Annotated in this window: 108 protein-coding genes and 4 pseudogenes (1 of these 112 only partly in view); 74 read left to right on the top strand and 38 right to left on the bottom strand. The window is 63.7% G+C overall.

Annotated elements, in window-relative coordinates; genetic code table 11:
* From ACLIVD_RS34060 to ACLIVD_RS33990, 15 genes are all read left to right on the top strand, one after another.
* On the top strand, positions 1–237 hold the 3' end of the coding sequence (locus tag ACLIVD_RS34060; RefSeq protein WP_491931471.1) for an LLM class F420-dependent oxidoreductase. It extends 678 nt beyond the left edge of the window; 237 of the gene's 915 nt are visible here — the last part of the coding sequence; its start codon lies beyond the left edge, outside the window; it ends in the stop codon at positions 235–237.
* Between the two features lie 85 nt (positions 238–322).
* Complete coding sequence (locus ACLIVD_RS34055) at positions 323–1,408, top strand: LLM class flavin-dependent oxidoreductase (RefSeq protein WP_283334362.1); 1,086 nt, start codon at positions 323–325, stop codon at positions 1,406–1,408.
* 38 nt (positions 1,409–1,446) lie between these two features.
* A complete protein-coding gene (locus ACLIVD_RS34050) occupies positions 1,447–3,009 on the top strand; it encodes an AMP-binding protein (protein ID WP_491931470.1) in 1,563 nt (520 codons plus the stop codon).
* Positions 3,010–3,014: 5 nt separating this feature from the next.
* Complete coding sequence (locus ACLIVD_RS34045; RefSeq protein ID WP_491931469.1) at positions 3,015–4,595, top strand: class I adenylate-forming enzyme family protein; 1,581 nt, start codon at positions 3,015–3,017, stop codon at positions 4,593–4,595.
* Between the two features lie 2 nt (positions 4,596–4,597).
* Entirely contained in the window at positions 4,598–5,434 is an 837-nt protein-coding gene (locus tag ACLIVD_RS34040; RefSeq protein WP_283334359.1) for an SDR family NAD(P)-dependent oxidoreductase, read from the top strand.
* A 47-nt stretch (positions 5,435–5,481) separates the two neighbouring features.
* Positions 5,482–6,957, top strand: coding sequence for an aldehyde dehydrogenase family protein (locus ACLIVD_RS34035; RefSeq protein WP_317571379.1), 1,476 nt, complete (start codon positions 5,482–5,484; stop codon positions 6,955–6,957).
* A gap of 60 nt (positions 6,958–7,017) precedes the next feature.
* Positions 7,018–7,947, top strand: a complete 930-nt coding sequence (locus ACLIVD_RS34030; RefSeq protein ID WP_283334357.1) for a TIGR03621 family F420-dependent LLM class oxidoreductase — start codon at positions 7,018–7,020, stop codon at positions 7,945–7,947.
* A 36-nt stretch (positions 7,948–7,983) separates the two neighbouring features.
* Positions 7,984–8,154 carry a thiolase family protein gene (locus ACLIVD_RS34025; RefSeq protein ID WP_411194656.1) on the top strand — a complete coding sequence of 57 codons (171 nt, stop codon included), beginning with the start codon at positions 7,984–7,986 and terminating at the stop codon, positions 8,152–8,154.
* Positions 8,087–8,698: a thiolase family protein gene (locus tag ACLIVD_RS34020; RefSeq protein WP_283334356.1), complete on the top strand. Its 612-nt coding sequence runs from the start codon at positions 8,087–8,089 to the stop codon at positions 8,696–8,698. Before ACLIVD_RS34025 ends, ACLIVD_RS34020 begins: the two co-directional genes overlap by 68 nt.
* A 113-nt stretch (positions 8,699–8,811) precedes the next feature.
* Complete coding sequence (locus ACLIVD_RS34015; protein ID WP_283334355.1) at positions 8,812–9,423, top strand: TetR/AcrR family transcriptional regulator; 612 nt, start codon at positions 8,812–8,814, stop codon at positions 9,421–9,423.
* A gap of 131 nt (positions 9,424–9,554) precedes the next feature.
* Positions 9,555–10,133, top strand: a complete 579-nt coding sequence (locus tag ACLIVD_RS34010; RefSeq protein ID WP_283334354.1) for a hypothetical protein — start codon at positions 9,555–9,557, stop codon at positions 10,131–10,133.
* Positions 10,134–10,223: 90 nt separating this feature from the next.
* The gene (locus tag ACLIVD_RS34005; RefSeq protein WP_317571380.1) at positions 10,224–11,405 is read left to right on the top strand and encodes an LLM class flavin-dependent oxidoreductase; all 1,182 of its coding nucleotides are present in this window, start codon (positions 10,224–10,226) and stop codon (positions 11,403–11,405) included.
* The gene (locus tag ACLIVD_RS34000) at positions 11,402–12,151 is read left to right on the top strand and encodes an SDR family NAD(P)-dependent oxidoreductase (protein ID WP_283334352.1); all 750 of its coding nucleotides are present in this window, start codon (positions 11,402–11,404) and stop codon (positions 12,149–12,151) included. The genes ACLIVD_RS34005 and ACLIVD_RS34000 overlap by 4 nt, the downstream gene beginning before the upstream one ends.
* Before the next feature lie 65 nt (positions 12,152–12,216).
* Positions 12,217–13,176: an alpha/beta hydrolase gene (locus tag ACLIVD_RS33995; protein WP_491931467.1), complete on the top strand. Its 960-nt coding sequence runs from the start codon at positions 12,217–12,219 to the stop codon at positions 13,174–13,176.
* 36 nt (positions 13,177–13,212) lie between these two features.
* On the top strand, positions 13,213–14,112 hold the full coding sequence (locus ACLIVD_RS33990) for a TIGR03621 family F420-dependent LLM class oxidoreductase (protein ID WP_491931466.1): 900 nt from the start codon (positions 13,213–13,215) through the stop codon (positions 14,110–14,112).
* 58 nt (positions 14,113–14,170) lie between these two features.
* Here the strand turns inward: ACLIVD_RS33990 and ACLIVD_RS33985 are convergent, their stop codons facing one another.
* Entirely contained in the window at positions 14,171–14,941 is a 771-nt protein-coding gene (locus ACLIVD_RS33985; RefSeq protein ID WP_105422303.1) for an SDR family NAD(P)-dependent oxidoreductase, read from the bottom strand.
* Between the two features lie 122 nt (positions 14,942–15,063).
* Between ACLIVD_RS33985 and ACLIVD_RS33980 the strand changes: the two genes are divergently transcribed.
* From ACLIVD_RS33980 to ACLIVD_RS33970, 3 genes are all read left to right on the top strand, one after another.
* A complete protein-coding gene (locus ACLIVD_RS33980; RefSeq protein ID WP_491931465.1) occupies positions 15,064–15,855 on the top strand; it encodes an SDR family NAD(P)-dependent oxidoreductase in 792 nt (263 codons plus the stop codon).
* 64 nt (positions 15,856–15,919) lie between these two features.
* Positions 15,920–16,909, top strand: coding sequence for a phosphotriesterase family protein (locus ACLIVD_RS33975; RefSeq protein WP_491931464.1), 990 nt, complete (start codon positions 15,920–15,922; stop codon positions 16,907–16,909).
* Between the two features lie 144 nt (positions 16,910–17,053).
* Entirely contained in the window at positions 17,054–18,553 is a 1,500-nt protein-coding gene (locus ACLIVD_RS33970; RefSeq protein WP_491931463.1) for an MFS transporter, read from the top strand.
* A 66-nt stretch (positions 18,554–18,619) separates the two neighbouring features.
* On the opposite strand, the gene ACLIVD_RS33965 is transcribed toward ACLIVD_RS33970, so the two are convergent.
* Positions 18,620–20,821 carry an acetate--CoA ligase family protein gene (locus tag ACLIVD_RS33965; RefSeq protein ID WP_491931462.1) on the bottom strand — a complete coding sequence of 734 codons (2,202 nt, stop codon included), beginning with the start codon at positions 20,819–20,821 and terminating at the stop codon, positions 18,620–18,622.
* Positions 20,822–21,028: 207 nt separating this feature from the next.
* Here ACLIVD_RS33965 and ACLIVD_RS33960 point away from each other — a divergent pair, with 207 nt between their 5' ends.
* Positions 21,029–21,874 (top strand): cyclase family protein, encoded by an 846-nt coding sequence (locus tag ACLIVD_RS33960; protein ID WP_491931461.1) that lies wholly within the window; start codon positions 21,029–21,031, stop codon positions 21,872–21,874.
* A gap of 7 nt (positions 21,875–21,881) precedes the next feature.
* Here the strand turns inward: ACLIVD_RS33960 and ACLIVD_RS33955 are convergent, their stop codons facing one another.
* Positions 21,882–22,667, bottom strand: a complete 786-nt coding sequence (locus ACLIVD_RS33955) for an SDR family NAD(P)-dependent oxidoreductase (protein WP_317571389.1) — start codon at positions 22,665–22,667, stop codon at positions 21,882–21,884.
* A 52-nt stretch (positions 22,668–22,719) separates the two neighbouring features.
* Entirely contained in the window at positions 22,720–23,463 is a 744-nt protein-coding gene (locus ACLIVD_RS33950; RefSeq protein ID WP_317571390.1) for an SDR family NAD(P)-dependent oxidoreductase, read from the bottom strand.
* Between the two features lie 74 nt (positions 23,464–23,537).
* Between ACLIVD_RS33950 and ACLIVD_RS33945 the strand changes: the two genes are divergently transcribed.
* The 8 genes from ACLIVD_RS33945 to ACLIVD_RS33910 all read left to right on the top strand — a co-directional run bounded on the left by ACLIVD_RS33945 (position 23,538) and on the right by ACLIVD_RS33910 (position 32,850).
* Positions 23,538–23,978: an NUDIX domain-containing protein gene (locus tag ACLIVD_RS33945; RefSeq protein WP_283334343.1), complete on the top strand. Its 441-nt coding sequence runs from the start codon at positions 23,538–23,540 to the stop codon at positions 23,976–23,978.
* 44 nt (positions 23,979–24,022) lie between these two features.
* The gene (locus tag ACLIVD_RS33940; RefSeq protein WP_491931460.1) at positions 24,023–26,161 is read left to right on the top strand and encodes a hydantoinase/oxoprolinase family protein; all 2,139 of its coding nucleotides are present in this window, start codon (positions 24,023–24,025) and stop codon (positions 26,159–26,161) included.
* Complete coding sequence (locus ACLIVD_RS33935) at positions 26,161–27,933, top strand: hydantoinase B/oxoprolinase family protein (protein ID WP_491931459.1); 1,773 nt, start codon at positions 26,161–26,163, stop codon at positions 27,931–27,933. Before ACLIVD_RS33940 ends, ACLIVD_RS33935 begins: the two co-directional genes overlap by 1 nt.
* Positions 27,934–27,988: 55 nt before the next feature.
* Positions 27,989–29,182 (top strand): LLM class flavin-dependent oxidoreductase, encoded by a 1,194-nt coding sequence (locus ACLIVD_RS33930; protein ID WP_283334340.1) that lies wholly within the window; start codon positions 27,989–27,991, stop codon positions 29,180–29,182.
* A gap of 46 nt (positions 29,183–29,228) precedes the next feature.
* Complete coding sequence (locus tag ACLIVD_RS33925; protein ID WP_283334339.1) at positions 29,229–29,585, top strand: VOC family protein; 357 nt, start codon at positions 29,229–29,231, stop codon at positions 29,583–29,585.
* Between the two features lie 552 nt (positions 29,586–30,137).
* Complete coding sequence (locus ACLIVD_RS33920) at positions 30,138–30,938, top strand: SDR family NAD(P)-dependent oxidoreductase (protein ID WP_283334338.1); 801 nt, start codon at positions 30,138–30,140, stop codon at positions 30,936–30,938.
* Complete coding sequence (locus ACLIVD_RS33915; RefSeq protein WP_491931457.1) at positions 30,935–31,834, top strand: SDR family NAD(P)-dependent oxidoreductase; 900 nt, start codon at positions 30,935–30,937, stop codon at positions 31,832–31,834. Before ACLIVD_RS33920 ends, ACLIVD_RS33915 begins: the two co-directional genes overlap by 4 nt.
* Positions 31,835–32,100: 266 nt before the next feature.
* Positions 32,101–32,850 carry an SDR family NAD(P)-dependent oxidoreductase gene (locus ACLIVD_RS33910; RefSeq protein WP_491931456.1) on the top strand — a complete coding sequence of 250 codons (750 nt, stop codon included), beginning with the start codon at positions 32,101–32,103 and terminating at the stop codon, positions 32,848–32,850.
* Between the two features lie 399 nt (positions 32,851–33,249).
* Here ACLIVD_RS33910 and ACLIVD_RS33905 read toward each other — a convergent pair whose 3' ends face one another.
* The 4 genes from ACLIVD_RS33905 to ACLIVD_RS33890 all read right to left on the bottom strand — a co-directional run bounded on the left by ACLIVD_RS33905 (position 33,250) and on the right by ACLIVD_RS33890 (position 37,338).
* A complete protein-coding gene (locus ACLIVD_RS33905; protein ID WP_491931455.1) occupies positions 33,250–34,551 on the bottom strand; it encodes a bifunctional 3,4-dihydroxy-2-butanone-4-phosphate synthase/GTP cyclohydrolase II in 1,302 nt (433 codons plus the stop codon).
* Between the two features lie 94 nt (positions 34,552–34,645).
* Positions 34,646–35,170 carry a flavin reductase family protein gene (locus ACLIVD_RS33900; RefSeq protein WP_491931454.1) on the bottom strand — a complete coding sequence of 175 codons (525 nt, stop codon included), beginning with the start codon at positions 35,168–35,170 and terminating at the stop codon, positions 34,646–34,648.
* 24 nt (positions 35,171–35,194) lie between these two features.
* The gene (locus tag ACLIVD_RS33895) at positions 35,195–36,268 is read right to left on the bottom strand and encodes a hypothetical protein (RefSeq protein ID WP_491931453.1); all 1,074 of its coding nucleotides are present in this window, start codon (positions 36,266–36,268) and stop codon (positions 35,195–35,197) included.
* Complete coding sequence (locus tag ACLIVD_RS33890) at positions 36,265–37,338, bottom strand: LLM class flavin-dependent oxidoreductase (RefSeq protein ID WP_105423863.1); 1,074 nt, start codon at positions 37,336–37,338, stop codon at positions 36,265–36,267. Before ACLIVD_RS33890 ends, ACLIVD_RS33895 begins: the two co-directional genes overlap by 4 nt.
* A gap of 107 nt (positions 37,339–37,445) precedes the next feature.
* On the opposite strand from ACLIVD_RS33890, the gene ACLIVD_RS33885 reads away from it, so the two are divergent.
* On the top strand, positions 37,446–38,264 hold the full coding sequence (locus ACLIVD_RS33885; protein WP_491931452.1) for a MaoC/PaaZ C-terminal domain-containing protein: 819 nt from the start codon (positions 37,446–37,448) through the stop codon (positions 38,262–38,264).
* Positions 38,265–38,304: 40 nt separating this feature from the next.
* On the opposite strand, the gene ACLIVD_RS33880 is transcribed toward ACLIVD_RS33885, so the two are convergent.
* Positions 38,305–39,411 (bottom strand): thiolase C-terminal domain-containing protein, encoded by a 1,107-nt coding sequence (locus ACLIVD_RS33880; protein WP_491931451.1) that lies wholly within the window; start codon positions 39,409–39,411, stop codon positions 38,305–38,307.
* Between the two features lie 92 nt (positions 39,412–39,503).
* On the opposite strand from ACLIVD_RS33880, the gene ACLIVD_RS33875 reads away from it, so the two are divergent.
* From ACLIVD_RS33875 to pgi, 4 genes are all read left to right on the top strand, one after another.
* Positions 39,504–39,914, top strand: coding sequence for a Zn-ribbon domain-containing OB-fold protein (locus tag ACLIVD_RS33875; RefSeq protein WP_491931450.1), 411 nt, complete (start codon positions 39,504–39,506; stop codon positions 39,912–39,914).
* Positions 39,915–40,036: 122 nt separating this feature from the next.
* Complete coding sequence (locus tag ACLIVD_RS33870; protein ID WP_491931449.1) at positions 40,037–40,270, top strand: DUF3263 domain-containing protein; 234 nt, start codon at positions 40,037–40,039, stop codon at positions 40,268–40,270.
* A 221-nt stretch (positions 40,271–40,491) separates the two neighbouring features.
* A complete protein-coding gene (gene gnd / locus ACLIVD_RS33865) occupies positions 40,492–41,379 on the top strand; it encodes a phosphogluconate dehydrogenase (NAD(+)-dependent, decarboxylating) (RefSeq protein WP_283336763.1) in 888 nt (295 codons plus the stop codon).
* Between the two features lie 44 nt (positions 41,380–41,423).
* Complete coding sequence (gene pgi, locus ACLIVD_RS33860) at positions 41,424–43,067, top strand: glucose-6-phosphate isomerase (protein WP_491931448.1); 1,644 nt, start codon at positions 41,424–41,426, stop codon at positions 43,065–43,067.
* 15 nt (positions 43,068–43,082) lie between these two features.
* Here pgi and ACLIVD_RS33855 read toward each other — a convergent pair whose 3' ends face one another.
* The 4 genes from ACLIVD_RS33855 to ACLIVD_RS33840 all read right to left on the bottom strand — a co-directional run bounded on the left by ACLIVD_RS33855 (position 43,083) and on the right by ACLIVD_RS33840 (position 47,483).
* Positions 43,083–43,388, bottom strand: a complete 306-nt coding sequence (locus ACLIVD_RS33855; protein ID WP_349307469.1) for a WhiB family transcriptional regulator — start codon at positions 43,386–43,388, stop codon at positions 43,083–43,085.
* Positions 43,389–43,573: 185 nt separating this feature from the next.
* Positions 43,574–44,974 (bottom strand): dihydrolipoyl dehydrogenase, encoded by a 1,401-nt coding sequence (gene lpdA, locus ACLIVD_RS33850; RefSeq protein WP_491931447.1) that lies wholly within the window; start codon positions 44,972–44,974, stop codon positions 43,574–43,576.
* Positions 44,975–45,093: 119 nt separating this feature from the next.
* Entirely contained in the window at positions 45,094–46,581 is a 1,488-nt protein-coding gene (locus tag ACLIVD_RS33845) for an MFS transporter (protein ID WP_283336726.1), read from the bottom strand.
* Between the two features lie 266 nt (positions 46,582–46,847).
* Positions 46,848–47,483 carry a TetR/AcrR family transcriptional regulator gene (locus tag ACLIVD_RS33840; protein ID WP_005264941.1) on the bottom strand — a complete coding sequence of 212 codons (636 nt, stop codon included), beginning with the start codon at positions 47,481–47,483 and terminating at the stop codon, positions 46,848–46,850.
* 261 nt (positions 47,484–47,744) lie between these two features.
* Here ACLIVD_RS33840 and ACLIVD_RS33835 point away from each other — a divergent pair, with 261 nt between their 5' ends.
* The 11 genes from ACLIVD_RS33835 (at position 47,745) to ACLIVD_RS33785 (ending at position 58,927) form a co-directional block, all read left to right on the top strand.
* Positions 47,745–48,728, top strand: coding sequence for a thiamine pyrophosphate-dependent dehydrogenase E1 component subunit alpha (locus ACLIVD_RS33835; protein WP_283336728.1), 984 nt, complete (start codon positions 47,745–47,747; stop codon positions 48,726–48,728).
* The gene (locus ACLIVD_RS33830; RefSeq protein WP_283336730.1) at positions 48,725–49,744 is read left to right on the top strand and encodes an alpha-ketoacid dehydrogenase subunit beta; all 1,020 of its coding nucleotides are present in this window, start codon (positions 48,725–48,727) and stop codon (positions 49,742–49,744) included. Before ACLIVD_RS33835 ends, ACLIVD_RS33830 begins: the two co-directional genes overlap by 4 nt.
* Positions 49,745–49,771: 27 nt before the next feature.
* A complete protein-coding gene (locus tag ACLIVD_RS33825) occupies positions 49,772–51,073 on the top strand; it encodes a dihydrolipoamide acetyltransferase family protein (protein WP_491931446.1) in 1,302 nt (433 codons plus the stop codon).
* A gap of 31 nt (positions 51,074–51,104) precedes the next feature.
* On the top strand, positions 51,105–52,193 hold the full coding sequence (locus ACLIVD_RS33820) for an alcohol dehydrogenase catalytic domain-containing protein (RefSeq protein WP_491931445.1): 1,089 nt from the start codon (positions 51,105–51,107) through the stop codon (positions 52,191–52,193).
* A gap of 33 nt (positions 52,194–52,226) precedes the next feature.
* Positions 52,227–53,264, top strand: a complete 1,038-nt coding sequence (locus tag ACLIVD_RS33815; RefSeq protein WP_491931444.1) for a phosphotransferase family protein — start codon at positions 52,227–52,229, stop codon at positions 53,262–53,264.
* Between the two features lie 71 nt (positions 53,265–53,335).
* A complete protein-coding gene (locus ACLIVD_RS33810; RefSeq protein ID WP_105423946.1) occupies positions 53,336–54,568 on the top strand; it encodes an acyl-CoA dehydrogenase family protein in 1,233 nt (410 codons plus the stop codon).
* Between the two features lie 17 nt (positions 54,569–54,585).
* On the top strand, positions 54,586–55,785 hold the full coding sequence (locus tag ACLIVD_RS33805) for an acetyl-CoA C-acyltransferase (RefSeq protein ID WP_491931443.1): 1,200 nt from the start codon (positions 54,586–54,588) through the stop codon (positions 55,783–55,785).
* A 52-nt stretch (positions 55,786–55,837) separates the two neighbouring features.
* Positions 55,838–56,605 carry an SDR family NAD(P)-dependent oxidoreductase gene (locus tag ACLIVD_RS33800; RefSeq protein ID WP_491931442.1) on the top strand — a complete coding sequence of 256 codons (768 nt, stop codon included), beginning with the start codon at positions 55,838–55,840 and terminating at the stop codon, positions 56,603–56,605.
* Positions 56,606–56,628: 23 nt separating this feature from the next.
* Positions 56,629–57,690: a phosphotransferase family protein gene (locus ACLIVD_RS33795; protein ID WP_491931441.1), complete on the top strand. Its 1,062-nt coding sequence runs from the start codon at positions 56,629–56,631 to the stop codon at positions 57,688–57,690.
* 44 nt (positions 57,691–57,734) lie between these two features.
* Positions 57,735–58,697: a lipoyl synthase gene (gene lipA / locus ACLIVD_RS33790; protein ID WP_491931440.1), complete on the top strand. Its 963-nt coding sequence runs from the start codon at positions 57,735–57,737 to the stop codon at positions 58,695–58,697.
* Positions 58,694–58,927, top strand: a complete 234-nt coding sequence (locus tag ACLIVD_RS33785) for a DUF3263 domain-containing protein (protein ID WP_477950838.1) — start codon at positions 58,694–58,696, stop codon at positions 58,925–58,927. Before lipA ends, ACLIVD_RS33785 begins: the two co-directional genes overlap by 4 nt.
* Before the next feature lie 258 nt (positions 58,928–59,185).
* Here the strand turns inward: ACLIVD_RS33785 and ACLIVD_RS33780 are convergent, their stop codons facing one another.
* Both ACLIVD_RS33780 and ACLIVD_RS33775 read right to left on the bottom strand, forming a co-directional pair.
* A complete protein-coding gene (locus ACLIVD_RS33780; protein ID WP_283332296.1) occupies positions 59,186–60,697 on the bottom strand; it encodes an MFS transporter in 1,512 nt (503 codons plus the stop codon).
* Positions 60,698–60,801: 104 nt separating this feature from the next.
* Entirely contained in the window at positions 60,802–61,395 is a 594-nt protein-coding gene (locus tag ACLIVD_RS33775; RefSeq protein ID WP_491931439.1) for a TetR/AcrR family transcriptional regulator, read from the bottom strand.
* A 173-nt stretch (positions 61,396–61,568) separates the two neighbouring features.
* On the opposite strand from ACLIVD_RS33775, the gene ACLIVD_RS33770 reads away from it, so the two are divergent.
* The 6 genes from ACLIVD_RS33770 to ACLIVD_RS33745 all read left to right on the top strand — a co-directional run bounded on the left by ACLIVD_RS33770 (position 61,569) and on the right by ACLIVD_RS33745 (position 67,536).
* A complete protein-coding gene (locus ACLIVD_RS33770; protein ID WP_283332294.1) occupies positions 61,569–62,441 on the top strand; it encodes a branched-chain amino acid ABC transporter permease in 873 nt (290 codons plus the stop codon).
* Positions 62,442–62,506: 65 nt separating this feature from the next.
* A complete protein-coding gene (locus ACLIVD_RS33765) occupies positions 62,507–63,436 on the top strand; it encodes a branched-chain amino acid ABC transporter permease (RefSeq protein WP_491931438.1) in 930 nt (309 codons plus the stop codon).
* Positions 63,433–64,209: an ABC transporter ATP-binding protein gene (locus tag ACLIVD_RS33760; RefSeq protein ID WP_105423992.1), complete on the top strand. Its 777-nt coding sequence runs from the start codon at positions 63,433–63,435 to the stop codon at positions 64,207–64,209. Before ACLIVD_RS33765 ends, ACLIVD_RS33760 begins: the two co-directional genes overlap by 4 nt.
* Positions 64,202–64,954 carry an ABC transporter ATP-binding protein gene (locus ACLIVD_RS33755; protein ID WP_283332292.1) on the top strand — a complete coding sequence of 251 codons (753 nt, stop codon included), beginning with the start codon at positions 64,202–64,204 and terminating at the stop codon, positions 64,952–64,954. The genes ACLIVD_RS33760 and ACLIVD_RS33755 overlap by 8 nt, the downstream gene beginning before the upstream one ends.
* 12 nt (positions 64,955–64,966) lie before the next feature.
* Complete coding sequence (locus tag ACLIVD_RS33750; RefSeq protein WP_491931437.1) at positions 64,967–66,163, top strand: ABC transporter substrate-binding protein; 1,197 nt, start codon at positions 64,967–64,969, stop codon at positions 66,161–66,163.
* A 155-nt stretch (positions 66,164–66,318) separates the two neighbouring features.
* A complete protein-coding gene (locus ACLIVD_RS33745; protein ID WP_491931436.1) occupies positions 66,319–67,536 on the top strand; it encodes an acetyl-CoA C-acetyltransferase in 1,218 nt (405 codons plus the stop codon).
* Positions 67,537–67,969: 433 nt separating this feature from the next.
* Here ACLIVD_RS33745 and ACLIVD_RS33740 read toward each other — a convergent pair whose 3' ends face one another.
* On the bottom strand, positions 67,970–68,842 hold the full coding sequence (locus tag ACLIVD_RS33740) for a sugar phosphate isomerase/epimerase family protein (RefSeq protein WP_491931435.1): 873 nt from the start codon (positions 68,840–68,842) through the stop codon (positions 67,970–67,972).
* Positions 68,839–69,699: an SDR family NAD(P)-dependent oxidoreductase gene (locus tag ACLIVD_RS33735; RefSeq protein ID WP_491931434.1), complete on the bottom strand. Its 861-nt coding sequence runs from the start codon at positions 69,697–69,699 to the stop codon at positions 68,839–68,841. The genes ACLIVD_RS33740 and ACLIVD_RS33735 overlap by 4 nt, the downstream gene beginning before the upstream one ends.
* Positions 69,700–70,033: 334 nt before the next feature.
* On the opposite strand from ACLIVD_RS33735, the gene ACLIVD_RS33730 reads away from it, so the two are divergent.
* On the top strand, positions 70,034–73,306 hold the full coding sequence (locus ACLIVD_RS33730) for a protein kinase domain-containing protein (RefSeq protein ID WP_491931433.1): 3,273 nt from the start codon (positions 70,034–70,036) through the stop codon (positions 73,304–73,306).
* A 529-nt stretch (positions 73,307–73,835) separates the two neighbouring features.
* Positions 73,836–74,624, top strand: a complete 789-nt coding sequence (locus tag ACLIVD_RS33725) for a tyrosine-protein phosphatase (RefSeq protein WP_491931432.1) — start codon at positions 73,836–73,838, stop codon at positions 74,622–74,624.
* Between the two features lie 61 nt (positions 74,625–74,685).
* On the opposite strand, the gene ACLIVD_RS33720 is transcribed toward ACLIVD_RS33725, so the two are convergent.
* The gene (locus ACLIVD_RS33720) at positions 74,686–74,910 is read right to left on the bottom strand and encodes a hypothetical protein (RefSeq protein ID WP_477951776.1); all 225 of its coding nucleotides are present in this window, start codon (positions 74,908–74,910) and stop codon (positions 74,686–74,688) included.
* Positions 74,911–75,070: 160 nt separating this feature from the next.
* Positions 75,071–75,280, bottom strand: a complete 210-nt coding sequence (locus tag ACLIVD_RS33715; RefSeq protein WP_283332284.1) for a hypothetical protein — start codon at positions 75,278–75,280, stop codon at positions 75,071–75,073.
* A 244-nt stretch (positions 75,281–75,524) separates the two neighbouring features.
* On the opposite strand from ACLIVD_RS33715, the gene ACLIVD_RS33710 reads away from it, so the two are divergent.
* From ACLIVD_RS33710 to ACLIVD_RS33700, 3 genes and pseudogenes are all read left to right on the top strand, one after another.
* Positions 75,525–75,884, top strand: a complete 360-nt coding sequence (locus ACLIVD_RS33710) for a carboxymuconolactone decarboxylase family protein (protein ID WP_491931431.1) — start codon at positions 75,525–75,527, stop codon at positions 75,882–75,884.
* 32 nt (positions 75,885–75,916) lie between these two features.
* Positions 75,917–76,315, top strand: coding sequence for a hypothetical protein (locus ACLIVD_RS33705; RefSeq protein ID WP_491931430.1), 399 nt, complete (start codon positions 75,917–75,919; stop codon positions 76,313–76,315).
* Positions 76,300–76,848 (top strand): annotated as a pseudogene (locus tag ACLIVD_RS33700) (amidohydrolase family protein); the annotation flags it as partial. The gene ACLIVD_RS33705 and the pseudogene ACLIVD_RS33700, both read left to right, overlap by 16 nt.
* Before the next feature lie 140 nt (positions 76,849–76,988).
* Here ACLIVD_RS33700 and ACLIVD_RS33695 read toward each other — a convergent pair.
* A complete protein-coding gene (locus ACLIVD_RS33695; protein ID WP_491931429.1) occupies positions 76,989–78,134 on the bottom strand; it encodes a serine hydrolase domain-containing protein in 1,146 nt (381 codons plus the stop codon).
* Entirely contained in the window at positions 78,131–79,522 is a 1,392-nt protein-coding gene (locus ACLIVD_RS33690; protein ID WP_283351143.1) for an APC family permease, read from the bottom strand. Before ACLIVD_RS33690 ends, ACLIVD_RS33695 begins: the two co-directional genes overlap by 4 nt.
* A gap of 146 nt (positions 79,523–79,668) precedes the next feature.
* Here ACLIVD_RS33690 and ACLIVD_RS33685 point away from each other — a divergent pair, with 146 nt between their 5' ends.
* Entirely contained in the window at positions 79,669–80,379 is a 711-nt protein-coding gene (locus ACLIVD_RS33685) for a TetR/AcrR family transcriptional regulator (RefSeq protein ID WP_283351144.1), read from the top strand.
* A 165-nt stretch (positions 80,380–80,544) separates the two neighbouring features.
* Here ACLIVD_RS33685 and ACLIVD_RS33680 read toward each other — a convergent pair.
* Positions 80,545–80,769: pseudogene (locus ACLIVD_RS33680) on the bottom strand (GntR family transcriptional regulator); the annotation flags it as partial.
* Between the two features lie 161 nt (positions 80,770–80,930).
* Here ACLIVD_RS33680 and ACLIVD_RS33675 point away from each other — a divergent pair.
* Entirely contained in the window at positions 80,931–81,824 is an 894-nt protein-coding gene (locus ACLIVD_RS33675; protein WP_005265006.1) for a LysR family transcriptional regulator, read from the top strand.
* On the opposite strand, the gene ACLIVD_RS33670 is transcribed toward ACLIVD_RS33675, so the two are convergent.
* The 4 genes from ACLIVD_RS33670 to ACLIVD_RS33655 are packed head-to-tail and all read right to left on the bottom strand — an operon-like array spanning position 81,764 to position 84,996.
* Positions 81,764–82,633: a LysR family transcriptional regulator gene (locus ACLIVD_RS33670; protein ID WP_005250384.1), complete on the bottom strand. Its 870-nt coding sequence runs from the start codon at positions 82,631–82,633 to the stop codon at positions 81,764–81,766. The genes ACLIVD_RS33675 and ACLIVD_RS33670 overlap by 61 nt on opposite strands.
* Positions 82,634–82,674: 41 nt before the next feature.
* Complete coding sequence (gene fabG, locus ACLIVD_RS33665; protein ID WP_491931428.1) at positions 82,675–83,418, bottom strand: 3-oxoacyl-ACP reductase FabG; 744 nt, start codon at positions 83,416–83,418, stop codon at positions 82,675–82,677.
* A gap of 14 nt (positions 83,419–83,432) precedes the next feature.
* Positions 83,433–84,623 (bottom strand): acyl-CoA dehydrogenase family protein, encoded by a 1,191-nt coding sequence (locus ACLIVD_RS33660; protein WP_491931427.1) that lies wholly within the window; start codon positions 84,621–84,623, stop codon positions 83,433–83,435.
* 22 nt (positions 84,624–84,645) lie between these two features.
* Complete coding sequence (locus tag ACLIVD_RS33655; RefSeq protein ID WP_054245945.1) at positions 84,646–84,996, bottom strand: AMP-binding enzyme; 351 nt, start codon at positions 84,994–84,996, stop codon at positions 84,646–84,648.
* A 231-nt stretch (positions 84,997–85,227) separates the two neighbouring features.
* Here ACLIVD_RS33655 and ACLIVD_RS33650 point away from each other — a divergent pair, with 231 nt between their 5' ends.
* Genes ACLIVD_RS33650 through ACLIVD_RS33635 form a run of 4 tightly spaced genes read left to right on the top strand, consistent with a single transcriptional unit; the run spans position 85,228 to position 89,334 of the window.
* The gene (locus ACLIVD_RS33650; RefSeq protein ID WP_133985448.1) at positions 85,228–86,397 is read left to right on the top strand and encodes an acyl-CoA dehydrogenase family protein; all 1,170 of its coding nucleotides are present in this window, start codon (positions 85,228–85,230) and stop codon (positions 86,395–86,397) included.
* Positions 86,398–86,401: 4 nt separating this feature from the next.
* Positions 86,402–87,625 carry an acetyl-CoA C-acetyltransferase gene (locus ACLIVD_RS33645; RefSeq protein WP_283332276.1) on the top strand — a complete coding sequence of 408 codons (1,224 nt, stop codon included), beginning with the start codon at positions 86,402–86,404 and terminating at the stop codon, positions 87,623–87,625.
* A 46-nt stretch (positions 87,626–87,671) separates the two neighbouring features.
* Positions 87,672–88,124 (top strand): MaoC family dehydratase, encoded by a 453-nt coding sequence (locus tag ACLIVD_RS33640; RefSeq protein ID WP_491931426.1) that lies wholly within the window; start codon positions 87,672–87,674, stop codon positions 88,122–88,124.
* Between the two features lie 13 nt (positions 88,125–88,137).
* The gene (locus ACLIVD_RS33635; RefSeq protein WP_491931425.1) at positions 88,138–89,334 is read left to right on the top strand and encodes an acetyl-CoA C-acetyltransferase; all 1,197 of its coding nucleotides are present in this window, start codon (positions 88,138–88,140) and stop codon (positions 89,332–89,334) included.
* Here the strand turns inward: ACLIVD_RS33635 and ACLIVD_RS33630 are convergent.
* Positions 89,331–89,639: pseudogene (locus ACLIVD_RS33630) on the bottom strand (MFS transporter); the annotation flags it as partial. The gene ACLIVD_RS33635 and the pseudogene ACLIVD_RS33630 overlap by 4 nt on opposite strands.
* On the opposite strand from ACLIVD_RS33630, the pseudogene ACLIVD_RS33625 reads away from it, so the two are divergent.
* The 4 genes and pseudogenes from ACLIVD_RS33625 to ACLIVD_RS33610 all read left to right on the top strand — a co-directional run.
* Positions 89,638–89,816, top strand: a pseudogene (locus ACLIVD_RS33625) (response regulator transcription factor); the annotation flags it as partial. The pseudogenes ACLIVD_RS33630 and ACLIVD_RS33625 sit on opposite strands and share 2 nt — an antisense overlap.
* 439 nt (positions 89,817–90,255) lie before the next feature.
* Entirely contained in the window at positions 90,256–92,079 is a 1,824-nt protein-coding gene (locus tag ACLIVD_RS33620) for an amino acid permease (RefSeq protein WP_164062245.1), read from the top strand.
* On the top strand, positions 92,076–92,966 hold the full coding sequence (locus tag ACLIVD_RS33615; protein ID WP_164062244.1) for a universal stress protein: 891 nt from the start codon (positions 92,076–92,078) through the stop codon (positions 92,964–92,966). The genes ACLIVD_RS33620 and ACLIVD_RS33615 overlap by 4 nt, the downstream gene beginning before the upstream one ends.
* Before the next feature lie 103 nt (positions 92,967–93,069).
* The gene (locus ACLIVD_RS33610) at positions 93,070–94,677 is read left to right on the top strand and encodes an SLC13 family permease (RefSeq protein WP_491931424.1); all 1,608 of its coding nucleotides are present in this window, start codon (positions 93,070–93,072) and stop codon (positions 94,675–94,677) included.
* Here ACLIVD_RS33610 and ACLIVD_RS33605 read toward each other — a convergent pair whose 3' ends face one another.
* The 6 genes from ACLIVD_RS33605 to ACLIVD_RS33580 are packed head-to-tail and all read right to left on the bottom strand — an operon-like array spanning position 94,678 to position 100,320.
* Positions 94,678–95,874: a TetR/AcrR family transcriptional regulator gene (locus tag ACLIVD_RS33605; protein WP_491931423.1), complete on the bottom strand. Its 1,197-nt coding sequence runs from the start codon at positions 95,872–95,874 to the stop codon at positions 94,678–94,680.
* A gap of 15 nt (positions 95,875–95,889) precedes the next feature.
* Positions 95,890–97,437, bottom strand: coding sequence for a long-chain-fatty-acid--CoA ligase (locus ACLIVD_RS33600; RefSeq protein ID WP_491931422.1), 1,548 nt, complete (start codon positions 97,435–97,437; stop codon positions 95,890–95,892).
* 24 nt (positions 97,438–97,461) lie between these two features.
* Positions 97,462–98,265: an SDR family NAD(P)-dependent oxidoreductase gene (locus ACLIVD_RS33595; RefSeq protein ID WP_164062240.1), complete on the bottom strand. Its 804-nt coding sequence runs from the start codon at positions 98,263–98,265 to the stop codon at positions 97,462–97,464.
* 33 nt (positions 98,266–98,298) lie between these two features.
* Positions 98,299–98,679, bottom strand: a complete 381-nt coding sequence (locus tag ACLIVD_RS33590) for a MaoC/PaaZ C-terminal domain-containing protein (protein WP_491931421.1) — start codon at positions 98,677–98,679, stop codon at positions 98,299–98,301.
* Positions 98,676–99,131, bottom strand: a complete 456-nt coding sequence (locus ACLIVD_RS33585; protein ID WP_491931419.1) for a MaoC family dehydratase N-terminal domain-containing protein — start codon at positions 99,129–99,131, stop codon at positions 98,676–98,678. The genes ACLIVD_RS33590 and ACLIVD_RS33585 overlap by 4 nt, the downstream gene beginning before the upstream one ends.
* Before the next feature lies 1 nt (position 99,132).
* Positions 99,133–100,320 carry a lipid-transfer protein gene (locus ACLIVD_RS33580; RefSeq protein ID WP_491931418.1) on the bottom strand — a complete coding sequence of 396 codons (1,188 nt, stop codon included), beginning with the start codon at positions 100,318–100,320 and terminating at the stop codon, positions 99,133–99,135.
* Between the two features lie 269 nt (positions 100,321–100,589).
* Between ACLIVD_RS33580 and ACLIVD_RS33575 the strand changes: the two genes are divergently transcribed.
* The 7 genes from ACLIVD_RS33575 to ACLIVD_RS33545 all read left to right on the top strand — a co-directional run bounded on the left by ACLIVD_RS33575 (position 100,590) and on the right by ACLIVD_RS33545 (position 107,713).
* Positions 100,590–101,909, top strand: a complete 1,320-nt coding sequence (locus tag ACLIVD_RS33575; protein ID WP_397517862.1) for an MFS transporter — start codon at positions 100,590–100,592, stop codon at positions 101,907–101,909.
* A gap of 56 nt (positions 101,910–101,965) precedes the next feature.
* Positions 101,966–103,123: an acyl-CoA dehydrogenase family protein gene (locus tag ACLIVD_RS33570; protein ID WP_491931417.1), complete on the top strand. Its 1,158-nt coding sequence runs from the start codon at positions 101,966–101,968 to the stop codon at positions 103,121–103,123.
* A 45-nt stretch (positions 103,124–103,168) separates the two neighbouring features.
* Complete coding sequence (locus ACLIVD_RS33565) at positions 103,169–104,338, top strand: acyl-CoA dehydrogenase family protein (protein ID WP_164062235.1); 1,170 nt, start codon at positions 103,169–103,171, stop codon at positions 104,336–104,338.
* A 52-nt stretch (positions 104,339–104,390) separates the two neighbouring features.
* Positions 104,391–105,485, top strand: coding sequence for a CaiB/BaiF CoA transferase family protein (locus ACLIVD_RS33560; RefSeq protein WP_317760660.1), 1,095 nt, complete (start codon positions 104,391–104,393; stop codon positions 105,483–105,485).
* Between the two features lies 1 nt (position 105,486).
* Positions 105,487–106,398: an acyl-CoA thioesterase domain-containing protein gene (locus ACLIVD_RS33555; protein ID WP_317760661.1), complete on the top strand. Its 912-nt coding sequence runs from the start codon at positions 105,487–105,489 to the stop codon at positions 106,396–106,398.
* A 152-nt stretch (positions 106,399–106,550) separates the two neighbouring features.
* A complete protein-coding gene (locus ACLIVD_RS33550; protein ID WP_317760662.1) occupies positions 106,551–107,204 on the top strand; it encodes a TauD/TfdA family dioxygenase in 654 nt (217 codons plus the stop codon).
* Complete coding sequence (locus ACLIVD_RS33545; RefSeq protein WP_317760663.1) at positions 107,201–107,713, top strand: hypothetical protein; 513 nt, start codon at positions 107,201–107,203, stop codon at positions 107,711–107,713. The genes ACLIVD_RS33550 and ACLIVD_RS33545 overlap by 4 nt, the downstream gene beginning before the upstream one ends.
* Positions 107,714–107,735: 22 nt before the next feature.
* On the opposite strand, the gene ACLIVD_RS33540 is transcribed toward ACLIVD_RS33545, so the two are convergent.
* From ACLIVD_RS33540 to ACLIVD_RS33525, 4 genes are all read right to left on the bottom strand, one after another.
* Entirely contained in the window at positions 107,736–109,139 is a 1,404-nt protein-coding gene (locus ACLIVD_RS33540; protein ID WP_164061570.1) for a WS/DGAT/MGAT family O-acyltransferase, read from the bottom strand.
* Positions 109,140–109,358: 219 nt separating this feature from the next.
* Positions 109,359–109,730, bottom strand: coding sequence for a hypothetical protein (locus ACLIVD_RS33535; RefSeq protein WP_164061554.1), 372 nt, complete (start codon positions 109,728–109,730; stop codon positions 109,359–109,361).
* Positions 109,731–109,815: 85 nt separating this feature from the next.
* Positions 109,816–111,021 (bottom strand): PrsW family intramembrane metalloprotease, encoded by a 1,206-nt coding sequence (locus ACLIVD_RS33530; RefSeq protein WP_164061552.1) that lies wholly within the window; start codon positions 111,019–111,021, stop codon positions 109,816–109,818.
* Positions 111,018–111,701, bottom strand: a complete 684-nt coding sequence (locus ACLIVD_RS33525; RefSeq protein ID WP_164061550.1) for a hypothetical protein — start codon at positions 111,699–111,701, stop codon at positions 111,018–111,020. The genes ACLIVD_RS33530 and ACLIVD_RS33525 overlap by 4 nt, the downstream gene beginning before the upstream one ends.
* Before the next feature lie 196 nt (positions 111,702–111,897).
* Here ACLIVD_RS33525 and ACLIVD_RS33520 point away from each other — a divergent pair, with 196 nt between their 5' ends.
* Entirely contained in the window at positions 111,898–112,374 is a 477-nt protein-coding gene (locus ACLIVD_RS33520; RefSeq protein WP_164061549.1) for an SRPBCC family protein, read from the top strand.
* 24 nt (positions 112,375–112,398) lie between these two features.
* Here ACLIVD_RS33520 and ACLIVD_RS33515 read toward each other — a convergent pair whose 3' ends face one another.
* Positions 112,399–112,941, bottom strand: coding sequence for a hypothetical protein (locus ACLIVD_RS33515; protein ID WP_491931416.1), 543 nt, complete (start codon positions 112,939–112,941; stop codon positions 112,399–112,401).
* 1,114 nt (positions 112,942–114,055) lie between these two features.
* Between ACLIVD_RS33515 and ACLIVD_RS33510 the strand changes: the two genes are divergently transcribed.
* Complete coding sequence (locus ACLIVD_RS33510) at positions 114,056–114,385, top strand: hypothetical protein (protein ID WP_317760666.1); 330 nt, start codon at positions 114,056–114,058, stop codon at positions 114,383–114,385.
* Between the two features lie 157 nt (positions 114,386–114,542).
* The gene (locus ACLIVD_RS33505; RefSeq protein WP_164061545.1) at positions 114,543–115,163 is read left to right on the top strand and encodes a hypothetical protein; all 621 of its coding nucleotides are present in this window, start codon (positions 114,543–114,545) and stop codon (positions 115,161–115,163) included.
* Positions 115,164–115,343: the final 180 nt, after the last annotated feature.

The following is a 115,343-nucleotide window of genomic DNA, read 5'->3' as shown; positions in this document are numbered from 1 at the left end:
TACCTCCGGTCCAGCGCTCTCGACGCGGGAAGGGACCGTCCGGACGTGTGCTTTGTCCCGTTCGGAATGCGTATGACCGACAGCCCGGACCTTGACACGTTCGATCAGTTGGGCCAAGACGTCGGAACATACGCCGAGGCCGGCGTCGACTGGCTTTCGGTTCCCTTCTCCGGGACGGACCGGGACTCGTTGCTGAAGTCGATCGAAGAGTTCGGCGCGCGTGTGATCGATCGATAGTCGTCGCGTTGTTCTTGCCCACATGATTCGTTGAGCGCCATCCTGGCGGCACTACGCCACGGCCGCGCAAGAAAGGTTGTCTACCATGAATGCTCCTGTCGAGCACCGACCGATGAAGTTTTCTGCCTTCCTGCTGTTCCACCGCCCCGATCAGAGGAATAGCATCAAGGAGGTATACGACTACAACCTCCGCGTAGCCGACCTGCTCGAAGAACTCGGGTTCGACGGAGTCTGGGTGTCCGAGCACCACTTCCGGGACTATGGAACGGTACCGAGCATCTTCACCATGCTCGGCTACCTGGCGGCTCGAACCGAGAGGCTCCGTCTCGGCACCGGCGTGGTCGTGCTGCCCCTGCACAACCCGATCCATGTGGCCGAGCAGGCCGCCCAGCTGGACCTGCTGTCGAACGGACGACTCGATCTAGGCCTCGGCCGTGGATATCAGAGTATCGAATTCGATGGCTTCGGAATGAGTCTGGCGGAAGCCCGTGATCGCTTCGACGAGGGGCTCGAAGCGATCACAGGGCTGTGGACGAAGGACCCGTTCAAGCACGAAGGCCAGTTCTACCGCAGTGGTGAGGTTTCCCTCACACCCAAGCCGCTTCAGAATCCGCACCCACCGATCTACGTCGCGGCGGTCAGCCCCGAAACGGTAGAGCGGTATGCCCGACGTGGGCTGCCGATCCTCGCGGATCCGGCGGCGCCGTTCAAGAAGATCCATAACGCAGCCGAAACCTGGCATCGGATCGCCGCGGAGTCCGGATTCGACACGTCGGACACCGATCTCGTCGTGTCGCGGTCCGTCTGGCTCGCGCCGACCGTCGAACAGGCGAGGAAGGATCAAGCTGCGTTCGAGGCGTCCTTCGATCGGTCGCGTATCTTCAACGAGAAGAGTGCCCCGATCGATTCGAAGACCGGTGAGGTCGCGAAGGGCTTCGAGTTCTGGGAAGGCCGCTACCTGAAGGGCGGCGAGGTCGGCAACGACTTCCGCTGGGAGCAGCTCGAAGTCATCGGGGACCCCAAGCGGGTCATCGGCCAGGTCGCGATGCTGCAGGAATTTGGTTTCAACCACCTGATGTGCGATTTCGGCAGCACCCGGCACATGCCGTTTGACGAGATGTCGAAGGCAATCACGTTCTTCGCGAAGGAAGTCATTCCCGCGTTCCGCTGACACCGCCGTGCACCATCCACCCCTGTGAAAGGCGCCTCGTGTATTCAGAGCTGTCCCTCGCCGACATCGTTCGGGAGAACCGCCGCGGCCGCGGTGACATGGTGGCCCTCGTCGACGGTGACGAGCGGATTACCTACGCCGAGTTCGATGAGCGGACGGACCGACTGGCGAACGCACTGACAAGCGAAGGAGTGCTTCCCGGTGACCGCGTGTTGTGGATCGGAGCAAACTCTCACCGCGTCTTCGAGTTGCTCGTCGCCGCAGGAAAAGTGGGTGCCATCCTGTGCCCGGCGAACTGGCGGCAGAGTGCGGACGAGCTCCGTTTCGTCATCGACGATCTTCAGCCGAAGCTGATCGTCTCGGAACCGAAAATAGTTGGAGACCTCCACGAAAGTCTGGGTGACGACCGTATCCCGTGGGTGCGTTGCAGCGACGACTCCGATGACGAGTTCCAGCGGTGGTCGGCGTCCTTTCCATCGACTCCGGCACCCTCATCGGAGTCGATCCACGCCGAGGATCCGGTCCTGCTTCTGTACACCGCCGCGTTCGACGGACGCCCGAACGGTGCACTCATCTCCCACCGAGCGCTGATCAGTCACTCTTTGGTCATCGCTGTCCAACGCCAGATCACGGAGGGGTTCGTCTTCCTCGACAGTGGTCCGCTCTTTCACATCGGAACCTGGATGTTCGCGGTGGCTACATTCGTGTGCGGTGGAACGAACGTCGTCCTCTCCCAGTTCGATCCCCGACGGGCATGCGAACTGATCGAGCGGGAGCGTTGCCAGGGCGCCATGCTATTTCCCGCGATGATCGATCAGCTGGTTGCCGCCAACGGGGACGATCGATACGACCTGTCGAGTCTGCACTTCGGTCCAGCAGGCTCGACCTGGAATCACATGATCACCCTCGATCGGAGCCCATGGGGCCGATCCAATGCCGGATACGGACAGACGGAAGTCGGCGGAATGCTGACCTACCACGCTCTCGGCATCAATGGTCTGGGTACTCACGGACGCTCGAGCCCACTCATGCAGGTGCGGATCGTCGATACCGACGGACGAGATGTGTCGACCGGCGACGTCGGTGAGATCGCAACCCGCGGAATGCACCTCTTCAACGGATATTTCAACCGCCCTGATCTCAACGCCGCTCGATTCCGAGACGGCTGGTACCACACAGGTGACCTCGGAAGAAGGGAATCCGACGGAACCGTGTCATTTGTCGGCCCCAAACTGCGCATGATCAAATCCGGTGGCGAGAACATCTATCCGGCCGAGGTGGAACGCGCCCTACTCGGACATCCCGACGTCGACTCAGCTGCAGTGATCGGCCGGCCAGACAGCACCTGGGGCCAATCAGTGGTCGCGCTCGTGGTGCGAAATGCATCGGCGTCGGTGACCGAGCAGGAGCTGATCGCGCACGTGCGCAACCAGGTCGCGTCGTACAAAAAGCCGAAATCGGTGGTCTTCGTCGAGGCGATCCCGAGGCGCGGATTCGTACCCGACTACGACCTCCTGGACATACAGCACGGAGGCGGCGGATACCCCGGCAGTGACCCGACTCCGATCACCACAGCAGCAACGAGCGAGATGACGAGGTGAGATCGATGCAAGGGACCCCCTACTCGAATTTCGGCTACGCGATCCTGTCCGCACAGCGCAATCGAGCACCTCATATGCCGGCGTTGGCGTACTGCGGCCGAGAGCGGCTCACCTACGCCGAGCTGGACGGCCGGGTCAACCGAACCGCCAACGCACTCCTCGCGGCCGGCGTACGTCCCGGAGAACGGGTGGCGACACTGCTCGACTCCACACTCTCGGTTGCTGAGATCTACTTGGCGCAGACGAAAATCGGCTCCGTTCTCTGTGCCCTCAACCCGTACTGGCCTCTCGACACGTTCGAGCAGATCGTCACCAGGATCGAGGCCACCGCCTTCGTCTACGATGCGAAGTTCGACCGGGTCATCGACCAACTTCGACCCACGCTTCAGCACATCCGGACCTGGATCCGAACCGGCGGCGCACCGGACAGCCACGACGCGGTCGACCTCGACCAACTGACGACGGAGTCTTCGGAAACGGAACCACCGCTCGGCGCAGGGGGAGACGATCTGCTCGCCTTGTTCTTCACCTCGGGCACGACAGGATTGCCGAAGGCCGTGCAGTACACGCACGCCTCGGGAATCGCGATCTCCCAAGGCCTGTGGGCAGATGTCCCTGTACTGAGGCAGGCGGCACTGGGAACCGGCCCGATCATCTGGGGGGTTGGCTTCATTGCCGTCGCCGCGCCGGCCTTGGCGGCCGGAATCACACTCGTACTCGAGGACAACTTCGGACCAGAACAGTTCCTGAAAACGGTTCCGCGGGAGAGAATCACCCATATCAGCGTGACACCGAGCTTCTTCGTGGAGCTGTTGTCCGCTGCGGATCACGAAGCGGTCGACCTCAGCTCCCTGCGTGTAGCCATGCTCGGTGGCGAACCGCTGTTGGCGTCATTGCAGGACCGGATCTCCCGGCGTCTCCCGAGCCTGGAGCTGTACGGGTACTACGGTCAGACCGAGGCTCCGTACAGCGTGATCGGCCGCCGCGACGACGGGAGCGTCCCGGACGGGGTAGTCGGGTGGGCCCGATTCGGGGGTGCCGTCAGGGTGGTCGATTCGACCGGTGCGCCCGTAATCGACACGGTGGGGGAGATCCAGATCAGCGGACCCCACGTGTCGGCCGGTTACTACGGGCAACCCGACGCCACGAGTGACGCGCTCAGGGGCGGATGGTTCGTCGGAGGCGACATTGGTTCGCTCGATGAGCACGGTCGGTTGACAGTGCTCGGGCGGCGAACCGACGCTATCGAGCGCGACGGCGTTCTCACTCTCCCCGCGCAGATCGAAGACGTCGCATCCCGGGTGGACGGGGTAGCTGAAGCCGGTGCTGTCGGGCTGCCTGTTCATGATTCGGATCCGCAGATACTGCTGGTGCTGGCACCGAAGCAGGGTTGTGAGCTTGACCGGGAGGAAATCGCCGATCGCCTCGCCGTCGCACTAGCGCCCGCTTCCAGACCCGATCACATCGTAGTGGTGGACAGCTTGCCGCACGCCAACGACGGCTCCGGTGGCAAGGGCAAGCTTCTGCGACGAGTGCTTGTCGAACAGTTCGGGCATCTAACCGATTCCTCGGTAGTGAAAGGCTGACAATGGGTTTCCTCGAAGGTCAGGTCGTTGTCGTCACGGGTGGCGCGCGAGGCCAAGGGCGCTCACACGCCGTCGCGGCCGCGCGTCAGGGGGCTGACGTCGTCCTACTCGATCGTTGTACAGACGTACCGTGCATCGGTTACCCGCAGGCCGAGGAGTCTGACCTCCGGGACACCGAGGCGCTTGTCCGTGAGTGTGGAACTCGTGCGTTCGGCCTAGTGTGTGACGTCGCCGACCGCGAGCAGACGCTCTCCGCGATGGACAAGGTTCTCGACATGTTCGGGCGCATCGACGTCTTGATAGCAAACGCCGGGGTGTACGGAGGCGGGTCGATCCAGGACGCCGATTTCGACGTGTGGAACGAAGTGCTCGGAAGCAACCTCACCGGGGTTTTCCACAGCATGCGGGCGGTGAGTCCCCAGATGATCGCCCAGGGGTACGGGCGAATCGTGGTGACGGCCTCCAACCAGGGGCGGACCGCGGTGCCGGGGTCGATTCCATACGTTGCGTCAAAATGGGGCGCGATCGGACTGGTGAAAGCTGCCGCGCAGGATTTGGCGGCGTTTGGAATCACCGTCAACGGAGTGGCCCCCGGTAACACGTCCACCAAGATGGTGCATAACGAGGCTCTCTACCGGGCGATGCGCCCGGACCTCGCGAACCCCTCCTGGGACGATGTCGAGCCCGCGCTGCGCGTGCACCATGTCCAGCCGATCGCACTGCTCGAGCCGCGTGAGATCACGGCAGCAGTGATGTTTCTGATCGGCCCGGACACCCCACACATCACCGGCAGCATCATCGACGTCAACGCCGGTACCGCGTCGCGGACAACCGCGTAGCGACTCCGCCCGCTGATGACTGCGCTCTCCGCTCGAAGGGACACGACATGGCGATCTATGACGAACCGATGGACTATCTGCAGCTGATTGACGGCGAGCTCCGGCCGTCGCGGAACGGGCAGTGGATCGACAGCGTGAATCCGGCGACCGGCCAGGTCTGGGCTCGAATCCCCGCCGGTGGTGCGGAAGACATCGATGACGCGATACGCGCAGCGAAGTCGGCGCTCGACTCCTGGCGTGCTCTCCCGGCTGCATCCCGTGCTGCCCTGCTGCGGTCCTGGGCGGCAACCGTCCGCGAGAATCTCGACACGTTGTGGCGCCTGGACGCCACCGACAACGGACGAGCGCGCCGGGAAGCGGAACCGGCCATCGCGGGCGCCGCGTCGCAGATCGAATTCCACGCCGGGCTGGCCGAGACGATCACCGGCGATACGGTCCTCGTGTCGGACTCCGCGACGACCTATTCAGTACGTGAGCCATTCGGTGTGGTGGGTCTGATTATCCCGTGGAATGCACCGTTGGCGATGTTCCTGGCGAAGGTCTCCGCGGCGATCGCCGCCGGTAACACGATCGTCGTCAAACCTCCCGAGCGGGCGTCGGTGTCGGTGCTCGTTGCTGCGCAGCTTCTCGAGAAGGCGGGGATTCCCCGTGGCGTGGTGAATGTGGTGACCGGGGAAGGTTCCAGTGCCGGTGAGGCACTGGTGAGGCATCCAGATGTCCGCAAGATCAGTTTCACCGGTTCGACCGCGACTGGGCGGCGGATTACCGAGAACTCGGTGGCCAACATCAAATCTCTCGCACTCGAACTCGGCGGGAAGTCGCCGAACATCGTTTTCGCGGACGCAGACCTCGATCAGGCTGCCGATGTGGTTGCGGCAGGAATCTACACCGCCAGCGCGGGGCAGGCCTGCATCGCAGGATCGCGCATCCTCGTCGAGGAAGCGATCTTCGTCGACTTCGTGGAGCGACTGCGGTCGAGAGCCTCCGCGATGGTACTGGGGAACCCCCTGGACTCCCGGACCGACATGGGTCCCCTTGCGTTCGACGGTCAGTACGACAAGGTCCGCGAATACTTGGAGAGCGGACGGCAAGAGGGAGCGACGCTTGCGTTCGGTGGTCGCTGCGGCAGCGAATTGTTCACGCCCGAAAGTCCACTGCGCGAAGGATACTTCGTTGAACCCACGCTCTTTCTCACTGAAGATCCGCAACTTCGGGTGTGCCAGGAGGAGATCTTCGGGCCGGTCGCCGTGGCCATGCCGTTCGCGGACGAAGCCGACGCCGTCCGGTTGGCCAACGACAGCGGATACGGTCTCGCTGCCGGCGTCTGGACCCAGAACCTCTCGCGCGCGCTCCGTCTTACTCGCCGACTCGAGGCGGGCACCGTGTGGGTCAATACGTATCGCCGACTGCATTGGGCGCTCCCGTTCGGCGGGCAGAAGGAAAGCGGGACGGGCACCTCGAACGGGCCCACTACGTTGGACGAATGGCTCGAGCACAAGAGTGTGTGGATCGAGCACGGGTAGTACCGATCTGGGCGAACGGGCCCACACGCCACCTTCATCCGCGTGTGACGGGATATCGCAATGACCGGAAAGATTCGGTTCGGAGCCACGCTGGCGCCGAGCGTGTCGGCGAAGAAATGGCGCGAACGCGTCACAGCGCTCGAAGACAGCCCGTTTGACGTCCTTCTCGTCAACGACCACTTGAGCGGGCTGCGGTACGCGCCGATGGTGGCCCTAGCCGCGGCCGCGCAGCTGACCGATCGCATTCGGCTGGGTGTCCTCGTCCTTGCGAACGACTACCGACACCCCGCAGTGCTGGCGAAAGAAGCTGCGACGCTCGACCTGCTGTCCGGTGGGCGCCTCGAGTTGGGGATGGGCGCCGGGTGGATGCGTTCCGATTACGACAGCGCCGGAATCGCTTTTGATTCGCCTCGAGTACGCCTGGCAAGGCTCCGGGAAGGCGTTCAGATTGTGCGGGAGGCGTGGAAGGCCGGCCCGTCCGACTTCACGGGTGAATTTTACACGGCCACAGGGCTTGACCACGCGCCGTTGCCCCTACAAGATGGCGGACCGCCTCTACTTCTCGGCGGGGGAGGTCCCCAGATGCTTCGGTTTGCGGCTCGCGAAGGTGACATCGTCAACGTCACTACTCGAACGGCGAGCAATGGACGGGGAGTCGCTCCCGATGACGTCGGTCTCGAACCGCTCCTGCGCAAGTTGGAACTAGTGCACGATGCAGCCAAGGAGGCAGATCGGGAGGTGGAGATCTCGGTGGGTATCCGTGCCGTGGCGATTGACGACAGGCTGAGCGAAGTGCATCCCACGCTGGGAAATCACGTCGATGCCATGCGTCCGACTCCCTTTATCATGGAGGGCAGCGTCGAATCCGTCGCGGAAAAGATTCTTTTGTGGCACGAGTTGCACAACGTCTCGTATTTCGTCCTTGCGAATGACAGCGACGTGGAGAAGATGATTCCTGTCGTGCAGCGGGTGAAGGAGCAGAATCGTTGAATGCGCTGACAGACATGATCTCAGGAGGAGGGGACCGTGCGTGAGGTCGTAGTTCTCGATGCGGCCCGGACGGCAATCGGAAAGTCGTTCCGCGGCGGACTCGCCGATGTGAGAGCCGACGACCTCGGCTCCACCGTGATTGCAGCACTTCTCGCGCAACGACTATTTGCAACCGGACGATGTCTCCGAACTCTATTGGGGTTGTAGTCTTCCCGATCATTCCCAGGGCTACAACACCGCGCGGCAGGTTGGGCTCCTCGGGGGGCTTCCGGTGACCGTTCCCGCAATTACGTTGAGTCGATCGTGTGGTTCGGCGCTGTCTGCAGTCAGGATGGCTGCTCATGCGATTGCTGTTGGTGACGGTGAGGTCTACGTCGCCGGTGGTGGCGACAGTTTCTCATTGTGTCTCGGCAAAGGGTTCTCCCCAGCCGACCATCACCCGCGGTTCACCGATACGCGTCGCCCGGATTTCATCAACTTTGCGTATATGGAGGTGTTCGACACCGCGGAGATCGTGGCAGCGCGATACGGGGTCACGCGGACGGAGATGGATGAATTCGCGCTCCTGTCCCATTCGCGGGCGAGCCGCGCCGCCGCAGCGGGGTACTTCGACTCCGAAATCGTGCCGTTCGAACTTCCGGATGGCACGATCTTTGCCCACGACGACTCGCCGCGGACGGACTCGAGTTTCGACTCACTTGCCGCCCTCCGATCCATCGCGCCCGCGCTGGACCCCAGCCATTCCCCATAGCCTTGGCTGCGTGATCCTGGACGGGCAGCACGGCATCGTCATGGGCGGGCGGTAGGAGCAACCCGTGAACTAGAGTTGCAGGTCGAACGGAATCTGGAAGGCGGGACGACGCGATGACCAAGGCTGCGCGCGGGAACATGCGCGACCTCCAGAAGGAGCTGACAAAGACTCGGCTGAAGGAGGCCGCGATCGCCTGCTTCGTCGAGAGCGGTTACCTCGCTACTGCGGTCACGGACATCACCAGCACGGCCGGCGCCACACGTGCCACCTTCTACCTGCACTACAAGACGAAGGCCGAGGTAGTGGATGCGCTCCTCGACGAGCTCGACATGGTGTACGCGGAGCCATTCTCGCGATTCGCCGCTGTTCTGGTGGAACCCAGCTTGGACGCGTTTCGGGTCTGGCTTCGCGAGATCGTGAAGATCTGGGAGACGACCCGCGAAATTTCGATCGTCGTGAGTGAGGCTGCCGGCGTGGAGAAGGAAATCGGCGACCGGAGGGGCCGCAGTTTCGACTTCGAAACGGACAGGATTGCGAAGGCCTTGTCGGCGACGGGGCGGTGGACGCCGAAGCAGGCCAAAATCCGGGCCTTGCTGATCTTCTCCCAGCTCGGCAGCCTCTTCATGCAGTGGTCAATGCCCGATTCCGACCTGGACGCGGTGGAGGCCGTGGACGTGCTGGCATCGATGTGGATGGCTGCACTCGACGAGCGAGAATTTCACTAGACTCACTGCCTCTTGACTAGACGCTGTGATCAGGGTTACATGGGCGACACCCCACTTCCCGGAGGATTCGCCTGATGTTGGTTACTTCAGATCTCGCTCCCCGTCGCTCCAGTGATTGTCTCGGCGGCCCTGTGGACGCACTCGCATCCGCGCGGGAGTTGCCGCGGTTGGCTCATCACGGCGATGTGCGAGCGGTCCGCGGCAACACCCGTCTGCATGCGTATGCGTTCCGGGATGCAAGCACCCCGGACGTCGACGAGAGCCGCCCGATGCTGGACGCGGCTCTGCACTCCATCTTCGACGCACTGACCGTTCGCCCCATCGACGGCGATTCGCGACTTTCATCCCATGGCATCGTCTTCCTGATCGAAGCGGGAGATCGTCCCGCCGGCATCGAGGAAATGAAGCGGCTTCTCGCCGAGGTCGGCGCGCACGAAATCCTACGGTGCGCGGCTGTGGGGCTCGCCGTGATCGGCGGTTCCGCTGCTGCCGCTGCAATCGACATCGACTTCCTCGCCCGCACCGTCCGCGCCTCCGGTGGATATGTCGTGGGCACGGGCATGGTCATCACGAAACGCGACGCAGCCACTGTGGCCGGCTCTGATGGCGCCGTCGAGTTCAAGGACATCACACTCGCGTCCAGTGTCAGCCTCCTTGGTCGCAGAGTGGCTACCCTCGCCGCCTCCGGACGCGCCCTGCGCGCCGCCTGACAGGCAGTCCGGATCCCCCTTCAAGTCAGCGCCAATCTGTGTCGCCATCCGGCGAGCAAGCGCTTGGCTAACTACCACGAAAGGACCCGCATGCAGTTCTCCATGATTTTCGAGGCGCAGATCGCTGATCCCACGCCCGCGAAAGAGCGTCAGACCTACCTCGATTCGATCGAACAGGCCGTGTACGCCGAGGAGATGGGCTTCGACGGAGTCTGGGCGGTCGAGCACCACGGCCTCGAGCACTACTCGCACATGTCGGCGCCCGAACTGTTCCTTGCAACGGTGGCTGCGAAGACGTCTCGCATCCGGATCGGGCACGGTGCAGTCTGCATGCCATTCAACTTCAACTATCCCACCCGGGTGGCCGAACGGGCGGCCATGCTCGACGTCCTCTCGAACGGCCGCCTCAATTTGGGCGCTGCCAGGGGCGGCACCCTGCAGGAAGCTGCGATGTGCAACGTGGACCCCGCGGAAACCGCTGCCCAGGTGGAGGAGGCGCTCCGGATCGTCTCAGCGGCATGGCGCTCACCTGACTTCGAGTACCACGGTGAGCTCCTCGACATCAAAGCGCCGGAAGGTAATTCGCCTCTCCGAGTGCTTCCGCGGCCTGTGCAAACCCCGCATCCACCGTTGTTCCTCGCCAGTACGAAGCCGGACACCGTAGTGCATTCTGCGGAACTCGGCGTGGGTGCGCTCGTGTTCGGCTTCGGCGGGCTCGACAGCATCAAGATGCAGCACCAACTCTATTGGGATCGGGTGAAGAGCCGCACGGGTGAAAAGTTCGTCTCGGATGTCACCAACGACCACTTCGTCGCACTGTGCCCGACGATCGTCCTCGACGACGAACAGCAAGCGAAGGAAATCGGGGCCCGCGGCCAGCGATTCTTCGGCGAATCCATCGGCTACTGGCATCTGGGCGGGGCAAACCCGCCCACCGGAGCAACCGTCGACGAGGACAACATCAAGTACATGCGTGCCAAGGCGGCTTCAGAGGAGGCGGCATTCGACCGCGGCGACCGCCCGCAATACTCCGAACGATCGCTCGCCGCAGCAAATTTCAACATCGACCATGCCTACGGCACGGTGGAGACCGCGATCAAGTATGTCGAGGAACTCGAGAAGGTCGGCGTCGACGAAGTTCTCTGCCTCATTCAGATGGGAACCGTTCCACAGGAGGTATGTATGGCTACCATCAAGGCCTGGGGTGAACATGTCATTCCACATTTCCGACTGCCGATCGCCGATCGTCAGCGCGCCGCAGCCGCGGTATGAGCCGGCTCGCCGGAAAGACCGCTCTCGTCACCGGCGGCGCCCAGGGACAGGGCGCGGCCGAGGCGCGGGCGTTCGCCCGTGAAGGAGCCCGGGTCGTCATCGCCGATGTAAATAGCGAACTCGGACTCGCGACAGCAGCCGAGATCGGTGAAGACGTCCGGTACACGTATCTCGACGTCTCTGACACCGACTCCTGGAAGCAGGTCGTCGCCGAAATCGACGACGACTACGGTAGCTTGGATGTGCTCGTCAACAATGCGGCACGATACTGGACGCGTCCGATCCTCGAGGAAAGCGACGATGCACTGGACGCCATCATCGGGGTAAACCTCAAGGGTGCCTTCCTCGGTATTCGCGCCGTCGCTCCCCTCATGATCGCGTCCGGCGGAGGTTCGATCATCAACGTCTCGTCCACCGCCGGATTCGCTGGTCACGTCGGCCACGCGGCGTACGGCATGACCAAATGGGGAATCCGCGGCCTGACACGCGTCGCGGCCGCGGAGTTGTCGCCGTCCCGGATCCGCGTAAACTGCTTGGTACCTGGAGCTGTCACCGGTCCCATGCTGGGAGTGAACATTCCGGACTCCGAACAACGTGATCCGGACCGGTGGACCGGACTTCCGTTGCGCCGTCCCGGGGAGCCCGAAGAGATCGCCGAAGGCGCCGTCTTCCTCGCTTCCGATGAATCCTCGTATATCACCGGCACGGACCTCGTACTCGATGGCGGCGCGACGGGAACGGGATAACAGGCAAAACTGTCGAGCTCATGATGAATACAGGAGGTCACGTGGACGCAGAGTTCGAGAACGTGGTGGCACACTTCCCGCCGCTGCAGTTCGAAGATCCTGCCGCGCAACGCGCAACTTTCGCCGCAATGCGGGCAACCGCGCCACCGCCGCGGCTGCCCGAGGACGTGGAGACACACTACGACTGCAGCATTCCCCTCGGCGATGGACATCATGTTCCGGTCCGAATCCATGTGCCCCGAGATCTCGCCCACGACGCACCGACCTTGGTGTGGATTCACGGCGGTGGGTATGTAGTCGGGACGGCCGACGAAGATGACGCCCTATGCGCGCGAATAGCATCCGACATCGGCATTGGTGTGGTGTCGGTCGAGTACCGGCTGGCCCCCGAGCATCCGTTCCCGCAGGGACTCGACGACTGTCATGCCGTTGTCTCGGCACTCGTCGACGCACACCGTGCCGGGACTCTCGCGCTCCTTGGCGCCGGGAAGGTCGTGATCGGGGGCGGTAGTGCCGGAGCCGGATTGGCGGCCGCGGTCGCGCTACGGCTTCGTGACGAGGGCCGATTTGCGCTCGCGGGACAGATATTGCTGTACCCGTTCATCGACTCGACGCTGAGGTCACCGTCGATGACGTCCTTCGCGGACAGCGCGATTTTCAACGCCCACGATGCGGAGGTGTGCTGGGAACATTATTTGGGCGATCAACGGTTCGCTCCTCCGGTGTATGGTTCTCCCACTGCGGCTACCGATCTGAGCGGTCTTCCCCCGGCGTATGTTGCTGCGGCGGGCGCCGATTGTCTGCACGACGAGGCGGTCGACTATGCGTTGCGGATGAGAGCGGCGGGAGTGTCGGTCGAGTTGCACTCGTTTGCCGATGTGCCACATGGCTTTACCGGGGTTGCTCCATGGACGACCGCGAGTCGACGAGCCATTGCTGGTGTCGTCGATGCGATCCGGCGGTTCAGCGGGTTGCAGGAGATTTCACCATCAACGCCTGCCCTGGCGGCAGCACGCGAGGAATGAAGGTCAATGTCACAAGACAAGTCGACGAAAAAATTCATGTTCGGTGTCGTTGTACGGAAGGCGGACACCGGAAAGGCGTGGGCCGAGCGCGCACGCCTGGTCGAACAGTCCGGTTTCACGACGCTGTTGATGCCGGATCATTTCGTGGGTCCTCGTTTCGCCCCGATCGCGGCGCTGGCGGCGGCAGCCGCGGCCACGTCGACTCTGAGGATCGGCACCCTGGTGTTCTCGAATGACTACCGGCACCCCGTCGTGTTGGGCAAGGAATTGGCCACTCTCGACGTGCTGTCGGACGGCCGGCTCGACGTCGGGCTCGGCACTGGATGGATGCGTGAAGACTACGACCGAGCGGGATTGAGTTTCGACCCACCGAAGGTGCGCTTCGACAGATTCGTCGAGTCCATAGATGTCCTGCGTGGTGTGTGGGGGGAGGGGGCGTTCTCGTACCGAGGGCAGTACTACCAGATCGACGAGCTGGTGCAGGAACCGAAGCCGGTGCAGAAGCCGTACCCGAAGTTCCTCTTCCCCGGAGGCGGCCCGAAGATGCTGAAGCTGGCAGGTCGGTACGCGAACTACGTCAATCTGACGCTGCGAGTGCGTGCCGACGGTACTGCGCCGGACGCGAAAGATGGTGGGCTGGAATCCTTCCTCGGGAAGATCGAGACGATCCGGGAGTCCGCTGGTACGCGGTTCGACGACATCGCGATCGGCACGAGCATCCAGGAAGTCGGCATTCCCCAAAGCAAGGAGAGCTGGAGTGCTGTCAATCTTTCACAGCAGGAAGAGACTCCACAGATCCTGCGTGGAGATGTCAGTGAGATGGTCGACAAGCTTCGGTACTGGCGTGACACGCACGGCCTCAACTTTTTCGTGCTTCACAACGACAAGGACCTGGAAACGTTCATCCCGGTCGTCGAGAAGCTGGCCGGCGAGTAGATGACGAACGAGGGGCGGGCCCGTCGAACGACCCGCCCTTCGTTTCTGCTCGAGTACCTCAGACTCCGTACCCGCCGTCGACGTCGAGGGTCTGACCGGAGATGAAGTCGGCGCGATCGGACGCGAGGAAGGCGACTGCCTCGGCGATATCGTCCGCGTCGCCGAAGCGGCGCAACGGAATGTTGCGACGGGTGATGTCGAGCGCGCGTTCGTCGAGATCGCCTGACCCGATCAACCGCGCGGCCATCCCGTCGGTGAGCATTCCCGGCCCGACGCAGTTCGCGCGCAGGCCGAATCGTCCTTCCTCCGCGGCCAGAGCTCGGACGACGGCTTCCACGGCTCCCTTGGGACCCGAGGACAGTCCGTCGCGAACCGGGAATCGTCGGGTGGCAGCCGTCGTGACCGCCACGATGCTGCCACGCGACTCGCGGAGGAGCGGCAGCGTCGGGTGCACCAGATTGAAGAACGCGGCCGCGTCACCCTCGAGTTGTGCTCGGAACTGATGGGGTGTGACCTGACTCAGGTGGGTCATCGGTACGTGGGGTCCGGCGGCATAGATGACCGTGTGGATCCCGCCGAACGAGTCGCGCACACTAGTTGCGAGCTCGGATGCCTCCTCGATGCTGGCGAGGTCGACCCGCGCGAACTCGACCTTGGCGCCCAGTGCGCTGAGTTCGGACGCCAAACTCGCCGCCCCCTCTTGGTTGCCGCGGTAGGTGAAGAAGATCTGGCTTCCTCGCTCGGCGAGTACGCGGCTGACGGCGCGCCCGATGCCACCGGTCCCGCCCGCAATAAGTGCTGCGCCGGGTCGTTTCTCGAAGTCGAGCATGCGCTCGCCCCTTTCCTGCTGGATTGTCCGCCAACTATACCAAGCAATCGCTTGCTCTAGTACCGTGAAGGGGTCAGTTTTCTAAAGAAAGGGATCGCACGATGGTCAATTGGGATGGCAAGGTGGCGATCGTCACGGGCGCTGCGCAAGGTGTCGGTCGAACTGTTTCACTGCGGCTCGCCGAAATGGGTGCGTCTGTGGTGATCAACGACATCCAGGAGGACAAGCTGGATTCGGTCGCGGAGGAAATCAGCGCGCGTGGGGGAGTGGCGCTCGCGGTTCGGGCCGACGTGGGAATCCAGTCGGATGTCGAAAAACTTGTTGCACAGGCAGAGGCGACCTTCGGGCGGATCGACACGCTCGTGAACAACGCCGTTGCCTACGGGGGCGTGGAGAAGAGTGACCTGAATGTCGAGGTCACTCCCGACAACGCCTGGGAGCGAACGTTCGCCGTCAATTTCTATGGTGCTGTGTGGGCTACCCGCTTTGCCATCCCGATCATGCAACGCGGGGGTGGAGGCGTGATCGTCAACGTGGGATCCACCTCCGGATTCAGCGGGGACACAGTCCACGTCGCGTACGCAGCGTCGATGGCGGCCAAGTACTCGCTGACCCGGTCAGTGGCAACATCGCACGGGAAGAGGGGTATCCGCGTCAATGCCGTCGCGAGCGGGCTGATCCTGAGCCCGACCGCACGGCAGAACCTGTCCCCGGAGAAGCTCGACGCCTACAACGCCAACCTGCTGGTTGACGACTTCGGGGAGACCGACGATCTGGCATCGGTAATCACATTCCTGGCGGGGCCGGAATCGAAGTACATCACCGGGCAGACAATCATAGTGGACGGCGGATTCCAGGCGCATCAGCCGTGGCATGCGCAGAACCACATCGTCCACCCGCAGGCGCCGATCTGATGCCCGCAGGAACACTCGCCGTCGTATCTGTCACCGCTCCGGTGACCCAGCACAGGAGATTCGCATGATGTCGCAACCTACAGTGTCGACCGCCACCGGCGACGTTCCGGTGTCCGCGCTCGGCAGAACGCTGATGCACGAGCACATCTTCGTCACCAGCCCGGAAGTCCAGCAGAACTGGCCCGACTACCCCGAACAGTGGGACGAAGATACTCAGATAGCCGAAGCCGTACAGCGCCTCGCGGCGCTCGAGGCCGAAGGATTCGACACGCTGGTCGACCTGACCGTGATTGGTCTCGGGCGATACGTTCCCAGGGTCGTGCGGGTGGCCGAGCAGTCGAACATCAACATCGTGGTCGCGACGGGCGCGTACGTCTTGAGTGAACTCCCCGTGTACTTCCACTACCGTGGTCCGGGGACCGCCGCCGGTGGGCCCGATCGCCTTGCCGAGTTCTTCATACGTGACATCACCGAAGGAATCACCGGGACCGGTGTTCGGGCGGCGGTGCTGAAATGCGTCACCGATGAGGCTGGTCTGACGAAGGACGTGGACCGAGTTTTGCGCTCGGTTGCACACGCGCACCGTGAAACTGGTGCACCGATTACTACGCACACCCATTCAGGGTTGCGCCGAGGCCTGGACCAGCAGAAGGTTTTCAAGGAGGAGGGCGTCGATCTGTCTCGGGTGGTGATCGGACACTCGGGTGACACCGACGACTTCGACTACCTCGAAGAACTTGCTGACGCGGGGTCGTATCTGGGAATGGATCGATTCGGGCTCAACACCGTGCCTTTTGACAAGCGCGTGGAGATCGTCGCGGAAATGTGCCGGCGCGGGTACGCCGGCCGGATGGTCTTGTCGCACGACACATCCTGCTTCTCCGATATGTCCGATCCGGTGCGTCGTCGAGAGATGAACCCACAGTGGCGCTGGACCCACATTCCTCAGGATGTCGTCCCGGCGCTGCTGGACAGAGGGGTCAGCCAGGGCCAGATCGATGTGATGCTCATCGAAAACCCCGCCCGGATCTTCGCAAACCAGGGCAGCTACTGAGGAAATGTCTGCGTAGTAGTCCGATTCGGAAGTTCGACTATTGCCAAGCATGCGCTTGGTCAATTACTGTGACGGCAAGCCCAGCAGTGGCGTGCATCACATCATCTCTACATCATCCTTCCGGATCGGACAGGGAGCACGTGCATGACAACAAACCCACCCTCTGCCAACCCACTCGAGGAATCCGAGTACACACCGCCCGTCGGCGAAAAGGGCAAGATCTGGACGCCTCGGTGGATCGGCGCGCTTGTCGTCGTCGTCATGCTCGGGGAGTTGGCAACGTTTTCGTACAGCTTGGTCGGGACCGCGCTCCCGGGTATCGGCTTGCACTTCCAGACAACTGATCTGGGCTGGACGATCACCATCGCGAACCTTGTCACCGCCGTTGCCGTCGCAATGATCGGAAAGCTCGCCGACCTACGCGGCAAGCGAAACCTGCTTGTCATTGTCACCGCCCTGTCGGCGGCTGGCGGCGTCATCTCAGCGGTTGCCCCGACCTATGAGGTCTTTCTCGTCGGGCGGGGGCTGCAGGGACTTCTCTACGTGACACCCGCGCTGGGGTACTCCCTCATCCGCGACGTGTTCCCGAAGCAACTGATCGCCTTCGCGATCACAGTGACCTTCACCGGTGCCGGTGCGTTACTCGTCATTTCGCCCTTCATCGCGGGGTGGCTCATCGACGGGTACGGCCCACTGTCGATCTTCTGGTGCATTGCCGCATTCCAGGTGATCTGCATCATCGGGGTATTGCTGCTACTTCCGGAGTCGCCGCTGCGGGTGAAGTCTCGACTCGACTGGGTTGGTGCGATCCTGCTCGGAGCCGGTGGTGCGCTGCTCGTATACGGGCTTGGCAATGCCGGCACCTGGGGATGGACATCGACGAGCTTCGTCGGATTCATGGTCGCGGGACTGGCGTGCTTTGCCGCGTGGATCTGGTGGGACAGTTCGTTTCCCGAGCCGATCATCGAGATCTCATTGCTCCGCACCCGACCCATGTGGACGACGCTCATACTCAACGCTGCTGTGTACGGGCCAGCGGCGATCGTCGTGTCGCTCGTACCCATCATCGTCCAGATGCCACGCGATCCGGGAGGCGAGATCGGCTTCGCCTCGGATGCATTCGGAGTGGCCGCCTACATGGCGCCACACGGGGCGGCGATGGTCATCTGTGGGTTCATCTGTGGTGCCAAAGCTGCGCGATGGGGAATTCGCGTCCCGATGATGGCAGGCTGCAGTGCCCTCGCTGTCGGTAGCATCGGACTCGCGTTCCTGCACTCCGAAACGTGGCAAGTGCTGTTGTGGCTACTCTTCTGTGGAATCGGTATGGGCGCGACGTACGGTGGACTGCCCAATCTCGTTGTCCAGTCTGCACCGCCCGAGAAGCAGGGCATCACATCGTCGATCATGCTGTCGGCGCAGAACTTGTCGAGTGCCATTGCGGTTCAGCTCGCCTTCGCGATGCTGGCGATGCATACCTTTACGACCGAACTGGGAACCTTCTTCGACTCCGACGGATATCGCCTGGCATTCCTCGTGTCGGCCGGGTTCGCCCTGGCCGGACTTGCGATCCTCAAGATCATGCCGCACGGTCGCGCGAGCGACGTTCGGGACGTCAAAACCGCGTCCGACGTGATCGCGCACTGACACGACACGAGATGCACAGAAGCGCCGGGCCATGAGGCCCGGCGCTACTGCGCGTGTTCGGGGCGATCAGGCTCCGCTGCCTCGACGGGCATCGAAAGCCTGTGCCGAGGCGATCGCACTCGCGGCTTCACTGAAGCTCCGGTACATCGGGAGACCGCTGTCCGATGCAAAGATGTCGAGAAGTTCGACATCCACAGCCGGGCACACCTCGGTGTTCCGCACCACGACAGCGACGCGGACGGGCAGTTCGGCGTCGATCAGTGACTGCAGTGTGTCGATCAGTGGGCGAATGCCCGCGGTGCCGTAGTTGTAATAGGCAGCAGCGTTGAAATGTACCAGCACGTCTTGGTAGTGCTGACCGTCTCGGGTAAAGACCGGAGTCAGAGCGTCGACCAGAATCGACGTCGGCGACGCGGGTCCCACGGGCACCTCGAGGGGGTTGGCCACACTCGTTCCGGCGCCATATCCCAGGTCGCGGAGGCGTGTGCGTAGCTTGTCGCGCAGCGGAGTCAATTTGAGGCCGGCGTGGTCGCAGGTGTCGGTTGCGAGGACGGATGCGCCGCCTCCCAACCCGATCACCAGGACACCGTCAGCGTCGGTGTCCGGACTGTGATCGATATAGTGCTGAAGATAGGTCAGGCAGGACAGGAAGTCCTCGAGCGAACGCACCTGAACAGCTCCCGTCGCTCGGGAAACGGCTGCCCACACCTTTTCGTTGCTGGCCATCGATCCGGTGTGTGAACTCACGGCTACAGAGCCCTGTGCACTCGAGCCGCCGCGCAATATCACGACCGGCTTCTTTCCGGCGGCCCGCCGGAGCGCGCCGAGCAGTGCTGCGCCGTCACGCGTGCCTTCCAAGTAGATTCCGATAATCCGGGTCTCGGGGTCGTCGACGAGCCAGTCGACGAGCTCGCCCTGGGTCACGTCGATCGCATTCCCGATGCTGACGAGTTTCGAGAACCGAATACCCCGTCTTGAACCCACGGTGATCATGTCACCGGACAGCCCGCCACTCTGCGACACCACGGACACCGCACCCGATTCGGAAGGCGCACCGAGAGTAAAGGTCTGCCGGCCCCGGGGGGCGAACACACCCAGACAGTTGGGTCCGAGAACGCGAGTCGATGTACCGGAAGCGGCTTGCCCGAGCTCAGCTTGCAATGCGGCGCCGTCTGAACCCATTTCCGCGAATCCCCCGGTCACGACGTGCACGAAGCCGACGCCGGAAGCGGCCGCGTCGGCGACCACTTTCGGAGCCGCCGCTGCCGGTACCGCCACGACCAGGTAGTCGACTGGGTACGGAACATCGCTTATGGAGGAGTATGCGGGGACCCCGTCGACGCTGGAGGCGTCGGGATGAAGAGCGCAGAGGCTGTCGGTCCAGCCGGCCTGCCGATAGGCGGCGAGGAAACGGTTCCCGAAGGTCGATCGACTGCCCGAGGCACCGGCTATCGCGATTCCGCGCGGGGCGAACAGGCGGGTGAAGTCAGTGGGGTGCGTCTGCGTGGCAGCCGGCATGCCGGTGGTTGAGTCCACGATCAGGCGAGCATCCAACGCCTGAACGCCGCTGGCGGTCACCACGATCGGATTGCATTCGAACTCCACAAGCGTGTCGCCGAGGCGTTCGATCAGGCTTCCCTCGCCGGCGATCGACAGCAAGAACTCGATCAGAGCGTCTCGGTTGCCGGGTTCACGTCCTCGTGCGCCGTGTAGTAGCGGTGCCCCGGGGAAGCTATCTACCAATTCTGCAGCATCCGCGCGCGACAAGGGGGCCACGCGCAGGGCTGACAGGTCCAGCATCTCGGTGGCGACACCACCGAGTCCGAGCAACACCACGTGCCCGAAGGTTGCGTCGCGCACGACCCCGACGATCAATTCGATTCCGCCGGGATGTTGTTGTTCGACGAGATATCCGGTTGGTGTAAAACCCTGACGGTCGAGAGAGGCCGCCATGTCGGCGACCGCTGCTGGAATGTCGCACGCGGTCAGCCCGAGGACAACGGCGCCGACGTCGCTCTTGTGTACGAGTCCGGGACCCCAGGCTTTGAGCACGAGCGGACCGGACAGTCCGGACACGGCATCCGCGGCTTGTGCGGCGTTCGTGAATGTTCTGCTCACCGGAACATCGACACCGTATTCACCGAGGAGGTCTTTGACCTCGTGCTCGGGTACCACGCGCCGACGGGCGACGGTGTCGTCAGCATCCGCTGGCGGTGCTTCACCCGCCTCTGGCTCGGAGGACAGGGCTGAACTCGTGTTCGGAGGCATGGACGATCCCTCTTTCGTGGAAACAATTTGCATTTAAGCAAGCGATTGCTTGGTATCATACGCTGGTGCCGACGGTTCGGTAGAGCAACTGAGAGGTCGAAAAGAATGCCAGAGCAAGACGATGTCGACGCCGTGTCGGAATTCGGAAATTGGGGGCGGTGGGGAACTGGCGACGAGCGGGGCGCCGCGAACCTCCTGACTCCGACCGTGGTGCTCGAGGCGTTCAAGGCGGTGCGCGAGGGCACGACCTTGTCGCTCGCACTCCCTATCCAGGGTGCCACGTCGGGGCCCGGTGCATCCCGCGTCCCGCATCTCGCCGGACGGCCGCTGCCACAGCATTTCATGTCGATGGACGGCGGCGACTATGCTGCCGGCACCGGACGGATCAAGGGGGAGATGTCGGTGGCGGACGACGCCTTGATCGTATCGCCGCACGGCACTACAACCCACATCGACGCATTGGCCCACATGTGGCGCAACGACGTGTTGTTCAACGGGCACTCGGCAAATCGCGTGCGTAGCTACGGTGCGACACGGTGCGGAATCGACAAACTTGGACCGCTCATCACTCGTGGAGTGATGCTGGACGTTGCCAGGCACCTCGGGGTGCCCCATTTGGCGGCTTCGACGCGAATCGACGATCAGTTGCTCGCGGACACGGCAGAGTCGGCCGGTGTAGAAGTCCGGGCCGGGGATGTGGTCCTCGTCCGGACCGGATGGGCTGCGGTTTTCGCGCAGGACCCCGAGAAGTACAACGACGAGCAGCCGGGCCTGTGTCACAGCGGCGGCAAGTGGCTGGTGGAACGTGACGTCGTGGCAATAGGCTCCGACAACATCGCGGTCGGCGCACTCGATCCCGGTGGTGTATTCCATGGATCCGTCGACGAGGATATTCACATGCTGACGCTGTGGGAGCACGGCGTATCACTCATCGAAATGTTGTGGCTGGAGGAGCTTTCGCACACGGAGAGGGTGGAGTTCCTCTTCGTTGCCGCGCCGCTGCCGATCGTGGGAGGCACTGCGAGTCCGATCAATCCGGTTGTGGTTCTCTAAGCTGCGGTCAGCCGAAATGCCGCAGAAGGCCGCCTTCGGCGCGTAAGGCCGCGCCGTTGGTTGCCGAGGCCTCGCGGGAACAGGCGTAGACGACCATGCTCGCCACTTCGTCGACCGTTGCGAGGCGGGCCAACAAAGTGCTCGGCCTGATCGACGTCGCGCAGTGGCGATCCGCGTTCTCTCGCGGGATCCCGTGCTCGGCGGCATAGTCGTCGAGAAAGGTGTCGGCTCCGCTCGACGCAGTCGGCCCCGGCAGTACGCTGTTCACCGTGACGCCCGTGCCTACCGTCAATTCCGCGAGACCGCGGGCGAGGGCGATCTCCGCGGCCTTGGTCACGCCGTAGTGAATCATCTCCGACGGAATGTTCATGCCGGCCTCGGATGCCACGAGAACAATTCGCCCCCAATTCTGCTCGAGCATGCCGGGCAGATAGGTACGGGCTAGGCGCACCGCCGCCAGCACGTTCATCTCGTAGTGGCGGATCCAGTCGTCGTCAGTCGTCTCGAGGAAGTGCTTCCAGTCGAACACGGCGGCATTGCCGACAATGATGTCGAAGGATTGGTACTCGCGGGCGATCGCGTCGCATCCCTGTGCGGTCGTCACGTCCGCAGCAACGGCAGAGAAGCTGCCGGCGGGAGCCAACTGGTCGAGGGCCTGCTCGACGGCGGTCGCAGTGCGGCCGTTGACTACCACATGCGCGCCACAGTCGGCCAGACCCCGTGCTATTGCCAACCCGATTCCTCTCGTCGAGCCCGTGACGAGTGCGGTCTTGCCGGAGAGGTCGATCTTCATCCTGGAATCCCTTCTGGCCGGATCGTTGTGGAGAGCGGGGGTGCCGGCGGTGTCACATCATCGTGATCCCACCGTTGACGCTGAAGGTCTGGCCGGTGACGTACCCGGAGTCGACGGTGCAGAGAAACTCGATCGCCGCCGCGACCTCGTCGGAGGATCCCATGCGGCGCATCGGTATGGCCCCGATCAGTTTGTCCATCAGCGCCGGGTTGTTCTCCGCAACAGATTGCAGCATGGCCGTATCGATCAGCCCCGGGCATATGACATTGCTGGTGATACCGTCCCGGGCCGTTTCCCGTGCCAAGGTTTTCGAGAAACCGAGCAGACCGGCCTTCGTCGCCGAGTAGATGCCTTCGCCGCCGCCACCCGCTCGCGCGCTGTCGGTGGCGACGAACACGACGCGGCCCCACCCGCGTTTGGTCATCTCCGGGACGATCGCGTGGCAGAGTTGCATGGGAGCGCGCAGATTCACTTGCCACAGCATGTCCCATGCCGAGGGGTCGCTGTCTACGAACCGCTCGACTCTGGTGAGGCCTGCATTGTTTACGAGGATGTCGACCTCGCGTAGTACCGCGTCGCGGCGGAGGGCGAGCGCGATCGAGGTGGTGTCGGCGAGGTCCATTTCGACGGCGGTTCCCCGATCGATCGAGCCCGCAACGGATTCTGCTGCGTCAAGGTTGCGATCGAGTACCAGAACTGCTGCTCCGCGGTGGGAGAGGCGCCGGGAGATTTCGGCACCGATGCCGGCACCACCGCCGGTTACCAGCGCTACCTTGCCTGTGAGGTCGGTCTGCATGAATCCCGAAGATACACTACTGAGCAAGCGCTTGGGTAAGTGTATAGTGATTCAGGACACCGAAAGGGGTGGAGATGGCTTCGTTGAGCCGACGCCTCGAGCGTTCCGGTCGCAGTGCCGTCGCCATGCTTCTGCAGAACGACGGCGAGCTGTGTCTGTTGCAGAGAAGTTCGCTCGTTGCGAGCGATCGGGGTAGGTGGCACTGTGTCACGGGCTACCTCGACTCGCGAGACGATCCGGCCGCACATGTGTTGATCGAGTTGGGCGAGGAGACGGGCCTGTCTCGCCTCGACCTGGCCGATCTGGTGGAGGGGCCGGTGCTGAGCCTTTCAGGCGAGGACGGAGTTTGGACAGTCCACGTCTTCGTGGCGACCACGCTCCATCGGCGGATCCGGCTCAACTGGGAGCACGAGGACGTGTGCTGGACACCGTGGAGTCGAGCGCAGGAAGGCGGCAGGGAACTCGTGCCGTGGCTGCCTGTTCTGGTCGCCGAATCTCTGCTCAACTGCACGTGACAAACTCATAGACAAGCGCTTGCTCAAGTAGTTAGGGTGACTCCATGTCAGCAGATCCGAACCACTCGTCGAACGGGTATGCCCTCGGCATCGACGTCGGCGGCACCTTCACCGACGTCGTCCTCGCCGGACCGACGGGCCAGGAGTCAGTTGCCAAGACGCTCAGTACGCATGGCGACCCCACCGAAGGAATCGTCAGGGGGGTACAGGCCGCCCTCGCTACGGCGGGAGTGGCCCCGGCCGCGGTAGATCGGGTGGTACATGCGACCACCCTTGCCACCAACGCAATTCTGGAGCAGAAAGGTGTCCGGGTCGCGCACATCGGTACGCGCGGGTTTCGTAACCTTCTGCCGCTGGGTCGCTACGCGCGGGTCGAGGAGGATCGTTTCGACACGTTCTTCGATCCGCCGTTGTCGCCCATCCCGGCTTCCGACTGTTTCGACGTGCTCGAGCGCCTCGACAGCGCCGGCGAGGCCATCATTCCCTTGGACGAGTCGTCCGTGCGAGCAGTCGCAGAGGAGATCCGGGATCGCGGTATCCGGTCCGTGTCGATCGCATTGCTGCACTCGTACGTCAATCCCGCCCACGAGTTGCGCACCGCCGAGATAGTGCGTGAGTATCTCCCGGCGGACGCAACGGTTGTGACATCAGCCGAGATCTGGCCCGAGCTTCGGGAGTACGAACGCACCACGACGACGCTGATGTCTGCATACGTGGGCCCGGTGATGGTCTCGTATCTGCGAAAGCTCGAGCAACGGCTGCGTGATGCCGGAATCGAGGCACGCGTGCAGGTTATGGAATCCGGCGGAGGAGTCATGTCCGCGGATCTCGCCGGTCGGCGCGCTGTAGCAACCATCGAATCAGGCCCGGCTGCCGGAGTGCTCGCAGCCCGCGCGGCCGGTCTGTCGGCAGGTCACCCTGATGTGATCTCGTTCGATATGGGTGGCACGACGGCGAAGGCGTCGGTGGTTCGCAACGGCGCCCCGGCCATCACCACCGAGTTCCACGTCGGTGGCAAGGGGAGCTTCGGCGGACGTCGGGCGGGTACCGGGGTGCCAATCAAGACGCCGGCGATCGACCTTGCCGAAGTGGGCGCCGGTGGTGGCAGCATCGCCTGGGTCGACCACGGGCAGGCATTGCGGGTCGGACCCCATTCGGCCGGCTCCGAACCGGGCCCGGCATGTTATGGCCGCGGTGGTCAGGACCCGACGGTCACCGACGCGAACCTCGTCCTGGGCTACCTGGATCCGATCGGGTTTGCGGGTGGAACCATGGGACTCGAACCCGAGAACTCGGCTGATGTCATCCGCGAACGTGTCGCGGAACCTCTCGGCGTGGGTCTCGAAGCCGCCGCAAATGCCATTCATGAGATCGCCAATGCAACGATGGCAGCAGCTGTCCGGGTGGTGACCGTCCAGCGTGGTCTGGATCCTCGAAACTTTGCGGTTGTCGCGTTCGGCGGTGCAGGCCCGATGCATGCAGCGCGCGTGGCCGAGGAATTCGACATCAGCACAGTAATCATCCCCCCGTCGTGCGGCGTCGGTTCTGCAGTCGGACTCCTGGGCACGGACCTGAGCACCGACCGGGTACTCACCCGACTGTGCCATGAGAACGACATCGACGGGGCGTCGGTCGACGACACCTTCACTCAACTCGCGGAGATCGCGGCCGGTGATCTCGGCGTGGAGCTCGCCGCACCGTCTACCCGAGTCGAGCGATCCGTCGACGTGCGGTTGGCCGGTCAAGCACACGAACTGACCGTCCGCATCAGTGACGGAGGTGAAGGTAGGCACTGGGACGACTCATCGCTCCCAGCCCTGCGTGAGAGATTCGCCGAAAAGTACAAGGAGGCCTACGGAATCGACGGTTCGGGCCCCATCGAATTGGTGAGCTATCGAGTCCGGGTGACTCATGTAGTCCCGAAAGTACCCCTAGGTCGTCGCGCGACATCTGATGCTCGAGGTCAGGGGCCGGCACGGAAACGGCGCGTCTGGCTCCGTGAGTTCGGTGAGTACCGGGAAACCCCCGTGTACGAACGCGAGGGAATCGTCGGCGCCGACCCGGTACCGGGACCTCTCGTCATCGCAGACGGTGAATCGACCATCGTGGTCCCACCGGCATGGAACGCCCTGGTCGACGGCGAGTTCAACGTAATTCTGTCGCGCGCTTCGGAGGAGAAGTAATGACGCACGTTCTGGCCGACGGTTCGGCTCCGACTCTCGACGACAGCGGTTCGAGCACAGCCCAACTGACTTCCGAGGTGCTCCGCAATGCACTGGTCGTCGCGGCGGAAGAGGCGAGCATCGTCGTCGTGCGGTCAGCCTTCTCGACATTCGTCGTAGAGGGCTCCGACGCATCAGCTGCGATCCTGGACAAGGACGGTCGGCTTATCGCGCATTCGATGGCCACGACCCTGATGAACAGCATGGCGCTATCGGTGGCGGTGCCGTTCCTACTCGCTGACATCCCACTCGACACGATGCGGCCCGGAGATGTGTTCGCCACCAATGACGCCTACAAAGGCGGAGTTCACACGAACGATATCCTCGTCTTCAAGCCGATCTTCATCGAAGGAACGGTGGAGTACTTCACCGCGACCTTGATCCACGTGTCGGATATCGGAGGCGCGTCCGCCGGCGGAATGGCATCCTTGGCGACCGAGATCTTCGCGGAGGGACTCCAACTGCCTCCGGTCCGCATCGCCAACGCGGATGGGTTGGAAGAGCCGATCATGCGGATCCTCGCCCTGAACAGCCGCACGCCTGACAAGGTGCAGGGCGATGTCCGCGCACTCATAGCGGGCGCGTCGACTGCGGCCAAACGCGTCGAGGAACTTATCGGCGAGTACGGAATTCAGGGGTTCGCGAATGGGGTGAACGACTACCTCGAGTACACCGAGGTTCTTACCCGGGCCGCGATCGAGGACTTGCCCGCCGGAACCTACCGCTCCGACTACACCATCGATGACGACGGCGTCACCAGCCTGCGCGGTCATCGTGTGCAGGTTGCGGTGACTATCGGTGACCGTGACATTTCGCTGGACTTCGAGGGAACCGACCGCCAGGTCGCCGCCGCAGTGAACTCGAGCATCTCCCAATCGCTTGCCGCGGCTGTGTTTGCGTTCAGGTGCTTCGTCGACCCGACGATCCCGATGAACGACGGATGCCTGCGGGTCCTGAATGTGAACCTGCCCGAGGGGTCGCTGCTCAATGCCCAGTCGCCCTATCCATGCGGTGGGCGTTTCCTTCCGGCCTACGCGGCAATGGAAGCGGTACTTCAGGCACTATCCGACGCAGTCCCCGAACGTGCCATCGCAGCATCGGGAATCCTGCAGCCCTTCTCGATCGCCGCGAAAACGGCGCCGTATTGGGTCCATCTCGCCTACGAGTTCGGGGGAGTGGGAGCCCGGTTCGGTAAAGACGGCCCGGACGCCACCGGCATCCACTTCGGTCTCGGGCGTAACTCGGTCCCGCAGGTCGAGCCCGTAGAAGTGCGCTGCCCCCTGATCGTCGAGGAGGTGGAGTACATCGCGGACTCCGGAGGTCCGGGACGTTGGCGCGGCGGTCTCGGAACACGCACCGTGTTCCGGCTGCTCGCCGACGCCTACGTCACCACTCGCGGTGACCGGCTCGAAACCGGCCCCCGAGGCCGGGACGGCGGAAAACCCGGAGTAACCGGTGCCTTCAAGAAGCGAGCACCCCACGGAGATACCGTCGTCCTCAATTCGAAGGTCAATAACGAACTCTTCCTCGCGGGCGATGCATTCATCGTCGAGACGAGCGGCGGTGGTGGAATCGGAAATCCATTCGAACGCCCTGTGGAGTCCGTGTCTGAGGACGTCAAAGCCGCACGGATCACTGTCGAGGGCGCATGGCGTGATTACGGCGTGGTCGTCACCGCGAAGGGCGATGTCGACCACGCGGCGACCGAGGCACGAAGGGCAAAACGGTCATGACTAGATCACAGGCCCCCGATTGGACAACCCGCGTAACCAAAGGAAGTGATCGATCGTGACCAGCCATGACCGCACGAGGATGAAGTTCGGCGTCTTCCTCGGACCCGAGCACAAGCCGTCGAACAATCCCACCTGGGACCTCGAGCGTGACTTGCAATTCGTCGAACACCTCGACAAGCTCGGATTCGACGAAGCCTTCGTCGGCGAACATCATTCGAGTGGCTGGGAGATCATCTCCAGCCCCGAACTCTTCATCGCGGCTGCCGCGCAACGAACCCGGCACATCAAGCTGGGTACCGGAGTGATCTCGCTTCCCTATCACCATCCGCTGATGGTCGCCGAGCGCATGACACTGCTGGACCATCTCACCCGGGGCCGGCTCATCATGGGAGTTGGCCCGGGCGCACTTCCATCCGATGCTGCCATGATGGGGCTGGAATACTCCTCGCTCCGGGAGCGAATGGAAGAGTCGCTCGAAGCGATCCTCGCTCTGTTCACTTCCGACGGCTGCATCGATCGGAAGACCGAATGGTTCGAACTCCGGCAGGCGCAGCTGCAGATGCTGCCCTACACCCGCCCGCATCCGGAGTTGGCTGTCACAGCGGTGATTTCGCCAGCGGGGGCTATGTTGGCCGGACGATTTGGGCTGCCGATGCTCGCCCTCGCCGCCGCAACCGACGCCGGCAGTCGCGTACTCGCCGAACACTGGGACATCTACTCCGAACAGCGGGCGCTACACGGGCACGGACCGGGAGACCGCCGGGACTGGCGGCTCGTGAGCGTCATTCACGTTGCCCCCACACGAGAGGAAGCCGAGCGGCAGGTTTCCTACGCCATGGAAGACGCCGGACGCTACCTGTTCCGCGACGCGAGTTTCCTGAAGGCAATCTATGACTCGTCGGGTCTGGACGAGGGAGCACCGATCCTCGACGTGTTCCGCGCGTCCAATCTCGGTGTGGTCGGGACTCCACAAGATGCCATCGAGCACATCGAGCGCATGCAGGAGATGTCCGGCGGTTACGGCACTCACCTCATCCGGGTACTCGACTGGGCCTCGCCCCAGGACACCCTGAACTCGTACGAGTTGTTCGCTCGCGAGGTCGTGCCCCACTTCCAGGATTCGAATCGGCGTCGAATCGAGAACTGGAACACCTTCCACAACTCTGAAGGTGACTTCCAGGTCGCGCTCGGTGCCGCGAACGCCCGCGCCCGCAAGCGCTACGAAGACACCAAATCGAATCGGCTGTGAGCGCGGGCCTCCCCCGACTTACTCACAAAAATTGGAGAACCACATCATGTCGCAACAGGTATCCGTCGGAAATGTGCTATATCCCGTAGACGACGTCGACTCCGCGGTGAAATTCTACGAATCGGTGTTGACACTGCCGACGAAGTTCCAGGACGGCTCACGATTCGCTGCACTGGACGGCGGCAAGGTCACGGTCGCCATCGCCGGTCCTGAAGAGGACGTCACCGGTGGCCGCGTCGCCGCGTCCTTCAAGGTGTCCGATGTTGCGTCCGCAGTGAATGCCGCAGTCGCCGCTGGAGCCACGATCGTTCGTGATCCGGAGGACGGACCACACGAGACACGAGCGGTCGTGCTGGACCCTTGGGGCAACGCCGTCGTACTGTACGCACCATTGAAGGCATGACGGGCAGCGTATCCGGTCGATTCAGCGGCAAGATCGTTCGGGTCACGGGGCTGCCAGTGGTATCGGACGTGAGGTGTCGCGGTACGGATCGCTCGATGTAGTGATCAACAATGCGGGTATCGCTCATCCGGAGCTGGTCGAGGAAACCTCAAACGAGCTATAAACAGGGTGATTGCGGTGACGCAGACTAGTGTCTTCCTGGCCACAAGCAGCTGGCGCCGCCCTCCAGGCTGGGCAGGGCGGATCCGTGGTGGACTATGCCAGTTCGATTTTCGGAATCGACGTGGGATACGGCTCTGCGCCCGCATACGCGTCCGCGAAAGGTGCGGTTCGAAGACTGACATGCGGCGTTCGCGTCAGTTCGTGCATCCCGGCTTCACCGACACCCCACCCTGGGAAATTCGGGGGCGCGACGAGATGACCGCAGAGGTGGCTGCACTGGTCGAATTCCTCGCCAGCGACGAGGCTCGTTCATCACCGGCGCCGAATTCGTCGTCGACGGCGGTTACACCGCGCGGTAGCAAGGCAATCACTACGGAAGGAAGACGCTAAATGCTCAGTGCCACCTTCAGAGTAGACGGTCGCACTGCACTCGTCACCGGTGCCGGAAGTGGTATCGGACGAGCCACGGCGATTGAACTCGCCGCCGCGGGCTCCGCGGTGGGCTGCGCGGATATCGACGAGCAATCCTGTCGAAGCTGCGCCGAGGAGATCACGGCACAGGGAGGCACGGCTTTTTCCTACTCATTGGATGTGCGCTCAGCGGCCGACTTCACCTCCGTAGCGTCGAATCTGCTGGAGCGGACGGGCAGGATCGATATCCTGGCGAATGTCGCCGGTGCGATCATGGCCCGAGGACCAGTCTTGTCCATGCGCGACGACGAGTTCGAGGAAGGTCTCACCCTCAACCTGAAGAGCTTCGTGCACGGTTGTCGTGCAGTCGGCGCCGCAATGATCATTGGCGGCGGTGGAAGCATCATCAATGTCTCGTCCGGAACAGTTGATGGCCGCGCACCCAATCTCGGTGCATACAGCATCCCGAAAGCGGGTGTCCTGCAGCTGACACGGACCCTCGCAATGGAGTTGGGTAGGGACGGCGTTCGCGTGAACACCGTTTCGCCCGGATACATTTCGACATCGATGACCGCCGCTCACTATCGGAACGCGGATGGCACAGTGAATGTAGAGCAACGGAACACAGTTGACAGCGAGCACAGTGCCGAGATCCCGCTCGGCCGACCGGGTCAGGCCAGGGAGGTCGCCACCGCCGTTACCTTTCTGGCCTCGGATGCCTCGTCGTACATCACTGGACAGATCATCCGGGTCAACGGCGGACTGGCGATGCCGCTGTGACGGTGAAGTTCGAACTTCCGCCGGTTCCTGAATTCGCATTTCCAGGTTTCGCGGACAGTTGCGCGGTCGTCATCGGTGGAGCGAGCGGCGGGGTCGGTTCGGCGATGGTCCAGCTCCTCCTACATGCCGGCTCGTCTGTCATCATGGTCGACCACGACGAAGAGCGTTCGGGCCACCTCGCAGCAGCCTTGGGTCACGATGTGCGTCTGCTCCCGGTACTGACGGACATCACCACAGAGAACGGGATTCGCGACCTCGTATCAGCTCTCGATGGAGCTGATCGACCGATCAGGCACCTCGTCAATGTCGTCGGCGGCGTGTCCGGCGACGATATCGGACACTTCCTTCATCTCGGAGCGGACCAGTGGACTCGCGCTCTCGCGACCAACGTGACCTACGCACTGCGAACCAGCCAGACCGTTGCCCGGCACATGGTAGAAGAGCAGCGCGGTTCGATCGTCAACCTGTCCGTCACCGACGCCGATCGATCAATGCCCTGGTTTGCGTTCTACGGGGCCACACGATCGGCCCTGGACTCGCTCACGCGCACGATGGCCGTCGAGCTCGGACCCTTCGGAGTCCGAGCCAACACCGTGTCGTGGGGACTGATCAAATCGCCGAGGATGCACCCGGCCCGCACGTCCGAGGGGAATCGGGAACGCGGCATCATTCCGCTGGGCCGGCGGGGACTGGTTGCCGATGTCGCCTCTGCCGCGATGTTCATGTTGTCGGACCTGTCCCTGTACGTCACCGGTCAAAATCTGGCGGTGGACGGAGGATTGTCACTGTGTGGGCCGCACTACGAGCACACCGAGAACATCCCGGTGTTCCTGGAATCTGAAATCGCGCGCGACGCGCTGGCGGGACAGTGGGACAGCATCGTGTGCCCCGACTAGCAACGGTGGAGGATCCAGATAGTTGGCAGCATTGTTGACCGCGGCGGCGACCTCTCGAAATCGCGGGATGGATCGGTCACACGTGTCCACAGGTGGCGGATTGCTCACGATCGGGGCATCTATAGGTAAGGCGTGAGCTAACGGACCGTACGCGTGCTCTTGTGGACGGGTGCCTTGGCGGTAGGGGTATTTGCATGCGTGACTAAACAAGCAAACGCGGGGGTGGAACACCCTCCATAGCTGCAGCTAGAAGGAAGGGGCTCGCCGTGACCGGACGGGTACTGCACAAGGTTGTAATCATCACTGGTGGATCGTCGGGATTGGGCCGAGCAACGGCCGAATTGATGATCGCAGAGGGAGCGCGGGTCGTAATCGCAGACATCAATGGCGACCGCGGTGAGGCGGTAGCCGCCGAGATCGGCGCAGATTTCGTACAGGTCGACGTGAGCCGTCCGGAGTCGGTGGATGCACTCGTGAACTCCACCCGCGACAGATTCGGACGAGTCGACGTGATGTGCAACAACGCAGGAGTTTCTGCCAACCACTCCCTGGTCGAGACGGGCGACGACGAGTTCCATCGGACTGTTTCGGTCAACTTCGGTGGTGTCTTCTACGGAACGCGCGCGGCAGGCCGGTTGATGGCGAAGCAAGGACACGGGGTCATTGTGAACGTTGCGTCGAACGGTGGGATGTCGCCCACAGCGGGGATGGCGGTATACAGCGGAACGAAGGCGGCGGTGGTGTCGATGTCGAAAGCGTGTGCACTGGAGCTTGCGCCCGCTGGTGTCCGGGTGAATACAATCTCACCCGGGACAATGCTGACCGCGATGGTTCCCGACATCGACGGAATCACGCAGATCCTCGACAAGCTCCAGCCCATCGGATACGCCGCCCGACCCGCTGAGATCGCGGCGGGGATCCTGTTTCTCGCGTCGGACGAGGCCGGTTACGTCACCGGTCACGATCTGGTTGTCGATGGTGGCGCGACAGCAGGGCGTCCTGCGGTGGCAATATAGACGGGGACGGCGACCCGTCGGGTGTTTCGTCGCTAGCGGAAATCAGAGCCGTGAACGTTGCAGTTCTGCACTGCACACCGCGGCTCTGAGCGTCCTTCCCTCGGTGGACCTGTCGCGATGCGCAAGCATGGCGACGCTCGACTGGCCACCGGTTCAACCGGAGTTCGGTCTCGAGCAAGGAGATGCCCCTCCACTCAGCGCCTGGAACCCGTTCGGAAAATGCCTCTTTCGAGGCCATGCGCGAGCTCTACCACTGCGAGGGTCCCGAATAATTTAGCGCCAACAGTGGCGTTCCCTGCTCCCACCGCGAGTTTGCCGATTTTCCGCACATCACCTACTGGTGTGCAGGCGTGCGCGGCAGTCCCCACTGTCCGCGCACGGGTTTAGCGGCGGTGGTTGTCACCCTGCGAACTCCGCGACGTCGGCGATGGGCATGATGGAGTGCCCCAGTCTAGTTTCTTTGGTGCGCAGGTAGTCGATGTTGTGGCGGTTGACATGTGGAGGTCGGATCACACGTTGTGTTACGTCGACGCCATACCTTGACAAGGCGCTGATCTTGTCCGGGTTGTTGGTGATCAACCGTGCTCGTGTCACGCCGAGATCCCTGAGTATGGCGGCCGCAACAGCGTAATCCCGTGAGTCGACGGGCAGACCCAATTCGAGGTTCGCATCGACTGTGTCGTAGCCGTTCTCTTGGAGCGCGTATGCAGCCAACTTCGCGCCCAACCCCACGCCGCGTCCTTCGTGGCCGCGAAGATACACGATGATCCCAGTGCCTTCTGTTGCGATCAATTCGAGAGAGTCCTGGAGCTGGGGACCGCAGTCGCACCGGAGAGACCCGAGAATATCGCCAGTCAGGCATTCGCTATGTACGCGAACGAGCGGTGTCGCTGTAGCCGTGGAGTCGGCTAGGTGCGGAGTTCCGGCGACCAATGCGAGGTGTTCCACGCCGTCGTGTGCTGCGAAAGCATGCCCGGTGAAGTCGCCGTAGGCCGTTGGAATTCGGGCTTCCGAAACGCGAGTGACAATTGGCTCTCGCATCCGTCGATGCTCGATGAGGTCGCGCACGCAAATGATCCTCAGATCGTGTCGACGTGCAAACTCGAAGAGTGATGCACGACGCGACATCTCACCATCATCGTCCACGAGTTCGCACAGGACACCCAGAGACTCGAGACCAGCCATTCGGCATAGGTCAACGGTTGCCTCCGTGTGCCCTGGGCGCTCCAGTACGCCTCCTGGCCGGGCCAGGAGCGGCATCACGTGACCCGGCCGGGTGAGAGCGTCAGGGAGAGTCTGAGGGCTGGCAAGCGCACGAGTAGTCACCGCGCGGTCTGCTGCGGAGATGCCTGTCGTGACACCGTCACGTGCATCGACCGATACGCCGAACGCGGTTCCGAGGACTTCGGTGTTGCCGTCGGGCGGAACCATCAGTGGCAGGCCCAGCGTTGTCGCACGTGCCTCGGTCATCGCGACACAAACAAACCCGGACGTGTGTCGGACGATGAAGGCCATCTTCTCGGTTGTGACGTGCTCAGCCGCCATCACCAGATCGCCCTCGTTTTCCCGGTTGTCGTCGTCGAGGACGACGACGATTTCACCGCGTGCGATGGCGTCTAGAGCTGCCGGCACGGTATCGAACCGTTCATGTGGAACCGCAGTGTCGCGCTGTCCGTCGGCCGGGGAAATGTGTGTTCTCATGGTGCCTCCGACAATGCAGGGATACGTGGACTCAACGAGGGGAAAGGGACGTGGACGGGAGAGGTGATCCAGCTGGGCGGCGTGCAGTACGGACTCAGTCGGCGATGTGCAGTCGTCCGTACTTGCCCCGGTGAAATAGGAGGGGCGACCGTCCGTCGGCATAGAGGTGCTGAACCCGCGACACCACGATCACGTGGTCACCCGCGACATATTCGGCTTCGACACGAGCCTCGATCCAGGCGACAGCGTTCTCGACGACCGGTGCCCCCGATGGAGAGGGCCGCCAGGCCAACCCTGCGAACTTGTCACCGCCCTTGACCGAGAGCTGGCGACCGACGTGTTCCTGATCTTCGGCGAGAATGTTGATCACGAAGGTGTCAGCCCGCTTGATGGCCGGCCATGAACTGCTCGTGTGGGCGACGCAGAACGCCACCAGAGGCGGATCCAGAGAAACTGAGGTGAAGGAGTTGGCTGCCAATCCGGCGCCTTCTCCGGATTCCGGATCCAGAGCAGTGATCGCGATGACACCGGTAGCGAAGTGACCGAGTACCGATCGCATCGCAGCGGCATCGACCTCAGGAAGACCCGTGACGTGTTGCAATGGTGATGTCGCGCTCATTTCGACCTCCGAGAGTTGTTGGATTTACAGATGGTGCCCGCGCTCGTCCCGAATCGATGGCGGCGCGGAATCCTCGCGTACGTGAGGATCGATTTCGACCTGGATGGATATTGGGGTCATTGCGCTGATGGCTTGCTCGATCCGTGCGTGCCACATGCCGTTCTTCAGAAGACTTTCGCGGTTGAAGGAGACGAAGATCGTCGCCGAATCCAGCGTTCCCTGCCGTGCTACGCGTAGTTCCCAGTGTGCGATGCCGTCGATGCCTCGAAGTGCCTTCGTGAGGGCGGAGAAGGAGATCCACCGGCCGCGGATGAGGAGAAGGTCACCATGGGTGTGCGTAGGCATGGTGAGGGATTCACCGTCCCTGCTGCTCAGATACCCGGTACGCACTCCGATGTGCCCGAGGCTCGAGTGCCACGGGTACCTCACTACGATCTCTGCGAGTTCACCGTTTGCAGACGTTTCCGGGGGTGTGACGAGTTCGAGTAAGTCTCCGTGTGTCGGGGTGAGCGCAGTGGCGCTCTGAGTTTTGTGTGCGATCGGGATCCCGCTGAGAGGGTCGGTGAACAACTCGACGGTTTGGGCGCCGAATTCACGCCCCAAGTGCTCGATCTTCTTCGGGTCAGCGATCTCACCGGTCAGGAGGATCAGTCGGAGTTCCAGGTCCAAGGGCTCGACCAGGAATTCGAGGTGGAGTCGTGCGAGAAAATCCGCCACACCGGTGGCCGTTCCCACCAGAACATTAGCGCGCATGTTCTCGACTGTGCGCAGCAGCCGCATTCGTCCGCGAGGCCCGATGCTCGCCGCTGCCGCCGCCACTTCCGCGGCCGCCTCTGCGACCAAGGTTCCCCCGAGCTCACCGTCATTGTTGAGCGAGACGACAACCCGATCGGTGGCTTTGACGCCTGCGTCGGTGAGGGTTTTTGCCGTCAACGCGACCGCAGCCGCGCGATCCTCTGCTGAGAGTGGGAACGCGGCAGTAGCAGTTGAGTCGACGTGCAAGAGCCCCTTGGCCTTCGCCGCGGTAATTCCTGCCGCGGAGAGGTTACTTCTGCTGATCGGCTCGGGAAGAGTCTCGACGGATTGTGTGTGTGTCATCGAATCTCCACAACATCGGAAGCGAACAGCTTGATCGAGCTCAGGACATGCTCGTTGTCGAGACCGCCGACCTGGAACTGCCCGATCAAGTCGGTGACGCCGGCTTCCTCGAGCCGCTGCACAGCCTTACGGGACCCATCGACATCGTCGATCACGATCATCAGGTTGTCGCGGAGCGTCTCGATGGCTTCGTCCTGGGACTGGCCGGCGGCGAGTGCTCCGAGGACGCGGTGGCTCGCGTGCCGTGCGTCGTAATAGTCAGGCGGCGCAACCAGATTGACCTGGCGACGGATGTACCACATCACCGCATCGGCGGCATTTGCATGCGCCTCATCCGTCGTTGGCGCGACGTGCCACGGAATCATCAGTGCGATCTTGCGCGTCTCAGGGTCGAAACCGTGGCGGGCCAACTCTGCCTTGTACTTCGCGATATCCTCGGCGACATCGTCGATGCCCTTGAGCATGGTCATGCCGAGGAGGTTGTAGCCTCGCCGTGCAGCCTGTAGGTATCCGTCGAGGCTGGTCGATGCGACCCAGACAGGCGGGTGCGGTTCCTGCAAGGGGCGCGGGTAGACCCCAACGTCGGGGACGCTCCAGTACTCGTGTTCTGCGCTGTAAGGTTCGCCGTCGGCCTCCCAAATCCCGAGCACGGTGTCGAGGTTTTCCTCCCATAGCGTGCGGGACTGCTCGAAGGGACGCTGAAAGGCTTGGTACTCGAGCGGGGACGCTCCACGGCCGGTGCCGAACTCGATGCGTCCTCCCGAGATGATGTCCATGGTCGCTACACGCTCGGCGGTGCGAATCGGGTGCGAGAACGGGAGGAGTACGACGCCGAGCCCGAGCCGAATCTGTTTGGTGACCCGTGCAAGTGCGCTCAAAACGATATCGGGAGCCGAGGAGTGCGAGAACCCGCGAGTGAAATGGTGCTCGACCATCCAGGCCGTGCTGTAACCGAGCCCATCGGCGAGGGTGACCTGCTCGATGAGATTCTCGAACGCCTGCTGCTCGACCTCTTTGGTCCGCCCACGCACCTCGAGTTCATATCCGAGGCCTGCCCGCAGCTTTGCCATGCCAACTCCTGTCAGTAGTACCAAGCGATCGCTTGGGTTTGCCTCTGTGCGACCGTGACTTCGCTAGCGTAACCCAAGCGCTTGCTCAAATGCTATACGCTCACGTCATGCAGATGACGGATTGGGTCGGATACAAGCTGGGCACCAGGGTGGTGCGGTACTGCGAAGAGGACGCGATCTTGTACGCGCTCGCGGTCGGTGCTCGCGCAGATGAGTTGCCCCTGATCTTCGAGCGTGACCTGAAGGTCTTGCCGACGTTCGCGCTCACGCTGGGACTGTGGGTCGCCGATGCGGCGTCGGCGGCCGGCGCCTTCGTGCCGGCACAAGCTCTGCACGGGTCTCAGTCCCTGACGATGCGCGGATCCCTTCCGCCCACCAGCGAATTCGAAGTCACCGGCCATGTCGAAGCGGTCCGCGACACGGGACGATCCGCGATCCTGGACATAGTGTGCGACAGTGACTATTTCTCCGCCACCTACTCCATTATCCTGCCTGGTCAGGGCGGCTTCTCGCCGTCCACGCCACGGGTGAAGGCAAAGCCGGAGGGCGGCGGCCGGGCGGTGGAGCACGAATCGCGAACCATTGAGCTGTCGCCGGAGCAGGCCGTCCTCTACCGGCTCACTGGCGATCGCCACCTGATCCACGTCGATCCGGCCGCGGCGCAGGCTGCCGGATTCGCGCGTCCCATTCTTCACGGTCTGTGCACGCTTGGCGTGGTGGCGAAGTCCCTCGCTGAGCCGCTGGGGGCGAAGCCGTGGGAGCTCAGGAGGATCGAGGCGCGATTTGCCGCACCCGTGTTCCCTGGGAGCACCCTTGCCGTGGCCACGGTGCAGCCACCAGCGGGAGACTCTGCCGCGGGCCACGAGTACTCCGCTTCTGTCGATGGCCGTTGTGTCCTCGCCGACGGGCTAGTTTCTTACTCGTGAATTTGTGTTGGTGGCTCGGTCAACTCCGATGTTGCGCCGGCTAGGGACTTTCGAGAATGGTGGCGCTTCCGTAGCTTCCTCCGAAGCCTGTGCACAACGCGACATGCGGGGATTCGACCTGTTGAGACGGTGCAGTTCCCCGAAGCTGTCGCACGGCCTCCAACACATTGTTGAGGCCGTGTATGTACCCTTCCGACAGCAATCCACCGTGAGGATTGACCGGAAGGGCGCCGCTCGGGAGGGTGTCGCCCGAGCGCACAAATTCCCCGCTCCCCCCGACGCCACAGAAGCCGAAGTCTTCGAGTTGCTGAAGCACGATGGGGGAGTACGCGTCGTAGAGCATCGCCACGTCGACGTCGGTGGGGCGAAGGCCGGACACTTTCCACAACTTGTGGGCCACGTAGCGGGAAAAGATGGCTGACAGATCAACGGCCTTGTCCATGCTCGACGAGCCCCCGCCCCCGCCCCGCACCACAGCGGCGATACGGGGACTGTTCGGGCTCACGGCGTCGGCGATATCCGCCCTGCTGACAATCAGTGCCGCACCGGCGTCGGTCTCCTGACAGCAGTCCGCTCGGCGCAAGGGGGTCGACACGAACGGACTGGCACGATACTCGTCACAAGTGATGGGGGCATGAAGCAGCGCGCGCGGGTTCGATGCGGCCAACTGCCTCGATTGGCAGACCACCGAGGCGAGATCCTCCTCGGTGGCGCCAGTGTCGTACATCCAGCGGGCGGCTGCCATTGCAAACAGATTGACCGGCCCCGCCATACCGAATGGGATGGTGAACTGCGTTTCTCCGCCGGCCACCCGAATCGCTGCCTGGCCCATCCGTTTTCCGGATCGGCCGTTCAAAGCTCGGAATACGAGCACGTTTGTTGCTGTGCCCGAGTGGATCAACATTGCGGCATCACCGAGGATCGACGCAGATTGCGTCCCGCCGCCATAGATCTCATTCGTCCAGGTCTCGGGAGACAAGCCGAGATGCTCGGCCACCGTGTTCACCGGTGCAGAGTCGGCCATGTGGTAGGACAGGACGCCATCGATATCGGAGTTGGCGAGGCCTGCATCCTGAATGGCGGAGCGACTCGCCGCCAGTGCCAGTTGGAGGGGGCTGACGCCACTGCGGCGGGATATCTCGGTCATGCCTATCCCGCTCACCGCTGTCGCTCCGGCGAATGCTTGTCTTGTCATCTGCTCCCCTTGTAAACCAAGCGCTTGCTTGAGAGAATAGCGTCATGTGGACCCGAACAGCACCGGAACCTAGCGAACTTGCGCGTCCGTTCTGGGAAGGATGCAACGAGGGCCGACTACTGATCCAGCGGTGCCGTACGTGCGGAACCTTCATCCACCATCCCGAGCCTGAATGCACTCGATGCCGCGGAACGAATCTCTTCTTCGACGAAGTCAGCGGACGAGGACGCATAGACACGTTCACGGTGGTCCACCGAAGTTTCGTACCAGGCTACCAGGACATTACGCCCTACGTCGTTGGCTGGATTATTCTTCCGGAACAGAGAAACCTCAGAGTTTTCAGTGCGATTCTTGGTGAGGGCGTCACCGCCCGCGTAGCAATCGACGCTCCGGTAGAGGTTCGGTTCGAAGACGTCGCGGGGTTCGGAGCTGTTCCCGTGTTCGAGTTGACATAGACGGAAATGCAGCAATCACTGCCCCTCAGGGATCGTGAAGGCCAGTTGGAATGTACAGATCCGACGCCTCACTCGAGCTGACGCTGAACCGGCAGCCGCACTCCAGATAGAGAGGTGACGCAATGATGTATAGCGACGATGACGCAATGCTCGAGTTCGCCAAGCAGTGGTACCCATACGGTGGTGGCGAAGACAGCGACATATTTGTCGAGTTCGGCCTGCCGGCGAGCGCCTACTTCAGACGGCTTGCGAAACTGGTCGAGGGCTCCAGGGGTCGACGCCTCACGCCTGCGCAGATACAAGGCATCCGGACCGTCGTTCGGTCTCGTCTCGCCAGAAGGCAGACTGCGGCCTGACGCCGGAATTTTCCGGTACGGGTGATCAAGTCCCCACCGGGACGGTGTGAAACAGCGCCCCGACGACTTTGCCTCCACTCCGCGGACTCGACTGCGACGGTACACCGATCCATTCAGGCCAGGTTGCGACTAACGCCGGTGTCCTCGGGGTCAATCGCACATCACGCCAATGACTTAGGCCAACCGAAGTCCCGCACTAGACGACGAAAAGGACCACAAACTTGAGAATGGGATTAGTAGGACTCGGGAAGATGGGCCATAACATGCGAGAAAGGATGCGGAGCCGTGGCCACGACATCGTCGGTTACGATCCGCGCATAGGCTCCAGCGACGTCGATTCCCTTGCGGACCTGGTATCGCGTTTGGAGGCCCCCCGGATCGTCTGGGTCATGGTTCCGCACGGCCGGGCCACGCAGGACACCGTGCACACACTTGGGAATTTACTCGATCCCGGTGACCTCGTCATCGACGGCGGAAACTCGCGATTTACTGATGACCAGGCACACGCGAAGCGACTTGCGGCGCGAGGAATCGGCTACATCGATTGTGGGGTGTCGGGCGGTATCCGGGGGAAGGAACTTGGCTACGCGCTGATGGTCGGAGGCGAATCGGAGGACGTGGCGCGAGCCATGCCGCTGTTCGAATCGTTGCTGCCCGAGGGAGACCCAACGAAGTGCTTCGTGCACGCCGGACCGGTGGGTGCCGGCCACTTCGCAAAAATGGTCCATAACGGTGTCGAGTACGGTCTCATGCAAGCCTACGCGGAGGGGTACGAACTGCTGTGTGCCGAACACCTCGTGACCGACGTGCAGGGCGTTCTTCGAGCATGGACTGCAGGCACGGTCGTGCGCTCATGGTTGCTCGATCTTCTGGTCGAAGCGCTCGGCGCGGATCCCGCGCTCAGCGAGATCTCCGGCTACGTGGACGATTCGGGTGAGGGGCGGTGGACAGTCGAAGAAGCAATCGGTCATTCGGTTCCGGCTCCGGTGATCACGGCTGCACTCTTTGCACGGTTCTCCTCGCGTCAGCTCGACTCGCCCGCCATGAAAGCGGTGTCTGCCCTTCGTCAACAGTTCGGGGGACACGCAGTGCAGAAGGTCGCGTTGTGACAGAAACAGGCTCTCACCTCACAGGACTGGCAAAGGACCTCTCGATGTACAGAAGCGCGATCAATGCGGCATGGACGGACCTATCGATTGAACACAAAGAGATGTCCTCGCGTCATCTACGGGAACTCTTCGCCGAAGATCCGGCCCGCGGCAACGAGCTGACTCTCACCGCGGGTGATCTCTACATCGACTACAGCAAGAATCTCGTGACACGGGATACGCTCGAGCTGCTCATGGCTCTCGGCCGGGCTGCCGCACTCGAAGAACGCCGCGACGAAATGTTCGCCGGCGGGCACATCAACTCGACCGAGGACCGTGCAGTACTCCACACCGCGCTGAGACGCCCACCCGAGGATGAACTCTCGATAGACGGGCAGAACATCACGAATGACGTGCACGATGTCCTCGGTCGAATGGGGGACTTCACCGACCGTCTGCGCTCGGGTAGTTGGCGCGGTGCAACCGGTGAGCGCATCACCGCGCTGGTCAATATTGGAATCGGTGGATCCGACCTGGGGCCCGCCATGGTTCACAGTGCCCTTCGGACTTACAGCACCGAATCGTTGGATGTGCGCTTCGTCTCTAACGTCGACCCTGCCGACTTGACAGCAGCGCTACACGGTCTGGATCCGGCACGTACTCTATTTGTCGTTGCGTCGAAGACTTTTACGACGCTGGAGACGCTCTCGAACGCCGCTTGCGCGCGTCGATGGCTGACCGAATCGCTCGGCGAACAGGCGGTGGCGCAGCATTTCGTCGCGGTGTCGACGAACACGGAAGAAGTAGCCGCGTTCGGAATTGATCCCGTGAACATGTTCGGATTCTGGGAGTGGGTCGGTGGCCGATACTCCGTCTGTTCATCGATCGGCTTGGCGGTGATGGCCGCGATCGGGAAGGAACGATTCGCCGAGTTCCTCGCAGGCTTCCATCTGATGGACACGCATTTCCAGACGGCGCCGATTGAGCAGAACGCCCCTATGGTGCTGGGGTTGTTGAACGTGTGGTACGCGAGCTTCTTTGGTGCACAAACCCGCGCAATTCTTCCCTATGCACAAGACCTGGCGAGGCTCCCGGCATACCTGCAGCAGCTGGCTATGGAGTCGAACGGCAAATCTGTTCAGTTGGACGGTGAGCCGGTGCTGGTACCTACTGGGGCAATCCTATGGGGAGAGCCGGGGACGAATGGACAGCACGCCTTTCACCAATTGCTGCATCAGGGCACCACGCTTGTGCCGGCAGACTTGATTGGATTTGCCCATCCTGCAGTGGATCTACCTGCCATCGGCAGTTCGGCGACCATGCACGAGATTCTACTGAGCAATCTTCTCGCCCAATCGCAAGTCTTGGCCTTCGGGCGCACCGCCGAGGAGATCGAGGCCGAGGGAACGTTGCGTGATGTTATCGCCCACAAGGTAATGCCGGGAAACCGGCCCAGCACGACAATACTCGCGCCGATGTTGACACCGTCTGTTCTCGGCCAACTGATCGCACTGTATGAGCACCAAGTTTTCGTCGAGGGGTGCGTGTGGGGGATCAATTCGTTCGACCAGTGGGGGGTCGAACTCGGGAAAACTCAAGCCCTTGCGCTTCAGCCGGCCCTGACCGCGGCTGAAGACCCTGCAGACTACGTGGATTCCTCGACCGAGGCGCTCGTGAGCTGGATTCGCAGCACCCGAACATCCGTTTGAGCGCACGGGGCCACGTCAGCCCGCGATGAGCGGACTGACGTGGCTTTCGTGCCTAAACGCAGATCTGCGGCGGTACCCCTTACGATCATCCTCCGACAATCCACCCCACGTGCCATAGTGCTCTCCGGCCTCGATGGCGTGCGTCCTGCACCGAACTTGGACCGGGCATCGTTCGCAGACCTGTTTCGCTGCCTTCGCCCGTGCTGAACGCTCGCGGCCCCGTTCGTTTTCCGGGTGGAAGAAGAGCGCGGCATCCACTCCGCGGCACTGAGCCTGTAGTTGCCACTCCCACGCTTCGGAAGTCGGGGCGGGAAGCTTCATCGGAATCGGTGCGGGCATGATCGTCCTGTTCATCTCTCGTGCTGAGCTCACCACGGGGGCACGGCTTGCGAAGCGACATTTAAGCAAGCGATTGCTTGGTATAGTACAACGACGACGATGACTTTGTCCGCAACGACGAGACGCCCGCACAATGACTGTGCGGGCGTCTCGTCGAAGGGGGTGGGTCAGAAGTTGATCATGTGCCCGGCGAGACCGTGGATGGCCTCCTGCAGGGCTTCGCTGAGCGTCGGGTGCGTGTGCACGTTGCGGGCCAGCTCGTTGACCGTGAGGTCCCACTTCTGCGCGAGGGTCAGCTCGGGCAGCAGCTCGGAGACGTCGGGGCCGATGAGGTGTCCGCCGAGCAGTTCGCCGTACTTCTTGTCGGCGATCAGCTTGACGAAACCGGTCGGATCACCGAGGCCGTGCGCCTTGCCGTTGGCGGTGAACGGGAACGTCGCGACCTTCACGTCGTACCCCTCGTCCTTGGCCTGCTGCTCGGTCAGACCGAAGCTCGCGACCTGCGGCTGGCAGAACGTGGCCCGCGGCATCATCCGGTAGTCCTCGATCGGCAGCGTCTCGACGCCGGCGATCGTCTCGGCGGCCACGACGCCCTGCGCCTCGGCGACGTGCGCCAGCTGCAGCTTCATCGTGACGTCACCGATGGCGTAGATGTGCGGCACCGACGTCTGCATCGTGTCGGTGATGCCGATGGCACCACGATCGAGCTGCACGCCGGTCTTCTCGAGGCCGTAGCCCTCGACGCGGGGCGCGAATCCGACCGACTGCATCACCTTGTCGACCACGACGGTCTCGATGTCGCCGGACTTGTTGTTCTTGATCGAGACGGTGACCTTGCTGCCGTCGTCGTCGATGCTCTGGACGGCGGCACCGGTCTTGATCGTGACGCCGAGCTTCTTGTACTGCTTCTCGATCTCCTTGGAGACGTCCGCGTCCTCGTTGGGCAGCGCACGGTCGAGGAACTCGACGATCGTGACGTCCACTCCGTAGTTCTTCAGGACGTACCCGAACTCCATGCCGATCGCGCCGGCACCGACGATGAGGATCGACTCCGGGAGATCGCGGGTGAGGATCTGCTCCTCGTAGGTGACCACGTTTTCGCTGAGCGAGGTGCCCGGCAGCAGCTTGGTGGTGGAACCGGTGGCGATGATGGCGTTGTCGAACGTCACCGTCTCCGTCCCGCCCTTGGACAGCTCGACCGAGAGGGTGTTGGCGTCGGTGAACGACCCCTTGCCGTCGTACTCGGTGATCTTGTTCTTCTTCATCAAGAAGTGAACGCCCTTGACACGCCCGTCCGCGACCTTGCGGCTGCGGTCGTAGGCGGCGCCGAAATCGAAGGACGCCTCTCCCGAGATGCCGAACGTCTTGGCCTCTTTTGTGAAGAGATGCGCAAGTTCGGCATTGCGGAGAAGTGCCTTGGAGGGGATGCAGCCGACGTTCAGGCACACACCGCCCCAGTACTTCTGCTCGATGATGGCGGTGCTCAATCCCAGCTGTGCCGCGCGGATAGCAGCGACGTACCCACCGGGACCGGCTCCGAGGACAACGACGTCATAGTGTGAGGACACGGGTGATCTGATCCTGCAACTCTTGTTCGGATTTCATGGATGAAGAAGTGAGGGATACGACGACACCCGGTCGTGCGGAAGCTCGCAGGAGCTCCGCACGACCGTGGGATCGACAGGCCTTAGGTCAGCGCTTCCGTGGATTGCGATTTGCGACCGTGAGGCATGAGTAGCGTTGCGATAAGGCCGATTACCGCGAGCGCGGCCGCAAGGACGTATACCGTTGTGAAGCCGCTGCCACCGTAGATTGGCGATCCGTCGACCACCGTGGCGACATTGAGGGCCAATATCGCGAATCCGATCTGCACTGCAACAGCGCTTCCCAAGGATCCGACCACGTTGACCGTGCTGGCGGTAACTGCCTGAAGTCGTACGGGTGTTGCGGCGATGACGAGATTGGGGATTGCCGCGCTGATCAGACCTCCGCCAAATGCGTAGATGAGGTAGCCGACAAGGATGGGGACGAACTCCTTGTGCGAGAACGCGAGGAACAGGGAACCAGCAGCCATCAAGGCGAATCCGATCCAGTTCGGCAGGCGCGCTCCACGACGTTCGGCGAGATATCCCACGAGGAGCCCCATCAACACGGAGGCGACACCTGCAGGGGTGGTGATCCGCGCCATGAAACCGGCGGTCTCGCCGAGTCCGTATGTCAGCCCGAGTGCAATGGGGGTTTGCACGATGAACGACAACAGGACGAACTGCAAGGCAATGACGGCTTGGCCGGTGAACTGGGTGATCAAGGTAGTGACGATGGGGCGGCCGCGCAAAACCGACAGGTCGATCAGTGGGTGGTCGGACCGCTTGGCGTGCTGAATCCAAACGATGAAGGCCGCTATTGCAAGTGCGCCACACAGCAGGGTCTTCCACGACGTCCAACCCCATGTGCCGCCCTCGCCGATCCCGAACAGAACGACAGCGATGGTTGCGCCCAGAAGTAAGCCGCCGGTCCAGTCGATCTGGGTGGAGACACGGATCGGGGACTCTGGGACGACAAGGAGGACCAGGGCGCCGATAATCAGGGGGAAGATTGCGAGCGCGAAGAAGACGCCCTGGTAGCCGAAGTTGTCGATGAGCAGTCCGGCGAAGATCGGTCCGGTGATTGTGGTGACGCCGATACCGGCTGTCGCCAGACTGACGGCCACGGCGAGCATTCGCTTCGGGAAGATGTCACGCATCAGCGAGTACACGATGGGGACAATGGCAAGGCCGAAGCCTTCGACGGCGCGCCCGATCAACACGATGGGGAAGGTCGGGGCAAGAGCGACGATCAGTGACCCGAGCGCCATACAACCGGTCGTGATGAGCAGCCACTTCTTCTTGCCGTCACGATCGGCAAGCTTACCTACGAGTGGGGCGCTGATCGCGCCGGTCAGAGTGAATAGTGTTGATACCCAGGCTATATGGGGTGTCTGAAATGTTGCTGCCATGTTCGGCAGGGCTGGCGTGACCAGATTGAATGCATAGGCAACTTCTTCCGAGAGAAGTACCAGGATGACGAGGACGCCGATCCATCCAGCAGTCGATCTGTGTCCGACGCCTTCGGGTGGCAACATCGTGTCATTATCGAGCGTCTCCTGCGACGCACCGTCCGTGGGTGTAGCGGTCATCTTGCTTCCTGCATTTCTCTGACGGGAAAGGTGGGACGCTGATGCGCGGGGAGGTGCGCAGCGGTCGGAGGATCAGCGTCGCTCAAACCTTGTGATGTGAGGCACAGTAAGATGGAGCGATCGATTCTGTCAAGTGATCCACTAAGCAGACCGTGCGGGATTTTCTCTCGTCTCTCGGTGGTGCGCAGCTACAGGGGCATGCAGGTGGCGCTTGCGCGCTCTCGACCGGCCGCCATTTCGGAATGGAGCACCGGCAGGCGAATGGCTCAGACCCTGCCCTTGCGCATCAGGGTCTCCAGCCCGCCGGCCACGAAGTCGACAAGCACGTCAAACTTCTCATCCGACAGAGCGCGTGATTGGGCACCGCTGGCGTCCGACCATCGGGCGGCCATCACGATCAGGGTGTTGACCGTCAGAGACCAGTTGAGTTCGAGGCTGTCGTCGTCGGCGTGCGGGTACGCGCGCTCGAGCAACTTGCGAAGCAACTTCGCGGTGTCGTCTTCGACCGGAAACAGGCGCGGGTCGTTCGCCAGGCTCAGTTGGCCGCAGATGGTCAGCCACCGCACGCCCTTGTCGGGATCTTCTCCGAGGTACTTCCGGTATGGGATTGCGAGGAGGTTGACGATCTGCTTGGCATTCGGCGTTGCCCCTGAGTCGACCATGGCTGTCGTGAGCGCGTGAATGTGAGCGAGCACGTCGGCGCCGGCATCGATCAGTACAGCATCGAGGATCGCATCCTTGGATCCGAAGTGATAGTGAGCCGACGCCGCTCCGAGCCCTGCTTCGGCGTTGATGGCCCGAATGGACACCTTCTCGACGCCCTCTGAGGCAAACAGTTTGGTCGCCGCGTCGATGAGTGCACGCCGGGTGGCCGCTCCATCGCGAGGATTGGATCGAGGCACGGTTTCGCCTTTCGTTGGTGGGATAGGTGATCATATCGCGTGATCCACACGCCGGTATTACTGCAGCTCATGAGCGATTTTTGAAGGGCGCGAGAGGGGGACGCAGCGATCTAAAACAATTCCGCACTTGATTGAATCACTCGATCCACTTACTCTGATCTGTGACTGCAGACACAGACGTCCTGTGGACGTGCTGTGTCGAGAAAACAAGAGGTGCCACCAATCCGGTATCTCTCACGAACTACGCAAAAGGAGGCCACGATGGCGTCGCCGCACAGCGAGCACCGGCCGGAAGCTTCCGTATCACCGACGGTGAGCACGGAACTGCTGCTGGAAATGTTCACCGTCATCGCCCGAGCCCGCGCCGTCGAGGACGCGGTATCTGTGCACATTCGGGATCACGGCTTCGCGGGATTCTGGCATCCAGGCAAGGGGCAGGAAGGCGCCGTGGCGGGCGCTGTCGCGGCGATGGCCCCCGACGACTACCTCTTTTACCAAGGTCGAGGAGCGACGTGGCCGCTCGCAAAGGGAATGGGTCTCGCACCGATCATCGGCGATCTCCTCGGTAAGGTAACCGGCTCGACCGGCGGTAAAGGCGCCGGCGTGCCCCACTGGGCCGATCCGGCCCTCGGAATCATGGGCGAGGGCGCAACACTGGGGTCGGTCTATCCGGTAGCGGCCGGCGCGGCCCTCTCGGCGCAGATGCGCGGAACCGATCAGATTGCCCTCGCGGACTTCGGTGACGGGACAGCCGCGCGCGGCACCTTCCACGAAAGCCTGCTCGAAGCTGCACGATGGCGCCTGCCCTTGGTCTACTTCTGCGAGAACAACGGGATCTCCGTGTCGACCACGTTCGACTCCGTCAGCCCGACCAAAACGATCGCCGAGCGCGCATCCGCATACGGCATCCCGGGAGTCCGCGTAGACGGCCATGATGCCGTCGAGGTCTACCTTGCCGTGAAGGACGCGATCGATAGGGCCCGGGCCGGCCAGGGTCCCTCCCTGATCGAAGCTGTCGTCACCCGTGTCGGGGGCCACTGGGAAGGTGACGCTCAGAAGTATCGGCCTGCCGACTTCCTCTCCACGTATACGGATCCGTTGGAAGTCATGCGTAAGCGAATCGACTCGGCCACGGCCGATCGAATCATCGCAGACGCGAAGTCCGAGGTGGCGCAAGCGCTTCTCGAAGCCGAAGCCGCTCCGCTGCCTGATCCCTCCGTCATCCTCAAGGACGTGTTCGCATGACCACCACGACACCCGCACCCGCCAACGCTCCTGGATCTACGACCGTTCTCAGCTACGAGGCTGCACAGGGCGCCGCAATCGCTGAAGAGATGCGGCGTGATGACTCGGTCTTTCTGATGGGGCAGGACATTGCTTCCGGCGGCTTCTTCGGCGGCACCCGTGGCCTCGTCGAAGAGTTCGGGCTTAGCCGGATCCGGAACACCGGAATCACCGAAGCGTTCATGGTGGGCGCGGCCGCCGGAGCAGCGATGACCGGCATGCGGCCGATCGTCCAGCTTGGATTCGCAGATTTCAGCTTGATTGCCGGCGACGAGATTTTCCAGAAGCTCGGCAAGTGGCGGCACATGCACGGTGGTCAATTCGAGTTGCCGGCCGTCATCATCATGCCGATCGGGCCGAGCGGCGGTGCGGGCCCGGAGCATTCGGGATCCATGGAAATGCTGCCGATGCACTTCCCCGGTCTGAAGGCAGTCGTACCGTCCAACCCGGCAAACGCGAAGGCGCTCCTCAAGGCGGCTATCCGCGACCCCAACCCGGTGCTCTACTACCCGAGCAAGCAGCTCAACTTCAAGCGCGGTGAGGTGTTCACCGATCCGGAGTACGTGCTGCCGCTGGGCAAGGCCACCATCGCCCGCGAGGGATCGACGGTCAGCGTCATCAGCTACGGCTGCATGGTGCCGCGGGCACTGGAAGCTGCGACGGTACTGGCATCGGAGGGAATTGAGCTCGAGGTCGTCGACCTCCAGACGTTGGTGCCCCTCGACCGCGAGACGATCATCAACTCTGTTGTCAAGACAGGTCGGGCGATGATCGTGCACGAAGCTCCCCGAACGGCTGGTCCGGGTGCCGAGATCGCGGCACTGATCCAGGAACGGTGCTTCTACTGGCTTGAAGCGCCGATTGCACGGCTCGGTTCAGTCGACGCACCGATTCCCGCGAGCCGATTCCTCGAGGATCACTGCTTCCCGAGTGTCTCCGACATCGTCGAGACGGCCCGACACCTAGTCCGCGACTGACCTTTCGAAAACGAGGACGTTCTCACTATGCTCGAACTTACCGATATCCACATGCCCCACATGGGTTCCGTGGAATTCGCCCTACTGACCGAATGGTTGATCAAGCCGGGCGAGGAAGTCAACGAAGGCGATGCCTTATGTGAGGTATCGACCGACAAGGTCGACACCGAAGTGGAGTCACCCGAATCGGGTATCTTGATCAGCTACGTCGCCTCGATTGAGCAAGAAGTTCCGGTGGGCGACGTCATCGCACGATTCGCCCCGGTCGACAGTGACCCGGACCAGGTGGCCCGCGCGATTGCGGCCGCGAGCGGCGAACAGGGCGGCGATGTCGCAGTTGCGCCGTCGCCGGCCGCTTCACCTTCGCCGTCGACAGTGGCGACCCCAGTGACAGGCTCACAGGGCACCCCGGCAGTGGTATTCGAAGAATCGAAGCCCCCGACCGACTCCCTCGTTCTCGCTGCATCATGGTTCTCACCGGTCAACCGGCCACCTGCAGGGGCACGCCGAGCCAGCCCGGCAGCAGCTCAGGACCAGCGGTCCGCGGGTGAACTCGCAAGCAAGAGTGGGTTTCTCCAGGCGCAACAATCAACACCCACAGTGCCCGCGGGATACGAGGACGTCGCGTACTCGGCAACGGAGCACACCAGGCTGCGGCGCGCGATCGCCAAGAATCTCACGGAATCGTGGAACACCGCCCCCCAGCTCACCGCGCAGGTCGATGTCGACTTCTCCGCGGTCGCTGTTGCCCGCGCCAAGCTGAATCGTGATCGAGCCTCACGCGGCGAAGCCAAGCTCAGCTACCTTCCCTTCATTGCCGTCGCGCTCTGCAAGGCAATTGCTGAGCACCCTGTCGTCAACGCCACCTTCACCGATACCCACCTGCTGCAATGGCAGGCAGTCAACCTGGGCATCGCCGTAGACACGCCGGACGGTCTTCTGGTTCCAGTTATCCATGATGCACAGTCCTTGTCCCTCGCTGAGCTGGCCAATGCCATTGCCGAGACGAGCGCCGCTCTCGCCAACGGCGCAGGACGACCGGAAGATCTCGCCGGCGGAACGATCACCATCAGCAACTCCGGCAGCGTCGGCGGGGTCGTCTCGACCCCCATTCTCACGAAGCCTCAGGTTGCCTCGCTCGGAGTCCCGGCAATCGTCCGCACACCCGTCGCGCGCCGAAGCGCCGACGGCACCTCCGAGCTATTGACCATTCGCCCGATCGCACGCCTCGGGCTGACCTTCGACCACCGTGCCTTTGACGGCGCCGAGGCATTGCGTGCCCTGATCAGTGTCCAGAAGACGCTCGAGAACTGGCCTTCGGAGGGCTGATGGCTAACAGTGACGTGGTAGGAGGGAACCGATGAAGGCTGTCGTTCTTCGGCAGGGGACCATCATCGCGACTGACGTTGCAGAACCGGTAGCTGGTCCCGGCCAGCTTCTCGTCGAGCCCCTCGCCGCAGGTGTGTGTGGCAGTGATCTGTCGGCATGGCAACACACCGACGACTTTCTCGCCGCACATCTCGAGGCCGACGTTCTCGGAGAAGTGTTCGATCCGCGCCGCGACGTCGTCTTGGGCCACGAATTCACAGCCCGGATACTCGAGCTCGGCCCCGACGTCACCGACTACGACGTCGGGGACCGCATCGTCGCTCTCCCGTGGATCGTGACGGCCGATGGAACGACCCACACGGTCGGCTACTGCGATACCTCTCCGGGAGCTCTCGCCGAAAGAACAGTCGTTCAAGCGGGCGGGCATCTGAAGATCCCGGAAGGCATCGATCCCATCACGGCGGCTGTGACCGAGCCGCTCGCCACAGGCGTCAACGCAGTGCTGCGCTCAGGAATTCGGTCAGGGGCGGCTGCGGTGGTGACTGGCTGCGGTCCGGTTGGGCTTGGATCGGTCATCGAACTCGCGGTGCGTGGAATACACCCGATCGTCGCTTCGGATCCATCTGCTCGGCGCCGAGAGCTTGCGCTCGCATATGGCGCCGACGTGGCAGTCGATCCATTGCAGACGGACCCGATGGAGGCGCTGAAAAACGAAACTGACTCCACCGCTGAGACGTTCGTCTTCGAAGCCTCCGGCGCCAAGGACATCCTCCGAAAGCTGATGACCTCCGCACCGAAGTACACACGGATAATAATCGTCGGCTCGGCGATGCGCCCGGAGACAATCCGCCCGGTCACCGGAATCCTGAAGAATGTCTCCCTCGAGTTTGTCGGTGGACCCGGACGAGGCGAACAGACCTACGAAGCATTCGAGCGGACGTTCGACCACCTCGTCACCGGGCGGTTCAACCCGTCTCTCATGGTGACCGGGTACGCCAGCCTCGACGCGGTCCACGACGTATTCGCGGCACTCAGGCCGACCGCGGGCACGATCGACCACGTGAAGATCCTCGTTCGGAACGAGCTTCCCGCGGGCACGGGCATCGTCGCCAACCCCTGAAACACCCATATTGCTAACGATACTGAGGAACCTATGAACCAGGTCGACGAGATCGCGCGATCCGCGCCCTTCAATCTCGCCCACGTGCGGAGCAAGCTCGAGGAACTCTTCGAACTGGATCCCTCCGACGAACTCGCGGTACGTCTGCTCGCCGGTGGGCGATCGAACTTGACGTTCGAACTCGCCAGCTCGAACCGGAAGTGGATCCTGCGCCGGCCGCCGATCGGGCACCGCCTCGAAACCGCACACGATATGCAGCGTGAGGTCGCCGTGCAGCGGGCACTGGCCAACAGCCCTGTTCCGGTTCCGCGCATCGTGTACGCCGACGATGCCGCACCGGATGCGGGGGGAAGCTTCTACATCATGGACAAGATCGACGGCGAGGTCCTTCGCACGGACAGCGACTTCAGCGAGGTCGACCCGACCCAACGCGCGGCCCTGTCCTACCAGTACATCGACTGCCTCTCGGCGCTGCACACTCGCGACTACGACTCGCTCGGCCTGACCACGTTCGGTCGGCCGGCGGGCTTCCTCGAGCGGCAGGTGCGACGCTGGCGGAAGCAACTCGCCGCGTCGAAATCCCGAGAGCTGCCGGTGCTCGAAGAGCTGGGAAGGCGGCTCGGCGAGCGGCTGCCGCAGCATTCCGAGGCCTCGATCGTCCACGGTGACTTCCGCTTCGACAATATGATTGCGCGGATCGGCGAGCAGCCGACGATCGCCGCCGTGCTCGATTGGGAGATGTCCACTCTCGGTGACCCCCTCACCGATCTCGGCTTGGTGCACCTGTTCTGGTCCGGATGGGAGGGCATCACCAACCCCATTGCCGGCACTCCGTCGACGCACCCCGGATACCCCTCCTTCGACGACCTCGTCGAGCGCTACGCACGGACCACCGGATTCGATGTCAGCGAGTTGGGCTGGTACTCGAGCTTCGCCTTCTACAAGATGGCTGTCATCTTGGAGGGCATCCATCTTCGTTTCGTCAACGGCGAGACGGTGGGGGATGGGTTCGACGACATCGGTTCGATGGTCCAGCCGCTCGCGGAGCGGGGCTTCGAGGCCCTCCCCTGACCTGCCCCACCCCACTCCCGGGATTGGCGACGTGACCACTCCGACCGTGAATACAAGGACCAAGGACTGACATGGAGTTCACCTTCGACTCGACCACCCAGCAGATGTGCGATCGGGTCTCGGCATTCATGGAAGAGTTCGTCTTCCCCGCCGAAAAGCACTTCCACGACGACCCCGCCGCCGGGGACCTGCAGTGGGAACGACCGGCGATCATGGCGGATCTGAAGAAGGAAGCCAAAGCGCAGGGCCTGTGGAACCTGTTCCTCCCACATGATCCGCGCGGCGCCGGACTGTCCAACCTGCAGTACGCCCCGATCGCCGAACTGACCGGGTGGAGTCCGGAGGTGGCTCCGGAAGCATTCAACTGCAATCCTCCCGACACCGGAAACATGGAACTGCTCAGCCTGTTCGGCACCGACGAGCAGCAGCAACGGTGGCTCGAGCCCTTGCTTGACGGCACCATCCGATCTGCCTATTGCATGACCGAGCCCGACGTCTCATCATCGGATCCGTCGAATCTGACCACGACCATCACCGACGAGGGCGATCACTGGAAGATCGATGGCCGAAAGTGGTGGTCGACCGGCGCCATGAGCAGTGACTGTCAGCTTCTGGTAGTGATGGGCGTGTCCGACCCGGACGCGGATCCTCGCTCGCGACACAGTCTGGTACTCGTGCCCCGAGACACACCGGGCCTGACCTTCGTTCGGGGGCTGTCGATGTTCGGCTTCACGCACGGAGCCCACGGTGGGCATGCAGAAGTCCGCTTCGACGACGTTCGTGTGCCCAAGCGGCACCTGCTCGGTGAACGCGGGCGCGGGCAGGCACTCGCCCAGGCCCGACTCGGTCCCGGCCGGATTCACCACTGCATGCGCATGATCGGAATGGCCGAGCGCGCCATCGAGTTGATGTGCCGCAGAGCGGACGAGCGGACCGCGTTCGGCAAACGACTCGCTGATCAGGGGATCGTCCAGCATTGGATTGCCGAGTCACGCGTCAAGATCGACCAGCTCCGCCTGTTCGTCCTCCGAACTGCATGGCTGATCGACACCGTGGGTGCGCGGGAGGCGCGAACCGAGATTTCCGCGATCAAGGTCGCGGCCCCCGACGCGGTCGGCTGGGTCCTCGACAAGGCGATCCAAGTCCACGGCGCCGGTGGAATGACACAGGATCACCCGCTGGCGATGCTCTGGGCCCAGGCCCGCACCATGCGCTTCATCGACGGTGCCGACGAGGTTCACCGCATGGTGCTGGCGACCCGCGAACTCCGCAAGCACGCCACCCAGTCCGATCAACCATCCTGATATCGAGGAGATCCGTAGTGTCCGCAAGTGTCATCGTCGCCGGTGCCCGCACCCCGATCGGGAAACTTGGTGGAGCGCTGAGCCCACTCACGGCAGTGGAACTCGGTTCACATGCCATCGCCGCCGCTGTGCAGCGCGCGGGGGTCGTCGCCAACGACGTCGATAGCGTCATCATGGGCACCGTGGTGCAAGCTGGGATTGGTCCGAACCCCGCGAGGCAATCCGCCGTAGCCGCGGGGCTACCGATGACCGTGCCCGCAACAACCGTGAACAACCTGTGCCTTTCCGGTCTGCAAGCCATCATTTCTGCCGACCACCTGATCCGTTCGGGAGACGCTGATGTCGTCGTTGCCGGCGGAATGGAATCGATGTCCAACGCCCCCTACCTCGCGCGGGGTGCGCGCAAAGGCTACCGCTATGGCCCGCACCCTCTCGAAGATGCCCTGGATCGTGACGCGTTGACCTGTGCGTTCGATCAAACGTCAATGGGCGCAGCGACAGAGCGGTACCAAGCAGCGGAATCCTTCACCCGGGTCGAGCTCGATGCCTTTGCTGCACAATCACACCGGCGTGCCGCGGCGGCGACGGCAAATTCCACCTTCGCAACTGAGATCGTCCCCGTCGAAATTTCATCACGACGGGGAAACACTACGATCACAGCCGACGAAGGGATTCGGCCGGACACCACGCTGGAGTCACTCGCACGCCTGAAACCGGCCTTCGCCGCGGACGGCACCACAACGGCGGGATCCTCATCTCAATTGTCGGATGGCGCTTGCGCATTGGTCATCATGCGAAAAGAGGTCGCTCAGGCGCGGAACATCGAGTGGCTGGCTGAGATCAGGTCACACGCACTCGTCGCGGGCCCAGACACCTCGCTACTACACCAGCCCTCGAACGCCATCGCCGAAGCGATCCGACGAAGCAAGACAATCGCCCTGACAGACCTCGACCTCATTGAAGTCAACGAGGCATTCGCAAGTGTCGCGATCGCATCCATGCGCGACCTCGAAATCACCGACGAAGTGGTCAACGTCAATGGCGGTGCGATCGCACTCGGTCACCCAGTCGGCATGTCAGGCGCCAGAGTGACTCTCACACTCATGCACGCACTTCGGCGCCGAGGAGGCGGTCTAGGAGCTGCCGCACTCTGCGGAGGCGGCGGGCAGGGAATCGCCATAATCCTCGAGTCGCCACGCGGCGCAGCACCGAATTAGCAACAGCTGAACGCAAAGAACGCCCTCAACATTTTCGAGCAGGAGAAGCACTGTGAATATTAGAGATTCCGCCGCATTGGTCACCGGAGCGGCCTCGGGCCTCGGCGCCGCCACCGCCAAGCGTCTCGCCGGCGCCGGAGTCACCGTGTTCGGACTCGACCTGCAGCAGTCCATCGAGCGCGCCGGCGACAATGTCCCTGACGGCGTGACCCTCCTCGCCACCGACGTCACCAGCGGTGACGAGGTCCAGGCCGCGATCGAGAAGATCGTCGAGTCGGGTCTGCCGCTGCGCATCGTCGTCAACTGCGCCGGCGTCGGCTGGGCTGGGCGCATCCTGTCGAAGAAGGGCCCGCACGACCTCGAACTGTTCCGCACCATTCTCACGGTCAACCTGCTCGGCACGTTCAACGTGATGCGCCTCGCCGCGGACGCCATCGCCAAGACCGACACCGTCGACGAGTCCGGGCAGCGCGGCGTCATCATCAACACCGCGTCCGTCGCCGCGTTCGAGGGCCAGATCGGGCAGATCGCGTACTCCGCGTCCAAGGGTGGCGTGCACGGCATGACCGTCCCGGCCGCTCGCGACCTCGCGCAGTTCGGCATCCGCGTCAACACCATCGCCCCCGGCATCATCGACACCCCGATGCTCGCCGGGGTCACCGACGAATACCGCAAGGGCCTCGAAGCGGGCGTGCCGTTCCCCTCGCGCCTCGGTCAGCCCGCCGAGTATGCACAGCTCGCTCAGATGATCGTCGAACACGACTACCTCAACGGTGAGACCATTCGTATGGACGGCGCCCTGCGCATGGCGCCCCGCTAACTCGGTCAAGACATTACTCATATATGGAAAGGGGAGCATCCGTGAGAAGACCGGTCGCAAGCGCTGTGCGCCCGGATGCCGACCTGCAAGAGATTCGGCGCCGTCTGGTTGAGTCAGGTGATCTTGACGAAAGTGCCGCCCTCAGCCTGCGAAGCACTATTGATTCTCGGCTCGGTCGGGGCTACTCGATAGACGGTGGAGGACAGCACTGGGTCCTCCACCGGGCTGACGATGATCACGACGGAATCGAGACAGAGCTCTCAGTACAAGTAGCGCTCGGTGGTGCGGCGGTCGTACCAGTACCGGACATCGTTCAGCGTGGTACAGGAGCATCTCGCTACTACCTTGCTCGGAGAGTCGCCGGGACAGTACTTCGAACGGACATTGATCTGGATGCGGTTCCAGTACCACTACGGAACGCACTGGGGTATCAATTCGTTGACTCATTGACCTCGGTTCACGGTGTCGACCTAACCGGGACCGGCCTTGATCGACTACGCGCTGACGAACCGAGTCTGGAAGTTCACTTGGCGCAGGTGCACGAAAGCCTTGAAAGAGCAGGTATTACTGCTCGCCCCGATCTCCGGGAACTGTTCGACTCCCTCGCGGCGACCATCCCAAGATCTGGCCGATCCGTCCTTCGCCATGGCGACTACCAACTCCGTAATGTCGTCTGGCAGCTCGCGGATGCCGTTCGAGTTTCCGCCGTTTTAGATTGGAGATATGCGACGGTGGGCGACCCGTTCGTCGACCTTGGTGTCGCGCAGGTCTTCTGGTCAGGCCTACATGGCGTGAGAAATCGGCTGTTCGGGTGCCCCAGCGCTCACCGCGGTTATCCGTCGTTCGAGCAGCTTGTTGAGCGATACAGCGAACGAAGCGGTTTCCGGATTAGTTCCACTGAGATGTCGTGGTACTACGCTTTCGGATTCCTCGTGGTGGCCGCTCGAATCTGCGGCTCCGGTAGGCCATCGTCACCCACTGGCACACTTGGTCACGTGGGGATGGAAGCAGTGATCACACCATTGGTGACACGTGGAATCGCAGCAATCGAGGGAAACATTCTCTCCACTGCGAGCTGTAGGTGAAGCACGCCGGGCATGAGAAAGTACAGGTTGACGCGATGAACGCAATGGATCAAAGGCCAAGCGCGGATGGCCGGAAACTGCTCCGCATCGAGGTCCGCAATGCGGAGACTCCGATCGAACGCAAACCGAACTGGATCAAGACGAGAGCGAAGATGGGCCCGGAATACTCCGAGCTCGAGAGCCTCGTCAAGCGCGAGGGTTTGCACACCGTCTGCGAAGAAGCCGGCTGCCCCAACATCTACGAATGCTGGGAAGACCGCGAAGCGACCTTCCTCATCGGCGGGCAGCAATGCACCCGCCGCTGCGACTTCTGCCAGATCGACACCGGCAAACCCGACGACCTCGACCGCGACGAACCCCGCCGCGTCGCCGAATCCGTCCAGGCGATGGGACTGCGCTACTCGACCATCACCGGCGTCGCCCGCGACGACCTCCCCGACGGCGGCGCCTGGCTCTACGCCGAAACCGTCCGCCTGATCCACCAGCTCAACCCCGGCACCGGCGTCGAACTGCTCATCCCCGACTTCAACGCCAAGCCCGATCAGCTCGCCGAGGTGTTCTCCACCCGCCCCGAGGTGCTCGCCCACAACGTCGAAACCGTCCCGCGCATCTTCAAGCGGATCCGGCCCGCGTTCCGCTACCAGCGCAGCCTCGACGTGATCACCGCCGCCCGCGAAGACAACCTCGTCACCAAGTCCAACCTCATCCTCGGGATGGGCGAAACCCCCGACGAGGTCACCCAGGCGTTGCACGACCTGCACGACGCCGGCTGCGACATCATCACCATCACGCAGTACCTGCGCCCGTCGCCGCGGCACCACCCCGTCGAGCGGTGGGTCAAGCCCGAGGAATTCGTCGAGCACTCCAAGACCGCCGAGGAGATCGGCTTCGCCGGCGTCATGGCCGGACCGCTCGTCCGATCCTCCTACCGCGCCGGCCGTCTCTACGCGCAAGCGAAAGAAATTCGTACAAAGCTCATTTCGCCAGTCAGGGAGGCCTCCCAATGATGAACGATTCCATCATCGAGGACGCCCAGATCCTTGAATTCGCCCGCCGATGGCTCCCCTACGGGGGAGGAAACAGCGGGGATCTCCTGGTCGAGTTCGGGATGACGCCCGCATGCTACGTGGCTAGACTCGGCAAGATTCTCGACGGACCGACGGCACGCCACCTGGAGCCCCACGTCCGCGTCCGGCTGCGTGAATTCATTACGAACCACGCACGCCGCGCACGCTGACGAGAATGCCTGCTCACGGCACCCAGGAAGGCCTGCGTGGACTCCACGCAGGAGCTGAGTGAAGTGGCAGGGGCTGGAAGGCCGTGCGGTCCCGGCGGCAACCGCACGGCCTTTCCGTCTAACGCCCCTTCATCTGTTGCGCCACTCTCAACGCTCTGACAGACAGAATGACCTCTGTGGTGGTGCCCTGGTGAACCTAGCGGCACACACCTTTGGCGATCGATTCCCGCGACGCAGTGGATCGTGCTAAAGCTGTGGTCAGTGCACCGTTGTTGAACCCTCGACCACCCGACCGCGTCTGACGCCGACCGAAATTGCAGCTCCAAGCAGCGAGATGATCGCACCGACCCACATGGTTGTGTGCATGCCGTGCATAAATGTCGTCTCCGTCGCGTTGTGCAGGGCTGCGAGTATCTCGGGAGTGACGTGTGTTGGCAGGGGAGTGGCGCCTTGCGCCACCGAACGCACGGCTTCGCCCGACAGTTCTTCGGAGATCGTGGATGGAATGCCATTGTCGCCCATGGCGGGTCCGAATTTGGCCCCGACTGCGGATGCCATCACTGCGCCGAGGACGGCCGTTCCTAGGATGCCGCCGATTTGGAGCGATGTTTGGTGCACCCCGGCTGCGGGGCCGGCATCAGTGACGTCGGCGTTGCCGAGGATGGCCTGCACAGATGAAGTCATGACCAGTCCGACTCCGAGCCCGAGGACGGTGAAGGGAATGGCAAGTGCGAGGTACCCAGTACGCGGTTCAACGCCGGTGAAGAGCGCAAACCCTATTGCACTGAACAGCATTCCCACAAATAGTGGAGGGCGGGGACCATAGTTCTTGATGACCCAACCGCAGCTGCTCGACGCGACGACATTCGCGATGCTCATCGGCAAGATATGCAGGCCGGCGGCCATCGGTGAGTCTCCGTTGATCTGCTGCAGAAACAGGAGCACGAAGAATAGTGAACCCACCAGGGAGAAGAACGAGATGACGGTCAGCAGGACACCGAGGGATATCGAGCGATCGGCGAACAACCGCATCGGGATAAGCGGATCGACAGCTCGACGTTCGGCCAAGACGAATGCGACTCCCGAGAAGATGCCCGCAAGCAATAGTCCGATGACCAGCCAGTTGGTCCAGCCGATCTCCGGTGCCTGGATCAGGCCATAAGTGATCGGAAGCAACGCCGCCGCGAGTAGCGCGGTACCCGCCAGGTCGAAGGGAGTGGAGTCGGCGCCTGTCGAGTTCCGAGTGGGAAGCACCCTCAACCCGACAGCGAGAGAGACCACCGCGATGGGAACATTGATGAGAAAGGCCCACCGCCAACTTGTGTGCTCGATGAGCAAGCCACCAATGAGAGGGCCTGCAGCGGAGGACGCGCCGATCAACGACGCAAACAACGCTAAAGCTTTCGGTAGAGATTCCGCGGGGAAAAGGGTGCGGAGGAGGGCGAGCGCGTTGGTGACGATCAAGGCGCCGAAGAGTCCCTGCCCCAGCCGTGACGTGATCACCATTCCGACGCTTTGTGACACCGCAATGCCCGCGGATGCGATTCCGAATCCCACAATGCCGGTCAGGAAGACGGTGCGTCGGCCGAAACGATCGCCGAGCTTTCCGGAGAGGACCAGAGTTGCTGCCATCGCCAGTAGGTAGATGTTGGTGATCCACTGTAGGCCAGACAGGCTGGCACCCAGGTCGAGTGCCAGAATGGGGTTCGCGACCGCGGTAATGGTGCCGTCGAGTGAGACGATGAGGACTCCGAGTGCGATGGCAACCATGGCGATCCATGGATTCGATCGCGCAGACAGCTCGGAGACGGCTGGCGATGGGAGCTTACTTCCCGTGGTAGTCACGCGGGGCGTTTCCTTCTGAGGGTGGTTGGTTAGCGCACGTGTGGGGGCTCGCCCGCAGACTGCAGTGCCGGCAGCAGCGAGGCGATGCACGTGTCGAGGGTGTTGATCAACATTGGGACGGTGCCGGCGGTCCGGCGCCACGTCGTGACCGCGACTCGCGAGGCGCCGGCGAAGGCTGCAACGACCAATCGCGGCCCGAGGTCGCCGCTGGACCGGAAGACCGGCCTCGTTTCTAGGGTTGCGACCAGGAGTTCTTCTTGGCTGTAGCCGCGCTGGAGGTTCGCGGCCATCAGTCCTGGGTGGGACTCGACGAAAGCCTGCAGTGCAAGATAAGTCTCGGATTGGCCGGACGATTCCAGCCATGCCCAGGCTTTGGCCAACGCATGCCGAAGACTCTCCAGAGGCGCTTCGTCGTGGGGCCGGGCTTGGACGCTCTGGAGGAAGTGGTTGTCCAGGTCCGTGAGAAGCGCCAATGCCAGTCCTTCCTTCGTGTGGAAGTAGCGATAGGTGGTGCGGGGCGACACATTTGCAGCTGCGGCGACCTGCTCGACCGTGACCGCATCGAACCCGTCCTCGAGGAAAAGTTCGACAGCGGTCTGGGCAAGAACTTCCCGCGTTCTCATCGCGTTTCGGGCGCGCTGTCCGGTTGAAGGCACGAACGAATTTTGGCAGTCACTGCCAAATAGTGCAAGTTGACGAGACTGGATGGACGGGGTGCCCGGTAGGTGATGCGTTGACAGTGAGCATGTGAGCGCATACATTTCCTGACCAAGCACTTGTTCAAGTAAGGAGTGGGGTGGATACTCTCGTCGCGCTGTCATTCAGCGCCGCCGCATACGGTGCGGTCCTTGCTTTGGCCGCACTGGGATTTCTGGTCCTGTACAAGGCAACCGGGGTAGTCAACTTCGCTCACGGGGACCTGATCACCTTGAGCGGCTACATTGCGCTCTGGTTCATCACCGACCTCGACTCAACTCCGGTCGTCGGATACGTGCTCGCGGTTGGCATCATGTTCCTCATCGGCATGGGCCTCGAGCGACTGGCGTATGCCCCTCTGCGACGCCGACCACATCTCACCGTCCTGATCGCCACCTTGGCTGCAGCCCTGGTGATCCGTGCGTTCATCTCACTGTGGCAGGGCAGCACGCCGCAGCGACTACCCTCCCCGGCGGACGGCCAGGTCGTAACGGTGTTGGGGGCACCCATTGCCGGACAACGGATTCTCATCCTCGTCGTGGCGCTGCTGTGCATCGCTGCAGTAATGTACATATTCGGTTACAGCAGTTTCGGTCGTCAGCTGAGAGCGCTGGCGAGCGACCCTGAGACCGCGGAAATGTATGGAGTCCGCACCGGCCGGATCAGCCTTGTCGCGTGGGGCTTGTCTGCGGGGCTTGCAGCGCTGGCCGGGATATTGGTCGCGCCCCTGTCGAGTCTCGACCTGAATTTCGGGTTCACGATCATGCTGGCGGCGTTCGCGGCCGCTGTTCTCGGCGGCTTCGGCAACTTGTGGGGCGTGCTCCTCGGGTCGTTGCTCATCGGGACGATCCAGTATCTCGTCGGCGGCTATGTCCTTCAGGACTACGCGTCGATCCTGCCGTACGTTGCGATGCTTGCCATTCTCGGCCTGCGGCCTCAGGGCCTTCTCGGTCGAACGGTGGTGCGCTTGTGACGACAGATCGATTGATGCGAAGGGCAAGCAGCGTGCGTCAGCGAGGCCAGTACACAACTCTTGCCGTGGTGATACTGCTGGTACTGTCTGTGTCGCAAGCTGTCACAACGGGGAGTTCGACCAATCTTGTGAACTTGTGGCTCGTGTACTCGATTGCTGCACTGGGTTTCTACTGGATCTTCGCGCTGGGGGGAAGGTTCGCATTCTCCCAGACATTCATGATGGCACTGGGTGGATACACCACCGCCTTCTTCGACCGTAATGGCGTTGGTTTTCTCGGGTGCGTGCTGGGCGCGATGGTCGTGACAGCGGTGGCCGCCTTCGCGGTGGGGGCAGTTCTCTGGCGTGCCGAGCATTTCTACTTCGCGCTCGGCACACTGGCCGTCACCGAGATCGGGGTAGTGCTGTTCGGCAAGACATCGACGTTCACCGGTACTAATGGGAACATCACCGGAATCGGCTACCCGGTCGTCTTCGGGCAGGAACTGAGAACCGACGGCCAAGTGTTCTGGCTGCTTGCGGCAGTGTTGGCGCTGCTCCTTCTCCTCGCTGTGTGGCTCAAACGATCCCCGGTTACCCGTGATCTCACAGCAGTTCGTGAGATGCCCACGGTTTCGAAAACCCTTGGTGTTCCCGTTGATGCGCTGCGTATGACGACCTTCGTTGCCGGCTCTGCCGTAGGTGGACTCGCAGGAGCATTGATTACGCACTGGCAAGGATTCATCGGAGTCGATTCGTTCGGCCTGAACCTCGGAATCGGGCTGTTCCTCGTGGTCATCCTCGGGGGACTGGCGTCACATTGGGGGGTCCTCATCGGTGCGGCCTTTTACGTGGCCGTCCCAGAGTTGCTCGCCGGACTTCAGCAGTACATGTCCATCCTCTACGGAGCCCTGCTACTGGTCGTCATCCTAGTCTTCCCGAGCGGGCTCATCGGAATCTTCGACTCCCTCAAGTCTCACCGTGTGCGCACCATCAGCAGATCGACCGAATCATGACTGCGAAAGCCACGGAGCTGAGTGTTCGTAATCTGTCCGTTCGCTTCGGCGGCGTGGTCGCCGTCGACGATGTGTCGTTCGAGGTTGCCCAGAACGAGATCGTAGGCCTGGTTGGGCCGAACGGCAGTGGCAAGACCACCCTGTTGAATGCTCTCAGCGGGGTGGTCCGAGCTGGCGGTCGCCTGAGTGTCGCAGGTAACGAGATCACCCTTGGGCGCCCGGTACAACCCCGGCGCGCGAAGTTGATACGGGTGTTCCAATCTCCGCAGCTGTGCCCGGAACTGAGCTGTCTGGATAACGTGATGCTCGGAGCCGACGACGCCAACGGTCGGACTCTCTTTGCGGCATGGTTCCTCCGGTCACGGATGTGGCGCGCCGAAACAAGTCGTATGAACGATGCCCTTCACCATCTTGGCCGTGTCGGGCTGGCTGGATCCGAGGATCGAGCCGCGCGCGAGCTCACCTACGGTGAGCAGCGACTACTGGAATTGGCGCGCGCACTTGCTGCCGGTCCCCGTGTGCTCATGCTCGACGAACCGAGCGCCGGGCTCAACGACGCAGAGACTCTGATTCTGCGCGATCTTCTGATGCAGATCAGGCAGGAGGGTACGACCATCATCGTCGTCGACCACAAGATCGACTTCATCGACGCCCTCTGTGACCGAGTGCTGGTACTCGAGATCGGCCGGCTTATCGCACAGGGCAGTCCAGCTGAAGTATGGGCCGACAGCCGGGTCATCGACGCGTATCTTGGAGCGGCGCCAGATGCTTGAAATCTCGAACCTCAATGTTCATTACACGGCCACCCACGCCATCCGCGGTGTCGACATGAGCATCGCGGAGAACGAAGTGGTTTGCCTGCTCGGACCAAACGGTGCAGGAAAATCCTCGTTGCTGCGCAGCATCTCTCAACTGGTTCCGTACGAGGGAACAATCGAATTCGATGGTGAGACGATTGATAATCGGCCGCCGGCGTTCCTCAGCCGCGTCGGACTGATCCACGTACCGGAGGGGCGACACGTCTTCCCCACGCTTTCCGTGCACGAGAACCTGCAGATCGGTGCCCATGCACGGGGGAGTAGACCGGCGCTGTACAGCTACGACGACGTCTATGACCTCTTTCCCGCGTTGACCCGCATGCGGAAGCGGCAAGGTTTTGCACTGTCGGGGGGCGAACAACAAATGGTCGCATTAGGACGCGCCCTCGTGGCCGCTCCTCGCCTGCTTCTTCTCGACGAACCATCCTTGGGCCTGGCGCCGTCGGTTGTAGCGACCGTCTACCGGGCATTGAGCGAGATTGCCGGCCGGACCACGATTCTGGTTGTCGAGCAGAACACCTCGGATGCCTTGGCATTGGCTAGGCGAGGGTACGTCCTAGCCGAAGGTCGCGTCGTGATGAACGGTGAGTCCAGCGCGCTGACTGATCGAAAAGCTGTTCTCGCCAGCTATCTAGGACAAACAGACATAGACGTCGGCGATGTTGGTGAGGACCGACTGCCACCGATGACCGAGAAGTAGGAAGATCTGCCAATGAATACAGATAGAGTCCGCCGAATCGCCCTATGCAGTTGGATCCTCACCCCCGCGGTTGCTGTGACGATGGCTTTGGCCTCGTGCGGCGCCGACACCTCGGACGCCGGAAGCTCGGATCAGGCCTCCATCGTGGGACTCATCGAGATCAAGGGAGACTCACCGAACGCGCTCAACGACTACAACAACGGCGCCCAGTTGGCAGTCGACAACGTCAACGCATCGGGCGGCGTACTGGGAAAACCTCTGAAATATGAACGGATTCCCGCATCCGTCACGGACCCGCAAGCTGCCCGCACTGCCTACCTCAAGGCAGTCGACGAGAACCCCAGTGCCATTATCGGGTTTCCCGGCGGCGGATCACTGGAGGCCCTCACACGTGATGTCGATGCGGCTGCAATCCCCATGGTTCACATCAGCAGCGACGGCAAACTTGCTCGCGGGGCGGAGTCGGGAAGCGAATGGCTATTTTCCATTAATCCCGATGACACGGCGCGAGCTACCAACGCAGTTGCCCTTGCCCGCAAACTCGGCGGAAAGCGAATCGGAATCGTCGCCACAGACGAAACATTCGGCCGCGTCTCGACAACGAACTCGATCGATGCCATTGAAGCGGCGGGCCTGGAACTCGGCACCGTCCGCTACGTGCCGCCGACAGCCACAGACCTCACAGGAACAATCCTCGATATGCGTGACTCGGATGTCATCCTCTCGTGGACCTTTCCCAATGTCCTGGCACTGCAACTCAATCAAATGAACCAGAACGGAATTCAGACCCCCGTAATTTCTGGTAACTCCGGTCCGCTCGTCGTGGCAGGCAACCTCGTGGACGACACCGCACGACGCCCGCTGAACGCGGTCACACCATGTGCGCCATCGATTGGAGACAGCGCAATCGGACGGACGTTCGCGTCCGAGTACCAGGCCAGGTACGGCATGACCCCCACAGCGTCCGCAACCCAGGTGTACGACGCCGTTCGCCTACTCGCCGCAGCAATGGAGGAGGCGGGAACGGTCTCCAACCACGAAGCCATCGCCGAGAGTTTGCGAAGTATCGAGTGGGACCAAGGTGCCTGCGCGAGTGTGTACAAGTCCGATGACGCCCAGTTCCTTGGCCACCAGATGGTCGCCGAAGCGTTTGCCGGTGACGGATCGATCATCGACCGCTACGAGGTGGCCCCCACCAGTGAACGTTGATCCGGCGTTCGACCATTTGGGCATGGCGCTGAGCTAATCCTGCGCACTTGCAGCGGACCGGGCTGCTCAGCGCAAACACGCCACACGCTCGTCGAGTCAAACGTCCGCGGTAGTCCGACTGAGTTCTGATCCTGTAGTTGACAAAGGAGTTATTGATGCCCGAGGCAGTAATCGTCTCCGCAGTACGCTCACCGATCGGTCGGGCCATGAAGGGCTCACTCAAGTCGATCCGCCCGGATGATCTGACGACGCAGATGGTGGCCGCGGCTCTGGCGAAGATCCCCGAACTCGATCCCACCGAGATCGACGACCTGCTCCTCGGCTGCGGCCAGCCCGCAGGCCAGTCGGGGTTCAACATCGCCCGCGTCGTCGCGGTGGAACTGGGCTACGACTTCCTGCCCGGCGTCACCGTCAACCGCTACTGTTCCTCCTCGCTGCAGACCACCCGCATGGCACTGCACGCGATCAAGGCCGGCGAGGGCGACGTGTTCGTCTCCGCCGGCGTCGAGTCGGTGTCCAGCTTCGTCACCGGCAACGCCGATGGGCTGCCGAACACGAAGAACCCGAATTTCGCCGACGCCCAGGCGCGGACCGGCAAGCTCGCCGAGGGCGGCGTCGCCTGGACCGATCCGCGTGGGGACGGCATGCTGCCCGACGTCTACATCGCGATGGGTCAGACCGCCGAGAACGTCGCCTCGGCCACCGGCATAAGCCGTGAGGAGCAGGACCGCTGGGGTGTCCGGTCCCATAACCGTGCGGAGGAAGCGATCAAGAACGGCTTCTTCGAGCGGGAGATCACCCCGGTCACCCTTCCCGACGGCACCGTCGTGTCCGCCGACGACGGCCCGCGCGCCGGCACCACCTACGAGGCCGTCAGTCAGCTCAAGCCGGTGTTCCGCCCGGACGGCACCGTCACCGCCGGCAACGCGTGCCCGCTCAACGACGGCGCCGCCGCGCTCGTCATCATGTCCGACACCAAGGCCAAGGCCCTCGGCCTGACGCCGCTGGCCCGCATCGTGTCCACCGGTGTCTCGGGTCTGTCCCCCGAGATCATGGGCCTCGGCCCGATCGAGGCCGTCAAGAAGGCCCTCGCCATCGCCGGCAAGTCCATCTCCGACATCGACCTGTTCGAGATCAACGAGGCCTTCGCGGTCCAGGTTCTCGGATCGGCTCGCGAACTGAAGATCGACGAGGACAAGCTGAACATCTCCGGCGGCGCCATCGCCCTCGGTCACCCGTTCGGCATGACCGGTGCCCGCATCACCAACACCCTGCTCAACAACCTCCGCGAACAGGACAAGACGTTCGGCGTCGAGACCATGTGCGTCGGCGGCGGGCAGGGAATGGCAATGGTCCTGGAGCGCCTGAGCTAGGCCCTCCGGGCCCGTGAGTGGTTGACGAGTGCAGAGACTCGTTAACCACTCACGGGGGGTTGCGCCGTGGTTGTAGCAGACGTGTGCGGGTCCACGACATCGACGAGAACGACGAAGGAAGACGGCTGTTGCGGACGCACACGCCGGCCGATGTGCATTTCGGACCGGCTCGAGCATCCCGAACGGTCGGCACGACCCGGAAGCCGCGAGCCCTCGCTCGCGGATAATCCCGCGCACATCAGATCCTGATCGGGACCCGCAAACGCGAACATGTTTCGTTCCAGCGCCACCCGGGTCCCTACCGGGCGAACTGGTTCGAATCTGCATGAGCCCGACTCACTCATCGTAGCCAGACGCACCCCCGGCCTGCCGACGACGCATCTCACACATTCGGCGATCCGCTCTGCCCACAAATAGGCTGGCTCGCGGCAGATTAGACCGGACCTATATCGAGTCCCGCTCGCTGTGCGTACGGAAGGCATGCATCGTAGGCAATCTGTGCCACGTAGTTGACCGGCGAGAGGCGGTGACCAGCAGAGATTACTTCTGGCCCGATCAAAGTCGAATCAGCGAGCCTTCCGGCCAGTGCGTCGATCGACTCTGCGATACCAAACGACCCCTCACCGGGTAGTAGGCGTTCCGTCGACGCCTCCTCCCACAAGTCCTCGGCTTCGGACCTGCGACCGTCATTGAGCTGTATCGATGTGACGATTCCCCGGGGCAGCGCACCCAGCTGGTCTGGAGTACCTCCACTACGGTCGAAGTGCCAGCTGTCGAACACTATTCCTGCGTTCTTTGCAGAGGAGTCGGCAACTATGCGGTGTGCCGTTGCGAGGTCGAAGATCGAACTGAATGGCATCGGCTCTAGCTGGATGGTAAGGCCACGGTCAGCGGCACTCTCGCACAGTGCGGAAAACGAGTCGACGACAATCTGATGGCCGAAGCCGACTCCGTACGGTTCAATGGCGGAGATTGTTGTTGAACCCAGCCTTTCCGCCAGCCTGAGGCATTTGCTCACCGAATACCGGCCGAAGAGATCCCCGTAACACCGCTGCGCCGAGTTCGCTGTGGGGATTGATCCCGCCTGTACGGGGGGCGGCAGCCACGACGTCACCGGATCAATGCAGGCGACGAATATGTTGAGTCTGTTCGCTAACTTCGCAACGGAGTCCGCCCGCTGCAGCATACGGTCCGGAGGCCCGAAATCCATCGGTGCTACCGACATCGCGTGGAAGCCTGCGCGCGCCGCGGCGAACAGACGGTGCTCGACCGGTGCCGGGGAAAGGGTGCCTCCCCAAAGAATCATCGGGCAGGAAATAGCGTCATCTTATCGATTCCAGTAATTCGCTCGACGATACGGCGCCTGACAGTGTATGGCGCCCAACGTGATAGTGCTGCCATGACTTTGTCGTCGTTGCCGAGTCGAACTCTCAGTTGACGCGAATCCGATTCCAATGCGTCGCAGATTTCAACCGCAGCCTTCTCCGTCGGCCGAGCTCTACTTCCGAGTTTGCTCATCCTTGGCAGGGCCGTTGCTGCTAGCGGCGCGTATGGGCTGTCCTCCGGCAACACTGGCTGTACATTGCGCCCAAATGGGGTGTCGTGATTGCCCGGCTGCAGAATCTTCACGTCGAGGCCGAACGGTGCCAGTTCAATGTCGATGGCTTCAGCCCAGCCCTCTAGCGCCCACTTTGCTGCGGCATAGATGGAGTACATCGGATGGGCAATGTTGACAGCGTTCGAGGAGACAACTGCGATGGTTCCGTGTCCCTGTGAGCGCATTGCTGGAAGGAGTCTCTGTGTAACGTCGACTGCACCAATAAAGTTGGCTTCCAATAGATCTCGAATCGTCTGCGGGGCGAGGTGTTCGAAGAAGCCTGCGGTTGTGTAGCCCGCGCAATGGAGAACGGCTGTCAAGCCATGTGGGGTTGAGTCGAGTACGTAGTCCACGGCTGAGGCGCGGGACTCGTCGCAGGCGACATCCAGGCGAATAATCTCGAGGAGTGCCGTGTTCGTGCCAGCGCCTCCGATAAGCTCGTCAAGTTGTGTCGTTTTCTTCGTGTCGCGCATCGACGCGATCACCCGCCACCCACGCGCCGCCAGCTTGGCGGCTACATGCGCCCCGAACCCACTGCTTGCCCCTGTTATCAAAATAGTCTGCACGATCCACCCTTCTGACCAAACGCTTGCTTGTTTGTCAGAGTAGCATTGACATTCCGGGCTGTGCCGGCAAATGAAGGTGCCCACAGCAGGCCGGTAGCTGACTGAAGGTCGAGATTCTCTAGGTGGAGAATCGCGAATCCAGCTAGCCGGATTCGGCATGTCGAGAGTCGCAGAGACGCCATCGCCCGGGCCGTCCCGTTCGGCGGCCGCGCCGAACGTGGGGATCGATCAAATCGGATGCATATCGCCATTGGTGCGAAAGACAACCTCGACAGTTTGGGAGGGGCACTCTACGACGCGATATCGTAGGTTTGCAGCGTTAGAGGTGAAGCGTATGAATGATCCGCGCGAGACACAACGCGACGTGACCCTGAACATCACGTCGGAGCTCGAGGCCGTCGGATTTCAGAATGCACAGGAGATCGGACGCGGCGGTTTCGGGCTTGTGTACCGGTGTGGCCAGCCCGCTCTTGACCGGTCGGTGGCCGTAAAAGTCCTGACAGCCGACCTCGACGACGAAAACCGTGCCCGATTCTTCCGGGAACAGCGCGCTATGGGTCGACTGACAGGTCATCCCAACATCGTCAGCATCCTCCAAGTCGGCACCACCGCCAGCGGCCGTCCGTATATCGTCATGCCCTACCACCCGCAGGAGTCACTGGAAGCCGCAATCCGCAGTCACGGCCCTCTCGACTTTGCGGAAGCACTTCGTCTCGGCGTGAAGATGGCGGGCGCACTGGAGACTGCCCATCGCCTCGAGATCCTTCATCGCGACGTGAAACCGGCCAACATCCTGCTCACCGACTACGCTGAGCCAGCGCTGACGGACTTCGGAATCGCTCGCATCTCGGGGGGCTTCGAAACGGGAACCGGAACAGTCACGGGGTCGCCCGCCTTTACTGCACCGGAAGTGTTACGCGGGGATCCGCCCAGCCTCGCCTCGGACATCTACAGTCTCGGAGCGACCCTCTTCTGCGCAATCACCGGGCACGCCGCGTTCGAACGCCACAGCGGGGAACAAGTCGTCGCGCAGTTTCTCAGGATCACAACCCAGCCTGTTCCAGACCTTCGCGAGCACGGTATTCCGGATGCCATATGCGCAGTCATCGAACGTGCAATGGCTAGTGACCCGACGGACCGCCCGCGGTCAGCTGCGGCCCTCGGCGAAGAGATCCGAGAGCTACAGCATCAACTCGGCTACCCGATCGACGACATGGCCCTGCAGGCGAATCCCCAGGCCGTCAAGAACAGCAAGATGCCCGCCGATCGTGACGCCGGCGACAGCAGAAAGCCACACCCTCGGACCCCGTCACGAAACGCGAACGGGAATTTGCCACTGGAGCTAACCAGCTTCGTCGGTCGGCGCAATGAACTGGCCGAAGTAAAGAAGCTGCTCTCGACGGCGCGCCTGGTCACATTGACTGGGATCGGGGGAGTAGGCAAGACCCGGCTGGCACTGCGAGCGGCCGCGGAGGCGCGGCGCGCATTTGCAGACGGCGTCTGGCTGGTCGAACTAGGGGAACTGCGAGATGAGTCGTTGCTCGCCGACGTGGTGGCCAGCGCGCTCGGACTGAGGGACCAGTCCACACGCCCCATCGAAGACCTACTGGTCGAGTTCGTCGCCGCACGAAGACTGCTACTCATTCTCGACAACTGTGAGCAAGTCGTGGATGCCGCAGCTGCCCTCGTCGAGACACTTTTGCGCGCATGCCCGGGACTTCACGTCCTCGCAACCAGCCGGGAGATCCTCGACATCAGTGGTGAAGCTGTGCTCCGTGTCCCTCCTCTCACGGTTCCCGACGCACAGCGCGACCCGTCGCTGCGTGGCCTGCCCAGCTACGATGCGGTGACCTTGTTCGCAGAGCGGGCAGCAGCAGCCGACTCCACTTTCGAATTGACCGAAGACAATCGGATATCGGTCGCCAAAATCTGTCAGCGCCTCGACGGATTACCCCTACCCCTCGAGCTGGCCGCTGCGCGCCTGCGTGCGATGTCTGTCGACCAAGTGCTGGAGCGCCTGACAGACAAGTACGAGATACTGTCGAGATCGGGCAGAGACGTGCCGACGCGCCAGCAGACGCTACGACTATGCGTTGATTGGAGCTATGAACTCTGCTCACCCCGCGAACAAGCGGTATGGGCGCGACTGTCGATCTTCGCTGGCTCATTCGAACTTGATGCAGCAGAACAGATATGCGGAAAAACCGTCGAATCCGGTGAGTTCATCGATACCATCGCCTCGCTGGTCGACAAGTCGATTGTTATATCTGAGACCCTTGCCTCGGTGGTCAGATTTCGATTACTCGAAACGATACGCGACTACGGACGCGAGAAACTGCACGCTGCAGAGGAATACGAAGCACTATCGGTCCGGCATTGTGCTTGGTACCGTCAGTTGGCAATCGACGCAGAAGCGGACTGGATCAGTCCACGACAAGTCGGCTGGATCTCCAGACTTGGCCGAGAACGCCCCAATCTGCGCGCAGCAATGGAATTCAGCCTGTCGGACGCAGGTGACCCCGACGTAGGACTCAGCATCGCCACCGCCCTCTTCATGTTCTGGTCATCGGGCGGCCTCTTCAATGAAGGCCGATACTGGCTGGGCCGGATACTCGCACACCAGACCGGAGAACCGACCGCGGAGCGAGTCAAGGCACTCTATGCAAACAGCGTGCTCGCTGAAGTGCAAGGCGACCTGTCTGCAAGCCACGCGCTTGTCGAAGAGGGGCAGGCAATGGCAGACGAGCTAACAGATCCCATGGCACGCGCACTCATCGCACATGCCGAAGGACTGCTCGCGCTATTCAACGAAGACCTTGACCGTGCGTGCTTGTTTCTGGAGCAGGCAGTAGCGGTGTTCGGTGACCAGGTCGAGCTCGCGCTGCAGGTCGGCGCTACCTATACCCTCGGATGGGCACACGAAATGCGCGGTGACACTCACCGTGCGATCGAATGCTATGAACGAGTTCTCGCGACCACCAAATCGCATGGTGAATCCGTCTACAGGTCCTACGCGCTATGGGCACTAGGCGTGGCGGTGTGGCGGCAGGGAGACAATGCAAGAGCCACTATGGTTCTCGAAGAAAGTTTGCAAATCGCCCATAGAGTAGATGACCCCCTCACTGCGGCAACATGCCTCGAAACGCTTGCGTGGATTGCCTGTAGTAACCATGACCCCAGTCGAGCGGCAACACTCATGGCCGCCGCAGAAGCACTAGTGCAATCCGTTGGAAGCTCCACGGTCATCTTTCCCAACCTGAGTCACCATCACGATCACTGTGAACGTGCGGTCCGCCGAGCTCTGGGTGAGCGAACGTTCAACTCCGCATTGCGTAAGGGCGGAAACCTCGACTTCGCCGCCTCTGTCGCGTATGCGCTCGGGCAGCGCCCCCCTAGGCATGATTCGACCACTCCCGTAGCCACGCTTACGAAGCGGGAACAGCAAGTTGCCGAACTCGTTGCCGAAGGTATGACGAACAGGGCGATCGCCGAAAAGCTGGTCATTTCACAGCGGACGGCCCAGGGGCATGTTGAGCACGTACTCGCCAAGCTTGGATTCACCTCGCGCGCTCAAATTGCGGCCTGGGTGGTGGAACAGGCTCAGTAGGGTCAACGGCAAGCCGCGTAGGCCTGGGGTGCTGCACCTAAAGCCTTGCCGCACAGGTTGGGGCGATCGGACCATCATGGTTCTGTGGGAAACCGCGAGTGTCTCGATCGCTCCCGCAGGCGACATGGTTAGCGGTATAGGTAACTACGTGAACGCCGCGACTAGGGGCGGGCGTGTATAAATCTGGCAAACAACGGATCTGGCGATATGTCAGCAGTTCGTGCAGATGAGGTCATCATCTCCCAGAAGTCGAGATGGTCTGCCTGAATCGATCCTGTTGGGAAGGCTCGGTTTTCGCGGGGGAGTGGTAAGAGAAAAAGCTGATCATATGGCACGATCGGTTGTACAAATCACATGATCCACTGTACGGTGCTTAACGTCACTTCTGATCGCTTACGGATTGGAGTCCGTCTTGCACCCACGTTTCCGTGTCGCAGTTTCTTCCGCTGCTCTCGTGGCCGCACTACTTGCCGGCTGCAGCAAGGCGGATACGTCCGCGAACTCCACCGTGACAACGACGGCGGCGACAGTGAACACGGCTGCACCGGTTACCCCTCGGTTGAGTTCAGTCGAAAACTTCCGTGACATCGCTGGCAGAGAGGGCGGTTACCGGACTGTGGATGGGGGCACGATCCGCGCTGGGCTAATTTACCGCTCAAACGCGCTGGTTGCTGACGGCGGCGATTTGGCGGTACTGAGTACTTTGGGTGTGCGCGCGGTCTTTGACCTCCGGTCCAGTGGTGAGGTTTCGGCGAAGCCGGACCGGGTGCCTGAGGGTGCGAAGTATGTGCGGTACAACGTGTACGGCGACGCCGCGGACAGCAATGCCGCGGCAGGGGGTGGACTCGATATCTCGTCGGTCACCAGTGTCAATCGCCTGATGGTCGACGCCTATCAAAAGTTGGTCAATGTGCCGGAGGTACGTGCGCAGCTCGGTGCCGCTATCACCGACATAGCTCTCACTGATGGGCCGGTGATCTTCAACTGCACTTCGGGTAAGGATCGGACAGGGTGGATCGCCGCCACTATCCTGACCATTGCTGGCGTCGATCGTGGCACTGTCATGCGCGACTACCTGCTGTCGAACGAGTACCTGGCAAGAACGACAGATTCGAACGCAGCCCGCGCAACTGAATCTGGCGGCCCTGCCAGGGGTGATGCGATGCGCGCGCTGTCGAGTGTCCGGCCGGAGTACCTGAAGGCCGGTCTTGACGAGATCGAGAAGATCTACGGCTCGTTCGACAACTATGTTGCGGACGGGCTTGGGCTGTCGGATGGAACTCTCGCGGCCTTGCGCAGCAAGCTCGTGGTCGCGTAGCACCACAACCACGGAAGCGAACCCGCGAACCTGATCTACGAAGCAGTCAATCCGCTCTCGACTAGCTTCGTATCCAAAGAGGAACCGCGGGGTCGCTGGTGTCGATCTCGCGTGCAAGCCGGTGGCCGTCGAAGACGGATTCCGCGGTCACCCGGGGCTCGAGACAGTCACCGATGCGGAGAACACGGGTGATGCCGTTCTCTTCGAGCGATTCGGAATTCCGGGTCAGCTCGTCATAAAGCGTTGAGCGGGAAAGGCGTTGGGTCACGAGGACGACGCTGTCCACGCGCCATTCGCTCACCTTGTCCGAATGGTAGCTGTTGTGCCCCCGCACCACCCCGGCGTTCGATCGACGTGACGACTTGGCTCGGAACCACTTCGACCTCCAGATTCAGGAGATTGTGGTGGACGTGGCCGCCTTCATCGGTGAAGAACAGCGCGGCCTCCTACTCCGCAACTGCGAGAGGGTGAGCCTCCGCGTGCGATGCGTCGGCTTCGACGGCGCGGGTGACGCGCATGAGAGCGACTGCCACGAGGGCCGCGAGCAGGAGGGGCACGATGACCGCCAGGTTCATCGCGCGCGGCGTCATCACGCTGAGCGCGTAGCCCGCGACGATGGGCGACAGGATCGCTCCAGCACGCCCGATGCCCATCATCGCGCCGTACCCCTTGGCCCGCGCGAGCACTCAATATATAACGCAACACAAGGTTCGGTGCAGACGGAGTTTCTCCGTGCCGGGCGACGTCGGTGCACGCGCCGACTTGTCGAACGTGTGGCGCGAAGGCGACCGCCGTGACGTCCGAACTGCGCGTACCTCTAGTGCGGAGCATGGCCAAGCACGATATGTACGCAGTGCGTGCTCGCGAAGTGCGGTTCCGTCCCATACCCGAAGGAGACCGATGTCCGGGGATACCGAAGATTCAACTGTCAGCCGTGCGCAAAGGATGTTCGGCACTCTCGCGCCGAAGCTCGCATCGTTGACAGACGATGTGCTGTTCGGTGACGTCTGGGAGCGACCTGCGTTGTCCCCACGCGATCGCAGTCTGATAACCGTGGCTGCGCTGGTCGCGCTCTGCCGGGAAAACCAACTGCCGGAGCATTTTTCGCGGGCAGTGGGCAACGGCGTACAGCAAGAGGAACTCGTCGAAATCATCACCCATCTCGCGATCTACGCGGGTTGGCCCAATGCTGTGACGGCGATAGCGACGCTCGGGGCGGTCCTCGAACAAGAGAACGATGGAGCGATCCCGACGAGCTGACCTAGGTCTGCGCAGCAGGAAAGGGAACCACTATGACCGAACACAACGGCAGGACGAGTGAACCAATTCTCGATCCCGACCTCGAGATCGTCGACTCGCACCACCACCTCTTCGACCGCCCGACCGGCCGCTACATGTTCGAGGACTATCTGGCGGACGCCTCGGCGGGGCACAACATAGTCGCCTCGGTGTACGTCGAAACCCAGGCGATGGCACGCACCTACGGTCCGGCCCAGTTACGCGCGATTGGTGAGGTCGAGTTCGTCAACGGCGTGGCCGCGATGAGTGACAGCGGCGGTTACGGACCCTGCCGGGTCTCGGCCGCGATCGTGGGCTACGCAGACCTCACGTCGGCGAGCCCGCGGGAGAGTTTCTCGATCTCGCGCTCTCGACCGCACCCGAACGCTTCCGTGGGGTGCGACAGATACTGATCGACCACCCGTCGGAGGCGCCGTATCGGTACATCACGCACCGTTCCCCGAGTGGACTCATCCGCCGCCCAGGACTCGTGTCAGGACTGCGCGAGCTCGGGAAACGAGAACTCACTTTCGACGCCGCCGTCCTCCACCATCAGCTCCCAGAGTTGAGCAGATTGGCGGACTCCGTTCCAGAGACGACGATGATCCTGAACCATCTGGGGTTGGCGATAGCCATGGAAACGAACGCTGAGGAGAGCCACGCAATCTTTCGAAGCTGGCGAGACTCCCTGCATGATCTTGCTCGACGTCCCAACGTCGTCTGCAAGATCGGTGGTCTAGGCCTGCCCTTCTGGGGTTTCGGCCTCGAAAGTCGGGAGACCAAGGCCGGTTCGGATGAGCTGGCAGAGATCTGGCGCCCATACGTCGAAACCGCGGTGGAGGCGTTTGGTGCTGACCGCTGCATGATGGAGAGTAATTTTCCGCCGGATGCTCGATCGTGCGGATTCGTTCCCCTGTGGAATGCGCTGAAGTCCGTTACGGAAGCCTTGTCTGCCTCGGAGAGGACGGCACTGTTCAGTCGTACGGCGAGGGGTGTTTACCGAATCCCGTCCGTTGGACAGGCGGACGTGCGCGGCCCCCGCGGCCGTGGACCGGGGGCCTCCGCACGCCCTGATGCTGTGACCGTTCAGGCCAACGCCGCGGCGACGGCCTCGGCCGCGGCGAATCCGGCGTTGTCCAGTTCGTCGTTCACCGGTGTCGGGCAGGACGACAGTTTCACGACGACGACGCCCCGGTCGACGTCGATGTAGATGGACTGACCGTAGATGCCCAGACACAACAGCACACGCCGATCGGGGTGGGGAATCCAGAACTGATTTCGGTACATTCCGCCCGGGAACGGCGTTCCGGTCGGCGATTGGGAATATGCCTCACACGAATCGGGCGCGCCACGCAGGGAATCGTCGATCCAGTGCAGCGGCACGACCTGTTCGGCGCCGATGCGTCCGCCGCGGCGGAGGATCTCACCGAATCGCGCAACATCCCGGAGCGTCGCGGCGAGGCCACCGTCCGCGAAAACGGCTCCGGCACGGTCTACCCCGGCGTCCATGTCGTCGGCGGCGAACTTCGACCACACGAGCCGCGACAGCAGTGCCGGCATACGGTCGGCGGCGGCGCGTTCGCATACCCAGCCGAGTACATCCGTTTCACACGAGCGGTATTCGAACGGGCCACCGTGGGGGCGATCCGCTTTCAGCATCGGTAGGAACTGGTAGAGCGACGGCGGTACCCAATCGTCGACGCGCGGAATCCAGCCCACGGCCTGATCGAGGTACCGCACCTCGGCGCCGGGCTCCAGGTATTCTTCGGAGAATCGGATGCCGGAACGCATGTCGAGGATATGGCGCACAGTGGCGCCCGCGTAGCCGGAGTTCGCAAGCTCCGGAATATACTCGGTGAGTGCGGCTTCCGGGTCCAGCAGACCGGTCGCGATCAAGTTTGCCGCGACGGTTCCGACGATTGACTTGCTGACCGAGAACAGCATGTGCGTCCGGCCGGGTTCGAGGTCTCCGGGATACAACTCGGCGCGCACGGTGCCGTTGTGGAGGACCATGAATCCGTCGGTGTAGGTGCGGTCGAGTATCGAACGGAGCGTTTCGGTGCCGACGGGGAGATCGAGATCGAGCGGGTCGCCGTCGGTGAGTGGCAGTGGCGCCGATCCGGCAGCGACCCGTGCAGTCGGCACGACTTGCCGCATTCGGCCGAAGGTGTACCGGTTGGTCGGTGGGCTCTGCCAATCCGCAAGGCTGACAAACGACTTGGTATCGATCATTTCACGGCCTCGCTGCTCCGTCCGGCGGCGACGATGACCGCCTGCTCGTGGGTGAAGCTCATTTCAGGTGTCGGCCGGCGGAAGCCGCGTGTGAGCCAGACGAGGTAGACGATTCCGATTGCCAACCAGGAGATTCCGGAGATCAGTGCATGCTCGCTGAGCTGGGTGATCATGTACAGCGTCACGGCGGCGCCGACGAGCGGCATGACCACGAAGCGGACGGCACTCAACTGCCGTGTGGCGTAGTTCCGCAGGTAGTACACGATGACGCAGAGGTTGACCGCGGTGAAGGCCGTGAACGCGCCGAAGTTGATGAATCCCGTCGCGGTTTCGAGCGGCATGTTCATACCGAGGAAGCACATGCTGCCCGTGACGAGCACACAGAACACCGGAGTCCGGGTACGGCCGTTGAGCTTTCCGAACAATCGGCGGGGAAGCACGCCGTCGCGGCCCATGATGAACAGTAGACGGCTCGAGCTGAGCTGGACGGCCAGGCAGGATGCCGATCCTGCGATGATTCCCGCGAGGTTGGTCCAATCGGCGAAGAACTGACCACCGACCTGCACCGACATCGCGTACGACGCGGCCTGCGCATCGTCGAAGATGTCGCCGGGGTGGACGAGCTGCATGACATATGCCACGACGAAGAAGATGACGCCGCCGATGGAGACGATCCAGATGATGGCCCGGGGGATGTTTCGCGCGGCGTCCTTGGTCTCCTCGGCGAGTGTGGTCACCGCGTCGAAACCGAGAAACGAGTACGCCGCGATCGCCGCTGCCGCGGAGATACCGGCGACCGTGCTGTCGGAGTTCCAGAACGGTTCGCCGTAGGAGGCGACCGGATTGCCGGCGAGGAACTTGATGCAGTACGCGAAGAAGAGCAGCACCAAGAAGGTGGAGACGGCGAGTAGCAACCGGTTGAGACGATCGGCGAGCGCGATCCCGATGACGTTGATCGCCGTCGTCAAGCCGGCGTTGATCAACATCCACAGCCAGATCGGAACCGCCGGGAACTGTGCGTTGAGCAGGATCGACTGCGCCAGCCACGCGACCATCGGCAAGAACAGGTAGTCCAACAGGATCGCCCATCCGACCAGGAACCCGGCCGCCGAGCCGAGGTTGCGGCGGGCGTAGAAGTACGCCGAACCCGAGACCGGGTAGATGCGCGCCAGGCGTGCGTAGCTCAGTGCGGTGAGCAGCATCGCCCCGGTCGCGACCAGGAACGCCGTGGGCGCGGTGCCGGCACTGACGACTGCGATGACGCCGAAAATGATCATGACCAGGCTCGGAGCCATGTAGGACAACCCGAATGCCACTACTGACGGCAGTGTCAGTCGCGGCGTCAACTGTGGTTCGTCAGTCGCTGTCGCGACCCGCGATTCCGTCATGCGAACTCCTTGAAGTAGTGCTGTGGCGACGACCACTAAACTCCGCTGCGACGGTGTTGTCAACGCTGTTGACAACTTTGTGGGCAGCAGGATGCGCGGGTGCTGTATTGCTACGGTGGATCGATCGCGGGATCGAGGGGAGCACGATGGCGAAGGACACCGCTCGCGCCACAACGCCGGCGCGGACGACGCGGCGTGAACGCAAGGGGCTGCAGCAGGAAGCCGCGGTGAAGGCTGCGTTCGAACTCGCTCAGCGTGACGGCGCCGCAGGGCTGACGATGCGTCGCCTCGGCGAGGAACTGAAGGTCGATGCGACGACTCTGTACAGGCTGTTCCGCGACAAGGACGAGCTGCTGCTGGCCGTCTACGACCATGCGACCGCGGTCGAGCTCGAGGAAATCGGGGAGGTGCCCGAAGGCGAGCACTGGCAGGACACGTTGCGCCGCATCGCCGATCGGATCTGGGCGACCGCGGTCCGTTCACCTGCCATCGCGGCGCTGACGTTCGCCCGTACGACGGGCGGTCCGGCAGAGCGCCGAATGGTCGAGCTGATCCTCGAGACGTTCGCGCGGTCGGGCCTGTCTCGCGAAGCCACGGTCCGGTACTACCGGGCATTTGCCGACGCCACGCTCGGGCTCGCCGGGCAGGTCGCCGTACTTGCCACCCTGGACCCCGAGATCCAGGCGAAGGACGCCGCGTCATGGACGCGCATCTACGCGCATCTACCCGACGGCGAGTATCCGACGGCCCGCGCCCACATCACGGAGCTGACCGGCATCGATCGTCGGACGATCTACGATCTGGTCGTCGAGGCCGTGCTGGCGGCCGCCGAGCGCGAGAGCGCCGAGTCGGCCTAGCGAATCGCGAGCGGGCTCGAACGACACCGTTCGTTCCGCCACAACACCGACGGGGTAGTGAGCGACGGGGACGCGGAAGCCGTGTACGACCGCGAGAACGTCGACGGCATCTGTGGGTGCAGTTACCGAGCAGACCAGTTCGTATCGGACGGCTTTCTCTGCCAGCGCCACGACGAGGCCTCGACGGGGGACCAACTCGACGAAGCCTTCGCTCCGGAGTGTAAGAAGCCCCTCGCGGACAGGCCTCGTGCTGACTCCCACGGCTTCGGCAATCCGCTCGATGCGGAGGAAATCGCCTGCACGCACGTCGCCGGAAATGATCATCTCGCGCACATACGAGGCAACTTCCTCCGGAAGTTGCTGTCGCCTTGATCTGTCATGCAGCGGCATCGGCGGTCGCACCTTCCCGGATATGAGACTGATTGATATACCATCGGCCTCTAATGTGGTTGCGAGCTTGTGAAATGAGGCGGTCGCAGGCCTTCAATTTGGTTGCGCATCTCGTCGGCCGGCGTGGCCTCGGCGCACTTCGTGGTCGCTAGACTCGGGCGGTGGACATCCGGGACGCCGAGTACCTCGTCGCCGTGGCCGATCACGGCAGCATCACCGAGGCCGCGCGGGCACTGTTCATCGCGCAGCCTTCGCTGTCGCAGGCGATCCGGACTCTCGAACGCGATCTGGGTGTCGAACTGTTCGATCGTGGAGGACGGAAGCTGCGGATCACCCCGGCGGGCACGTCGTTCGCGCATGCGGCGCGGCAGGTTCTCGCCGATGTGGAGCGGGCGCGGGCCGTCGTGCACGACGTCGCCGAACTGCGGTCCGGCACGCTGACGATCGCAGTTCTCAATTCTCTTGCTGCCGATCCGCTTCCGCGTATCGTCGGCCGGTTTCATCGACAGTACCCGCGCGTGGTCCTGGCCACGGTGTCGGCGGACGTTCCGGACGGCGTCGGCCGCGCGGTCCGGTCGGGTGAGTGCGACCTCGGGCTCACCGAACTGCTCGTCGACCACCAGGGGCTCGAGTTCCGGATGGTGGGGGAACAGGAAATCGTGCTCGCACTCCACGCCGATCTGGCGATCGAGCTACCCGATCCGGTGCCCGTCGACCTGCTTGCCGACATTCCGATGATCGTCGAGATCGGGTCGCGTCCACGACTGCCGGTGAACAACATCGCCGTCGAGTGTGCGCATCGCCAGTCGATGTGGGAGCTGGTTGTCCAGGGTGCGGGGGCGACCCTGCTCCCGCGGCGCGTCGCCGAGCAGGAACTGCCGGGGGTCGTGGTGCGCTCGCTCGCACCGCCGGAGGTGCGCACCATCGGTCTCGTCCATCGACCGGATCCGCTTCCGCCCGCGGCGGCGGCGTTCATCGCCGCGCTCGACGAGGCTCAGGGCGCGAGCGTATCGAGGAACGCGCGTCCGGCCGGAGACAGCCGGGCTTCGTCGTAGATCACCCCGTACGGGACGGTGATCGGCGGGTCGAGGGTACAGATCCGGGCGCCGCCGACCGCGGCCCGTTCCGCGAGGGTGCGTTCCATGAACGACATTCCCACGCCCTCGACGACGAACGCGCCGACGGCTTCCCGCTGCTCGACGACGGCCGACATGATCGTCCGGCTCCCAGCGGCCTGCAGTGCCTTCTCGATGACGGTGCGCGACGACGACTCCTTGGGCAACCCCACCACGGGAATGTTCGGAAGGTCATCGAGGGGGAACGGATCTCGCCAGTCGATCTCGGCGTCGTGCGGAACCACCAGCCAGTACTCGTGGATTCCGAGGACGCGCGTCGTCAATCCAGCTGCAGCGAAGGGGAAATGACTGAAGGCGATCTCGCAGTGTCCGTCGCGGATCAGCGAGGCGATGACGTCGACCGGCCGCAGGTCGGCGAGCCGGACGACCACGCCGGGATACTGCTTGCGGAAGGACCCGATCAGTTCCGTGACGGGGCCTTCCGCGACGTGCGCGGACGCGCAGATGTCGAGTCGGCCGCGCGGCAGTCCCGAGACGTCGACCAGCGAGCTCTCGGCGGCCACCAGGTCTCGCACGATCTTCCGCGCCGGACCGACGAATGCCTTTCCCGCCGCACTGAGCACCAGGCCGCGGCCCACGCGGTGGAACAGTTCGACACCGAGGTCACGCTCGAGATTGCGCAGCCCCTTCGACAACGACGGCTTGGTGACGCCCAGGGCCTCGGCCGCGAGCGCCAGGCCGTCGTTGTCGACGGTGGCGAGAAAGTACTCGACGTGACGCGACTCCACCAGTGCAGACTACTGCGTACGACCCGTCGATCCGCCGGATGTCAGATGTGACGTCCGCCGGTGACTTCGAGAACGGTGCCCGTCATGTAGCTGGACAGATCGGACGCGAGGAACAGTGCGACGTTCGCGATCTCCTCGGGCTCGGCACCGCGGCCCATCGGGACCTCCTTGAGCTTCGCCTCGATGATGTCGGCGCGCAGGGCGCGGATCATGTCGGTGTTCACCACGCCGGGCTGGATCGCGTTGACCCGCACCCCGAGGCGGGCGACCTCCTTCGCGGCCGCCTTGGTCAGGCCCACCATGCCGGCCTTCGCGGCGCTGTAGTTGGTCTGCCCGACCATGCCGACCTTGCCCGAGATCGACGAGATGTTCACGATCGAACCCTTGCCGGCCTCCCGCATCGCGATCGACGCGATCTGGGTGCCCAGCCACGCGCCCTGCAGGTGCACGTCGATGACGGAGCGGAAATCGGCGAGCGACATCTTGCGCAGCGTCGCGTCGCGGGTGATGCCGGCGTTGTTGACCCACACGTCCATCGCGCCGAACGCGTCGATCGCCGTCTTTCCGAGGTTCTGCATCTGATCCGGATCGGTCACGTCGCAGGCGACGGCGACGGCCTGGAAGCCGTCGGCCTCCAGCTTTCCGGCGGCGGCCTTGACGTTCTCGGCGTGCATGTCGCCGAGGACGACCGACGCGCCCTCACTCGCGAACTTCCGGGCCATCTCGAAACCGATGCCCTGGGCCGCGCCCGTGACGACGGCGACCCGTCCCTCGAGAAGTGTCATTGATTCTTCCTTCCTCAGTTGTACGAACGCAGCAGCCCGCGGCTGATGATCTGCTTCTGAATGTCGCTGGTGCCCTCGCCGATGAGGAGGAACGGTGCCTCCCGCATGAGGCGTTCGATCTCGTATTCCTTGGAATAGCCGTAGCCGCCGTGGATCCGGAAGCTGTCCTGCGTCACCTCGGAGCAGAACTCGCTCGCGAGGTACTTGGCCATCCCGGCCGCGACGTCGTTGCGTTCCCCGGAGTCCTTGAGCCGCGCCGCATTCACCATCATCAGGTGTGCGGCCTCGACCTTGGTCGCCATCTCCGCGATCCGGAAGGCGATCGCCTGGTGTTCGGCGATCGGCGAACCGAACGTCTCCCGCGTCTTCGCATATTTCACGCCGAGTTCGAATGCGCGCTGGGCGATCCCGCACGCGCGGGCGGCGACGTTGACGCGGCCGACCTCGACGCCGTCCATCATCTGCCGGAAGCCGCGGCCCGGGTCGCCGCCGAGGATCGTGTCTGCCGCGGCCTGGTAGCCGCTGAACACCATCTCGGTGGTGTCGATGCCCTTGTAGCCCATCTTGTCGATCTTCCCGGGGATCGTGAGCCCGGGTAGCACCTCGCCGAACCCGGCGGGCTTCTCGATGAGGAACGCGGTGAGGTTGTCGTGGGGCTTCGCCGCACCCTCCTCGGTGCGGACCAGCACTGCCACCAGCGTCGACGACCCGCCGTTGGTCAGCCACATCTTCTGGCCGTCGATCACGTAGTTGCCGTCCGCTGCCCGGGCCGCCTTGGTCCGGATGGCGGCGACGTCGGAACCCAGTTCGGGCTCGGACATCGAGAACGCGCCGCGCAGTTCACCCGTCGCCATGCGTGGCAGGTAGTGGGCCTTCTGTTCGGGTGTGCCGTGACTCGCGATCATGTGCGCGACGATGAAATGGGTGTTGATCACCCCGGACACGCTCATCCAGCCCCGCGCGATCTCCTCGACGCACAGTGCGTAGGTGAGAAGGGATTCCCCGATTCCGCCGTACTCCTCGGGGATCGTGAGCCCGAACAGGCCCATCTCCTTCATCTGCTCGACGATCGCCGTCGGGTACGTGTCGGAATGTTCGAGCTCCTGCGCCTGCGGAATGATCGCCTTGTCCACGAAATCCCGCACCGCCGAGACGATCTCGCCCTGGGTGTCCGTGAGCCCGGCGGTCTGCGCCAGTCGTGTCATTGTTCCACCTGTCCCGTATTCATCATTTCTCCGTACTCTGCTCGGCGTGCACGTCGTTCAGACGGTCGCGCAACGCGGACCGCAGGACCGCACCCCGTGGGGACAGGGGCAACTCGTCGACGAAGACCACCTCACGCACCTTCTTGTACGGCGGCACCGTGGCCGCCACGAACTCGATCAGTTCCTCGGCGGTGATGCGCGCCGTGGTTTCTGCCACCACGAAAGCGACGGGCATCTCCCCGACCCCGAGAACGGAGCGGCCGACCACCACGACGTCGAGAATGCCTCGTCGTGACAGCAACAGCTGTTCCAATTCGTGCGGATCGACGGTGTAGCCCTTGTAGAGGAGTGCGTCCTCGGGTCTGCCAACCATGTCGAATATCGAGTTCCATCTCGCCGGGAAATTTCATTGTTCGTGAATATGCCCGGACAATTCCTCCGGACACTGACACCTATTGAAGTGCCTCGGACCGCCGTGGTCAAAGACGCTGTAGGAAACCGACAGTTTCCCTCTTCCTATGGGTCGTAAATGCCGTCTGCGCTGCGCGTTCTCGTTCGTGGCACTCGCTTGACAGCGAGGCCGGGTTGCTGGATATTCACCTTCATGGCTGAACGCGAAGTGAGTGACGAAGACTTCAAGGACATTCTCGCGCAGACGAGAACCTTTATTCAGAAGGAAGTAATTCCCAGGGAAAATGAAATCGCGGAAAAGGACCTGATTCCGGACGACATTCGCCGCAAGGCGGCGGAGATGGGTCTGTTCGGGTACGCCATCCCGCAGCAGTGGGGCGGGCTCGGACTCGACCTCACGCAGGACGTGGAACTGGCCATGGAGTTCGGGTACACGAGCCTGGCGTTGCGGTCGATGTTCGGCACCAACAACGGGATCGCGGGCCAGGTGCTGGTGAATTTCGGTACGGACGAACAGAAGTCGGAATGGCTCGAGCGCATCGCGTCCGGTGACGTGGTCGCGTCGTTCGCGCTGACCGAGCCGGAGGCCGGGTCGAACCCGGCGGGCCTGACCACCCGCGCCGTCCTGAAGGACGGCAAGTGGACGATCAACGGCACCAAGCGGTTCATCACCAACGCGCCGTTGGCCGATCTGTTCGTGGTCTTCGCCCGCACCCGTCCCGCCGACGAGACCGGCACCGGCATCGCGGTGTTCCTCGTCCCCGCCGACACCGCCGGCGTCGTGGTCGGGCCGAAGGACAAGAAGATGGGCCAGGAGGGTGCCTGGACCGCGGAGGTCGCGTTCGACGACGTCACCGTCCCCGAAACCGCCCTGGTCGGCGGCAGCGAGGAGGCCGGCTACCGCGCCGCCATGACGTCGCTCGCCCGGGGCCGCGTGCACATCGCCGCACTCGCCGTCGGCAGCGCTCAGCGTGCGCTGGACGAGTCCGTCGCCTTCGCGGCGGTCACGAAGCAGGGCGGCACCCCGATCGGTGACTTCCAGTTGGTGCAGGCCATGCTCGCCGACCAGCAGGTCGGCGTGTCCGCGGGCCGCGCGCTGGTGCGGGACGCGGCGCAGAAGTACGTCAGCGGTGAGGATCGTCGTATCTCCCCGTCCGTGGCGAAGCTGTACTGCACGGAGATGGCCGGCAAGGTCGCCGACCTCGCGGTGCAGGTCCACGGCGGCACCGGATACATGAGAGACGTTCCGGTGGAACGGATCTACCGTGAGGTCCGCCTGCTGCGCCTGTACGAGGGCACCAGCGAGATCCAGCGTCTGATCATCGGCGGCGGCCTCGTCCGCGAAGCGAAGAAAGCGCTCTGAGCCCATGTACGAAGCAGTGATCTGTGAACCCGTCCGCACCCCAGTCGGGGGATTCGGCGGCATGTACCGCGACATCCCCGTCACCACCCTCGCATCGACGGTGTTGAAGGGCCTGATCGAACGGACGTCGATCACGTCCGACGACATCGACGACGTCATCTTCGGTCAGGGCTACGCCAACGGCGAGGCTGCGGCCATCGGCCGGATCGCTGCGCTCGACGCCGGCCTCGACGTCACCGTGCCCGGCATCCAGCTCGACCGCCGCTGTGGCTCCGGGCTGCAGGCGGTGATCTACGCGGCCATGCAGGTGCAGACCGGAATGAGCGATCTGGTGATCGCGGGCGGCGCCGAGTCGATGAGCCAGACCGAGTTCTACAGCACCGGAATGCGCTGGGGCGTCAAGGGTGCGTCAGTGGAATTCCACGATCGCTTGGCCAAGCCCCGCACCAACTCCGGCGGCGTCAACTTCCCCGTCGAGGGCGGCATGATCGAAACCGCGGAGAACCTGCGCCGCGAGTACTCGATCAGCCGCGAGGAGCAGGACGCGTACGCCGCCGAATCCCACGCGCGTGCGATCCGCGCCCAGGACGGTGGCCTGTTCGACCCCGAGACGATCCCGGTGACGGTGCCGGGCAAACGCGGTAAGCCCGACGTCGTCGTCACCACCGACGAGCACCCGCGCCGCGATGTCACGGCCGAGTCGTTGTCGGCGTTGCGGCCCATCCGATCACGCGTCGATCCGGAGGCGACCGTGACCGCCGGCAACGCCTGTGGTCAGAACGACGCGGCCGCCGCCGCGATCGTGACCACCCCCGAGAACGCGGAACGTCTTGGCCTGCGCCCGTTCGCCCGGCTCGTCAGCTGGGGCGTCGCCGGAGTAGAGCCGAACCGCATGGGCATCGGCCCGGTCCCCGCCGTCGACAAGGCCCTCACCCGGGCGAAGCTCACCCTCAACGACATCGATCTCCTCGAGATCAACGAGGCGTTCGCAGCGCAGGTGCTGGCGTGCGCGCGGGAGTGGAAGTTCGACGAGTCCGACATGCGAGACCGGTTCAACGTCAACGGATCCGGCATCTCCCTCGGCCACCCCGTCGGCGCCACCGGTGGTCGTATCCTGGCCAATCTGCTTCGTGAACTGGATCGCCGCCAGGCCCGCTACGGCATCGAGACGATGTGCATCGGCGGCGGGCAGGGCATCGCGGCCGTGTTCGAGAACGTCAACATCTAGCCGTTTCCACTTCCGCCCGGTATCGGGCCGACCCGAAAAGAGTGTCATGCGCGTATTCCAGGGAATCGACGACGTCGAATCCGCAGTCGGTGAACATCTCGGCCACAGCGACTGGCTCGAGATCACGCAGGAACGCGTGAACGGGTTCGCCGATGCCACCGAAGACCACCAGTGGATCCACGTCGATCCCGAGCGTGCCGCCCAGGGCCCGTTCGGGGCCCCCATCGCCCACGGTTACCTCACGCTGTCGTTGCTGCCGAAACTTGGCGCCGAACTCATACGCATCGACGGCGTGAAGATGGTGATCAACTACGGCCTCAACAAGGTTCGCTTCCCCCAGCCGGTGAAGGTCGGGGCGAAGGTGCGGGCCGGCGGTGAGATCGTGTCGTTCGAGCGCACCAACCAGGGCGCGCAACTGGTCGTCAAATACACCATCGAGATCCAGGGTGAGGACAAGCCGGCGTGCGTCGCCGAGACCGTCCGCGTCCTGGTCTCCTGAAACGAGGAACAACATGCGTAGAGCAGCACTGGTCGCCCCCGTCCGCACCGCGGTCGGCCGTTTCGGCGGAGCACTGCGCGACGTCCCGGCAGAGACGTTGGCCGCCACCGTGATCAAAGAGACCGTGGCACGGTCTGGGATCGACCCGATCCTCATCGAAGACGTCGTGATGGGCCAGTCGTACGCCAACTCCGAGGCCCCGTGCATCGGACGGTGGGCGGCCCTCGAGGCGGGACTGCCGATCCGCGTCGCCGGACTGCAGACCGACCGCCGCTGCGGCACGGGCCTGCAGGCCCTCGTGACCGCGTCGATGATGGTGCAGACCGGCGCGGCCGACGTCGTGCTCGCCGGCGGCGTCGAGTCGATGAGCAACATCGAGCACTACACCACCGGTGCCCGCTGGGGCACCCGCGCCGGATCGCTGAACCTGTACGACCGCCTCGACCGCGGGCGGGAACGCTCCCAGCCGGAATGGCGGTTCGGGAAGATCAGCGGAATGATCGAGACCGCCGAGAACGTCGCGACACGATGCGGAATCGGCCGTGAGGAGTCGGACGCGTTCGCCGCCGAGAGCCACGCCAAGGCCCACGCCGCTTGGGAGGCAGGAAAGTTCGACGACGAGGTGATCGAGGTCAAGATCACCGACCGGAAGGGCAACGTCACCGTCGTCGCGCGGGACGAGGGTATCCGTCCGGAAACCACGCCCGAGACCCTGGCGCGCCTGCGGAGTGCTCTCAAAGACGGTGTCGTCACCGCGGGCAACGCGAGTCAGCAGAACGACGCCGCGTCGTCGATGCTCGTCGTCGCCGAAGATCAACTCGACGAACTCGGGCTCGAGCCGATGGGTTTCCTCGTCGGCTGGTCCGCCGCCGGGTGTGAACCGGCGCTGATGGGGCTCGGGCCGGTCGCGGCCACGTCCAAGCTGTTCAGCAGGACGGGTGCGAGCTTCGACGACTTCACGCTGATCGAGCTGAACGAGGCCTTCGCGTGCCAGGTGCTCGGCGTCCTGAAGGAATGGGGTTTCGAGGATCGGGACCGACTGAACGTCAACGGGTCCGGCATCTCGCTCGGACATCCCATCGGTGCGACCGGCGCGCGGATGACGACCACCGCTCTGCATGAATTGCGGCGCCGCGGCGGCGGCAAGGCGCTCGTCACGATGTGCATCGGTGGAGGGCAGGGAATGGCCGCCATCGTCGAAGGTGCCTAACTCCGACTGATGCGCGCGTCCGCGGGCTCCGACATCGGGGTCGGCGGACGCGACATCACGTGATTGACGAGGAGTGCGACGAAGACGACCGCGCACCCGATGGCACCCACGGCGAGAGCGAGCCGGATTCCGTTTTCGGTGGGAAGTAGGTCCGGTGCCAGGTTCGCGGCGAGCACCGCACCTGCGAGGGCGCTGCCGAACGAACCGCCGACGGTGCGCAGCACCTGGTTGAAGCTCACGGCGCTGCCGAGTTCGGTGTCGGCGACGCTGCGGGCGATCAGGGCCGGCATTGCCTCGTAGGCCAAGAGGGAACGTCAAGTCGCCGATCTGATCGCCGAAGGCCTGACCAATCAGGCATCGCCGACCGCCTGGTGATCTCACCCCGCACCGCGCATGGCCATGTGGAGCACATCCTGGCCAAACTGGGCTTCACCTCCCGGACCCAGGTCGCGGCCTGGGTCGTGGAGCGGGCGCACGATTAGGCGCACGGGAGAGCGGGAACAATTTACACCATCCGATTACCGCTCGAAATTGGTTCGAGCGGGCTCCGGCAACGACGACGGCCGCCTTGCCGATGCCGCTACGGAAAGTCTGGTGGTGTCACCAGGTCCTGCAGGGAGTCTCCAAGGAAGCGGGCGATGGACGACCGCAAGGCGCTGGAGGTCCTCGTTCGCCCGTGACGGTCTGGCCGCGTTCCTGCCGTCCGCTGCGGAAGGCCCGGTGCGCTTGCGCGCAGCGCGCACACGATCCACCTGTCCGAATCTCGCTCGCCGGACGGACGCTGCGGCTTACGATTGAGATTCAAGCCCCTGCGGCTCATTCCCTCTGGTCGCGTGCCCAGCCGAGTACATCCCACGGAATCCGACAGCCGGTCTCGCCAACAGAGCGAGTAGCCGGTGCGTCGAGTATCGGAGGGATGCAATGAGTGCAACACCCACTTTGAAGAAGGCGCTGAGCCAGCGGCAGCTGACGATGATTGCGATCGGTGGGGTGATCGGCGCAGGCCTGTTCGTCGGCTCGGGCGTCGTCATCGGCGACACCGGTCCGGGGGCCTTCATTACCTACGGGCTTGCCGGAGTCCTGATCATCATGGTCATGCGGATGCTGGCCGAGATGGCGGTGGCCAACCCGTCGACCGGATCGTTCGCCGATTATGCCCGCGCCGCGTTGGGCAACTGGGCCGGCTTCTCCGTCGGCTGGTTGTACTGGTACTTCTGGGTGATCGTCGTAGGTTTCGAGGCGATCGCCGGCGCGACGATCATCCAGTACTGGATCGACATCCCGTTGTGGTTGTCGGCGTTGGTTCTGATGATTCTGATGACGGCGACGAATCTGTTCTCGGTGTCGTCGTTCGGCGAGTTCGAATTCTGGTTCGCCGGGATCAAGGTGGCCGCGATCGTGGTGTTCATCGGGCTGGGCACACTGTTCGTGTTGGGGGTGTGGCCGAACAAATCGCTCGACTTCTCGAACCTGTGGAGCCATGACGGGTTCCTGCCGTTCGGCGCCATGGCCATCACCGTCGGTGTGGTCACGGTGATCTTCTCCATGGTCGGCGCCGAAATCGCGACGATCGCGGCCGCGGAGTCGGCGGATCCGGAGCGGGCGGTGACCAAGGCCGCGAACTCGGTGATCGTGCGGATCGCGGTGTTCTTCGTCGGCTCGACGTTCCTGTTGGCGACGATCCTGCCGTGGAACGACGAGGATGCGGCCGCGTCCCCGTTCGTCGCCGCGTTCACCGAAATGGGTATTCCGTACGCCGACCACATCATGAACGCCGTGGTGTTGACCGCCGTGTTGAGCTGTCTCAACTCGGGCATGTACACCGCCTCCCGCATGTTGTTCGTCCTCGCTGCGCGCCGGGAGGCACCCGCACAGCTGGTCAGGGTGACTCGTCGAGGGGTGCCTGCCATCGCGATACTCGCGTCCTCGGTCGTCGGTTTTCTGTGCGTCATCGCCGCGGCAGTCTCACCGGACACCGTCTTCGTCTTCCTGCTGAACTCCAGCGGTGCGGTCATCCTGTTCGTCTACCTGCTCATCGCCGTCTCCCAGATCGTGCTGCGTTACCGCACCCCGGACTCGGAGCTTCGGGTCAAGATGTGGCTGTTCCCGGTGTTGTCGATCATCACCGCGGCCGCGATCGTGGGGATCCTGGTGCAGATGTATCTGCAGGACGACGTGCGGTCGCAACTAATGCTGAGCCTGTTGTCGTGGGCCGTCGTCATCGTGCTGTTCCTCGCCAACAAGTGGTTCGTGGGCCGGCGACCCGTCGTGGAAGGCGTCGCGGCGACGACACGACCGCACCGCGTGCTGGTGCTCGCGAACCAGACCGTCCAGTCCAAGGAAATGCTCGACGAGCTTCGTCGCATCGACGCGGATCGGGATGCCACCTACTTCGTGGTCGTGCCGGCCAGCCCGATCGAGACCGGAACTGCCGCCACCCACGGTCCACTCGACGTCGCGGAAGCGACCCGAGAGGTCGCACAGCAGCGGTTGGACGACACGCTGGCGACACTTCGCGCGGAGAACCTCGAAGCCGACGGCGAGTTGGGCGACTACCGGCCGCTGCGGGCACTGGCCGCCGCCGTCGACTCGTTTCGTCCGGATCAGATCGTCATCTCGACACTGCCACCCGAAGAGTCGGTGTGGCACCGTTTCGACGTCGTGGACCGCGCACGCGCCGAGCACAGCGTGCCGGTGACGCACGTCGTCGTCACCCCGGTCGCCGCAGGGAGAGCCCCCCGATGACGATCATCGCCGGCTTCAGCTCGAGCCGTCAGGGCACCGCACCCCTTAACCTGGCAGTGCAGATATCACGCTGGACCGGCGACAAGGTTGTGGCCGCGGCGATCGTGGAACGGCCGTGGCCGGCGAAGGACGACCCCATCGAACGCGAATACCTGGGCTACGTCACCGAGCAGGCTTCGCAGGCACTGGACAGGGTGGTCGGCCAGCTGCCCGGGGGCCTGGACATTCCCCGTGTCGTCCACCAATCCGATTCCATTCCAACAGGTTTGATCGAACTCGTCACCGCCCACGACGCGCGTTTCGTCGTTGTCGGGTCGTCGTCGTCCGGGTTGCTGGGCAGGGTGACGCTGGGCAGCGTCACCGAACGGCTGGTCCATACCGCGGCAGTGCCCGTCGCGATCGCTCCGCGCGGTTACCCGCCGGTGCCTGAGACGATCCGCCGGATCACCGTCGCGTACGGAGGCGAGGCCGACGTGAACGGTCTCGTTGCTGCCACCGCCGAACTGGCCAGGCAGTGGCCGGTGCAGTTGCGGATCGTGTCGTTCACGGTGCGGCCGATGACGATGTTCGGCGGCGCGATCGAGCGATCGACGGAGGACCTCGTCGTACAACAGTGGGCACGCCGGACGCGCGACGATATCGTCAAGCAACTCAATGCAGTTCGCGCCCGAATTCCGGTTCCCGACGTGGATGTCGTGGTCGGCAGCGGCCACGACTGGCGCGAAGCGGTGGAGGCCGTCTCCTGGGAAGCCGGCGACATGCTGGCGCTGGGTTCGGGCGCGGCCGGACCCGCGGCCCACGTATTCCTCGGCTCGGCCGCCTCGAAGATTCTGCGTCACGCTCCGGTGCCCGTGCTGATCGTTCCCAGAAACAAGGTGACGGCCTAGGCGTCGGTCGCGCCCATCCGGGAGAAAACATGCCGCTTCAACGACTATCCCGCTCGTTCATGGGTACTACTTCCGTACCGAACCGTGTAGCAGGGGAGGGGCCATGACAGCCGAGAACCAGGGGCACCGCACCGACGTCGACAAGGCGCTGCTCGGGCACGCCACCTATCGCAGTCTCGGTGAACAGCAGCTCTCACCCGCGGAGGAGCGGTTCGAGAAGGGGCGGCGTACCATCGGGCTGTTTCTGGCGCCGCTGATCACGATCGTCTTCCTCGCCCTGCCGATCGACATCCCGCCCAACCAACAGACATTGGCCGGCGTGCTGCTCGGCGTCATCGTGCTGTGGGTGACCGAGGCGGTGCCGATCCCGATCGGCGGGCTGCTCGGGGTGGCGATCGTGGTGTTTCTGGGGGTGGCGCCGGCCGACGAGGTTCTCGCCGCGTTCGGGTCGTCGACGATCTTCACGTTCATCGGAGCGTTCATCCTCGCCCAGGCGATGCTCAAACACGGCGTCGCACGGCGGTTCGCGTTTCGGATCCTGACCCTGCCGCGTGTCGGCCAGTCCACCACCGGCGTGATCGTCGCGTTCGGCGCGATCACATGCGGGCTCTCGGCGTTCGTGTCCAATACCGCGACCGTGGCCATGCTGCTGCCCACCGCCCTGGGCATCCTCGGCGTCATCGCGAAACTCATGCAGCGCCGCGGCGTCGTCGCAGAGGACTTCGACCCGTTGCGTCTCCGGGTGGGTGCCGCGATCATGCTGATGCTCGCGTACAGCGCAAGCGTGGGCGGCCTGCTGACACCGGTCGGGAGCCCACCCAACCTCATCGGACGCGGGCTCATCGAGGAGGCCACCGGGGAGCGGATCAGCTTCGGGCAGTGGATGGTGATGGCCATCCCGATCTGCCTGCTGATGTTCATCGCGCTCGCCATCATCCTGCTGCGCCTCAACAAGCCGGAGATCCGGCGGATCGAAGGCGTCGCCGATTACCTGGCGGAGCAGCGCGCAGAAATGGGTCCGCTGTCGCGTGCCGAGAAGAACACGCTCATCGCGTTCGGAGTCACGGTGACGCTGTGGATCCTGCCCGGTGTCGTCGCGGTGGTCGCCGGCAACGACTCGGACCTCTACGGCACGATCAGCGACCGACTCGACGAGGGCATGGTCGCGGTCTTCGGTGCGGCGTTGCTCTACCTTCTGCCGACCGATTGGGAGAATCGCGAGTTCACGCTGACCTGGCGGGACGCAGCGAAGATCGACTGGGGCACGATCGTGCTGTTCGGCAGCGGCATCATCTTCGGCGCACTGCTCGCCGACAGCGGACTCGCCGAGACGATCGGCACCTCCGTCGCGGACTCGCTGGGCCTGACGAGCGTCGTCGCCATCACCGTCTTCGCGGTGCTGCTGGCCATCGCCGTGTCGGAGACGACGAGCAACACGGCGTCGGCGGCGGTCGTGGTGCCGATCGTGATCCCGGTGGCGGTGGCGGCCGGGGTCAACCCCTTCGTGCCCGCGCTCGCGGCCACGTTCGCCGCATCGTTCGGCTTCATGCTGCCGGTCTCGACGCCGCAGAACGCCGTGGTCTACGGCTCCGGAGCCGTCCGGATCACCACGATGATCCGAAGCGGAATAACCTTCGACATCGTCGGCGCAATTCTGATCATCGTCTTCCTGCCCTTGATGATCGCCGTGGTCGGCCTCGGCGGTGGGTGATCAGTCGGTACGGACTCCCAGTACCCGAAGTGCCAGTTCCTCGATTTCGTCTCGGTACCGCGGTCGGGCGTGCAGGTGCCGCAACCGGGAAAGGTCGTTGACCAACCCGATTGCGGCGAGCACCGTAGTCCGGGTCTCGTGGGTGTCGGTGCCGAGGAGATGTACCCACTCGTCGATGTACTCGCGTTGAGCCGTGCGTGACTGCGACTGTGCCTCTTCGGGTAAATTCGTCGACTCCTCGATGAGGATGCCGATGGCACTGTCGGGTGCCGACACGGCCGAGGTGTAGGAGTGCACCACCAGAGCGAGCGCGTCCTCGCGGGAGCGCGCACCGGCAAGCGCTTGGACCAACCCCATCCGCAGGGACTCGGTGCCTCGGACGAGGATCGCCTGGAGCACCTCGGCCTTGCTGTTGAAGTAGGTGTAGATGCTCGAACTCGCCATCCCCGCGGCGGCGCCGATGTCGTCCATCGTCACCGACTGGTAGCCGCGCCGCCGGAACAGGGAGATGGCGGCGGTCAACAGGGTTTCACGACGGGAAGCGTGAGCGAAGCCGGAGACGTATGCCTCCTCGGCAGGTATCTCCTCGGCGTGCCGGATCGGAGCGCTCCGCAGCCGTTCGCACAGCTCCAGTAGCAGGCTCTCCAAGCGTTTGCGCGGCAAGGTCGTTCGGTGCCGGGCGGGACTGAGGGCGACGCTCGACATGGCCCAGGCCAGCAAGTCGGCGTCCGCAGTGGTGAGGTCGGGGCGTTCGGAGCGGAGGGCGTCGGCGATGCGTGCCACGACCGACTGAACGGCCGTCCGCACCTCGGCCCGGCGTTCGGGAGCGAGGTGGCGGGATTCCTGGTCGAATAAGACCGCGCGGAAGTCGTTGTCGCGGCAGTAGCGGAACAGGGCCAGACAGTTCGAGGCCGAGTCCTCGGGGTCGACGTCGTCGAGGGTGGCCGTGATCGACGAGGCGGCATTGAGTATCGCCTGTGCGAGAAGGTCCTGCTTGTTCGGGAAATGGCGGTACAGCGCCCCCGCGGTGATTCCCACCGCGGAGGCGATATCCTCCATGTTCACCCCGTGGTAGCCGCGTCGCCCGAATTGCTCTCGGGCCACCGTGATGATCTGCGCTTTACGGTTGCGCGGCCGCGGCGTCTTCTTGGCGGACGGCTCGACAGCAGGTGTGTCGTCCGATGTGTCGATCGTCATTGCAGCCTCGGGGTGTCAGTGCGCGGTGCGGTCGGCCAGGTCGGAGAACTGCCGGCGGAGTTCTCTCTTGAGTATCTTGCCAGCCGGCGAGACCGGCATCTGCTCCACGATCGTGATGCTCCGTGGCGACTTGTACCCGGCGATCAGTTTCTTGGTGTGGGCTCGCACGTCGTCGCAGGTCAGTGACGTGCCCGGTTTCATCACCAGAAACGCGTGCACCCGCTCGCCGAACCGATCGTCGGGAACACCGATCACCGCACACTGCACCACGTCGGGATGAGAGGCGAGGGCATTCTCGACTTCGGTCGAGTACACGTTCTCTCCCCCGGAAATGATCATGTCCTTCAGTCGGTCCACCACGAACAGGTAGCCGTCCTCGTCCATGTAGCCGCCGTCGCCGGTGTACAGCCAGCCGTCGCGCAGCGCCGCCGCGGTCTCTTCCGGTCGATTCCAGTAACCGGTCATGATGTTGCCGCCGCGGGCAATGATCTCGCCGACGTCGCCGCGGGGGAGTTCGTTGCCTCGGTCGTCGACAACCCGCACCTCGACGTGACCCATCGGCCGACCGGCCGAATTGAGCCGGGTGGCCGCGTGGTGGTCGTCGGCGCTGAGCGAGGTGAGTCCGGGGCCGGCCTCGGTCATCCCGTAACCCTGCACGAAATCAGCTTTCGGGAAGGCGCGCTGGGCCTGGCGTAGCAGGGTCTCGGAGATCGGGGACGCGCCGTACTGAATTGCGGTGATGCTGGACAGGTCGCGGATCTCGCGCTCCGGGTGGCGCAGCAACATCTGGATCATGGTCGGTACCAACAGCATCGAGTTGATCCGCTGCCCTTCGATCAGTCGCAGCGCCGCGGCCGGTTCGAACGACGGCAACATCACCAGGATGCCACCGGCGATGTTCTGGCCGTTCCAGCTGGCCAGTGCAGCGAGGTGGAACATGGGTGCGGACAGCAGGGCGCGGCCGCCTGCGACGGCGGTGTGGTTGGCGGCCAGCGACCCGAGGCTCGCGGTCATCAGGTTGAGGTGGGTGAGCATGACGCCTTTGGGGCGGCCGCTGGTACCACCGGTATAGAAAATCCCTGCCAGGGTGTCTCCGCCCACGCGCAGGTCTTCGACGGGTTCCGCGGTGGCGACCAGGTCTTCGTAACGGAGAAGCCCGTCCGGTGTCGGTTGGTCGCCGCAGTGCACCACTGCTCGCAGCGACGGGAAGAGTGCGCGCATCTCGTCCAGCAGCGGTACGAAGGTGTCGTCGACCAGCAGTACCGTCGTCTGTGAGTCTTCGAGGGCGAACGCGATCTCGGCGGCGCTCCAGCGGGTGTTGAGCGGGTTGACCACGCCGCCTATCCACCAGGTGGCGAAGAAGTACTCGTGGTACCGGTCGGAATTGAGCGACAGCATGCCGACGCGGTCGCCGACCCCCACACCGAGACCGAGCAGAGCGCCCGCGAGGCGGGCGACCCTGTCTCCGGTCTCGCTGCTGGTGTGGATGCGGTCCCCGCACACGGTCATGGGCTGGTTCGGGCGTTGCTGCACCGCGCGATGCAGTGACTGAGTCAAGTACATGGGGACCCCTCCTGTCGGGGATAGTTAGCGGCTGCCGCCGTCGCAAACCAGGCACTGGCCGCTGACGTAGTCGGTCTCGGGCAGACACAGGGCGAACACTGCGCCCGCGGCCTCGTCGGGACGGCCTGCCCGGCCCAGCGGGATGGACCGCTCGGCTGCGGCGAGCAGCTGGGGGTTGACGCCGACCTTGATCTCCCGGCCTTCGACGTCGATGGTGGCGTTGCCGTCCGCCGACGCCTCCGTCAGGCGGGTGTTGATCAGGCCGTAGGCGACCGCGTTGACATTCACCCGGTAGCGGCCCCACTCGCGGGCGAGGGTCTTGGTCAGTCCGATGATGCCCGCCTTGGCGGCGGCGTAGTTGGACTGGCCGGCGTTGCCGACGACACCGGCGTTGGAGGAGATGTTGACGACCTTGCGGTGGTAGTCGGTCGGGTTCGCCTTGATGTACGGCTGCGCGGCACGCAGGATCTGGAACGGTGCCTTCAGGTGCAGATCCAGGATGGTGTCCCACTGCTCGTCGGTCATCTTCTGGATGACGTTGTCCCAGGTGAAGCCGGCGTTGTTGACGATGATGTCGAGGCCGCCGAAGGTGTCGACGGCGGTGGCGACGAAGCGGTCCGCGAAGCCTTCCTCGGTGACGGAACCGATACTGGCGACGGCCTTGCCGCCGGCTGCAACGATCTCCTCGACCGTCTCCTTGGCCGGGCCCGGGTCGAGGTCGTTGACGACGACGCTGGCGCCCTCGGCCGCGAACTTGAGGGCGATGGCACGGCCGATGCCGCGGCCGGATCCGGTGACGATGGCCGTCCTGTTGTCGAGCTTGCCCATGAGCGGGACTTCCTTTCGGTGGTGTGGCGAAGGTCAGGCGGCGACGACGGCGTCGCCGCGGAGGGTGACCGTTCCGTCGGCGAGGGTGACGGTGAGGTCCAGATGGGCCAGGCCGTCCTCGACCTTGGTCACGGTTCCGGTGCACGTCGGCTTCGCGTGCAGCGGGGTGATGGCGGCGAATCGTACGCTGTAGGAGCAGAGTCGTTCCTGTGGAACATAATTGGTCAGCAGTCGGCCGAGGTAGGCCATCGACAGCATGCCGTGGGCGAACACGTCGTCCATGCCACCGGAGCGCGCGACGTCGAGATCGATGTGCATCGGATTGTGGTCACCGGAGGCGCCGGCGTAGAGCGCGAGCGTGGTGCGGCTGATGCCGGCGAGCTGCAATTCCGGGAGGGAGTCGCCTGTTTTCATTTTTCCGCCTTCGGGTTTCGGACGACGAGGGTGTTGGTGAGGCGGGCGATCGGCTCACCGTCGCGGGTGACGTCGACCGTTCGGACGAGGAAGTCCAACGCTCCGTTCTTCTTCGAGTACACGTCGGTGACGGTGCCGTTGTAGGCCAGCGTGTCGCCGGCGTAGGCCGGCGAGTGGTACTTGAACGCCTGCTCGCCGTGCAGCACGTACCGCATGTCGATCCCGAGTTCGCGGATGAGGGCGAACGGGTCCGGCTTCTCCATGTCCAGGCAGAACAGGAAGGTCGGCGGCACGAGTACATCGCGGTGCCCGGCCGCCTTGGCGGCCTCGGTGTCGAAGTAGACCGGGTTGGTCTCGCCGATGGCCTGCGCGAAGAAGCGCAGACGTCCGCGCTCGACGACCACTTCGTGACCGGGGATCACCTTGCCGATGACGGCCGGATCGAGTGCCACGTCAGCCCACCTTCTTGAAGATGCTGACCACACACGCGCCGCCGAGCCCGAGGTTGTGCTGCAGGGCGATCCGCGCACCCTCCACCTGACGCGCCCCCGCCTGACCGCGGAGTTGCCACACGAGTTCGGCGCACTGGGCCAGTCCGGTGGCGCCGAGCGGGTGCCCCTTGGAGAGCAGACCACCCGACGGGTTGGTGACCACCCGGCCGCCGTAGGTGTTATCGCCGTCGAGGATGAACTTCTCGGCGGTGCCCTCGGGGGTCAGACCCAGTCCCTCGTAGGTGATGAGCTCGTTGGCGGAGAAGCAGTCGTGCAGTTCGACGACCTGTACGTCCTCGGGGCCGATGCCCGCGGCCTCGTAGACCTGGGCGGCGGCCGCTGCGGTCATGTCGTAGCCGACCACCTTCATCATGTCCCGGTCCTCGAACGTGCTGGCAGTGTCGGTCGTGAGGGCCTGCGCCTCGATCACCACGTCCGCCGCCAGCCCGTGCTTGCGGGCGAACTCGTCGCTGCACACCACCGCCGCTGCGGCGCCGCAGGTCGGTGGGCAGCACTGGTATCTGGTCAAGGGGCCGAAGATGTGCGGCGACTCGAGCACCTGCTCCTCCGTGAGCAGGTCGCGGAAGACGGCATTGGGGTTGTTGGCCGCGTGCTTGCGGGCCTTGACCGAGATCTTCGCGAACGTCTCCGGCTTCGTGCCGTATTTCTGCATGTGGGAAACGCCCGCGCCGCCGAACAGCTGGGCCGCGCGCGGAGACGTCTCGTCGACGCCCTGAATCTCCGTCATCAGGTCGTCGAATCGGAACATCGGCGCCGGGCGGTCGTCCCAGACCCGCTTGAGCGCACCGGGTTTCATCTGCTCGAACCCGACGGCCAGGGCGCACTCGGCGGCACCACTGGCGACGGCCTGGCGGGCCAGGTACAGCGCCGACGAGCCGGTGGCGCAGTTGTTGTTGACGTTGAAGACGGGGATTCCGGTCAGCCCGAGTCCGTACAGCGCGGCCTGACCGGCCGTGGAGTCGCCGTACACGTACCCCGCGTAGGCCTGCTGAACGAGGGAGTACTCGATGCCGGCATCACGCAATGCTGCGCGGGCAGCGGTCTCACCCATGACGTTGTAGTTCTCGCTCTTGCCGGGCTTGGTGAACGGGATCATCCCGACTCCGGCGACGTGGACCTTGCGAGTCACATCTGACTCCTCTCTGATCGAATCAATATTTACTTAACACGACCCGACAGATTCTGTCCACCACGCTCGGCCTGCCGTCTTGCAGCTGCTTCCCTAATTCAAAGGCGTGATCGCGAGAAGTGGCCGACGACTTTCAGTGAACTATTGCCCTTTGATGCCGGATGATGATTTACTTTTTCGAACCGGGGTGGTTCGCGTCACAGTTCGCTCCGAGTCCCCGCGTCTCCGCGCCGCGCAGCCGTCGCCATTGCCCGAGAGGATCGATGAGAATGACATCGAGCAAGCAGGACGTTTCCCCCGTTGTGTCACCCGAAGTAGGAGGGGAGTCCCGCGTGCGGGCCTGGGGCCTCACCGGAATTCTGGTGCTGTTGGTCGTCGTCAACTGGGCCGACAAGGCCGTCTTCGGGCTGGTTGCCCAGCCGCTGGCCACAGAGTTCGGTCTGACCTCCGCCCAGATCGGGCTCGTAGGCAGTGCATTTTTCCTGGCATTCACCGTTGGCGGCTTCTTTGCCGGGGTGTTGCACAAGTGGATGTCGTTGCGCTGGCTGCTCCTGCTGTTGTGCCTGGCCTGGGCAGCGTCGATGGTGCCGCTGGTGGTCGTTGCCGGCTTCACGATGCTGTTGATCAGCCGGATGGCGCTGGGATTCTTCGAGGGGCCGTCGGGGGCGCTGATCCATACCGGCGCCTACTCCTGGCATCCCGTAGAGAAGCGTGGGCTGCCCGGCGCTTTCCTGGCTTCCGGTGCGTCGATCGCCAAGATTCTGATCGCCCCGCTGATGGCCCTGGCCGTCGCGAACTGGGGGTGGCGATCCACGTTCCTCATCCTCGCCATGGTCAGCGTGGTCTGGTCCGTCGTGTGGCTCGTGACCTGGCAAGGAGGGCCCTACGGCAAGCGCCCCGTCAAAAAGGCCGCCGCGAACTTCGACACCGCTGCGCCGACCGCCGACCCCAAGGTGTCATGGTCCCGGATCCTCCGGACACCGACATTTCTCGGCGCGCTCGCCGCAGTCTTCACCATGTACGCTCTCGTCACCGTCGTGCTGACGTGGTTGCCGTCCTACTTCGAGGTCGGCCTGGGGTATTCGCGGGTGCAGGCTGGCACCATGTTCGGGATCCCCAGCATCGCCGGACTGTTCTTCATGTTCCTGTGCACCTCGGTCAGCGACCGGCTGTTGGTGCGCGGCGCCAGTTCCCGGGTGCTGCGCGGCATCGTGCCGGGAATCGCACTGCTGCTGTGCGGAATCGCACTGATCACCATGCCGTACATCCAGACGCCCCTCGTCGCGGTGATGGTCGTCTCGATCGGCTACGGTGTCGGCACCGTCATCATCCCGCTGTTCAATGCCGCGATCTCGGAGATCTGCCCGCCGCAGCAGATGGCAGGCGTGCTGGGCGTGTTCATGGCGATGATGGCCACCGGTGGCCTGATCGCCCCGTACCTCACCGGCGTCATCGTCGACAATGCCGCCACCCCCGCCGGCGGTTACGCCTCGGCCTTCCAGATCTTCGGCATCGCCGCCGTCATCGGCGCGGTGATCGCCCTCCTCACCGTCAACTCCGTCCGCGACCGCGCCCGAATTCTCGGCTGACGCGGCCACATCCCCGACACCCATCCACGCTAGTCCGCAGAAAAGAAGGAAAAGACATGCAGCGCATCGTGTTCAACCAGGAACATGAAGACTTCCGCAAAGTCATCCGTGACTTCATCGAGTCGCAGGTCACGCCGAACTTCGCCGATTGGGAGCGCGAGGGCATGGTGCCGCGCGACTTCTACCGTCAGCTCGGCAAGCTGGGCGTGCTCGGGATGACCGTACCCGAGTCCTACGGTGGAGCCGGTGAGACCAGCTTCAAGTACCAGGCGGTGCTCTCCGAGGAGACCGCCCGCGCCGCAGTCAGTTTCGGTGCATTCGGCGTGCACACCGGCCTGGTGCTGCCCTACCTGCTCACCTACGGCACCGAGGAGCAGAAGCAGCGCTGGCTGCCCGGGTTCGTCAGCGGGGACATGATGACCGCCATCGCGATGACCGAGCCGGGCACCGGATCGGACCTCGCCGGCATCAAGACCACCGCCCGGCTGTCGGAGGACGGCACCCACTACATCCTCAACGGCGCCAAGACCTTCATCACCGGAGGCGTTCAAGCCGACCGCGTCCTCGTCGTCTGCCGCACCTCCCCGGCCACCGAGGAGAACCGCCGCGCCGGCCTCAGCATCCTCGCGGTCGACACCACGAGCGAGGGCTACGTGGTGGGCCGCAAGCTCGAGAAGATCGGCATGCGCACCTCCGACACCGCCGAGCTTTCCTTCACTGACGTGCGGGTTCCTGTCGAGGATCTGCTCGGCGAGGAGGGCGCGGCGTTCGGCTACCTGGCCAACAACCTTCCGCAGGAGCGCCTGATGATCGCGGTCACCACCACCGCCGCCGCCACCGGCGCCATCACGTTCGCCTCCGACTACGTGCGTGACCGGAAGGTGTTCGGCAAGCCCGTCGCCGACTTCCAGAACACCAAATTCGTCATCGCCGAGTGCATCGCCAAGGTGGAGGCCGCGCAGGCCATGGTGGACCGGGCCATCGAGCTGCACGAGACCGGCGACCTGAGCGTCGCCGATGCCGCCAAGGCGAAGCTGTTCTGCACCGAGAACGCCGGCGAGATCATCGACAAGTGCCTGCAGCTGCACGGCGGATACGGCTACATGCTCGAGTACCCCATCGCCCGGCTGTACGCGGACACCCGCGTCTCGCGGATCTACGGCGGCACCAACGAGGTCATGAAGTCGATCATCGCCAAGTCGGCCGGTTTCTGACCAAGTCCCGCAGGAGCTTTCGCCCTCACGAACAGGAGCATTCACGTGATCGATCCCCGGGTCCGCACCCTCGACTTCGAGACGTACCGGCAGGTGATTCGCGACTTCACCGACGACGAACTGATCCCGCGGGAGAATGAGATGGTCGCCGCCGGTGCGGTGCCCCCGGACCTCGTCCGACGGATGAGCGAGCTCGGTCTGTTCGGCATCACCCTGCCCACCAGCGTCGGGGGTCTGGGGTGGACGGTCGAGCAGCAGGTGCTCCTGACGTTCGAGTTCACCCGGTCCTCGGCTGTGTATCGGTCGCGGTTCTCGACGAGCATCGGTCTGGCCTCGCAGATCCTGCTCGAATACGGCACCGACGTGCAGCGCGAGAGGTACCTCCCCGCGATGGCGGCCGGGGAGTGCGTGATGGCCTTCGCGCTGACCGAGGAGTACGCCGGGAGCGACGCGTCCGCGGTACGGACCACCGCGACCCGGACGCGTGGCGGCTACGTCATCGACGGGGAGAAGCGCTACATCACCAACGGCGGGTGGGCGGACGTGCTGGTGGTGTTCGCCCGCACCGAGGACGGCGGTGTCTCGTCGTTCCTGGTGGATCGGGACACTCCCGGCGTGCAGACCCGGTTGCCCGAGTTGATGAACGGTCACGCCGAGGGGCCCGTCGCCGAGGTCAGTCTGCGTGGGGTGCGAGTAGACGCAGACCGGCTGATCGGAGGGGTGGAAGGCCTGGGAATGACGCACGCCATGCGCGGGATCAACCAGGCCCGCACCCACGTCGCGGCCACCGCCGTCGGTCAGGCCACGCGCTTGCTCACCGAGGCCGCGCGGCACGCCGGTGAGCGGGAGCAATTCGGGCAACCCCTGGCCGAGTTCGGCGCCGTCCAGGCCATGCTCGGTCGCAGCTACGCAGAGCTCGAGGCGGGACGGTCGATGATCCTGGATTGTGCCCGCGAATTCGACGCCGGCACCCCGCCGCGGCATCGCATTTCGGCGGCGAAACTCTATTGCACCGAGATGGCATCCGTCGTGGCCGACCGGGCGGTCCAGGTGCTCGGCGGAGCCGGCATCGTGGGCGAACACCCGGTGCCGCGCATGTGGCGTGACGTGCGGGCGCTGCGCATCTACGAGGGTGCCTCGCAGATCCACGAGCGCAACCTCGCTCGGGCACTGCCCACCCTGCTGTCCACCACGCAAACCGCTCGAGTCGGCTGAACATTCAGCGTCACAACGCATTCCATCACCGCGAGAAGCAGAGGAACAATTCATGGCGACCACCACCGGCACCGGACCACTCACCGGTGTCCGCATTGTCGAACTCGCCGGCATCGGTCCCGGCCCGCACGCTGCGACGTTGCTCGCCGACCTCGGCGCCGACGTGGTCCGCGTACAGCGCGCCGGCCTGCTGCCGACAGCCGGGCAGGCCCGCGACCAGACCCACCGCGGACGCCGCGTCGTGGAAGCGAATCTCAAAGACCCCGCCGACATCGAACTCGTCCTCGGGCTCATCGAGCGGGCAGACGTGCTCATCGAAGGCTTCCGGCCCGGCGTCACCGAGCGCCTGGGTCTGGGCCCGGACGTCGCACTGGCGCACAACCCGCGCCTGATCTACGGCCGGATGACCGGCTGGGGGCAGGAAGGTCCACTCGCCCAGACGGCCGGCCACGACATCAACTACATCTCGCTGACCGGTGTGCTGCACGCGATCGGCAGGAAGGGCGAGCGCCCGGTGCCGCCGCTGAACATGGTCGGTGACTTCGGCGGCGGCTCGATGTTCCTCGTGTTCGGCATCCTCGCTGCGCTGATCGAGCGTCACACGTCGGGCAAGGGTCAGGTCGTCGACGCGGCCATGGTGGACGGCACCCTGGCGTTGTCGCACATGATGTGGAGCTTCCGCGGGTTGGGCCGGTGGTCGGACGAGCGCGGGGTGAACATGCTCGACACCGGTGCGCCGTACTACGACACCTACGAAACCGCGGACGGCCGATACATGGCCGTCGGTGCAGTCGAACCACAGTTCTACGCACTGCTGGTGGAGGGTCTGGGTCTGGACCCGGCCGATCTGCCGGCCCAGAACGACCGGACCGGCTGGCCGCAGCTGCAGAAACTGTTCGCCGAGGTGTTCCTCACCAAGACCCGCGACGAGTGGGCGGCGATCTTCGGCGGCACCGACGCCTGCACCACACCGGTGCTGACCTTCGCCGAGGCACCGCAGAACCCGCACATCGCCGCCCGCGGATCCCTCGTCGAACTGGACCGGGTCACCCAGCACCGGCCGGCGCCGCGATTCTCCCGCAGCGAGCCCGGCTTACCCGGTGCCCCGGTCACCGAAGCGGTCGACACCGCCACGCTGTGGAACTGAAGTGACAGCCGACGCGCAGCTCGACGCGGAACAGGCGGCAGCCAGATCGGCACACACCGCTCAACCGTTCTTCGCTCGTGCAGGTTCGGGGTACGAGCCGAGGGCGGCCGCCATCAGCGGATGGTCGGCGGACATGGTGTCCGGTCCGGCCGTGCTGGGTTTGCTTGCCCACGCCATCGAGAGTGAGTACAAGCAGGATGAATTCTTCGCCACCCGAGTGACCGCGGATCTCTTTCGTCCGGTGAGGATGGGCCGGATCGATGTTCGCTCACGGATCATCCGGTGGGGAAACCGAATTCGACTTGTCGAAGCCGAATTGATTCAGTCCGATGAAGCCGTGGCCAGGGCCACGGTTGCTTTCTACCGGAAATCGAGGAACGCAGCAGGAGCGCATTGGGTCGACTCCCGCGTCCCTCAGCCTCCCTCGCCGGCCGAGCATGTCGGCGAGCGGTTGATCGGCACCAGTGGGGAGAATGCCGATTGGGGGCCGTTGCCGCACGGAGGACCGGCTTGGCGAACCTCTGATCGGAAACGGATCTGGACGACAGGGTGGTCCGTGATCGCAGGAGAAGCGACCACCCCCTTCGTGCGTGCGGCAATGATCGCCGACTTGACCAATTTGGTAACCAACATGGGCACCGAGGGCATCGGATACATCAACGGTGACGTCACGCTGGCGCTGACCAGACTGCCGGAGGGGATCGAACTCGGACTGGAAGCCGACAGCCACCGCGCGTGCGACGGAGTCGCGGTGGGCTCGGCAACCATGTTCGACCGCGACGGCCCTTTGGGGATCTGCACGGTTTCCGCCATCGAGAACGACCGCAGAACGCTCCAGCGACCACCGCTCGTTCCGGCGGCGCAATCTCACCCGCACCCTGTTGTTACAGCCCCGGCAGTTCGTTCCGGGTGACGTTTGGCTCCCCTAGGGTGCCTGGTGTGCGTGGCGGCACGACCACATTCTTGAAACCGATCACGACGATCCCGGTCTCGAACGACCGGCATCACGGGGTACATATCCCAGTCGGGTTTTGGGAATGGAGGAATGGATGTCGCCGAATTGTCATGTCGTTTCTGCGGGTGTGGGAACGGTGGAAGGCCGTGTCGACCGGTCCCGGCTGGAGGAGGACGGCTATCGTCGTCCACGACGTACCCGACCGCTCCGCCGCAGCGGAAGTGGTTGGCTCCCTGGGTGATCTGGTCCCGCAATACAACGGTCTGCTCACCCACGAGGTGACGTACCGTCCCGGCAACGATCATCGGGCGTACTCGCAGAGCGCGAACACGATTCTGGCGCATACCGAGGCCCCGGGCTGGAATCCCAGCCCGGCGTACCCTGGAACCGGCCGAGCTCACCCTGATGACGGACGCCGAACTGACCTTCCCGGGCCCGGACGGAGGTTGCGCACCGCGATGCTGGGCGCGGACGACACCGGCCGCACCGCCCTGCGCTTCAGCTACAACCTGCTCACCGCGGCCGACTACGACCCGCACCACGACTCCGACGTCGACGACTCCCGGCTGCCGCTCGGCCGGGCCGGTCGCAGGTTGGCGCATCGCGTCAGCGACCTGTTCCACGAACTGCGCACCCGCGTGCTGATCCCGGAGAATGCACTGCTCATCTGGGACAACCAGCGCATGCTGCACGCGCGTTCGGAGTACGCCGACCGCACCCGTCACCTCACTCGCTTCTGGGCCGGCGACCGGACTCGCGCATGATCGTGCTCGACGCCGTCGGCGTGGAGGTCGGTGCAACCCACACCGAGATCGTGCTCACCCCAACCGGTCCCCGGGTGATCGAAACCCATGTGCGGATGGGCGGCGACGAGATTCCGTCCCTGGCCCTCGACGCTACCGGCGTGGACCTCGCCGAATGCGTCGTGCGGCAGACCGTCGGGGAGAAGGTTCTACCCGGGATCCGGGCCGTCCTCGCTGAGGAGCGGCCGGCCCGCTGTTCCGCGATCTGGTTCGCCGCCGCACCGGTCGCGGGTGTTCTCACCGACGTCAGCGGCATCGACGACGCCCGGAAGGTCGACGGCGTGACCGACGTGCAACTCCTGGTCCGCCCGGGCGGCGCGGTCACCGTCCTGGAATCGTCCGATTCACGTGTCGCGTACGCACGCGCGGTCGGGGACACCGCAGAGCAGGCGCTCGACGCCGCCCGGGAGGCCATGGCACGCCTCGAATTTCAGGTGCGCGTGGCCGCCGCGAACACGGTGACGGTCTGATCCCGCAGATGTTCTCTCGAGTTCACAGTCCGACAGCGGTTTCGAGGAGATCGAGTTCGGCGTCGAGCTGATCGAGCATGGGGTGCAGGTCCGGGACGGTGCGGCGGCAGCCGGTGAGGCCGAAGACGATCTGGTCGTCGCTGCTGGTGCAGGTGATGTTAAGTGCCTGCCCGGTGGTGGGGATGGACAGCGGGTAGAGGGATTCGAGTCGGGCCCCGTTCCAGTACAACGGGGTTCGGGGGCCTGCGACGTTGGAGATGACGACGTTGAACGGTGGCCGCAGCGGACCCCGGCGGCCGAGAAACATCTCGACTCCGAGCGGGGCGGCGCCGAGTGCGCTCATCGCGAGCACCTGGGCCGGACTCATCGCCTGAAGGGCCGCCTTGCCCTCGTTCATGCAGTTGCGCACGGTCTCGAGGCGGTGCGCGGGGTCGGGGAGGTGGGTGGCCAGGTTGCACATGAGCACTCCCACCCGATTGCCGCCGGCCCCGGTATTCGGCGCGCGGAGGGAGACGGGGACCATCGCGATCAGGGGATTGTCCGGCAACGCGTCGCGGGTGTGCAGGTAGGCCCGGAGGGTGCCCGCGCACATCGTCAGCACGATGTCATTGATGGTGGCGTCGGCGTGCTTGGCCAGCAGACGGATCCGTTCGAGGGGGAAGGACCGGGCTGCGACGTGCCGGGCTCCGCTGATCGGCACGTTGAACAGGGTGTGCGGTGCGGTCAGCGACACCGCACCCCCCTTGCCGTGCAGTGCGCGATCCACGGTGCCGACCGCTGCGGGCAGGAGTCCGGCCACCTCGCCGACCGCCGCGCGGGCGGCGTCCCACGCCATCGCGGGCAGTGCCGAGCCGAGCCCTCCCGAAACCGCGACGCCCGCGTCCGGCACGGCCGCCAGCGGGTTGCGGGGTTGCCAGGGCGTGGGCATGTTCCGACGATGCGGGTCCTCGCTCATGCTGTCGCGGAGCAGCCTCATCGCGGATGCACCGTCGGCGAGGGCGTGGTGGATCTTGGTGTAGATCGCGTAGCGGCCGTCGGCGAGGCCCTCGATCAGGTGCATCTCCCACAGGGGGCGGCTGCGGTCGAGCAGGGTGCCGTGCAGCCTCGACACCAGGGTCATCAGTTCGGCCATTCCGCCCGGCTGGGGCAGGGCGTCCCGGCGGACGTGGTGCTCCAGATCGACCTCGTGGTGCGGGAGGGTGTCCCAGCCCCACTGGCCGAGCGACGTTACCGAACGGCGGGCCCGCTTGCGGAACGGCGCCGCCACCTGGTCACCGATCAGCGCGGCATCGAACATCGCGCGCACATCGGCCGCGGACGCCCCCTCGGGTGGCGTGAACACTGCCAGGCCGCCGACGTGCATCGGATGCTCGCGGGACTCGCCGAGCAGAAACAGTGAATCGGTCGGTGCCATCGGCAACAGCATGTGGTGTCCTTACCGTTCCCGAATCCGGATCCACCTGCGCGGATCCGCTCCCCCCGGAACTGTTGTTCATCTCTGTGTAGTGGTGTCGCAAAGTAACGTTTAGATGTGGTTCATGTCACAAACCGGTCTCGCTGTTTGTAGTTCTACAGCACAACCACGCTTTCCGCCACATGCACGAACGTCCAACAGGACGATTGGGTACCCCGGGGTTGCCGGCCGTCAGAGTTCGAGGTACAGGAAGTTGTCGGCCCAATTCGTTTCGCCGCTCGTCGTCGCGAAGTAGAAGATCCGCTCCGAGAATCCGCAATCGAAGTATTCGGCGATCTTCGATTCGCCGGGGGCGAGCGTGCCGAGGTTCCTGCTCTCGTAAACGAGCGGCGTGTGGACCGTGACTCCGGTGGCGGTCCCGTCGCCCTCATTCGTGACACGCACGGCGCACGCGTTGACACCCTCGGTGTTCGCCTGCGTGATCACGAGGTCGGGTCCGTCGCCGAGAGAGCCGAACGGAGCGGCGGACGCCGTTGCCGCCCCGGCAGTCAACAGCCCCGCGATCATGGCTCCCGCCACTGCCGTACGTCGAAAATTGCGCATGGTTGTGCCCTTTCGTCGGTTGTCCGGATTGCCCCGATTCGTACGCTACAGTCGCCCACCCGCACGAGGCGTGCACCGGGTGCGCTCACATCGTCGGGGCGGCGTCCCTCGAAGGTGGCGGGGCGCCGTCACGGATGCGGGCGAGTTCGGACCGGGCAAACGCGACACGGCCGGTGTCCGCGCCGCGGGCCGCGGCAAGTCCGTCGGCGAGCTCGTCGGCGGCGTCGAGGACATGTACGGCGCGGATCCGCTCCTGTCGTCCGACTCCGGCCTTGCGGAACGCCTTTCGCGCCTTGCGGTCGCCGCACATCGCCTCGAGTTCGGCGGCGGTCAGCACGCCCCGGGCGACCTCGGGCGCCATGATCGCGCGCAAGAACTGTCGTTCTGCCGGGACCGTCATCGCGAAGACTTTGATCGCGACTACCAGGGCAATGACGATGACCGCGAACATCAGCACGAAGAGCAGCGCCGTGTGCCCCCGCACGAGAGCACCCATGGAGTCCCACACCCCGTGCAACAGCATCGCCGTCGCCATCAGTGCGAGTCCCCGCCCGGCCTTGCGGGGTTCAGCCGGCCGACCGAGGAGGTAGACGAGCCCGGCGCAGAAGACGGCGCTGTAGAGAATGTGTGCGCTGACTCCGGTGGCCATCCGCATCCACACCGTCGACATCGCCGACTCGACCTGATTGGCGCCGAATTGCGAGCCCGCGGATCCCAGCGCGTACGCGACGTCTTCGACGATTTGGAATCCCAGGCCGATGAACGCGCCCAGGATGAACCCGTCGAAGGCGGTACGGACCAGGCGAGGGGCCAACGAGATCAGCAGGAGCAGCCCGACGCCTTTGGCGATCTCCTCGTCGAACGGCGCCGCCAGTCCCGCGCCCCAGTCCAGTGCCCAGGCCTGGCCGAATGCCTTGGCGTACAGAGCGCGAACCGCATCGTTGGCGTGCGCCGCCATGGTCCAGGTGGCGGCGAGGCCACCCCACAGGAACGCCACGACGACCAACGCGGCGGGCTGACGGGCGTAGCGGTCGATGTGGTGGGTGAACCACCAGAAGATCGCACCGTAGACGGCGAACAGAACCAACGCCACCACGATCGCCTGCCGGTACGCGGCGTACTGACCGGCCAGCATCGAGGCGAAGGAGAACAGGCCCGTGACGACGAGCATCAGATACGCCCAGAAAGCGAGGTTGCGGGGCTGGAAGAAGGTGAACGACCTTCCCCACCCGGAGTTGTCGATCGCTGCGACGTGGTCGGCGTCGAGATCGTCGAGTTGCGGTGTGGTCACGAGCCCTCCCCGATGCGGTGGCCGATGCTGGTGATCATGCGGGCAATGGTGACGGTGGTGTCGCCGGAGACTTCGGCGGGGCCGGTGGCCACCACTTCGACACCACGGCCGTCGAGGACGAAGGCCGCAATCACGCCGTCGGAGTGGGTGCCGGAGTACCCGGCGATCACTCCCCGGGCACCGGTGTCGGTGACGATCGTTTCGGGGCTGCCGGTGACGTGCAATCCCTGCGCGCCGTGCAGGGCGTCGGTGGTGTCGGCGATCTGGGCGAGCAAGGCTTCGGCGTCGCCGTCGAACTCGCCGGTGTGGACGGTGAACGCCACGTCGCCGTCGACGACGGTGGCTGTGTCAGGGTATTCGCCCGAGACCGGCCTGTCGCCGACCCGCACTCCCGATGTGATGCCCCACCCGGTGGCCGGGGTGAAGGTGACATCGCCCTTGACCTCGAGCACGTCGCCGGCGGCGACCGTGTCGTCGTAGGGCACCGCGCGATCGATCGCCGGCAGAATCAGTGCCATCACCGACGCGACGGCGATGACGATCAGCGCTGGGGCGATCGTCGCGCGGTCCAGGCCGAACCATCTCCGATCGACCGGAACCCAACGGTCGTCAGGCTCGAACGGGCGTGGGGGAGCATCGCGTGGGTCGTCGATCTTTGTTCCAGCTGTCACGGTCACCATCCCTCGATGGACATTTGTTCAGAACATACGGGCTCGATTCCGGATCCGCGATCCGGGCACCGGCCGGTTCGCGAACTCGATACACGTTGACCCCGTGTCGCTGGGAAGTCGATCACCCCTCCACTGACCGACTTGCCGAGCGTGCGAAGAGACATGGTGCTCCGGATCTGCGGACGTCTCATGGTTTGATCGAGTTATGACCGAGGAGAACGGAATTCCCACCGTCGTGACCGCCGGCCGCATTATCACAGCCCCGGCACGGACGGTTTTCGAACTGATTGCCGACCCGGCGCAACAGCCGCGTTGGGACGGCAACGACAACCTGGCCGAGGCCGCCGCCGGGCAGCGGGTGCGCGCCGTCGGTGACGTCTTCACCATGACGCTCACCAACGGCGGCATCCGCGACAACCACGTGGTGGAGTTCGAGGAGGGGCGCCTGATCGCCTGGCTGCCCTCGGTGCAAGGCGATCAGCCGCCGGGTCATCTGTGGCGCTGGGAACTCGACCGAGTCGACGAGGCGAGCGTCCGCGTCACGCATACCTACGATTGGTCGCGATTGACCGACGAGAAGCGCCTCGAGCGCGCCCGGGCCACCACGTCGGACAGCCTTCTTGCCTCCGTCGACCGGCTTGCCGAACTCGCCGAGGCGAACGACCGACGGCCTCCCGCCTGACCTGTAGCCGGGTGACGTCCGACGTCACCGACCGGGCACGACGGAAATCGTTCCCTGGCAGACGGCGTTCTGCGAATTGACGAACCACCATCCCGCGCCGGTCTGGACGGTCACGGTGAACGCCACCGTCCCGGTTCCCGTCCAGGTTCGGTTGATCGGGATGCCGGGCTTCTGCTGCCAGGCCGCCTCATCGCTGACGCTGTGTCCGGTCGCGCCGGTTGTCGTGTTGTGCCAATCGACCGACACCCGCGTGCCGTACCAGTTGATGCCGATGCTCGGGATGAGACCGCCGGGCGGGGTCGGCAGTTCGTTGCCGCCGCTGAGCAGGATTGCCGGCTCCAGCGCGGATCCACCCGGTCGCAGCGACTCCCCGGACGCGGCGTTGATGGTCCACGTGAACGGCGGTGCCCAGACGAGGGGATTCGCGCTCGAGCACGTCATTGTCGTCGATGTCTGTGGCGCGGGCTGAGCACTCGCAACGGCGCCTCCCCCGGTCGCCACCGCGGTTCCCAGTCCGACAGCAGTGAGTGCCGCAGCACAGACCCGTCGTCCCAGATTCTTGTTCATGAGCGCTCCATTCCTTCGTTACCGCGAGAATTGAGACGTCCGTCGCCCCCCATTCCATTTCGGCAGCGGGACAGAATCTGTTACAGATCGTGCGAACTGGACCGGCACTCACGCAGCTGTATTCGGCAACCAGCGCTGCCCGGAGGGAACTCGAATGGCGGTCTCGTAGTTGCCTGTTGCCGTTACTCGTCGTTTCACCGCGGCGCATGGATGGCTCGCACACTGACATCTTTCCTTTCGACAGCAGTGGCGGGGGAGTAGGCGGCGGGCTGTTCCTTCTCGTCTACACCGCCATCCCCGGCAGCGAAAGCCACGAAAAACTAAAGCTTCTCTCCGTCATCGGACCCCGACACGTCGTCCCGCAGACGCCCCCGAACGCGTGACCAACCTGACGATCACCGTCGTCCAAGCCCGATTCAAGGGGTGGAACCGCCCGCCAACTCGCCGGCAGTAACGGCCCACGGCGGCTCTCGATGTACATGGCAGTTGCCCGATGCAGAGCGCGGGGTGTCAGGAGGTCGGCAGTGGAGATCTGGTGTCGAAGACGGCGTGTACCTCTCGCACAAGTAATTGTTCTGGCGGTGTTGATGTTCGGGCTTGTTGCGTTCAACGCGTCTGCAGCATCTGCGGCGCCAAGCGACACGGCGGACGAGACCACAGTGCCGTTCCAGGTGTCGTCGCCCTATCTGTCTCGGTGTGGCGGGCTCGCCACGTGCATGCTCCCGTGGGTGGTCGCGATGACTCCCACAGCGACTTCGGGCGGGGAATCCGGAATGGTCGTATTCGAAGCGCGAGAACCGCTTCCCGCGGGCGCGTACTGCGAGAGCGCATGGGTTCATTGGCTCAACCTCGAGACCGGCGCTCGCGGGTCCGTCCTACTGGAACCGGTCGCCCTCTATTCGTGCGAACGTCGATCGGCCGCGGTACGAACGGGAGCCGGTCAGGTTGTAGCGGCGGCAACGCTGAACTCTCCATGGCCCGTTCTCCATCCGGCCGGTGGGACGTTCGTCGTCCCCTGACGCGCGCGGCGGAGGCCCTCGAGCAGGCAGTGATTCAGTTAAGGCAGCGATCGCGTCCCAACGTGAACGGAGTGCAAGTGAAAAGGTGTATCGCAGTGGCGATCCTATCCCTGATCCCGCTGGGCATCTGTGTGCCGGCGGCATTCGCCGACCCCGTCGATCCCGACCCGTTCGGTTACAAGGACCGGACATCCGACTTCGTCATGCCTCTGGATCCCGGGGTGTTCGGAGTGAACGCAGGCAAACCGATCATCCTGAGTCCGTACGGGACGAGCCGAACCATCGAGTGTGCGTCCTTTCACGGGCAGAGTTGGTGTCGCCAGTTCGATCACGTCGGGAATGAACACGATCTGTACCAGGTGAAGATTCCGACGGGGTCGACCGAGTGGGATTACCGCGGTGTCTGGATCTACAACCCGTTCTGACACCGACCCCGGTGAGCTTGCGGAACGGCCGAACGTAGCGAAGTGAGTGTCCACGGCGTCCGGATCGGCGAGAATTGGTGCCGTGCGAGTTCGGTGGGTCAGCTCCCGAGCCGGCCACACGATGAGGCATTGTCCCGCGCAACAGGGGGTATCGAGCATGGTGCAACCAGCGAAGCGATTCCGCGTGCGAAGGATCCGCAGCAGCGCACATCTCGCCGTCCCCGCGATCATCCTGGCCGGAGTCCTGTTCGCGGGTGCGTGTGGGCAGCAGGACACGCAGTCTGATGCCGAATCGCAGCCGGAGGCGACGACATCCGAGGCGGTCCTGTTGCCTCAGGAGGCTCTGGTGGGATTGGACGTCGTACAGACGTACTTCCCGGAGATAGAACAGCAGACGGTGACGAGCGAGAACTCCACTGCGTCCGGCACCCCCGACGCGACGAGAATGGTGATCTACGAAGGGGGCGACGGCAGAAGGGTAACCGTCTCCGTCGATCGATATCCCAGCCCCGACGCAGCCGCGACCGCATTCGAGCAAGCGATCGACAAGAGTGAAGTCGTCCCGGGATTTGTGGCGCTACCGGCGCCGGCCGATGTCGGCGACAAGGCATTCGCCGGTGCCGTGACGCAGGGAGACGACACGCATATCGGGTACGGCGCGCTCGCCGGCGAGAACATCATCGGGGTGACTTCGGCCGGCTATCCGGCTACCACCGAGAATGTCGAAAAACTGACCGGCCTCACGCGCGACGCGGTCGAGAAGGCCACGACGGCATAGGGCAGTCAGATCGTGGTTGATTGTCGACGGTAGGCAGCGATCGAGGACGCCGAAGGTATCCCGATCACCTCCATGCCGATATCCCCAACATAGCCAACCGCCAGCACCGGCTTGCCGGTCTTCATATTGACTGATCTCGGTTCGGACACAGACGGTTTGGAACGTCTCCGCTGCAGTGGG

This window comes from Rhodococcus sp. G6(2025) (assembly GCF_058628105.1).
The sequence above is the reverse complement of the archived record's forward strand: the minus strand, read 5'-3'. Positions and strand labels throughout refer to the sequence as shown.

Bases quoted from the DNA above. Each gene is read 5' to 3' on its own strand.
- ACLIVD_RS34055 (WP_283334362.1), top strand. From the start codon at position 323: ATGAATGCTCCTGTCGAGCACCGACCGATGAAGTTTTCTGCCTTCCTG.
- ACLIVD_RS34045 (WP_491931469.1), top strand. From the start codon at position 3,015: ATGCAAGGGACCCCCTACTCGAATTTCGGCTACGCGATCCTGTCCGCA.
- ACLIVD_RS34040 (WP_283334359.1), top strand. From the start codon at position 4,598: ATGGGTTTCCTCGAAGGTCAGGTCGTTGTCGTCACGGGTGGCGCGCGA.
- ACLIVD_RS34035 (WP_317571379.1), top strand. From the start codon at position 5,482: ATGGCGATCTATGACGAACCGATGGACTATCTGCAGCTGATTGACGGC.
- ACLIVD_RS34030 (WP_283334357.1), top strand. From the start codon at position 7,018: ATGACCGGAAAGATTCGGTTCGGAGCCACGCTGGCGCCGAGCGTGTCG.
- ACLIVD_RS34015 (WP_283334355.1), top strand. From the start codon at position 8,812: ATGACCAAGGCTGCGCGCGGGAACATGCGCGACCTCCAGAAGGAGCTG.
- ACLIVD_RS34005 (WP_317571380.1), top strand. From the start codon at position 10,224: ATGCAGTTCTCCATGATTTTCGAGGCGCAGATCGCTGATCCCACGCCC.
- ACLIVD_RS34000 (WP_283334352.1), top strand. From the start codon at position 11,402: ATGAGCCGGCTCGCCGGAAAGACCGCTCTCGTCACCGGCGGCGCCCAG.
- ACLIVD_RS33990 (WP_491931466.1), top strand. From the start codon at position 13,213: ATGTTCGGTGTCGTTGTACGGAAGGCGGACACCGGAAAGGCGTGGGCC.
- ACLIVD_RS33985 (WP_105422303.1), bottom strand. From the start codon at position 14,941: ATGCTCGACTTCGAGAAACGACCCGGCGCAGCACTTATTGCGGGCGGG.
- ACLIVD_RS33975 (WP_491931464.1), top strand. From the start codon at position 15,920: ATGATGTCGCAACCTACAGTGTCGACCGCCACCGGCGACGTTCCGGTG.
- ACLIVD_RS33970 (WP_491931463.1), top strand. From the start codon at position 17,054: ATGACAACAAACCCACCCTCTGCCAACCCACTCGAGGAATCCGAGTAC.
- ACLIVD_RS33965 (WP_491931462.1), bottom strand. From the start codon at position 20,821: ATGCCTCCGAACACGAGTTCAGCCCTGTCCTCCGAGCCAGAGGCGGGT.
- ACLIVD_RS33955 (WP_317571389.1), bottom strand. From the start codon at position 22,667: ATGAAGATCGACCTCTCCGGCAAGACCGCACTCGTCACGGGCTCGACG.
- ACLIVD_RS33950 (WP_317571390.1), bottom strand. From the start codon at position 23,463: ATGCAGACCGACCTCACAGGCAAGGTAGCGCTGGTAACCGGCGGTGGT.
- ACLIVD_RS33945 (WP_283334343.1), top strand. From the start codon at position 23,538: ATGGCTTCGTTGAGCCGACGCCTCGAGCGTTCCGGTCGCAGTGCCGTC.
- ACLIVD_RS33940 (WP_491931460.1), top strand. From the start codon at position 24,023: ATGTCAGCAGATCCGAACCACTCGTCGAACGGGTATGCCCTCGGCATC.
- ACLIVD_RS33935 (WP_491931459.1), top strand. From the start codon at position 26,161: ATGACGCACGTTCTGGCCGACGGTTCGGCTCCGACTCTCGACGACAGC.
- ACLIVD_RS33925 (WP_283334339.1), top strand. From the start codon at position 29,229: ATGTCGCAACAGGTATCCGTCGGAAATGTGCTATATCCCGTAGACGAC.
- ACLIVD_RS33920 (WP_283334338.1), top strand. From the start codon at position 30,138: ATGCTCAGTGCCACCTTCAGAGTAGACGGTCGCACTGCACTCGTCACC.
- ACLIVD_RS33905 (WP_491931455.1), bottom strand. From the start codon at position 34,551: ATGAGAACACACATTTCCCCGGCCGACGGACAGCGCGACACTGCGGTT.
- ACLIVD_RS33900 (WP_491931454.1), bottom strand. From the start codon at position 35,170: ATGAGCGCGACATCACCATTGCAACACGTCACGGGTCTTCCTGAGGTC.
- ACLIVD_RS33895 (WP_491931453.1), bottom strand. From the start codon at position 36,268: ATGACACACACACAATCCGTCGAGACTCTTCCCGAGCCGATCAGCAGA.
- ACLIVD_RS33890 (WP_105423863.1), bottom strand. From the start codon at position 37,338: ATGGCAAAGCTGCGGGCAGGCCTCGGATATGAACTCGAGGTGCGTGGG.
- ACLIVD_RS33885 (WP_491931452.1), top strand. From the start codon at position 37,446: ATGCAGATGACGGATTGGGTCGGATACAAGCTGGGCACCAGGGTGGTG.
- ACLIVD_RS33880 (WP_491931451.1), bottom strand. From the start codon at position 39,411: ATGACCGAGATATCCCGCCGCAGTGGCGTCAGCCCCCTCCAACTGGCA.
- ACLIVD_RS33875 (WP_491931450.1), top strand. From the start codon at position 39,504: ATGTGGACCCGAACAGCACCGGAACCTAGCGAACTTGCGCGTCCGTTC.
- ACLIVD_RS33870 (WP_491931449.1), top strand. From the start codon at position 40,037: ATGATGTATAGCGACGATGACGCAATGCTCGAGTTCGCCAAGCAGTGG.
- pgi (WP_491931448.1), top strand. From the start codon at position 41,424: ATGTACAGAAGCGCGATCAATGCGGCATGGACGGACCTATCGATTGAA.
- ACLIVD_RS33855 (WP_349307469.1), bottom strand. From the start codon at position 43,388: ATGAAGCTTCCCGCCCCGACTTCCGAAGCGTGGGAGTGGCAACTACAG.
- ACLIVD_RS33845 (WP_283336726.1), bottom strand. From the start codon at position 46,581: ATGACCGCTACACCCACGGACGGTGCGTCGCAGGAGACGCTCGATAAT.
- ACLIVD_RS33835 (WP_283336728.1), top strand. From the start codon at position 47,745: ATGGCGTCGCCGCACAGCGAGCACCGGCCGGAAGCTTCCGTATCACCG.
- ACLIVD_RS33830 (WP_283336730.1), top strand. From the start codon at position 48,725: ATGACCACCACGACACCCGCACCCGCCAACGCTCCTGGATCTACGACC.
- ACLIVD_RS33825 (WP_491931446.1), top strand. From the start codon at position 49,772: ATGCTCGAACTTACCGATATCCACATGCCCCACATGGGTTCCGTGGAA.
- ACLIVD_RS33820 (WP_491931445.1), top strand. From the start codon at position 51,105: ATGAAGGCTGTCGTTCTTCGGCAGGGGACCATCATCGCGACTGACGTT.
- ACLIVD_RS33815 (WP_491931444.1), top strand. From the start codon at position 52,227: ATGAACCAGGTCGACGAGATCGCGCGATCCGCGCCCTTCAATCTCGCC.
- ACLIVD_RS33810 (WP_105423946.1), top strand. From the start codon at position 53,336: ATGGAGTTCACCTTCGACTCGACCACCCAGCAGATGTGCGATCGGGTC.
- ACLIVD_RS33795 (WP_491931441.1), top strand. From the start codon at position 56,629: ATGGAAAGGGGAGCATCCGTGAGAAGACCGGTCGCAAGCGCTGTGCGC.
- lipA (WP_491931440.1), top strand. From the start codon at position 57,735: ATGGATCAAAGGCCAAGCGCGGATGGCCGGAAACTGCTCCGCATCGAG.
- ACLIVD_RS33785 (WP_477950838.1), top strand. From the start codon at position 58,694: ATGATGAACGATTCCATCATCGAGGACGCCCAGATCCTTGAATTCGCC.
- ACLIVD_RS33780 (WP_283332296.1), bottom strand. From the start codon at position 60,697: ATGGTTGCCATCGCACTCGGAGTCCTCATCGTCTCACTCGACGGCACC.
- ACLIVD_RS33775 (WP_491931439.1), bottom strand. From the start codon at position 61,395: ATGAGAACGCGGGAAGTTCTTGCCCAGACCGCTGTCGAACTTTTCCTC.
- ACLIVD_RS33760 (WP_105423992.1), top strand. From the start codon at position 63,433: ATGACTGCGAAAGCCACGGAGCTGAGTGTTCGTAATCTGTCCGTTCGC.
- ACLIVD_RS33755 (WP_283332292.1), top strand. From the start codon at position 64,202: ATGCTTGAAATCTCGAACCTCAATGTTCATTACACGGCCACCCACGCC.
- ACLIVD_RS33750 (WP_491931437.1), top strand. From the start codon at position 64,967: ATGAATACAGATAGAGTCCGCCGAATCGCCCTATGCAGTTGGATCCTC.
- ACLIVD_RS33745 (WP_491931436.1), top strand. From the start codon at position 66,319: ATGCCCGAGGCAGTAATCGTCTCCGCAGTACGCTCACCGATCGGTCGG.
- ACLIVD_RS33740 (WP_491931435.1), bottom strand. From the start codon at position 68,842: ATGATTCTTTGGGGAGGCACCCTTTCCCCGGCACCGGTCGAGCACCGT.
- ACLIVD_RS33730 (WP_491931433.1), top strand. From the start codon at position 70,034: ATGAATGATCCGCGCGAGACACAACGCGACGTGACCCTGAACATCACG.
- ACLIVD_RS33715 (WP_283332284.1), bottom strand. From the start codon at position 75,280: ATGATGGGCATCGGGCGTGCTGGAGCGATCCTGTCGCCCATCGTCGCG.
- ACLIVD_RS33710 (WP_491931431.1), top strand. From the start codon at position 75,525: ATGTCCGGGGATACCGAAGATTCAACTGTCAGCCGTGCGCAAAGGATG.
- ACLIVD_RS33705 (WP_491931430.1), top strand. From the start codon at position 75,917: ATGACCGAACACAACGGCAGGACGAGTGAACCAATTCTCGATCCCGAC.
- ACLIVD_RS33695 (WP_491931429.1), bottom strand. From the start codon at position 78,134: ATGATCGATACCAAGTCGTTTGTCAGCCTTGCGGATTGGCAGAGCCCA.
- ACLIVD_RS33690 (WP_283351143.1), bottom strand. From the start codon at position 79,522: ATGACGGAATCGCGGGTCGCGACAGCGACTGACGAACCACAGTTGACG.
- ACLIVD_RS33685 (WP_283351144.1), top strand. From the start codon at position 79,669: ATGGCGAAGGACACCGCTCGCGCCACAACGCCGGCGCGGACGACGCGG.
- fabG (WP_491931428.1), bottom strand. From the start codon at position 83,418: ATGACACTTCTCGAGGGACGGGTCGCCGTCGTCACGGGCGCGGCCCAG.
- ACLIVD_RS33660 (WP_491931427.1), bottom strand. From the start codon at position 84,623: ATGACACGACTGGCGCAGACCGCCGGGCTCACGGACACCCAGGGCGAG.
- ACLIVD_RS33655 (WP_054245945.1), bottom strand. From the start codon at position 84,996: ATGGTTGGCAGACCCGAGGACGCACTCCTCTACAAGGGCTACACCGTC.
- ACLIVD_RS33650 (WP_133985448.1), top strand. From the start codon at position 85,228: ATGGCTGAACGCGAAGTGAGTGACGAAGACTTCAAGGACATTCTCGCG.
- ACLIVD_RS33645 (WP_283332276.1), top strand. From the start codon at position 86,402: ATGTACGAAGCAGTGATCTGTGAACCCGTCCGCACCCCAGTCGGGGGA.
- ACLIVD_RS33640 (WP_491931426.1), top strand. From the start codon at position 87,672: ATGCGCGTATTCCAGGGAATCGACGACGTCGAATCCGCAGTCGGTGAA.
- ACLIVD_RS33635 (WP_491931425.1), top strand. From the start codon at position 88,138: ATGCGTAGAGCAGCACTGGTCGCCCCCGTCCGCACCGCGGTCGGCCGT.
- ACLIVD_RS33620 (WP_164062245.1), top strand. From the start codon at position 90,256: ATGAGTGCAACACCCACTTTGAAGAAGGCGCTGAGCCAGCGGCAGCTG.
- ACLIVD_RS33615 (WP_164062244.1), top strand. From the start codon at position 92,076: ATGACGATCATCGCCGGCTTCAGCTCGAGCCGTCAGGGCACCGCACCC.
- ACLIVD_RS33610 (WP_491931424.1), top strand. From the start codon at position 93,070: ATGACAGCCGAGAACCAGGGGCACCGCACCGACGTCGACAAGGCGCTG.
- ACLIVD_RS33605 (WP_491931423.1), bottom strand. From the start codon at position 95,874: ATGACGATCGACACATCGGACGACACACCTGCTGTCGAGCCGTCCGCC.
- ACLIVD_RS33600 (WP_491931422.1), bottom strand. From the start codon at position 97,437: ATGTACTTGACTCAGTCACTGCATCGCGCGGTGCAGCAACGCCCGAAC.
- ACLIVD_RS33595 (WP_164062240.1), bottom strand. From the start codon at position 98,265: ATGGGCAAGCTCGACAACAGGACGGCCATCGTCACCGGATCCGGCCGC.
- ACLIVD_RS33590 (WP_491931421.1), bottom strand. From the start codon at position 98,679: ATGAAAACAGGCGACTCCCTCCCGGAATTGCAGCTCGCCGGCATCAGC.
- ACLIVD_RS33575 (WP_397517862.1), top strand. From the start codon at position 100,590: ATGACATCGAGCAAGCAGGACGTTTCCCCCGTTGTGTCACCCGAAGTA.
- ACLIVD_RS33570 (WP_491931417.1), top strand. From the start codon at position 101,966: ATGCAGCGCATCGTGTTCAACCAGGAACATGAAGACTTCCGCAAAGTC.
- ACLIVD_RS33560 (WP_317760660.1), top strand. From the start codon at position 104,391: ATGGCGACCACCACCGGCACCGGACCACTCACCGGTGTCCGCATTGTC.
- ACLIVD_RS33550 (WP_317760662.1), top strand. From the start codon at position 106,551: ATGTCGTTTCTGCGGGTGTGGGAACGGTGGAAGGCCGTGTCGACCGGT.
- ACLIVD_RS33545 (WP_317760663.1), top strand. From the start codon at position 107,201: ATGATCGTGCTCGACGCCGTCGGCGTGGAGGTCGGTGCAACCCACACC.
- ACLIVD_RS33540 (WP_164061570.1), bottom strand. From the start codon at position 109,139: ATGCTGTTGCCGATGGCACCGACCGATTCACTGTTTCTGCTCGGCGAG.
- ACLIVD_RS33535 (WP_164061554.1), bottom strand. From the start codon at position 109,730: ATGCGCAATTTTCGACGTACGGCAGTGGCGGGAGCCATGATCGCGGGG.
- ACLIVD_RS33525 (WP_164061550.1), bottom strand. From the start codon at position 111,701: ATGGTGACCGTGACAGCTGGAACAAAGATCGACGACCCACGCGATGCT.
- ACLIVD_RS33520 (WP_164061549.1), top strand. From the start codon at position 111,898: ATGACCGAGGAGAACGGAATTCCCACCGTCGTGACCGCCGGCCGCATT.
- ACLIVD_RS33515 (WP_491931416.1), bottom strand. From the start codon at position 112,941: ATGAACAAGAATCTGGGACGACGGGTCTGTGCTGCGGCACTCACTGCT.
- ACLIVD_RS33505 (WP_164061545.1), top strand. From the start codon at position 114,543: ATGGTGCAACCAGCGAAGCGATTCCGCGTGCGAAGGATCCGCAGCAGC.